A 115343-nucleotide genomic window follows, 5' to 3' on the forward strand; every position below is an offset into this window, starting at 1 on the left:
CCCAATACATTACGGTCGTCCTTCAGAAAATTATTTTGAAACACCTGACCCAGAAGGATTTTTTTTACACTTCGCAAAAGAAAGAAATGCTAAACCACTTTTATTGAAGGAAGGAGAATATGTAAAGTGGAGTAGTGTATAACTCCTGCGTACCAAATCATATACATTTGCAAAGCACATAAAAACCGGCATACAAAATTGGCATCTAGTATTCGATTATGCTCCTTGAAAAACCGTCAAGAAACACCTTAATAAATTAAGTAGTTTTTTCGATTATTAATGTCTTATTTTTGATTTAAAATAAAACTACATATGAGAAGTGAAGAAGATTGCCCACAAAATCACAGATACTTATTTTGTGACACTTATCTATCAGACAAAGGAATTGAGTTATCACAAAATGACACAATTAAACGATTTATAAATCGTGACAAAGATGAGTTTTATCAAAAATACACTACTTGGAAAAGAGAAAGCAATGAAATTATCGTCTTTACGATGTACGCTTATGCAGACTTAAAGTTAAATAAAAAATTTGATTGTATCTTTAACTATGACAATCCAGATGAGTTTGTTTTTGAAGAATTTATTTTGACTCAATCATTTTATGAAGGTTGGGCGCGAACCGAAACTGTTGATGATGGACACAAACATTTGTTAGTTTTTAGATTTGAAAATGATATTCCAAAAATACTGTTCAAACTGCACAAAGAAGAGACTCTTAAAGATTCAAGACCTGAAACATATACAAAATTAGGTTTTTGTAATCAAAATAATTTTGAAGCTATAGCTGATAATGTTAAAAAATATCATTTGCTAAAAGCAAAATACGGAATGGAATATTGGAAATACACTGACGAGGAAATATAAATGTAATTATAAATAAAGGAAAATAATATTCTAATAGTCCACAAAAAAACTTCTCAAGAAATTAAGGAGTTTTTTTATGTCTTATTTTTATTTGTGTCCCACATTATAGAGTTTTGTTCTTGATTCATTGAATATCTATTTGCCAGGTAATTTCATTATTTTTATGAAATATTGGGCAAAGAATTTTTAGTATTTCATTTTTCTCATTGACTAAATACCAATCAGGGCTATAAATTAGATCAAGAAATGTATTTGCTTCCTCACACATTTTATTATAGTTTTCTTCATCTCCTTCTTCTAAATAATTACTCGCTTTAATAGAATGTTTAATAAAATTAGCCAAGTGGACGTTTTCAGGAGACTCTGTCAAAAAATCAAACTTATAAATTACATCTCCTGAACTTCTCATATCCCAGTTTGTTTCGGTCAGAGATCCAATTGAGGTTTCATTCCAGTATAATTCGTATTTCTTCATATAATTCATTATAAAATTAGTCTATATTAGCTATTTCCAAAAGTAACTTAATGACTAGAATCTGATAGATTTTATTCTTATGGTATTAATAGATAATTTGGCTTACCCTTTTAACAAACCGCAAAAATGAATAAAAAAACTCTATTGGCATTACTTACTATAAACACGTTTTGCGCACAAACCATCGTTTTTGGACAAGAAAAAAAGAGTGAAGTCGTTACTCAAGAATCTATTCAACTTGAAACTGATGAAATTTTCGATAAGCTTGTTCAAATTAGAAGGGAGTTTCATGAAAATCCAGAACTTGCGGGTAAAGAAAAGAAAACCCAAGAAGTTATAAAAAAATATTTGTTGGATTTAGGACTCCAAGTTAAAACATACATTTATGGCTATGGCATTGTTGGTGTTTTAGAAGGTGCAAAAAAGGGTAAAAAAATCGCTTGGCGAGCAGAAATGGATGCTTTACCAAATGATTTTCCTGATAAATCTGATTTTAAATCTAATGTAAAAGGTGTTCAACATGGTTGCGGACATGATGTTCACATGGCGATTGCATTAGGAATAGCGGAAGTTTTGGCAAAAAATAAAAAATCGTTGCACGGCACGATTTATTTTATTTTTCAACCAGAAGAAGAAACATTTGTAGGAGCAAAAAGAATTACTGAAAATAAAATATTTACCAAATTCAAACTTGATGAGATTTACGCACTTCACGTAACAGGATTAGCCGTAGGGCAAATAATGGTAAAATCAAATGAAATGTATGCTTATCAAAAAGAAATAGGAATACAGTTTAAAAATGCACTACCAAACGAAGAGGTAAAAGAGCTTACGTCAAAAATTCGGAAGTCGTTAGTTAGGTCGGATAATGGGAGCAAACCATGGGAGATTCAGTATATTTCAGATTCTAAAATAGGATTGATGAATCCGAATACAATATTTAAAGACTATTTAATTGCTGAGGAAAATTTCAGAACCTATTCTAAAAACGATGTATTCCATATAAATGCAGAACTCTACGAAACTGATGCAGCACGATTAAAAAACATTATTCCTACCATTAATAAGGTAATCAAAGACAGTAATTATGCTTCTCAATTAATTTCTATTAAGTTCATAAAAGAAAATCCAACAGTTTTAAACGATCCAAATTTAACACACACTTCTATAAATACGCTTGACAATATTTACGGAAAAGGCTTTGTTACAACTGATTACGGGCAGGTTCCTTATTTTAATGATGATTTTGCCTATTTTCAGCAGAAAACACCCGGGGTTTATTTCTTGCTTGGTGGTTCCAATTTCAAAAAAGGAATGATCGCAATGAATCATGCTCCTAATTTTCAGGTCGATGAAGAGTGTATTAGAATTGGAGTCAGAGCCTTTTCTTCGTTAATATTTGAAAGGGGGAAATAAAACATTATCCCTGACAATCCACAAAAAAACTCCTTAATTCTTTAAGGAGCTTTTTTTTAGTTATTTCTAGCAAGTTGTTATACTATTGAGCATCCCAAGATGCACTGGCATAATAAATAGAACTTGTTACCGGTGCTGTCCAGTAATCCTGACTACCTCCACGGAAGGTGTGGAGACTTACGGCATTAACATTTCGCTTAGAGTCGTTAGTTACCCAACGAATTGTTTGATTCAACATCTCTGTACCATTTACATAATATTTGACATATCCGTCAGTATTTGACCCCGTATTTAACTTAACAGATATCTGACAATTATATGTCACACCTTCTTGTATGTAGTACTTTTTTCCAAAATCATTACCAAATTGCCCTGGCTGATCTTTATAATAAACATAGGGTTGGAGGTAAGCTCCACTTCCTTTGGCAGTGCTTGATCCATTTGGGCAATACCACATAAATCTGGCACTACCGCCATTGCCATCCCATCCTGGATCGCCACCAGTATTCTGATCACCAATTAATATACCATATCCGCATTTACCGCCTCGGCTCCAATAAAATCCGGAATTAAATTTCATCTGAAACCAAACGGTATAAATACCTTCTGACCAAACACCATACGATGTACACAAACCACCGGGACACGATAGTGTATTTGTCTGCAATGTAATCGTTCTGGCTCCGGCACCACCTCCTAACGCGGCAGCCTCAGGTGAGACGGCAGCATTGTTAGCGTTTTGCGACGCATCTTTGTTAGTACTTTGCAGCACGTCTTTGTTAGTGCTTTGCGGTACATTTAAGTCTTGTTCCTTTTCACAGGAATTAAGCACTAATGCTGTAATAAATAGTAAACTTGTCAATTTTAAGATTTTTTTCATTTTTTAAAGGTTAATGGTTAATAAATAATAGATAATGGTTACATCATTTGATACTGAAACAGAAAGTTTTTTCCAATTCTCCAAATCAATATCAGCGGATACGTTAATAAAAAAGTTTTTATTTTTATATGATTCATGCCATTGTTTTGAACTTGGCATTGCTGTTATATTTTGTTGTTTTTTACAAATTGCATCTACCTTCGAAATGCAGTTAGTGATTGACGTTGTAAAGTTGATTAATAACAATCTACATAGGGAGTAATAAAGTACGTTTTTGGGTACATAAAAATCTTACATATATGTTTTATGTATATTTTTCCTGTTTTAGAAATAATATCCATAAAAAAAATGCAAAAAATTTATTCAGTATTCAAACAATTAAGATTTTAATATACTGTAGCTTATATAGTATCTTAAAAATCTAGTATTTTTATTCATGTCTTCAACTCAAATTCACAATTTAAAGACCTTCATAACTTCTAAAATGCAGTAATAATTTTTTACTACATTTGACATAGATATTGATTTGTTTGGCAGCTTTATTGCTGAAAACAAATCAAACTCCCAAATCAAAATTTTAAAAATGAAAAAAAAACTAATAACGCTTTTATTTGTATTTACGGTTATGAATATGTTTGGGCAAACACCAACCATATCACAACCAGACGAAGCTAAAGATGCTAATAATAAAGTTTCACCCCTAAATGATATGGTGGTTAATAAAGCCATAAATGCGGTTAAAAAAGTTCCATTGGATGAAGCATCAATCCTAATTTATGATTACGACGGTTCTCTTATGTCCTTTGATTTAGAAGCTGAACATATTAATTGGACTGTAAAAGCCACAGATTCTCATACAGAAATGTGTGCAAATAAAATAACACTACAGGATGGAGTGATATACATTCCGTTTATTAACGGTGAAATTTTTGCAATTGATAACCAAACCGGCGAGGTTTTTTGGAAATCAAGAATTAGTAATAGTACAGATCAAATTGTATTAAAAGATCAAATTCCAGTTATAAATGATGGTAAACTGTATATAACCGCTCAAAATAGTACCATTTATGCTCTTAATATAAAAGATGGCAGTTTGATATGGAGCCACAAATTAGAGTCTTCAAATAATGATATTCCGGTGCTGTTTTTTGACAACAAAATTTTTACCCAAAGTGGAGTCAATTTCTATAGTTTTGATGCAAATACAGGAAAAGTTATTTACCAAAAAACCTTTGAGGAAGCTTTGCACGGAAAACCTGTAACAGATGGTGAAAATATATTTATAGCAAATGAAAAAAATATACTTTTTGCCTTAAGTCCTAATAAACCAGATATTTTATGGGAGTTAAAATTTGATGAAAATCAAAATAATATCAAGGAACGCATACTTTGTAAAGACAAAAAAATATATTTTGCAGCGCAAGGCCCAGAAGTTTCTTCTGTATACGCTGTAGATTCAAAAACAGGAACTCAGTTATGGAAAACTGATTTTAAGGGAGATAATATAGAGTACATTACTGAGCAGGATGATAATATTTGGGGATATACCCGTAAGGCAAAACTTTTTCAATTAGATATAAATAATGGTGAAATAGCAGTTGAAACAAAATTGACAACTCAGCCTATTTCAAATTTTGAATTTCCGATTGATGATTCCTTGTTTTATTATTCTGATGCAGCTTTAATTCAATTTGATTTAAAAACAAAAGATGAAAACGAAGTTTATCTTCGAACCACTATTCAGGATAACGCCTATAGCGCATATTTAAAATTAATTCGATAACAAAACAAAAAAGCCGTCTCAGTATTGAAACGGCTTCTTTGTTTTTGCAATCTTTTTAGAATTATTTTATTTTATTAAACATATAGCGGCTAATTTTCCATTCTTTATTTTCTTTCTTCAATACAAATAATTCTCGGTTCTCTTCCGGTACTGTTTGCCCGTTAGCATGAATAAGTGTTGTGCCTTTAGACATGGTTCGGACAAAAGCCACATTATCATGTATTTCGATTTCATCAATAAAAAACTCAATCTTTAATTGTATATTTTTAAATACAAATTCATAAGAGCTTTTTAATTGTTCCTGACCAATTGCTGTTGGTGCATTAGTTGGCATAAATACACCATCAGTAGTGTAAAGTAATAATACTTTGTTTACATCAGAGGTATTTAAAGCATCGCGATAAGAGAAAAGTAGTTTCTCGATTGCTGCTTTTTCAGTTTGTGTTTCCATTTCTGTTTTATTTGTTAGCTCATTTTTATCTTTGTTTTGCCATGAAACTATTGATAAAAATAAAGTTGCTGTTATTAAAATATATTTCATGATCTTATCAATTATTTAAGATTGAACAGCTTTGTTTTTCATTTCGTTAAGCGTTACCGTTTTTCCCAATTTGCCAAATTCATGCAAATCACCAAAAACTTCAATTTGTATCGACTGATCAATACCTCCTACATGAAAAGCATCAAAACCACTACTTGCAATAAGTTCTTCGATTATAGTATTACTATTTGTGCTGTCTGACGCATAAAAAAGTACCTTTCTGCTTGGTTCACTAAACGCTTCGTTCAATAATGAACCAGCTCCTAATGTTCCAAAGGCTTTTACTAATTTTGAATTAGAAGGAATTAATTCTGAGAGAATTTTTCCGGCAGAATCATTTTCATCAATAATTTTTTTGAAGCCACCATTACCATCAGGTGCAATAGGATTTGATACATCGACAATAATTTTGCTTTGAAGTTCATTTGAATATATTTGCAGAAACTCTTTTATTTTATCAAAATAAATGGCCGGAATTACCACATCAGCCTCTTTGATTGCATCTGCTATTTCTCTAGCATCTGCGAGATTACCTAATTTACCAGAAAGGCTTTTTGCTTTTTCAAAATCTCTTGCGGCAACAATCACGGGATAATTACCTTTTGTAAGGTTTACGGCGATTGCTTCACCAATATTACCTAAACCAATAATGGCTACTTTTGTGTTTTTAGACATTGTGTTCATCTTCTTTGTATTTAGTTTGTTATTAATTAATTTTAACAATACAAAGATGCGATCAAGTAACTGCCTGCATCTATAATGTAGTTTAAGAAATACTCTTAATATAGATTAAGGGTTGGCTTAGTTATTTTTCCTTTCGTTTCTAATTTTACTGAGAAATTCTGGTGTAATTCCCAGATAAGAAGCGATTTGAGTATTAGGAAGTCTGTTGGATAGATTTGGATATTGTTCTAAAAAAAAATCATATCGCTCTTGCGCTGTTACACTAAATGTTTCCAGTAGCCTGTTTTGAAGCTCGATATATTTATCTTCAATAATTACACGAAAGTTTCTGTCAAATTTTGGATAATTGGTATACAAATACCATAAATCACCTTTTGAAAGCTGTAATATTACCGAAGGTTCAATCGCCTCAATATATAGTTTTGTTGGTTTTTCTTTATGAAGACTGCCAATATCGGCAATCCAATCGTTTTCTGCAGCAAAATGCAAATTATGTTCATTCCCTTTTTTATCGACTCCATACATTTTGAAACAACCCGAAACAACAAAAGTAAAATGCCTGCAGATATCGTTTTCTTGTAAAATAAATTGTCTTCTCTTAATTTTTCGTTCAATTAACCTGCTGGATAATTCCTCTTTTTCTATATCATTAAGAGGAAGATATTGATCAAAATGTGATATAAGTTGCTGTATGCTCATTATCTAAGATTTTTTTGTTTTTTATACCGTAATAAAAAACAACAATGAAGTTAAATTTGATTGATTTGTAATATAACTTAAGCTAATATAAGAAATATTCTCACCGCAGATAATTAGGTCATACTATTTTAAAATTCTGCAAGAATAATTCAGAAACAAGCTCTTAAAAAATATAAAAAACTCCATTAGAAATAATGGAGTTTTTTTGGGAAGTAAAGATTTTTCACAATAGAATCTCAAAAAATTGGAGATTTAGTAATTATTATTTCTCTTTAATTAATTCGATTTTAGAAGTCATATCATCTCTTATTAAAGTTACAGCACTTAATTTCCCATCATTAAAATCTAATTTTAGCAAATTAGGATAATCTATAATTTTAAATAACCCATTTTTAAGATAAACCAATTCATTATCATTTCGTCCTTTAAAATGTTCCAAAAGAGCAGATTCAACATAAAGACGGTTATTCTTTTCTATTATTTTGGTTTCCATTTTTTGTTGATAAAGAAAATCATCATACGTTCCAATTAGCTTTTCTTTTAAACTTAGAGGTATTTCCTGAGTATCTTCCTTAGAAGTCTCTTTGTTCCAATCCATCACTGTCAGAATCTTTTTTTGAGTTTGTCCCATCACAGGAAAACGATTCTTTTTTTCACCATTGGTTAGAAATGTAAAGCCATTTCCGTCTGTCATAGTAGCAAAAATACTGCCTCCAACTCCTGTATTTGAACCATTACATACAAACCAATCATAGTTATTATAACCAAAGGACTTTTGCCATCCGTAACTCCAGCCGCCAACAGCATTTTTTAAAGCAGTTACTTCTGTTACTTTTTTTGCAACATTATGAGAAATCACTTTATTGTTTTTATTGCGCAGCGCATTTTGCATTTCAATAGCAAATTTGGCTAAATCAGTAGGTGTAGACCACATTCCTGATGCTCCAACTTGCGGCGTGATTGGCAAACCTGTTCTAATTACCTTTTCATTTTCATCGTGCACAAGAGCTACATTCGTTGGAAATCCTTTTTCATTAGGCTGTATCATTGTAGTATTTTTTAGCCCAAGCGGTGAAAAAATATAGGTAGCAGCAAGTTCTCCAATAGGTTTATTAAAAGTATCTTCTAATGCCATTTGAACAATTACATAACCGCCACCGCTATATTCCCAACTAGTGCCAGGGGTAAACGTGAACTCAATTTCTTTATCATATCGCGGAATCTGGCCTAAAAGACTTTGTTTTATTGTTGGGATGGTATCACCTTCGTAGTAATCTGCAAATCCACCTTGGGTCGTACCGGCAGTATGATTAAGAAATTGTCTCCAGGTTGGGCTGTTATTTTCAGTAAACTTACTCTTTGGCAAATGCCAGCGTTTTAGATAACCATCAATTGGGGCGTCTAAATTAAGTAATCCTTTCTCTTCAAGCATAAAACAAAGAAGTGCTGTAATTGGTTTTGAAATTGAAGCTGTAGAAAAAGCGGTGTTTTTATCTATTTTTTCTTTTGAATCTATTGATTTTACACCAAATTGGTTCGAATAAACGATCTCGTAGTTTTCAAAAACAACAAGACTAAATCCGGCAAGTTTGTATTTTTCCAGTTGTGGGTTAATATTCAAACTGTCCGTAAGAAAGCTATAATCTTTTTGTTTTGATAATACTTTTTTGCTTGTTTGACAATTGCTTATTTGACAATTTAAAATTGTTACTATAAGAATTAGGAAGTTAATAGTAGTTTTCATTGTATCGTGATTTTTTGGTTAAAAATTTATTTCGATACAAAGATGTGGGAGAAATAAGTGCTATGCGACCGAATAAAAATACTCGGACTCATTTTTTCTAAAAATAAGTCCGAGTAATTAAAACTACGCGTACGAGTAATTACAAAATACTGTACTACACTGCTTTACGATAATCTGTAGGAGTAAAACCTGTGTGCTTTTTAAAAGCCGTATTAAAAGAAGATTTAGAATTAAAACCTACATCGTATAGAATTTCCAAAATCGTTACCTTACTTTTTGTAACATCTTTTAAAATACCCATAGCACTTTCTATACGATACGTATTAACGAAATCGTAAAAATGCTGTTCTAATTTATGATTGATTAAAAGAGATAAATCTCTAACTGGAATTTTAATATCCGCAGAAATATCCTGAATTGTTAAGGAAGGATTTAGAAACGGTTTTTCTGCAATCATATACTGCTGTAATTTCAATAACTCTTCATTATATTCTTTTTCACTTACCGCTAATGGCCTAATATTTTTTTCTTCAGAAATTAAATCTTTTACAAGTTTTAATTTTGAATCAATGTTTCTAAATATGCCAGGATTGTTTAATGCCTTAAACAAATACCAACAAACGATAAACAACTGAAACACCAGAAGTCCAATTTTTATCCCTTCTGAGATGTATTGATAATCCGAAAATTTAAAAATGTTTTTTAAAATAGCAACCAAATACAAAACAGTCAGTACAGTCGTAAACTGAAATAACCAATTATAAGAGTCAATGCTTGTTGTGCCTGCATTATTTTCAAGATACAGTTTTTTGGCCTTTCTTAATATCACAAAAACAGCAATAATATATACAATTAGCTGAACATGTATAAGAATATGATTGAACTGTATTTCAATCATACTTTGATAATTTTTAATAAAATTAATTTTAGATGCAAAATCTACTGTATAAAAACGAGGCAATAAAATTAGATTCGCAATTAAAAATGGAAGCAGATGTAGTAGATGTTTGGGTTTAAGCTTAAAATCTGAATAACAAACAGATAATACATATAGATAAAAAACAGGAATCTGCAAGAAAGCAGATAAACTCCTTAACATCCCAAGATTCGAAGGTCCGTCAACGAATAGGTCAAATAAAGTTTGACTAGTATCTATTGCAGTTAAAATTAAAAAAACAGCAAACAGATAATTACTTGTCTTATGCTTTGCTTTAACTGTAAACAGAAAAAATGCAAGAAACAAAGAAATGAACAAAGAGATTACAGTTACAATAAGTAATAAATTAATCTTATCCATTCATTATTTTTTTTGAGTTATTACGATTCATAAGTATTCTTAAATTTTTCTATAGGGAAGGGGCAAATGTTTCTGATTTATCTAAATTGGTATGATCCTAAACCATAAGCGTGCTATTTTTTCGAGCTAATATAGGGAATATCTTTACTTAAAATCTAGCGTAAAATCCTTATTTTATATTGATTTAGTAATTTTCTACCTGCCATTCAAGATCAATACTATCTAAGTTTATTTTAGGGTAATTAATTTCTTCTTCACTTAAGTCTCTTTTATAAGGATCTAATATTTGCCAAAGAGTTTCATCAATTTCTAAAAGATTATCTTTTATTGCTTCTTTTATTTGTCCCTTTAAGTAAAAACTATAATACAAACCGCTCGAAAAACCTTCAAGCATTCCGTCATTTGCAATGGTTATTTTATAAAACTCTTGTCTAAAATTTAGCAAATCATTAAACAACCAGCCTATATCAACAGGTCTCGCATTGATATGCTCAACAAGATGAGAATATAAAGTAGCCATTTTTAAAAGTACTTTATCTGATAATTCTTTGTTTGCATCTTTTTCTCTATCATAAAGAAATTCTCCGTGCAAAACATATTCAAGATTAGTTAAGTTGTTTAGTTGTTGAGCCCTGTTCAATTTTTCTTTATTACCTGTAATTGAATATTTTATTTGAACAAGTGGATTCACATATTTTTTGGTTAATCCAAAAGCTTCTAAAAGTATTTCGATTTGAGAAAGCCTGATTTTTGCCGGTTTAGAATTTTTTCTTGCCGGTGAAGACCATAAATAATTATAATCTAATATTTTATATAATAAATCTTTTGCTGTCATTTTAGTATCTTAAAAAATTACTCCCGTAGGAAACTTTTAATCTATTGATTTTATAAGAGTTTCAATTGTTGATTCTTTTTGATTTAATAGTATCAATTGACTTTTATCGTCTAAGAAAATTTTCTCTGCGAATTCTTTCTCTGCTTTGAATTTCCAATTTTTTAATGCCGAAAACTTACTTTTTACTAATTTCAATTTCTCACTGTTGTCTTTAGAAATGATTATCATCTTTGTTAAAGGTGTTTTTTTCATTTCTTCGATACTACTTTCTGTAATTTGAGAATCATACTCTGATCTGGAACGATAACGAAACATTTGATTGATCGTTTTAAAATCTTTCTCGTTTTCGGTAATTACATATCTATAAGTCATAATGTTGTCAAGCTCATTTATCCAGTTTGGAAAATTTACTTCGTAAAGCTTAATATAATTATCAATAAGATCTTTATCTATAGATTTCTTTTGATTAATGTATTCTTTCACTAACGGATAAATTTGCTTAGCCATTAGATTAATATATTTTTTATTATACCAATCCTGAGTATCAATTTTTCCGTCTAGTTGTTCATAAACATAACCATTTCCTAATGCAGTAGCCAAGGCTTCATTCAAAAGCTGATAAGCATAATTACTACATTTTGATTTATTCTCTTTAAAATAGTTATCTATTTCTGTTTTTACTTCGAGAGATTGTTCGTCATAAATTATATGAAACGTTTCGTGCAACATAACGCTAAACAAATCCTTATACGATTTTAAATCAGTTTGTATAGCACTTATAAAATTGTTGCAAAACGCCTGCGCAGTAAATCCTTTAGAATTAGGCAAAGGGTAAAAAGCTATCTCAAACGGAATTGAGTTATTCCAACTTGAATTATAAAACAATAATCCCGTTTCAAAATAGTTTTCTATCTGATGTTCATTAGAATACTTTGTGATTTCTTGAAGTTGTTTTTCAAATTTCTCTTTGTTGGGATTATAGATTAGTTCATTATAAATAGGAGTAAATTCTAAAATACTTTCTGCCAAATCACTCAAAGTTTTATTAGAAATGATTCCAATAGACCGAACTTGAAAATCTTTTAAATCTTTACTTTCAATTAGATTTTTTTTCAAAATATCTTCTGTTTGCACAGACTTCTTTGAACCATAAGGAAATTCTTCAAATCGATAACTATAATCAAGCGTTAACTTGTCAAATTTTGAAATTATATTTTTATATTTTTCAGTGCAGTATTTTGATTTTTGAAATTCGGTTTTAAAAACATTTTCAGGATAATTTTCTGAAAGATTTTGCAGAAACACAAAGACAGCCAATTGTTCAGAATATTTAATCTTGAAAGTTACCTTTTGTCCAAATGCTAAAGTTGCCAAAAATAGAAATGGAAATAGAAATACAATTTTAATATTTCCCGATATGATTTGTGGTATTATCTTTCTCAATTTTATATATGTATAAATTAAACTGTCGATAACTCTTTATTTCTGAACCCTTACTAAATCTAAATCCTGAAAATCAAAACTAAAATCAATACTTGGCGAGATCCCTTTCATTTTAATAGATTGAGCTTTTCCTGTTTCGTCAAGCGAAAACATGGCAAAAGCATCACAATCCATTGCTTGATATTCCCATTTTATAGCAAATGTATTGGCATTATAAAAAGCCATTGGCCCGTTTAATTTCGGCGAGCGATAGGATTTGAACCATAATTGTTTGTTTTTTTCGAATACTTCAATTTCACCAAACCAATTGTCTTTATAAACACCAATAAAGTCTTCATTTTTAACTTTTATATTCTTTGAAGCTGCTACTTTTTCCCATACTTTTTTAGTTACATCTTCGCCAGAATTTTTATCCTCTTTCATCCATCCAACCATTTTATCAGTCCATCCAAAATCATCTAATCCCAGATAACTGTCAGAAATTGTATTTGCAACTGCAGAGAAAAGTCCGGCACCTCCGTTTTGCGTATTTGTTAAAATTACAAAACCTAAATTCTGATCCGGATACATCACAACAATCGATAACATACCAGGCAAACCACCTGTATGTGATACTTTTAGATTACCTTTTTCATCACCAATTTCCCAACCTAGACCATAACCGCTGAAATGGGAGTTATATCTCGGATTCGGATTTGCTTCTTCAACAGTATGTATGCGCCACATTTCTCTGTAATTTTTCTCAGAGAATAATGTTGATTTCAAATCAGCACCATATTTTCCTTTATTCAAACGAACAATCATCCATTTTGCCATATCTGCAGCATTTGAAATTATTCCGCCTGCAGCACCATTTATTTGATCTTCAAAAGGAGCAATTGTTTTTATAGTTCCTGACTCAGATGAATGCGGTACTGCCACATTACTTTTGTCAGTAATCCTGCTCTGTCCTGCAAAACTATTGTTCATTTGCAAAGGCTCGATAATTCTTTTTTGAACAAATGCCTCGTAACTCATGCCGCTAGTTCTTGCAATTACCTCACCGGCAACTATATAAAGTAAATTGTCTTAATCGAATTTAGTTCTAAAAGCAGAAACAGGTTTAAAATACTGAAAACTAGTGACAACATCTTTAATAGTCAAATTTGTGCCATCAGGAAAAAACATCAAATCGCCAATCCCTAAACCAAGTCCGCTGCGATGCGTTAATAAATCCTGAATGTTGAAATTCTCCGTCACATAATCGTTATACATTTTAAATTCAGGAATGTAAACTTTTACTTTATCCGTCCATTTCAATTTGCCTTCGTCTTCTAAAATAGAAAGTGCAGCAGTTGTAAAAACTTTACTATTGATGCAATCTGGAAATTTGTATTTTCGTTTACCGCTTTTTTTGTTTCAACAGAAGCAACACTATAACCTTTTTGGTGAATTACTTTCCCATCCTTAGCAACAGCAATCGATGCTCCTGCAACTTTAAACTTTGCTAAAGCATCTTCCATTAATAAATCATTTTTTTGCGATGTAATCTGCGCAAAGATTGGAGTAGAAGCAAGGCAAATAAAGAGTAATGACGCTAAAAGAGGTGTTCCTTTTTTCATGTAATGGTTGTTTTTGATTGTTGTGGCTTTTTGGTTTATAGTTAACTTTTTATAAATGAAATAATTAAAAAATACTTCCAAATTATAAGTACTTTTTTTCCAAATAAATGGTTCATTTCGGCGAATATAAGAAAAATCTTTATGTTAAATAATTAATCAATTCAAGATCATAATATAACTTATTAACACTTTTTTTGAGGGTTTCCTTAAAAATTACATAAAGAGGAAATACTTCTTCAAACTCAAATCCTTCTTCCATTGCAGTTTATTCTTAACCATCACTAGTGTAAGTAATCATTTTTCGTTTGTACGTATAAAAAAACTCCATTATTTCTAATGGAGTTTGACTTTATAATTTTCTAAGCTTAGTTAAGCAGAAACCGTTTTTCGATCTGCGGGTCTAAAATACCATGAGATTATAATTAGAACGATTAATAATACAGGTCCAAAAAGTTCTTTGGCAGCATCACCGCTAGCCACATGAGAGAAAACTGCACCAGACATGGCGAAGAAAAACCCTGCATAGGCCCATTCTTTCAATAAGGCAAACTTTGGGATAAGAATTGCTATAACACCCAGAAATTTCCAAACACCCAAAAGGGGTAAAAAATAAAGAGGATATCCCAAATGGGTCATCATAGTTGCTTCTTCTTTCATTTTAATAAATTGCACAATTCCCGTCGCTGTCATTCCTAATGCTAGCCAAAGCGTTGCAACCCAGTAGATAATTTTGTTTCTCTTAGTCATAATTAGTTATTTTATTTATTAATAGTGGTTTTATTTATTTTAATTTATTTACAAAGTCTTGTAAGCGATTGTGCGCCATATTGATACCTTGTGCAAAAGGAAGTTTCAGCATTTGATCTCTCATGGCAACTGATTTGTAGACAATTTGCATTGTTAGTTTGCTCGTTTGATCTGATATTTTTTCGAATTCTAAAAACTCCAGTTGAGCAGGAAAAGGAGTATTTTCCATTTCGAAGGTTCTGGTGATTCTTTGATTTTCGATTATATCGTGAATTACGCCATTGGCCTGAAAAACAACATTTCCTTTAGCATCAGTAGTTTCAAACTGCCAACCGCCGTGTTTTACGTTTTCAAGTTTTAGAACTTTTGTTCCCATCCATTGTTCAACAATATCAGACTCAACGTAAGCTTTAAAAAGTAATTCCAAAGGCAAATCAAATTCTCTCGTAATTACTAAATCCTGTTTGCCGTTTTCGGCTGCGATTTTTGTTTTTTGTTCCATGATTTCTATTTTTTGGGTTGATAGTTCTTCATTATGGCTTCGAGTTTATTAAATTTTTCATCCCACATTTTTCTAAAAGGTTCAATAAAACTGTCTATTTCCTTGATCTTTTCGGGATTCAAATGATAATAAATCTCTCTTCCGGTTTGTGTTTGATGTAATAATTCACATTCCGTTAAGATTTGAATGTGTTTTGAAATAGTTTGTCGTGACGAACTAAAATTCTCGGCTATATTTCCTGGAGTCATAGCCTGAAGTGCAACCAAACTCAATATTGCTCTACGAGTAGGGTCGGCAATTGCCTGAAAAACGTCTCTTCTAATTTCCATTGCGCAGTTATTTGACTGCAAATATAATGCAGTTATTTGACTGCGCAATATTTTTTGCAACTTTTTTTAAAAAATAATACATTTTCTTTAAAATAATATAAAATTAAATCACTGAAACAGAGTAGAGTGGAAGCCTGCTTTAATACGTAACATTTATTCTAACACTAGCTTTAATTAATGCTAAACCTTTAATATTACTAATATGAAGGTCTTTTGGTTGATGCTGTTTATTTTCTGATACAAGTTTTATGAATTCGTCGCCTTTTTCAGATTTCTGAACCCATTTGGGCATTACAAATTCATCACCGTCATCATTAATTAGTGATACCAGATACATTTCGCCCCAATAAATATTCTCAATTATAGCAGCTACTTTTTTATAGATAATAATGTCTCCTGATTTTAGAAGCGGATACATACTATCACTGCCTACATAAACTGCACCGTCACATTTAGGTAAATTGGGAATTACAATTTTGTCAATTGACTTATCTGCATCTCCTTCTTTAAATAGGGTTGCCATTGATGTCGACGCCTGCATATTATAAAGCGGAATAGATTGCTTTTGAATCGTTTCTCCTTTTGTAATTTTAAATATTTCAGAAGGAGATTCGTTAAAATAATTTAAATCATTACGCTCGAAATTTTCTGTATAATTATTAATTTTAATCATGTTTTCTCTTCCGGTAAGAAGCCATACAGGATTCAAATCTAAACAATTGTCTATTATTTTATTTAAGATGTCTTCGCCTAAATTTCCATTTCGCTTTAATTGGGTACCTAAATACCCATTAGACAGTCCATTATCTTTTTCATATCGCGTTGGCTTAACCCCTTTGTACTCAAGGTATTGGTAAAATCTTTCAATTGCTTTCATAAATTATAAGAAATAGTTTACTAAACCTTGTTGTTTTATAAACAATTGTTTATACATTTGTTCTCAGAACAGGAACAGACAAGGCAATGGACAAAGAAACGAAAAAGAAGAATACTTACAACAAAGAAATACTTAATCGTATCAAAGAAAAGTATGGTTTATCAAAAAGATTTATTACAATGAGCCTTTCCGGCGATCGCAAAAGCGAGATGACTGAGACCATTAGAAAAGATTATAAGAAAATGGAAAATGCTATTGCGGTACTTCTAAAAACATTATAAACTCAAAAAATATTTATCTCATAAACAACCTTAAAACTAGTTATAAATCACCGAAAAATGACTGTAGAAATAAAACCTATAGAAGTTAATAAGGAGTATAAGGTTAATGGAAAACTCGTTTTTATAGACCAATCAGGAAATTGGCAAAGCGATAGTGAACTTTCACAATTAGAAAAAACTGCATTTAGAAGCTATGTTCAGTTAATTTTAAATAATCCAAAAATTACAAAGCATACAACGGCAACATATCGAAAAACTACTTAGTTTCCCTTATTGATTTAGAAGATTAACCACTAATCTCTAAATCAAAGTCTCCAGGATCAGTGTGTGATCTTGGAGACTATTTTTTTATCTAAAATTAATTAGTAATTTAAAGATATATTGGAATAAAATGGGAACTCATAACAAAATGAATTTCCCAATATTAATTTGCTCGAGAAAATATTGGTCATGTGAAACCACGATTAACGAGCCTTGATATTCATTAATAGCCTGGGTTAAAATTTCAATATTTTGAATATCTAAATTATTTGTTGGCTCATCCAGAATAATAAGATCCGGAGATTCATTATTAATTGTAAGACAACAAAGCATCAAACGCATTTTTTCGCCTCCACTTAAAGCAAAACAGGGCTTATCCCAGTCTTGGCTAGAAAATAAGAAACGATTGAGCCTCATTTTTATATCATGTTCTTCCAGCCCTGAATTATTAAAATATTGCGCTTGCTCATATACTTTTAGCTCATTTTGAATCAAAGAATAATCCTGATCAATATAAATTGATTTGTTTTCGGCTCTGTAAACCGTTCCAATCTGTGGATCTAGTTTTCCTAGTATAATTTTAATCAAAGTTGTTTTACCTGAACCGTTTGTGCCTTTCAATGCAATTCGGTTTCCGCTTATAATTTCGATATTCAAATTCTCCTTCCAAAGAAGTTGATCTTTGAACTTAAAATTGATTTCGTTGGCATTAAAAAGTATTTTCCCTTTATGTAACGAAGAATTATCAAATCCAATTTTCATCTGATCAATATCTGGAACTGAAGAACGTAATTCTCTTAATTCCTGCGAAATACCATTGATTTTTTCGGCATGAACACCTTTTAACTTCGAACTGCTATTTTCGGCATTATTACGAAGCGTATTCATCATTATCCTCGCAACACCTGATTTTTCTTGTTTCTTTTTTCCCCTGGCATCAAGCTTTTGTTGTCTTTCTAAAGTTTCTCGTTCTTTTTCCCGAGCCTTTCGCAACGCTTTTTCTTTGGCATGCAAATCCTGATTTAGAGCATTTACTTCGATTTGTTTTTGCTCAGTATAGAAATCATAATTTCCACCATAAACAGTAATACCATGTTTGCTTAGTTCGTAAACTGTGTTTAGGGTATTTAACAAACTTCTGTCGTGACTTACGATAAGCAAAGTGCTCGTTGTAGATGTTATAAAATCATACAATAGTTTTCTCGAATAATCATCAAGATGATTAGTGGGTTCATCCATTAAAACCAACTCCGGCTGATGAATTAAAATTCCGGCAAGAAAAACTTTTGTCTTTTGTCCGCCACTTAAAGTATTCATTTTCTGAGTTAAATCTAATACATCTAATTTCCAACAGTTTAAAGAATTATTACAACGCTCTTCAATTGTCCAGTCCTCGTTTAGAATATTTAAATTATCCTCGGTAACATTACCGTTTAGAATCTCTTTAAATGCATTCAGTTTATCATTAATGCGCAATGCTTCGGCAATCGAAAAATCATTGTATTGCCCAAAAATCTGCGGAATATAATAGGGGTCAGAATTTAATTTTAGTTCACCATTTAAAGGTTCTAATTCGCCGGCAATAATTTTCAGCAAAGTCGATTTTCCAATGCCGTTATTACCAATAAGGGCTATTTTTTCGTGATTGTTTACAGTAAAACTGATGTTATCAAACAGCAATTCTTTGTTATTGTGTTTATATGAAATGTTTTGTAGAATAAGCATAATTTCTTTCTCTAAAGATGAATAAATTGAGCCACCACAAATTGCGGTTTACTCTCTAAATTGCCTGAAAGAAATTATTTTTCACATAAATTAATGCGTTCGTTTTAAGTTTTGCAAAGATATAATTTTATGTGATAGTTTACTAAGAGTGGGAGGTATGTTTTTTTTCGCCACGAATTCACGAATTTTCTCTAATTTTTATTTTCATTGCGCAGATTAAAAAAATCTGTGTAAATCTGGGGCAAACTTTTTAAGCGGTTTCACGATAAAAAATTAGAGAAAATTCGTGAATTCGTGGCAGATTTTTTTTTTAAACAAAAAAACCATATTGCATTTAGGCACAAGATGGTTTCGTTTAAATATTTGAGTTCATGAATAATGAACTTTTATGGTTATATTTTTGTAAGGGTAAGTTTCATTTCTTTGCTGTCTAATACCAGTTTGTCGTCAGTTATAATACTTTCGCAAGGGTATGGAGTACCAGTTTCATCTTTAATTACTAAACTTTTTCCTCCTTTTGTCAAAGCATAAGTACCATTATTGATTTCGCTCTGCAAATATCCAGTTACATGCCCGTCTTTAGTAAACGTTAATGTTCCTTGAGTAAGAATTACATTTTTTAAAGAATCAGAGAGAGGCATTTTAGGCTCAACAGCGGTAACTTTCCAAGAGTCTACCAATTCATTTCTACTCTTATGACATGAAATCGTTAATACTGCCACCATTGCAATTACGAAGATAAATAATTTAGATTTTTTCATGATTTTGTGATTAAAGTTAAACTACAGAAAATTACAAAATTTTTTCTAATTAAAAATCTAAAAACCAAATATTTATGAAAGAACCAGAAATTAATAAATTTAAATTCCATTTTTTTTAAATTCCAAATTCCAATTGATAGAAGATACGTTTAAAGAATCTTTGTACCCACACATTTTTGTAGATTATAGATTAATGTAGAGATGCGCAGAAGTGCATCTTCAAAAAGATTAGACAGTGGGACTATAAATAAATATTAAATAGGAAGATAAGACGCACTACTATGCGTCTGTACAGAAAACCTTTGTCCCTTTGCACCTCAAAAACTTTGTACCTCAAAAAAAAAACTAATTTAAAGTCAAAGCTCCCAAAATCTCTTCATACAAAAATGGACCACCAGGATATGTCGCCGTATAGTCCAGATTCATCCATACCTGACCGCGATCATCAACATGGTAATGTATCTTTTTGCCATAACTTTCTTTGACAAAAAGGACGTTTTTAATCAAATAATTGACTTTCTCCAAATCGATCAGAGAGCCTATTAATATTTCAGGATAAATATGACCTTTGGTATGAATTAATCTTGGAGTTCCACCAATTGAACGCACTGCAGCTGCCATCAAAATAGAATGATCATCGCAATCTCCAGAAAAATATTCTAACGATTCGCTTGCTGTTGCAATATAATCGCCTTCTTTTGGATCATTGACATAATTCCAGCGGCTGTTAATCTCTTTAAAGACTGCAAAACATTGAATAATGGTTCTGTAATCTGAATATCCTTTTATCCCTTTAAAATGCTTTGTAGTCGCCATAATGGCAAAATTCCGAACCTTTGGATTCTGATATTCGATTGCATTTATAATTTTTGATTTATTTGGAAACGGAAGCAGTTTTGCCACAATAATATCCTGCGGAAATGGATTATCTGACATGGTATAAATCATCGAATTATAATCTTCAGAAATCTCACTGAAACCATAATTTCCAATAACACTTCCATAAACTAAAGTCAATAAATAAACAGCTATACACAATATTATAATCGTTCGCAACAACATCAAAAGAAAGAAAACTGCAGCAAAAACAAATATAAATATCAAAACACGATCTAAATTAAATGCCCAGTTTAAATCAATTAAATTCTGGTGCAAAATGATAAAAATCGGAATTGTGATCAAAAGACTCAATATCATAATAATGACCCTATCCCAAGGTGATTTCACCTGTAACTTGGATTTTAATTGCGGAAAGTCAATTTTAGGGAATTTTATCATAAGAATCAAAAGCAGTATTTTACAGCGCTTTTACCGTTTCAACAAAAGTACTTTTTTTATCAATAATACCGAGATCAAATAATTGATTTTGAATTTTAATAAATGCTTTTTCGCTCAAATGTTTTTGAGACCATTGTGTAAGTTTTAACCATTCCTGAATATCTTCCAGCTTTTGATTAAAAAGCTCTGCCAAAGTTTTATCAATATCAGGAATCTGAGTAAAATCGTGTGTTGTTTTGTTTATGATTTCAAGGATTTTCTCGACCGTTTTTGGGTTCTTTTTTAAGAATTCATCGCGAACCGTAATTACAAACGAAGGCCATGGAGTAGGGCAGTCGCCAACACGTCTGAAAATTCCCTGATCAACAAGAGGTTTAGTCATAAAACGCTCCCACATAAAATAATCTGCAGTTCCGTTTGTCAGCGCTTCAACAGCCCCGTCGATTGTATTGATGATCTCAAACTGCAAATTATCAGTTTCCCAGCCTTGTTCGTATGCGTTTACATAAGCCATTAACTGTGATCCGGAGCCAATTCTGGAAATAGCTACTTTTTTATCTTTAAGATCACTTATACTATAAAAATTTGATTTTGCGGCAACATGAATTCCCCAAATTAAAGGCGATTGCACATAAATCTGAACAATTTTACTTGGATTTCCGGCAACAATATCTTTTACAATTCCTTCTGTCAAAATAACTGCTATATCAGCTTCTCCGTCACGCAGCATCTGGCACATTTTGCCGGTACCTTCGGGAATGTTTTTCCATTGCAAATCAATGTTTTCAGCTTCAAATTCGCCATTTTCAATGCATAGTTGCCATGGCAAATTGAAGTGTTCAGGAACACCTACAATTTTTACAGTTTTCATTATAGTTTAAGTTTAAGTTTGGTATGCGTATTATAAGTTGGTTTAGTTTTTTAATAAATCAGCACGATGTTTTTCAGAAAGACAAGGTTCAGCAAATTCAATTACAGAAAGAGATTCATACTCATTCAATATACTTTTTACAATCGAATAATCAACCTCTTTCACAATTTCGGCCGCAAGAAACGTATCATTTAAACTTTCTGATATACAATTGATTTCTTTTAATTTTTCTCTAATTAATTCTTTATCAAAACCATCTTCCAAAATTAAAATCTGAACGATTGAATTTCCTGAACTTTCGATGGTTTTTCTATGAATGAAGCATTTTTCGGTCTCATCATATTCTGCAAGAAAAATATCATCCGTAGCAATCAAAGGCCCAAAAAAAGGGATATTATCTAATTTAAAATATCCTTTTTCCAAATCAATAGTTTCTGCCCACATGGTTTCAGAAACTACTTCTTCCAGATAAGTACTATAATATTTAAATAAGATTTTTTTGTGTGTATCTTGCATTATAAAATTTTCTATTATTTCTACTAAGCGTCAGAATTAAAAATCAATTATCTAATTTTCAAATTGACTAATTATCTAATTACTTAATTAATCTCATTTATTATTGCTTTTAGTGGTGATAAAACAATACGATAACCATCGGGATCCATAAACATTACTCCGTTTTCATTCCAGAAAGGGTTATTTGCAGTTAAGATTAAAATCTTGCCATGTATCACGTTGCTTACCAGTACATCATAATCTATAATTGATTTAGGATAAAGCACAATAACATCGTCCTGATCAAAGGTATGATTTGCTTCTTCTTCAGATTTTGTAAACTCAAAATGCCAGTCTAAACCGGATTTCCCAACAAAAACGCCATCATAATGATTGTGATTCTGAAAGTCTCCCAAAAGTTCAAAGCCTAGAATATTAACGTAGAAATCTACAATTCTTTCTAAATCATTAGTATGGCGGGCAACTCTCAAAAACATAACTTACGCTTTTATCTGGTTTATATGATGCTCTAAATGCTCAACATAATCTGTCATCAGGAACTTTAAATCAATTACAGCTCCATCGCTTAGAACAATTTTATAGTCTAAAGCCTTTTCATCAACAGATTTCATCAGTCTAAGGATTTGTTTGTTTACCGCAAACCATAATTGCGTTAACTCCTCAATATCCATAGTTTGATATTGGTTTAAATTTACCAAATCTATTTGACTATACGGTCTGTGCTGATACGGTTTTTCTACATAATTAATTTCGGTAAACCGAACCTGATTATGAATCGCCGAATCTACTAAATGTCCTAAAACCTCTTTTTTAGACCATTTTCCGGGTTTTCTTTCTTCCAGAATATTTTGATCTATTGTTGGAATATACTTTACATTTTCCAACAATAGATTTTCAAATTTAAGAATAGCGTCTTGCATTGAACTATTTAATTTTTAAAATGAATACTATTTAAATGACTTGTAATAAAATATCAAATTGACAAACAAAATAAAAACAACACCATCAACTTCAACATCTTACAAGAATTATCTAATTATCAAATTGACTAATTATCTAATTTACTTCTGTGCCAGTTTATTCAACGTGTATGTAATCAATTCATCAACAGCTTTATAAGGATCTTCACTAAAAGTTCCCGATGCACGATTGGCAATAATAGCGTTCAATGACAACGCATTATGTCCTAAAAGCGCCGAAAGTCCGTAGATTGCAGCCGTTTCCATTTCTAAATTAGTAACTCTTTGGTTATCAAAATTAAAATTATCCATTTTATTATTTAATTCTTCATCCTGAATATTTAAACGTAAAACACGTCCTTGTGGCCCGTAGAATCCTCCGGCCGTAGCGGTAATTCCTTTAAAAATCTTATCAGATTCGATGATTTTTTCCAATTTTTCAGAACAAGCAATTGCATACGGTCTTCCTTTTCTAATATCCCAATTGGTGTGTGCAATAAAAGCATCTTCGATAGCCGCATTCGAAACTTCGTCGATCAGGTAGGAGCGAAGCATATTGTCTAATCCTAATCCAAATTTAGACATTACAAAACTATCCACAGGAATATCAGCCTGCAAAGAACCAGAAGTTCCAATTCTGATAATATTCAGCGAAGTCAATTTTTCTTTTGGCAAACGAGTTTTTAAATCGATGTTTACCAAAGCATCTAATTCATTCAAAACAATATCAATATTATCAGGGCCAATTCCCGTTGACATTACAGATATTCTTTTTCCTTTATAGATTCCGGTTTGGGTTTTAAATTCTCTTTTTTGAGTTGAATATTCAATTGAATCAAAAAATTGAGTGATTTTCTCGACTCTGTTTTGATCTCCAACAAAAATTATATCGTGTGCAATATGTTCAGGACGAAGGTTTAAGTGGTAAACACTTCCGTCTGGATTTAGTATTAATTCTGAGTTTTTTATCATTTCGTTTAAGGTTCAAAGGTTCTGAGTAACAAAGGTTCAAAGGTTTTCTGTAGAAGCGCACATTAATGCGTCTTTTTATGCCCACAGATTTGACTGATTGAACAGATTGTCACAGATTCTTATTTTTATATGTTAATTTTTAAAAGCTTGGAATTTGGAATTTAAAAAATTGGAATTTATTTCCCTAACCACCAACACGTTTGGTTTTAAATCCTTTTGCTTTTAGGATTTCCATGATTTTATCGCGATAATCGCCTTGAATGATTATTGAACTGTCTTTAAAAGTTCCGCCAACGCTAAGTTTAGTTTTAATTTCTTTGGCCAGAACTTTAAAATCTTCATCAGATCCTTCGTAGCCTTCGATAATTGTGGTAGCTTTTCCTTTTCGTTTTTCGAATTTGCAAATCATTGGCTCTTTTTGAATGTAAAGCACATGATCTTGTTCCTGAACTTCTTCAGGTTCATTTGATTCGACATGATCCGGAAACAAGTTTTTTAATTGATCTTTAAAATCCATAATCTTTTATTCTAAAAAATAAATTTCAATAAATATAGTTTGTAAAAATTAAATTCCAAATCCCAATTTGATAGTTTTTGGAATTTGGAATTTAAAAAATTGAAGATTTAAAAGTTTACTTTTTTATTAACCCTAAATCTACTAAACGTTCGTATAAATAATCTCCCGCTGTAATATCTTCAAATTTCTTAGGATTCTCGGCATCAATACAGTTTTCAAGACAATCCAGACGCATATCGCTTACAGGATGCATAAAAAATGGAATTGAATAACGTGAAGTTCCCCATAATTCTCTAGGCGGATTAACAACCTGGTGAATTGTCGATTTTAGTTTATTATTAGTATGTCTTGACAACATATCTCCAACATTTATCACTAACTCGTCATTTTCTGCAATAGCATCAATCCATTCACCATCATGATTTTGAACCTGTAATCCTTTACCCTGAGCACCCATTAAAAGCGTAATCAGGTTAATATCTCCGTGAGCAGCTGCACGAATTGCATTTTCTGGCTCAGAAGTAATTGGTGGATAGTGAATTGGTCTCAGGATAGAGTTTCCTTCTTTAGCATACTGGTCAAAATAAAACTCATCTAAACCTAAATGCAAAGCCAAAGCTCTTAACACATAAACACCTGTTTTTTCAAGCATTTGATAGGCATCTTTACCCACAACATTAAAACGAGGTAATTCTTTTACTTCAACATTGTCCGGATATTCCGAAGCATATTTTGAAGAAGCATCAACATATTGGCCAAAATGCCAAAATTCTTTCAAATCTCCTTCTTTGCGTCCTTTAGCATGTTCTTTTCCAAAAGACACATAACCTCTTTGACCACCAATTCCGGGAATTTCATAATTATGCTTAGTTTCCACTGGCAAAGCGAAAAATTTTCTAATTTCGCTATAAAGCTCGTCTACTAACTGGTCGTCTAAAAAGTGACCTTTTAGGGCTACGAAGCCAATGTTTTCAAATGCACTGCCGATTTCATTTACAAATTTTTGTTTACGTTTCGGGTCGTCCGAAAGGAAATCACGTAAGTCTACACTAGGAATGTTTTGCATACTTTACATTTTTATTTAAGATAAAAGGTGTGGTAAAACCTTTCAATAACAAAGGTAGAGAATATTTTAGATTTGAATTTTAAAAGTTATAATAAAATTAAAATTATCTAACAAAAATAAATAAAATTGTTATAATTTTCTATATTTGAAATACTTAAACAGCGAATCAAATGATTTTTTACAAACAAGACCTTTCTGATATTCAACTATTAGATTTATACAAAAAGATTCTAAAACCTCGTTTGATCGAAGAAAAAATGCTAATCCTGATTCGGCAGGGAAAAGTCTCAAAATGGTTTTCTGGAATCGGGCAGGAGGCAATCGCTGTGGGAGTTACCGCTGCATTAGAGTCCTTTGAGTACATATTGCCCATGCATCGTAACCTGGGCGTTTTTACAACCCGAAATATTCCATTGCACCGTTTGTTTTCGCAATGGCAAGGAAAAGCAAGTGGTTTTACTAAAGGCAGAGATCGCAGTTTTCATTTTGGAACGCAGAAATATAATATCATCGGAATGATTTCGCATCTTGGTCCGCAATTAGGGATTGCAGACGGAATTGCTCTTGCCGATAAACTTCAGAATAATAAAAAAGTCACAGCCGTTTTTACCGGTGAAGGTGCTACAAGTGAAGGAGATTTTCACGAAGCCTTAAACATTGCCGCAGTTTGGAAATTACCAGTAATGTTTATCATCGAAAACAATGGTTACGGACTTTCAACTCCAACAAACGAACAATATTCTTGCGAAAACCTTGCTGACAAAGGCATTGGTTATGGAATCGAAAGTTACATTATTGATGGTAATAATATTTTGGAGGTTTATAATAAAATTAAACAACTAAAAGAAAGCATGCAGAAAGACCCGCATCCGGTTTTACTGGAGTTTAAAACTTTTAGAATGCGTGGACATGAAGAAGCAAGCGGCACAAAATATGTTCCTGAAGAATTAATGAGAATATGGGCAACACTTGATCCTGTAGATAATTACAGAATGTTTTTATTAGATCAGGGTATCCTAACAGAAGAACATGATGCCATTTTGCATGAAGAAATTAAACACGAAATCGAAGAGAATTGGGCTATTGCAAATGCCGAACCTGAAATAATTGCATCTTATAGTGAAGAATTAAACGATGTGTATAAACCTTTTCAATATGAAGAAGTTAGCACGGAATCAGAATCTACTAACATACGCTTTATCGATGCAATCAGAAATAGCTTAGACCAATCGATGCAGCGCCACCAAAATCTGATTATTATGGGGCAGGATATTGCCGAATATGGCGGTGCTTTTAAAATCACGGAAGGCTTTGTAGAAACGTTTGGAAAAGAACGTGTGCGGAATACTCCAATTTGCGAAAGCGCTGTTGTTTCTGCGGGAATGGGATTATCAATTAACGGATATAAAGCCATTGTAGAAATGCAATTCGCTGATTTTGTCTCCACGGGATTTAATCCAATTGTAAATTTACTAGCCAAATCACATTATCGCTGGGGCGAAAAAGCCGATGTTGTCGTTCGTATGCCTTGCGGCGGAGGGACTCAGGCAGGGCCATTTCATTCGCAGACAAATGAAGCCTGGTTTACCAAAACTCCGGGTTTAAAAGTAGTATATCCGGCATTTCCTTATGATGCAAAAGGTTTACTAAATACTTCTATAAACGATCCAAATCCGGTTCTGTTTTTCGAACATAAACAATTATACAGAAGTGTTTATCAAGATGTTCCAATAGATTATTATACTATTCCTTTAGGAAAAGCGGCTTTATTAAAAGAAGGAAACTCCGTTACCATTATTGCTTTTGGAGCTCCGGTACATTGGGCGCTGGAAACATTGGCAAAATATCATGAAATACAAGCCGATTTAATCGATTTAAGAACCTTACAGCCTTTAGACACTGAAACTATTTTTGCATCGGTTAGAAAAACCGGAAAAGCAATTATTTATCAGGAAGATACTTTGTTTGGCGGAATTGCCAGCGATATCTCAGCCTTGATTATGGAAGAATGTTTTGAACATCTTGACGGGCCCGTTAAGAGAGTAGCCAGTTTAGATTCACCAATTCCGTTTACCAAAGCTCTGGAAGATCAGTTTTTACCAAAAGACCGTTTTGAGGAGGTTTTATTGGATTTATTGAAATACTGATGTTATCAAAAATACAAAGTTTTGTTGGATAGATGACTAAATAATTTATGTATACTTGCAGAAAATAATTACAACTATAACTTAAATGTATTTTCGCCAAGATATTCAAGGATTACGTGCTCTTGCTTTTTTATTCGTATTTGTATTTCATTTAAATTCACTGTGGCTTCCTGGTGGTTTTTTAGGTGTTGATGTTTTTTTTGTCATATCTGGATATTTAATGACTACATTAATAATTGATGATATTACCAAAGAGAAATTTTCTTTTAAAGTTTTTTTTCTAAAGCGTTTTAAAAGAATTATACCGGCATATTACTTTTGTTTATTAGCTGTAGCTTTTGCAGTTTCCTATTATTATTTATATTCAGATTTAGATTCTTTTAAAAATATATTATTCCGATCTGCACTATTTATTTCAAATCGATCATTTGCATCAGGAAATACATACTTTGGCGCACAACAAAGCGAGAACCCTTTACTGCATACTTGGTCGCTTGCTATAGAAATGCAGTTTTATGTTCTACTTCCTTTTTTACTATATTTTTTTAAGAAACACATTGTTAAGATTACTTTATCTATAATTTTTATTTTAACGATTTATTCCTCATATCAAATAGAAATTTTAGGTAATAAAAATGGAATGTACTTCTCTTTATTAGCTAGGATACCAGAATTTTTGATAGGAAGTTTGTTCAGTCAATTCTTCAAAAACGGCATTGATCTAAGACGAAATATAAATAACCTAATTGCAACTTTAAGCTTGTTCATTTTGATTGCTTCAGCTTTCTTTATTTCAGAAAAAACATTTTTTCCTGGTATAACAGCTATTGTACCATGTACAGCTATTGCTTTTTTACTATGTATTAAAAATAATTTTGTTTCTGATTGTTTTTCTAAAAGAATACCTGTTTTTATAGGAGGATTATCATACTCCTTATATCTATGGCATTTTCCTATAATGGCATTGATAAGATATACAAATGATGATTATTCCTTTACTTTTAAAGAAATTATTTTTATTTGTGTATTAACTTTTCTTTTGGCTTGGTTTTCCTATAATTTTATTGAGCGTAAATTCAGAAACAAAAGCGACTTATCTTTTTATAAAATTTTTATTCCTCTATATATTACTTTTGGAATATTAACTTTAAGTCTTCCAACGATTTTAAAATTCCGGGAAATACCTAATATATATTGCAAACCTATAGTTGGACTAAATTCCCATGGAATGAACAATATCGAGAAATTTGGGTCTCCAATCAAAAATGATAAGATTGCACTTATAGGAAACAGTCATGCTTTAGCGCTTAAACCATTTTTTGATTATATTGGAAAAAGCAATAACTTTTCATTCTATACTTTAACTTGTGATTCATATCTCGCGATCAAAGGCATTGATAAAAATGAAATCCCTGTGAGTGATTTAAAATACTATAAATCAGGAAGAAAACTGATCAATAAAACTTACGATCTTATCCAAAACAGCAATGTAATTATAATAGCAAATCTTACATTTCAAAGAACACAATCACAGTATAAAGCAATTGATGATTTATGCAATCAGATAGATCGGGATAAAAAGATTATTTTAATCAATACATTTCCTATAATCGACAAAAATCCAATAAAAATAAATAATGGTTACGTCAAAAACAGTAACTATAAATTTAAAGAAATAGAAAATAATGAAAATTATAATAAACTCAAAAAAATTGCTGATAAATACGACAATGTTTATTTATATAACATAAACAAAGGAATAATAAGAAAAAATCTTGGTTATATTAACGACACTGTCGCTTACTATAATTCTGAACATATTAACACCTTTGCATCAGTTAAAATGGCAAAAGATTTAAATCAGGACTTTATGTCTTTTTTTAATAAAATTAGAAATAAAAAGTAGTATTAAAAGCTATTGAATAGTAGAATATAGTAGCCAGTTTAGATTCGCCAATTCCGTTTACTAAAGCTCTGGAAGATCAGTTTTTACCAAAAGACCGTTTTGAGGAGGTTTTATTGGATTTATTGAAATACTAAATACTAAATTACTTTACTTAAAGAAGTTATTTTTGAACTTCAGAAATTAATGGAACAGAAATAATAGCAATGCATACTAATTTTGAATGTAAATCTTTGTCAAAGTTTAAAACTTTGACAAAGATAAAACATCAATAAATTATATAATAACCACCAATCGTTGACCATCAAGAGCTTCTTTGCTCCACATTTCTTCGATATCAATTAGTTTAACTTCTTCGATATTGACTTTTAGTTTGTTTTGCGCTGCTAAAAGAAACATTTCAGGAAGAATCTCTGAGAATAATAATTTTACTTCAGCTTTAGACCAACTTCCTAAACCAGAACCTGATAATTGCAAATCTACACTTCTCAAAATACCTGATGATAACTGAATAGAATCGCCTGCCATTCCGCCAATTGTGACATATCTAACTTTATTAGTAAAAGAACCGTTTCCTTTTATAGCGGAAAGAATCAATTCGGCAGGATGTCCCCATAAATAATCCAGAATAACATCTATAGGAGTTTTGGAATGAATTTCTTTGAGTTGTGCGATAATCGTTTCGTCATCTTGTTTAAGCGAAATAATTTCATCAGCACCTAATTCTAAAAGACTTTGAAGTGTTTTTTCATTTCTTCCGGTAACGATTATTTTCTTTGCGCCATAATGTCTCGCAATCTGAATCGCCATTTGTCCCGTAAAACCTGTCGCTCCATTAATTAAAACAGTTTCTCCCGCTTGAATATTTGCTCTAAACCTAAGCGCCATCGCAGAACCTGCAACTGCATTAGGCAACGAAGCCGCAACGGCATCGCTAATTCCGTCTGGCAATGGTACAAATATGTTTTTGTCAATAATCGCTTTCTCTGACATTGTACCGTTGATTCCGCGAGCATAAACTCTCGTTCCGTTTTCTAGTACACCAACGCCGTCGCTGCCCACAATAAAACCGTTTTGAGTATCATTTTCTGACGAGTAATGTTTACCGCTGGCTTTTCCTTTATCTAGATTTGTAATTGCCACCGCTTTTACCGAAATTAAAATCTCGTTTTCATTTTGCACAATTGGATCTGCAAAATCGGCATATTTTGGCATTTCGCCCTTTTTATAAACTACTGCTGCTTTCATAATTATTTAATTTTATGATGCAAAGTTCTTTCATCGTTTACAGCTAGGCGATAACATTTGTTATCAAATATTTTTTTTTACCATATAAGTTATATAAGTTCATTTAAACTTGTCTTATAATAACTTATATGGTGAAATATTATAGCGAAGTCCTACTATTTCTTTTGTAATAATTTGCTTTTTATCCGGCTTAAATGAACGGTGCTTACGCCCAGATATGACGCAATATAATGTTGTGGAACTCGCTGTGTAATTTGAGGTCTTTCTTCAATTAAGTTTAGATAACGCTGAGTAGGAGAGTCCTTTATAAAAGAAACAAAATGTTTCATATAATCAAATGTACGCTCAAAAAGCATATTAATAAAACGATCTCTCAACTCCGGAATTTCTTTTATTTCTTCCAGAATTTTATCCAGATCATTTTTAGAAATCCACCAAATAACAGATTGTTCAATAGTTTCAATAACAACCGGACTTGGTAGTTTTTTCATGAAGCTTTCGATAGAAGCCACGCTTTGATTTTCGAAAAAAAACTGAGTTGTTAGATCTTTTCCGTTATTATTGAACCAAACCCTGATACCGCCTTTTTCGATTATAAAAAGTCTTTTTGAAACTTCTCCTTCTTCTAAAAGAATTGTTTTTGCAGGAACTTCAAGCCGTTTGAAACAGCTCGTACATTCGCTCCATTTTGAATCATCAATTGGGAATTTATTTCGGAATTGACTGAACATTTATTATATAATTTATTTATTTATTTATTTATTTATTTATTCCATTGTTACTGTACGCCATTCCTTAACCATTTCTCCATTTCCTCGCATATCAGATATCTCTAGAAATTTAAACTTATTCTTTGAAATTTTCTTATACAATTTATCGAAATCCTTGAATGCTTCATACTTACCATTATTATAAAAGAATCCAAATTGCTCTATAAACTTCCATTTATTATCTTTCAATGTCCAAATTCTAAATGACTTGAAATTACTTGTACAAGAGGAGTAATATTCTGCTATTTCATTCCCGCCATCTTCATCTATATCACCAATACTAAATATACTTTCCGGATGACAACAATAGGATTCAGTCTGTATTCGCGGTATATCATTATCGGTAAAATAATACGAATCACCTTCTTCACAAGAATTTAAATTTTGTAAAACAAAAACTGAATCTTCTTTTTTATCTCCATTCAGATCGCCTAAATTTTTAAATCCTTCACTATAAAACTCTGAGATAATCTTCTTGCTAAATCTAATTGGATAACATTTGTTTTTCTTATCCTCGTGTTGGTATTTAGAAATATCTAGTTTGAATTTTCCTTTTAAAATGGAATCATTAATGTATGAGATATCATTTGAAGTTATAGAATCTTTTGGAGTATGATCTTTTATACTTTTTACTTGTTCTTCAAATGACATGCTTTCCCAAATATTTATTTTTTGGGTCTTATGTTTTTGTTTTATTTCTATCCCGGTTTCTTTTGAATCTTTTTTACAAGACAAAACACTTAAAAATATTAGCAGAAAGACTAGTTTCTTCATTAATTATATTCTTTATTTAATCCGAATTATATCCTGCTCTAATTGCTAAAATATGTAAGATCACGGGATGTAAAAACTCAAGATTTTCGTCGTTTATATTCAATGACATCTTCGGTTTAGAAACCCATGTTTTCTGTTTTAATTGGGAAATTTTAGTTTCTTTAAAATAGTGAGAAAAATTTCCGTCAAGCGAAATAAAATAATCTTGTTTTATATATAACCTTTTACCGAAACCAAAGATTATTCTTGTATCTGTTATTTCTGATATATTTTTCGTAAACAATTCATTCTGGAATAATATATTATAATAACTATTAAAAAAAGACATTTTATATTTTACCTCTAAAAGTAAAATATTATTATCATTGTAAATCGTTATAATTCTGTTGGTCCAGTTGAATTTTACCTTCGAATAAAATAAAAGTTCATCATCTCTATAAACATACAAACTTTGCTTTTTATCTTGAACTATTTCAATTTCCATTTAAAAAATCTAATTCGAATTCGACTCCAATTCAAACAATTGTACTTGGCTTTTCAAGCGGTCAATCAGTAAATTCATCATTCTTTTATTTAAACTTGAAGAGTTTTGAATATAAGTTTCATATTCTTCAATTGTAAAAAGTGCCATGACAATTCCTTTAAGGGAATTTCGGAACTTAATATCTTTCTGAATGGAATTTTCGATGGTTTGAAGTTTCTTTTCGACCGTATAAGAATAAAAATCGGCCTTGTTTTTATTTACGTAGTTTATAAAAACGGCAACAAATAAATCATTTTGAAGTTTTAAAATAGGCCTAATCGTCTGATTTTGAAACAACTCATCTGGTGAAGATTGAGCGCTTACAGTTCCTAAAGTTTCGCCTCTGAATTCTCTTAAAAAAGCATCTCTATCTTCCATGTTTTTTCTTTAAATTTAGAAAAAATTCCAATACAAAAATTTTTATTTAAACTAAAATTATGCGATTTCATACCAGAAAATGGGTTAAACCCGAAGACTTAAATCCAAACGGAACTTTATTTGGCGGAAAATTATTAGCCTGGATCGACGAAGAACTGGCATTATACACCATTATTCAGTTAGAAAACACTAGAGTTGTAACCAAATACATGTCTGAAATCAATTTTAAGAGTTCGGCAAGACAAGGTGATATTGTCGAAATTGGAATTGATGTTGTAAAATTCGGAAATACTTCTTTAGTTTTAACCTGTGCCGTTCGAAATATGATGACTCGCGAGATCATTATTACAATCGACCAAACCACAATGGTTAATCTGGACGAAAATGGTAAACCAAAAGCGCATGGAAAAACCCAAATCGAATTCGTAAAAGATCGTTTGTAATAATAGAAATGATACGTTTTGTCAGGAAATTACTAACGATTATAAAAAATGACCATGAATAAACTAATTATTTTATTTGCGTTTTTTACTTCAATAACTTTTGGTCAAAAAATCAAAATAGGAAATCAGGAAAATCAAATAAAAACATATCAGTACGTTTTAGAAAATTTTGATTTAATAAAAAAGAATAACCCTGAAGAAATGATTTATGTAAATTTAATTTTTAATAAACATCGATTCATTGATCGGGTAACGTATTATTCTTGTGCAATAGCAAATGATGATGAAAAGAAAACAGAAACTCAAGTTCCTGCCGCATTAGATGAATTTATTAAAAATTCATTCTCCTTTTTTTTAAATGATATTTTTTTTAATAAAAGTGAGGGCGAAGGCGGTTATTCATTTTATATCCCTTTGAATAAAAAAAAACTTAAACTTGCTATCAATAATATCAATGAAGAAACAGAAAGATTAGCAAAAGAAACCGATAAGGTTGGAGTAATTCCAAATTCTAAATTTAATTTCCAAATCAATAGTTTGTATTTTAACAGAGAAAAAATTGAGAACAAAAAAATTGAAAGTCAATTAAACGAGCTGAATTCTGAACTAATAGAAATTGCTCCGGATCTATATTTAGTCTTTAGAATAATAAAAACGAATCAATTTAAAACAAATATGTCACGAGATTATTTTGAGTACAAAATTATGTATTTGAAAGGTACATCATCAAAATTGTATACTCTGAATCGAAGTGAAATGTTTGATAAAAATGGAATTGAAATTGATGAAGTGCCAACATCCGGAGGAAATGACAATCTCGCAGATTCTATTTGCTCTGATGAAGATGGAGATAATAGTTCTGATTTTATATTTCAAGAATTTAAATTTAATCTGAAAATTCAGTTTATAAACTCACCAAAATAAATGCGAAAAAAATCTTTATCATTTCTTGTTGTTATACTTACTTTTTTAATTTCCTGTAATTCTAAAGAAGATAAAAGCCAATACAATCATATTGTCTATCGTGCTGTAAACAATAAGGATACGGCGATTCTAGTGATAAATATAAACGACAAACGATTCTACGGACGTTACGAAATATTATACCACAAAATTGGGAAGGATTCCGGAGACGTAAGAGGAGATATTAAAGGCGATACCTTAAGAGGAGATTTCCATTTTATCTCTAACGGAGGAAGCTGGAAAAGAACTCCATTGGCATTGTTAAAAAAAGAAAACAAACTTTATCAGGGAAAAGGCGTAATTGGAACTTATTTTAATCTTCCTTGCTTTGTACCCGACCAGCCAATAGAATATGATAAGTCAGAATTTGTTTTTGAAGAGGTGAGAAAATAGCTTCAAGTTGTTTTGCTTTGAACATAATTTTACCGCAAAGTGCGCTAAGTTTTTTTGCCTGTAGAACTTAATATAAACGCAGAGTTCGCAAAGCTTTATGTAGATAAAGCTTTGCGAACTCTGCGTTTGTGTACGTATTATGCATAAAATACATTGCGTACTTTGCGGTTAATTAAAACATTCAAACTTGAAACAAGAGTTTTACTCTAATCTTCCAATTTTCGAAGCCAATTCAAATATTTCAAGATCAAAATATTCTACAGAAGCCATAACGTGGTCAAAAATATCGGCTTGGATATATTCATAATTAGACCAGCGTTTGTCGCTCGAGAAAGCATAAATCTCTAACGGAACTCCATGCGCAGTCGATTGTAACTGACGACACATCATGTGCATGTCTTTATTCAAACCTGGATGTGTAATTAAATATTGCATTATATATTTTCTAAACAATCCCAGATTAGTCATATTTCGACCATTAAGCGCCAAGGTTTTATCTACGCCGCGGATATCATTGTATTTTTCAATTTCAGATTGTCTGCTTTCGATATAAGAACTTATCAATTGCACTTTTTTCATCTGATTCAAATCTTCATCCGTCAGGAAGCGAATACTGCTGCTTTTGATTAGAACGTGTCTTTTAATACGTCTTCCGTCAGATTTCTGCATTCCGCGCCAGTTCTGGAACGAATCAGAACTCAAAGCATAAGTTGGAATCGTTGTAATCGTATTATCAAAATTTCGAACCTTTACCGTTGTCAGATTAATTTCGATTACATCACCATCAGCACCAAATTTATCCATCGTAATCCAGTCACCAATACGAACCATATCGTTTATGGCAACCTGAACACTCGAAACAAATCCCAGAATAGTATCTCTGAAAATCAAGATAATAATCGCCGAAAGCGTCCCTAAAATCGTCAGTAATTCGCCTTGTTTGATTCCGAATAACTTTGAAATAATGATTGCAACACCAAAAATCCAAAGCACAATCATAATGACCTGAACGAAACTATCGATTGGTTTATCGCTGTATTCCGGTTTTTGTTTTAGGTAATCACGTAAAGCGTTAAAAATTGTTCTGACAATCCATAAGGTTATCAATACAATATAAACACCAACTATTTTTCCAAAAACACTTTCCCAATATTCGTATTTATCCAGAATAATTGGAACCGCTTTATAAATAAAGAAAAACGGAATTAAATAAGCGGTGTATTTTGTGGTTTTATTGTGAATTAAATAATCGTCAAATTTTGTTTTGGTTTTTTGCGCAAAAATGGCAGTCAGGGTTACCAAAACAAATTTTGCCATATAATAAATGGCATAAGCCAAAATCACCATAATGGCAATATTAAAGACAAGGCTAATGTAGGACGCAAAGTTGCGGCTCATTCCCCAATCTCTAAAAAGAGGGTATAAAAAGTTAAATATTTTATCCAAAAGATTAGGCATTATTTTCTAAATATTTTTTCTCGATATAAAAAGTTCCAAAAGGAATAAGAGAAGCTATTTGAATAATTCCGAAAGTTTTTAAATCCCAGTTTTGAGGTTTTCTAAGTAAAAATGCCAACAATACATATCCTATAAATAAAACACCATGTGTCATTCCTAAAGGACGTAATAAGGTATGATAAAGTTCAGGATTATTGGTCTTAACGAAAAGCATATTGGTAAATAACACTAAATAAGAGATTCCCTCTAAAATTGCAGTAACTTTGAAAATCTTGAGCATGTATATATTTTTTGAGTTTATTCCAGCAAAATTAAGTATTATCGTTGGTTTTTGCGACATGAATCAGGAAAGTAATTTACTTTTGTATTCTTAAACTTTGATAATGAGTAAACGCGATTTAAAAAAATATTTGACCGAATTGAACAAAGAACAACTCGAAGAACAAATAATCGAGTTGTACGAAAAGTTTAGTCCTGTAAAAGTCTATTACGATTTTGTTTTCAACCCAAAAGAAGATAAACTGCTTCAGGAATGCAAAGTCAAAATTTCACATGAATATTTTCCAATCAAAAAGCCCAATGCAAAAAGGCGTCCAAAAGCCAAAATGCGCCGTTCGGTTGCACAGAAATACATCAAACATTTCATTTTGATAGGTGTTGATCCTTTTGTGATTGCTGATATTATGCTTTACAACATCGAAATTGCGCAAACGTATTCGTCACAAAATTTAGTAAAGCAGGAATTATTCTACAAAAGCATTTTTAATTCATTTGAACAAGCCGTAAATTTTTCAATTTCCAACGGAATTTTAGCAGATTTTAAAGAACGTATTTTTAACATTCAAGAAGAAACTATTCAACAAAAATGGAAAAACAAGTACGATTTTGAAGCAATTTTAGATAAAATCGACTCATAAAAACACTTCTCATAAAAAATCTTATTTAAAAAAAACATTTATTTTAGGTTAAAATAAGATGAATAACTGTTTTTTCGGTGTATTTTTGCAAAAATCCAAAAATAAACAATGTCTCAAAACACTTTAGAAATAGAAAGAGAAGAGAAAAAAGAACTTTATGCATACCAAAAAGGCGATATCGACGCCATTTTTGAACGTTTAGACAATGCTCCTTCGAAACATCATTTATTATATCAATTGCCAACAGGTGGTGGAAAAACAGTGATTTTTTCCGAAATCGTGCGTCGTTATTTGGCAAATAATGATAAAAAAGTGGTTGTTTTAACACACCGTATCGAGCTTTGTAAACAAACCTCAAAAATGTTAAAAGGGTTTGGTGTTTCTAATAAAATTATCAATAGTAAAGTAAAAGAATTGCCTGACCAAAACGATTTTTCTTGTTTTGTTGCGATGGTTGAGACTTTAAAAAACCGTATCAATGATGAGAAATTACATCTTGATAACATTGGTTTAGTTATTATCGATGAGGCACATTACAATTCATTCAGAAAATTATTAAACTCATTCAAAAATGCTTTTATTCTTGGAGTAACAGCAACGCCATTGAGTTCGAATATAAAATTACCAATGCACCAGAGTTACGATGAACTTATTGTGGGAGACACCATTAGTTCATTGATTGACAAAGGTTTCTTGGCTAAAGCGACCACTTATAGTTATGATGTAGGATTGACATCACTTAAAGTAGGTATCAACGGAGATTATACCGTAAAATCATCAGACGATTTATATACGAATACTATCATGCAGGAAAAACTTTTGCATGCGTATACAGAACGTTCATTGGGTAAGAAAACCTTAATTTTCAACAACGGTATTCATACTTCATTATATGTATATGAAACGTTTAGAGAAGCCGGTTACGACATTAGACACCTTGACAATACAAGTAGTTCTGAAGAGCGTAAAGACATCTTACAATGGTTTAAAAAGACTCCTGATGCGATTTTAACATCGGTAGGAATTTTAACTACAGGTTTTGATGAGCCAACAGTTGAAACTATTATCCTGAACAGAGCAACAAAATCGCTAACTTTATACTACCAAATGATTGGTCGTGGTTCTCGTAAATTACCTGGTAAAGACGAGTTTACCGTTATCGATTTAGGTAATAATGCAGCACGTTTTGGTTTATGGAGCGAGCCTGTAAACTGGCAGCATATCTTTAAATCGCCTGAGTTTTATTTGGAGAACTTACGTGATGATACAGAAATTGAGTTGTATTTCAAATACAGCATGCCACCGGAATTACGTGCTAAATTCAGTAAAACTGCCGATGTAACTTTTGATGTTGATGAAGAGCACAAACTAATCATCAAGCAAAATTTACGTTCTAAAGTTGTATTAGACAAATCATTAGAGCAACACGCTGCAATGTGTGTCGATAATACTGAAACATTACAAGAAGCAAAATCATTAGGAAAAGAGCTTGAGGACGATATCGAATGCCGTATCAAACGTTACGCAAAATGTTTGAGCCAATGTAGTAAAAACTACCGCGAATGGCTGGTTGACGATTACAAACTAAAACTAGTTTTGTTAATTGGTAAAAAGTATCGTGAAAAAATCATGAACGAACCAGATTGATCTCAAAAGGGTTAAAAAAGTTTCAGGTTCCAGGTTTCAAGTTGTTTTCTTTGAACATAATTTAACCACAAAGTTCGCAAAGTTTTACAATATTAACGCAAGTTATACTTTGTGTACTTTGCGAAAAAACTTTGCGAACTTTGCGGTTAAGCACACAAAGCAAACCTGAAACCTGAAACAAAAAAAACAAAAATAAACAAAACAAAAAAATGTCTAAACAATTCTCATCATTAGGAATTTCAGCACCAATTTTAAAAGCTTTAAGCGAATTGAATATTGTTGAACCAACAGAAATTCAGCAAAAAACAATTCCGTTACTTTTATCTGAAAGTCATGATGTTGTAGGTTTAGCCAAAACCGGAACTGGTAAAACTGCCGCTTTCGGATTGCCGTTATTACAATTAATTAATACAGAATCTTCTGTTGTTCAAGCCGTTATTTTGGTTCCAACCAGAGAACTTGGACAACAAATATTCAGAAATTTAGAGGATTTTGGAAAACATATTCCAAATATCTCTATAGCTTCAACTTGTGGTGGAATCCCCATTAAGCCACAAATTGAACGCCTTAAAGCTCCAACACATATCGTAGTAGCAACGCCGGGACGTTTAATCGATTTGATTCAGCGTAAAGCAATTGACTTAAAACAAACCGAATATTTAGTGTTAGACGAAGCCGATGAAATGGTTTCGATCTTAAAAGAAAGTTTAGACGAAATCGTAGCCGAACTTCCTAAAAAACACCGCACATTATTGTTCTCTGCAACTTTACCGGGAACAATCAAACAATTGATTCAGAATTACTTAAACAAAAATGTAGTTCAAGTAAGTGCCAATATGGAAACTGTTGGTAACCAAGGAATTGATCACGAATATATTGTAGTTGATCCAATTGAAAAATTGGACGTTTTAATGCATTTCCTGAACTCAAAAGAAGGAGAGCGCGGAATTATTTTCTGTAAAACTAAAGCTGCAGTCAACAAACTAGCTAAAAACCTGGCTATAAACCGTTTTTCTTCTGGAGCACTTCATGGAAGTTTATCGCAAGGAATTCGTGACAGAATCATGGAGCAATTTCGTGAAGGACACATTAATATTCTGGTTGCTACAGATTTAGCTGCAAGAGGAATCGACGTAAAAGAAATCTCTTATGTTGTAAATTATCATTTGCCGGATACTTACGAAACTTATGTTCACCGTAGCGGAAGAACTGCAAGAGCAGGGGCAAAAGGGCTTTCTTTGACCGTTTTGCAAGAGGAAGAAGTAGCTGAAATTCCGGAATTTGAAAAAGAATTAGGAATTAAATTTACTAAATTCCAAAAACCTTCAGTTATAAGTTTAGAAGAGAATAATACGCTTTTATGGGCGAAACAAATCTTCAAAACAAAACCAAATCACGATATTTCGACAGATTTAAAAACTAAGGTAAAAACTGTTTTTCATCATCTTACTAAAGACGAATTGATTGAAAAATTACTCGCTAATTACGTTTTGCAAAACAAAGTTGAAGTAACGGAGAAACCTGTTAAAAAATTCAAAAAGTAATATTTGCCCTTATTCTTTTTCTAATTTATATCGTAATTTTATAGAGTAATAACATTCTGTAAAAGCAAATTTATGATGGCAGATATTGAAGTAAAAAGAATAACAATAAACGAGCTTGCACAATTGCAAAAAATTGGCAGGCAAACTTTTCAGGAAACTTTTTCGGACTCAAATTCCGAAGAAAACATGAAAAATTATTTAGACGAAGGGTTTTCAACCGAGAAACTAACTGCTGAACTTAATAATAAAGATTCCGAATTTTATTTTGCCACTCTTGAAAATAACGTAATAGGTTATTTAAAAGTGAACTTCGGAGAATCTCAAACCGAATTAAAAGACAATAAAGCACTGGAAATTGAACGAATCTACGTTTCAAAAGATTTTCATGGCAAAAAAGTAGGACAATTACTGTACGACAAAGCCATAGAAGTTGCCAGACAAAAAAACAATGAATATGTATGGCTAGGCGTTTGGGAGGAAAATCTGAGAGCAATCAATTTTTACACAAAAAATGGTTTTGTTGAATTTGACAAACACATTTTTAAATTAGGAAATGATGAGCAAACAGACATTATGATGAAACTTAAATTAGCAAATTAATTCTACCGGAATTTAAAAGAAAACTCAAATTGGGTTTCGTATGTAGAATTATAATGTTAAATTTATGCAACTGCAAAAGCAGAATAGTTTTACTCATGAATCCTACTTAATAGACAACATAATATGAAAATAGTCATTATAGGAGGTGGTTTTGCGGGAATCAATCTTGCAAAAGAGCTTGTAAACCATCCTCAAATACAAGTAACGCTTGTAGACAAAAACAATTACAATTTTTTCCCTCCACTTATATATCAGGTTGCGACCGCATTTTTAGAACCCTCAAGTATTAGTTATCCTTTTAGAAAATTCTTTGCAGGCAAAAAAAATCTGCAATTTCGTTTAGGAGAATTACTTTCTATAGTTCCTGCTGAGAATAAAATAATTCTCAACAATGGCGAATTAACGTATGATTATCTGGTTTTTGCTACTGGAGCCGAAACAAGTTATTTTGGCATGGAAAACGTAATGAAAAATGCCATTCCGATGAAAACCTTAAATGATGCCATCGAAATGCGTAATGCGTTGCTTAAAAACCTTGAAAAAGCTGCAATTACCAAAGATATGCGCAAACGTCGTAAATTATTGACGATTGTAGTTGCCGGAGGAGGACCAACAGGAGTAGAGGTTTCAGGAATGTTTGCCGAAATGCGAAAAAATATTCTGCTTAAAGAATATCCGGAATTAGAAACATCAGCCAGTAATGTTTATTTGGTCGATGGGGGAGACGCACTACTCTCGCCTATGAGTGAAGCTTCTCAAAAAGACACCTTAGAAGCGCTTACAAAACTTGGAGTTGTCGTTAAACTGCATACCCGCGTTACAGATTATGTTGATGATACTGTATTTTTTGAAAACGGAGAAACCATCCAAACCAAAAATTTAATTTGGGCAGCCGGAGTTTCTGCCAAACTATTTGACGGAATTCCAAAAGAAAGTTACGGCCGCGGAAGACGTATGGCAACGGATCAATATAATAAAGTAAATGGTTTTGAAAATATTTATGCAATTGGTGACACAGCAATTTTAGCCGGTGATAAAAATTTCCCAGACGGACACCCGCAAGTGGCTCAGGTAGCAATTCAGCAAGGATTAAATTTAGCTAAAAACTTTAAAGCTTTAGCTCAAAAGAAACCACTTAAACCATTCGCTTATAACGACAAAGGCTCAATGGCAATTATCGGAAAAAACAAAGCAGTAGTTGATTTACCAAGTCCAAAGTGGCATTTTAAAGGTTTTTTTGCCTGGATCATTTGGTTGTTTATCCATTTAATTTCTCTAATAACCTACAGAAACAGATTAAACACTTTCTGGAACTGGATGGTAGCATATTTTGCCCGAGATCAATCTTTGAGAATGATTATCAGACCAGAAAAGAGATCTTTAGAAGATAAAGTTTAATTTTAAATCCCAATTCTCAAATTCCAAATTCCAATTGTATTTTGAACTTTAAAGGTAAATGTTTTTTTGAATTCAAAAATTTCACTAAAGTTGTTTCACGCAGATTTAAGAAGATTTAAGCAGATTATAATTAAAATAAATCTGCTCAAATCTGCAGAATCTGCGTGAAACATTTTTTTTAAATCTATACAATCTATTGTGTTGAGAATTTTAAATATAAAAAAGCCAAAATCCAATATGGATTCTGGCTTTTTTTAATTTTAAGTTTATTCAGCAGTTGTTGGATCAATTACACCAAAAACCTCACTTACTGAATTGGCTGGAAAACCGCCAAGTTTAGCATGTTCATAAACCATTTCTTCATTTGGCGCAATATATACGCAGTAGATTTTATCGTTTGTGACATAACTGTTTACCCATTGAATTTGAGTTCCTAATTGATTAAGTACTCCACATGAGGTTTGTGAAATATCTTTTAATTGATCAGATGTAAGTTTACCGGCATTTGGGATTTCCCTTTCAATAACATATTTAGGCATAATAATTAAGCATTTATTTTCCTACTCGTGTGGCTTTTCGGTTTCGCCCCGTTTTTCAAATGGTATCTGGATTCCACTTAATTTTAAGCAGTATAAAATTAATAAAATAAAGAACATCAAAAACGTTATGCACTGATTTTTAAACATATAAAATTTATTTCCAACAGTAAAAATTGGATTAGCAAATTATGCTTAATCTTTCTCTCGCCGACGCAAAATCGTCAAGCTTTTTGCCACTCCCGATAGCTATCGGGATGTACAAATTAAAAAAAAATTTGTTTCACGCAGATTCTGCAGATTTAAGCAGATTTATTTTAATTATAATCTGCGTAGATCTGCTTAAATCTTTTTAATAAACTTGGCTCCCGATAACTATCGGGATTGAGAGAGATTTATTCGTCATAGCATTGTAGATTTTCTTAACTTAATGACATTGCCCGAGCGCTAGCGAACAGGCGAAGCAATTTAAAAATTTGGAATTTATTCTACTTAATGCCCAACCATTATATCATCATCTGCAGATAATAACGCTTTTTGTTTGATAAAACGTTTTCCGATATTTAAAACAATAAACGCAGCAATTGTGGTGGTTGTCATAATTGCAACCATTGGAGTTACAGAATTTTTTACAAAAATTCCAACAGCAAAAGAAGCCAACGCGCCCAATCCAAGCTGAATAGCGCCCATTAAAGCAGAAGCACTTCCGGTATTTTTAGCGAAAGGAGCCAATGTAAGCCCCGCAGTATTTGGATTTGAAATTCCTAAACAAGCTAAAAATAAGAACAACATCCCGATTGTTTCATACAATCCTAAAAGGTTATTTAAAGCAAGAATTAGAAAAATAATACTAATTACAGATTGCGAAATCAAGGCACCAAAAATCATTTGTTCACTCGAATATTTCTTCAATAACGCCGAATTTAATTGGCTTGAACCGATAAAACTAACAGACATAAAAGCAAAAATCCATCCGTAAGTTTTAGCATCTACATGGTAAATATTCATAAAAATGATAGGAGAGGCCGCTACGTATGAAAATAGTCCCGAAAAAGCGATAGAACCCGTAAATGCATACGTGTAAAACTGAGGCTCTTTAAGCACCTTTAAGAAGTTCGTGATAATTGGTTTCGGTTTTAAAGATATCGAAGTATCAGGTTTATACGAATTTGGTAAACCAATTTGTGAAGCAATCAAAATAACGATTCCCATACACATCAAAATAAAGAATACTGTATGCCAGCCATAATCTTCGGTAACATAACCACCAATTGTTGGCGCCAACATTGGCGAAAGCCCAACGACAAGCATTAATAACGAAAATACTTTTGGAATATCCTTTACTGGAAATAAATCACGAACCATTGCTACAGAAGCCACTGTAGCAGCGCAACTACCAACTGCCTGTATGAAACGTAAAAGTATAAACGAATCGATATTGGTAACATAAATACAACCTAAAGAAGCCAAAATATAAACCATTAACCCAACAAATAAAGGTTTTTTGCGTCCAAAACGATCCAATAAAGGACCATAAAGTAATTGTCCAGCCGAAATTCCGATAAAATAACTGGATAAACTCATAGAAACTTTGGCAACAGTAGTATGCAAATCTTTTGCAATCCCTGAGAAACCAGGCAAATACATATCAATTGAAAAAGGACCAAGTGCCGTTAAAGAACCTAAGATAAGTATTAGTTGAATGTATTTTTTTGTTGTCATTTTCTTAAAAAAGTGCTTTTAATTTTTTGCAAAGGTAAAGATTTCATACCTTGTTAGATAATTAAAACAATTTTAATAAAGTTTTGATAGTATTACGCAGTATTTAGTTTTTTAAAGTAATTAAAAATATTAATCTAAAAATCAAAGAATTATGAAAAAGTATTTATTATTATTGGCCTTTATTTTTACAACAATTTCATTTGCACAAACTATCACGTCTAAAAAAGAAGACGCAAATCCGGAACAGTATGCACTGCTTCAAAAAGTCAATCAATATTATCCCGACATCACTTTAAGCAAAACAGTTACAAACTTTTATGCTGACGGGAATATTATTGACACGCATCAGGAATTTGATTTAGCAACTTCAAAATTTTCAAGTTACAAAATCGGAATTGAGCCGGATAACAAAAAAGTATTATTTGAATACGTTTCTGATGAAACTGGAAAAGTTTACGGCGATGTTACAATTTTTAAAGGAAATGCCTTGAGAACAACTTTTTCAGAAAAAAACAATGAAATTAACGTTGCCTTAAATGGAAAATCTGTTTATTTAAAAAAGTTAAAATAATAGATATAACACACAATTCAAAAAGCATACGCCACGGTGTATGCTTTTTTTGGTTTATATTTGGCGCATATTTATTAAAAAAATCATTTAATGAAAAAGATTATTCTGCTGTTGGTATTTATTTCATTTACAGCATATTCGCAAAATCGTTTTACCGGAACCTGGAGCACTGAAAATTGCAAGAATTGCAGCAAGAAATATATTCTTAAATTAAACATAGCACAGTCTGTTAGCAAGATATACGGAACCGCTGAAATTACAAGCGACGATAAAAATCTGGAATCCGGAGTTATGGAAATTAGCGGATATGTATATGTTTTAGGCGATCGCGCTCAAATCAAGATAAAAACCAAAGATGGTTTATCAGCAGGCGCAGTTCTTATTGCAAATGATGGAACGATACAATTCGCTAAAAGAGGCGGATCTGATTTAATTCCGCAAGAAACGATTCTCACTAAGTTATACGATTAATCGGTGCTTTTAAAGCATGCCTATTTTGAACTATAATTTATATTATGTAAAATAGAATATTTCAAAATCCCTTCCTGTTCAGTTCATTGCAAATATTCTTTAAACATACTCTATTTTTGCAGAATATTAATTCGTCTTAGTTTTTTCAAGTATTAACAAGAATTTCAAGCTTTCTGATTCAATATTTTTTCACATTTATTCAAAATGTTTATATTCTCGTAAAGATGCTTTCGTTGTAAGAGTTTATTTTATTATTTTTACATTCGATACTTTAAAAAAATTATCAAAATATATGAATACAATCGCTGAGCATATTGCAGATTTTTTAAAAGAATACCCGCCATTTGATAATTTAACTTTTCAGGAATTATCTGATATTGCAACCAATATTCGTGTTATAAATTTAGAAAAACATGCAATATTGTTTCAAAACAATGATTTGCTTCACGACAGCTTTTATGTTGTAGCTTCTGGTATCATTAATTTAACAACAATTGCTGATGCCGAAGAAACGATTATCAACAAATGTCATGAAGGTGATATTTTTGGTCTTCGACCTTTTTTCGCTAAGAATAACTACATGATGACGGCTAAAGCCCGTGAAGAAACTATTATTTATGCCATTCCTATTGCTGTTTTCAGACCTTTTGTAGCTAATAATTCAGATGTTTTGAACTTTTTATTAGAAAGTTTTGCTACAAATTCAAGACATACAAAAGATAGCGTTGGCTCTAACGGAAAATTGATTTCTGATACTTCATTCTATGTAGATCAGCAGTCAGAAATGCAATATATTCAGTCTCTTAGCTATAATAATTCACCATTAACAACTGATGCAAATCATATTGTTAAGGATGTTGCTATATTAATGACTGATGCTATGGTTGATAATATCATTGTGTGCGAAAAAAATCGCCCAATTGGTATTGTTACAGCTACAGATTTGTCGTCTAAGATAGCGACAGGACGTTACCCTATTACAGAAACGATTGACAAAATTATGTCATCGCCTGTCGTTACTGTAATTGAAAATGTTTCTCTGGCTGAGGCGCAATTATTAATGTTAAAACACAATGTGACACATTTATGTGTTACAAAAGACGGTACGAATAAATCTGCTGTAAAAGGAATTATTTCTGAGCACGATCTAATTGTGGCTCAAGCCAGTAACCCTGGTGTTTTAATTAAAGAAATTAAACGTTCTCAACTGCCAAAAGATTTAAAACAAATACGAGATCGCTTGTCTGATTTGATTCAGAATTCGATTCAGAAAAATATTCCGATTTCACATATTAGCAATATTGTAAGTGAAATTAATCTGGCGATAATTAAACGTTCTGTTGAATTAGCAATTTTAGACTTAGGCTCACCTCCTGCCCGTTTTGCATGGTTAAGTATTGGTAGTCAAGGGCGTAAAGAACAGCTTTTACTAACAGATCAGGATAGTATTTTGATTTTTGAAGATGTTGCTCCGGAAAAATACAGAGAAGTAAAAGATTATTTCCTTAGATTAGCAAAAAGAGCTACATCTATACTTGAAAAAGTGGGCTATGATTTTTGTCCAAATGGACACATGGGAAGTAACATGCTTTGGTGTAAATCATTGACTGACTGGACAAAACAATACAACAGCTGGATGAATACTCCAGGTGAAAACAGTAATGATTTAAGCAGTATTTTCTTTGATTATGAGATCGTTTTTGGGGAACCAAAAATCGAAGAAGTTATTGAGAATGTTATTTTCAAAAATGCCGTTAACAACACCTTATTCTTTGACTTTTTAGGAAATGATGCCTTGAAGAAGAATTCTCCTTTGAGTTTTTTCAAAAAATTCATTGTTGAGGAAGAAGGTCCGGAAAAAGGGAAATTTGATATCAAAACCCGCGCATTAATGCCCTTGATTGATGGTGCACGTTTATTAATTTTGAACGCAAACATCAAAGGAATCAAGAATACTTATTTAAGATTCAAACAATTAGCAATAACAGATTCTAAAAATGCAGAGATATACTTAAGTTGTGCTGAAGCTTTTTTAACATTATCTAAATTTAGAACTGTTGAAGGATTAAAAAATGATAACTCTGGGCAATATATAAGTTTAAGAGAAATGTCTAAAACAGACAAAGAGAAGTTAAAAAATGCTTTGACACCAATGAAAGATCTTGAGGAATTAATTAAGAGTAAATTTCAATTGACCCAATTCTCATAAATATGCTAGACTGGATTAAAAATATCAATAAGGAATATCCGGATTTCTGGAAAGATTATCTAACTAAATTCGAAACAAAACCTAACCGATTTGTAGTTTTATCGACAGAAACTTCAGGATTAAACCCCAACAAGGATGTTATTTTGTCTTTAGGAGCTTTTTCGGTAGTTGATGATAGTATTGTAATTAAAGATAATTTTGAAGCTGTTTTGTTACAGTACAAATTTTTGCAGGATAACGGGCTTTCGAATGAGTTTATCATTGAGAGCAAAATGCTTAAAATGCCTGAACCAGATGCTATTGAAGCTTTGGTGAATTTTATTGGTAACGCTATTTTAGTTGGTCATCATATTAATTTTGATATCGAAATGCTAAATGCTGCATTAGAACGTCTGGATTGCGGAAGATTAAAAAACGAAGCTTTGGATGTTGATATGATGTATCGAAAATTAACAGATATTAATGATAAACAATTTTCGCTTGACGATTTAACCGAAATATACAAAATCCCAAAAAGTGATCGAAATTCATCGGCTGAAGATGCATATAAAATTGCTCTTTTGTTTTTGAAACTAAAATCAAGATTAGGGATTAAGTAAAATTAAAGACTCTTTCACCATATAAGTGATATATGAAGAAGCCTCTTAATTTTAAGAGGCTTCTTCGTTTCTATTTATTGCGGAATACTCATTTTATTATACTTGTTACGATATTCAATTGGAGTAAGACCTGTTATTTTCTTAAAAATTGTTCTAAATGCTTTTGTATCTGTATAACCTACATCGTACATCACTTCATTAATATTTTTTCTGCTCGTTTCAAAACTACGTTTGGCAAATTCTATTTTAACGCGGTTTACATATACCAAGACCGAATTATTGGTGGCAACTTTAAAACGTCTTTCAAAGCTTCTTCTTCCTAAAGACGCTAATTCAGACAATCCTTCAATTGTTAATTTTTCCTGAATATTATTTTCAATAAAATTCTGCGTTTTTTTTATAACTTCATCAGTATGTTTTTTCTGTCCCTGAAACATTGCAAATGCTAACTGGCTTTCTCTATCTATATCTATCGCGAAATATTTAGAAGTCAGAATAGCTGTTTCTCTATCTGTATATTTTTCTACTAAGTGTAAAAGTAAATTCCAATAGGATTTTGCGCCACCACTGGAGTAAATTCTATTTTCTTCAGTAAGAATACTTCCTTCAACTACTTCAATATTTGGAAACATTTCGCGAAACTCATTTTGAAATCCCCAATGCGTAGAACATTTTTTACCATTAAGCAAACCTGTAGAGGCTAACAAAAAGGCACCAACACATAACGAAGCAACTTCTGCTCCTTTTTTATACTGTTCATTTATCCACGGCAGTAGTTTTTCATTTTGAGCAATGGCGCTTTTCATATCTCCAAACAAAGCTGGTATTATAATCAAATCTGTTTTTTCAACATCTTCTAAAAGTTGGGAGGCATTTACAGAATACAAACCATTATTAAGTTTTACTTCTTTTTTTAATCCAACCAATTGCACATCAAACAATGCCTTTTTACCTGATGCGATCAAAAACTGATTCACTGCAGAAAACAAATACTGTGGATCTGCAATGGCTTGCAAAACCGAACTTTCAGGAACAAGAATGCTTACTTTTTTCATCTTTTGATTTTATATTTTTTTTTATAAAGATAAGAAAAAGACGTAAAAACCCCTCTATGTTGTCATTTACGCACAGCATTTATTTTTGTAACTAGTTGCAACTTTGTCTTGTCAGTTTAATTAAGAACTAACATAAAAAATAAAACAAAATGACAACAATTAATTCTTACCTAACTTTTAACGGCAATTGCCGTGAAGCAATGACATTCTATAAAGAATGTTTGGGCGGTCAACTTATATTACAAACAGTAGCCGAATCGCCAGTATCAGATCAAATGCCTGAACAAATGAAAGAATGTATTTTACATTCAATGCTTACAAGCGGCAACATTACTATCATGGGTTCTGACATGGCGCCGCAAACATTAGTAAAAGGCAATGCAGTTTCGCTTATGCTTAATTTTTCAAGTGAAGAAGAAACGCGAAAAGTTTATGCAAACTTATCCAAAAACGGAGATGCTTCTCAACCTTTAGAAATAATGTTTTGGGGTGCTTTATTCGGACATTTAACTGACAAGTTTGGTAATCAATGGATGTTTAATTTCGATGCTAATCAAAACCATAATGAAACTAAATCACTAATAGAAACTACGCAAACTTTTTAATTAATCAACTTAACAAAAATGAAAATGATAATCGTAAAAATAATAACTGTATTGGTAGCCATAATATCACTGGCTTTAGTAGTGGCAATGTTCACAAAAGATAAATACACCATAACAAGACAAATCGTAATTAACAAATCTAAACATGATGTTTTTGATTTTATAAAACTAAATCAAAATCAGAAATTGTACAGTAAATGGTTACTGCTTGACCCGAATACCAAAATTGAAATAAAAGGAGCAGCCGATGGAACATCTGGTTCCGTTTTAGCTTTTGAAAGTAAGCATCACAAGACCGGAAAAGGAGAATGGGAAATAAAAAAAGTAACCGATGGTGAAAAAGTCGATTTTGAGCTTCGTTTTTTAGCACCTTATGTTTTTACTGCAAACGGATATATGGCTACCGAAAGTTTATCTGCAAATCAAACAAAGTTAAACTGGGTATATAACAGCGGAATGAATTGGCCTAAAAATTTTATGCTTATTTTTCTGGATATGGATAAATTAATAGGATCTGATGTAGAGGAAAGTCTCCACAACATAAAAACTATTGTCGAAAAATAATCAACCATTAAAATCTATAACATTATGTCATTTCAAGCGTATCTAACAAACATTAAAGCAAAGACAGGTAAAGGACCTGATGATTTTAAAATTATATCGGACCAAAAGGGATTTTCGGTAGACGGACAGTTAAAACCAGAAATAAAAGCGGGTGAAATTGTGACCTGGCTAAAAACAGATTTTGATTTAGGGCATGGACATGCAATGGCTATTTATGCACTTCTTAAGGGAATAAGAAAATAAAACACATAATACGAATTCCTTAAAACATTGCTACACGTTACCTATTGTTTCTGACATTAAATAAAAAAGCTGCCTCGATTGAGACAGCTTTTTTATTTTTATTGAGAAGATCTTAGATTTTATCTTTCATAATTTCTTCTACAATTTCTGGATTCAATAACGTTGAAGTATCTCCAAAATTAGAGAAATCTCCTTCGGCTATTTTACGTAAAATTCTACGCATGATTTTTCCTGAACGTGTTTTTGGTAAACCAGAAACAAACTGAATTTTATCTAATTTTGCAATTGGTCCAATATGGTCAGAAATATATTGATTGATCTCTTTACTTAAATTTGATCGATCTCTAACTTCTCCAGTTTCCTTTAGAATTACAAAACCATATAATGCATTTCCTTTAATATCGTGTGGGAATCCAACAATTGCAGATTCTGCAACTGCAGGATGCTCGTTGATCGCATCTTCAATAGGAGCTGTTCCTAAATTATGACCAGAAACAATTACAACATCATCTACCCTACCGGTAATTCTGTAATATCCTACTTCGTCTCTTAATGCTCCGTCTCCTGTAAAATATTTTCCTGGGAAAGCAGAGAAATAAGTATCCTTATAACGTTGGTGATCGCCCCAGATAGTTCTGGCGATTCCAGGCCAAGGAAATTTAATACATAAACTTCCAACAACTTGGTTTCCTTCTATTTCATTGCGTTTTTCATCCATTAAAACAGGCTGAATTCCAGGTAATGGTAAAGTCGCGTAAGTTGGTTTTGTTGGAGTTACAAATGCAATTGGAGAAATCATGATTCCACCAGTTTCTGTTTGCCACCAAGTATCAACCACCGGGCATCTTTTGTCTCCAACGTGGTCATTAAACCAGTGCCAAGCCTCTTCGTTGATTGGTTCTCCAACAGATCCAATAACTTTTAATGATTTAAGTGGGTACTTCTGAATATAATCTAAGCTTTCTTTTGCTAACGAACGTATTGCTGTTGGCGCTGTATAGAATTGTGTGATTTTATGTTTTTCGATAATGTCCCAAAAACGGCTAAAGTCAGGATATGACGGAACTCCTTCGAAAATTACAGTTGTTCCACCGTTTAATAATGGTCCGTATAAAATATAAGAGTGACCGGTGATCCAACCAATATCTGCCGTACACCAGAAAATATCATTTTCTTCGTGATTGAAAACATTTTTAAAAGTATAAGCCGTATAAACCATATACCCTGCTGTAGTATGTACCATTCCTTTTGGTTTACCTGTAGAACCAGAAGTGTACAGAATAAACAAAGGATCTTCGGCATCCATAATTTCAGCAACACTATTGTCTAAAGCTGCATCTAATAAAGGCTGTAACCAAATATCACGACCTTCTTTCATTTTGATGTTAGTTTGAGTTCTTTTTACAACCAAAACTTTCGAAACTGATGGACAAGAATCCAAAGCTTCATCAACGATTCCTTTTAAATCAATTGTTTTATTTCCTCTGTAACCACCATCAGATGTGATCACCATTTTACATTCGCAATCATTGATTCTTGCAGAAACTGCAGAAGCAGAGAAACCAGCAAAAACAACAGAATGAATTGCCCCAATTCTGGCACACGCCAAAACTGCAACTGCCAATTCCGGAATCATTGGTAAATAAATACAAACTCTGTCTCCTTTACGAACACCTTGCTCACGCAAAACATTCGCCATTTTTGAAACTCTTTCGTATAATTCGTTATATGTAATATGTAAAGCTTCTTCAGAAGGATCGTTCGGTTCAAAAATAATAGCCGTTTTTTCTCCTCTTTTGCTTAAATGTCTATCGATACAATTCTTTGTAATATTAACTTTAGCTTCAGTAAACCATTTTACTTCGGCATCAGCCATATTAAAATCAACTACTTTATCCCATTGTTGATACCAAGTGAAATTTTCCTCAGCTATTTTTCCCCAAAATTTTCTTGGTTCTCTTATTGACTTATTGTAATGTTTAAAATATTGTTCTAAATTTTCAATTTTATAATAACTCATATGTTTTTGGAATTTTTTTTATAAATGTATTAAATATCAGCGTATTCTTAAAATTATTTAATTCATAAATTTCAGCAAAAAAAAACACATATTAAAAAAAATACGCTTTTTTTCTGTCTATAATATAAAAATTTGATTTTTGAAGTAAAACTACATATTGCAAAAAAGGCATGATAAATAAATACCACGCCTTTTTAATTTTAACAATTTCAATAACAATTAATTTCGTAATTCTGCATTACAATACTTTATACTATTTTGAAAATAGCAGCATCTTTATTAATTAAAATAGAAACTTCAACAAGTACATTTATTTGATAAATATACCCCTTCATTAGGGATTAGCTTCACTTAACTTACTTACTCGCAGAAGTTAAGTGAATGCAATATGCATCTATATCCATTTTTCTTAATAAGTGCTTACTAATTCAAAATATTATACAAACAAAGATACAGTGCAAATCCCATCACATTCGAATGTGTGGTAATTCCCAATTTATTATCCAATTTTTTTCATTGCAGTCATAGATTCTCTCAACCATGCTCCTACTTCTTCGATAGGGTGTTGACGAATTTCTTTGTTTACTGCAATTAAAACAGCATTATCTACTCCGTTTGAAGTTGAAAATGGTTTTCCGATTATATTTGTTTCAACAGTTTTCATGAACTCAGTCAATAATGGTTTACAAGCATGGTCAAATAAATAACAACCATATTCTGCTGTATCCGAGATAACACGGTTCATTTCAAACAATTTTTTTCTTGCGATTGTGTTTGCAATCAAAGGCAATTCGTGCAATGACTCATAATAAGCTGACTCTTCGATGATTCCCGCTTCTGTCATTGTTTCAAAAGCCAATTCTACACCAGCTTTTACCATTGCAATCATTAGAACTCCATTGTCAAAATATTCTTGTTCAGAGATTTGAGCTTCTTGTGGAGCTGTTTTTTCGAAGTTAGTTTCTCCGGTTGCAGCTCTCCATTTCAATAAATTTACATCATCATTAGCCCAGTCGATCATCATAGTTCTTGAGAATTCTCCAGAAATAATATCATCTTGGTGTTTTTGGAATAACGGACGCATGATGTCTTTTAATTCTTCTGCCAATTCATAAGCTTCAATTTTTGCAGGGTTCGATAAACGGTCCATCATGTTTGTGATACCACCATGTTTCAAAGCTTCAGTGATAGTTTCCCATCCGTATTGAATTAATTTTGAAGCATAAGCTTTATCGATTCCTTTTTCAACCATTTTATCAAAACATAAAATAGATCCAGTTTGCAATAATCCGCAAAGGATAGTTTGCTCACCCATTAAATCTGATTTTACTTCGGCAACGAAAGATGATCTTAAAACCCCAGCTTTATGTCCTCCAGTTGCTACAGCATAAGCTTTTGCCTGATCTAAACCAAAACCGTTTGGATCATTCTCTGGGTGAACAGCAATTAAAGTTGGTACACCAAATCCTCTTTTGTATTCTTCACGAACCTCAGAACCAGGACATTTAGGCGCACACATAATTACTGTAATATCTTTACGAATCTGCATTCCTTCTTCAACAATATTAAAACCGTGAGAATAAGCTAGAGTCGAACCTTGTTTCATTAATGGCATAATGGCAGTAACTACGGCAGTATGTTGTTTATCCGGAGTTAAGTTACAAACTAAGTCAGCAGTTGGAATTAATTCTTCATAAGTACCTACTTTAAAACCGTTTTCAGTAGCATTTTTATAAGAAGCTCTTTTTTCGGCGATTGCATCTGCACGTAATGCATACGAAATATCTAAACCAGAGTCTCTCATGTTTAAACCTTGATTCAAACCTTGTGCACCACAACCTACAATGACAACTTTTTTTCCTGCAAGTGCAGCAATTCCGTCTGCAAATTCAGATTGCTCCATAAATTCGCAAACTCCTAATTGTTCTAATTGTAATCTAAGTGGTAATGTGTTGAAATAATTTGCCATTCTTTTTTAATATTTAATGATGTTGTAATTTAATAATTGATTAATATGTAAGTAAAATGATATTATTTGAATGTTTCTAACAGCGTTGAAATTTCCATTTTTTCTTTAGAAACTGATATTCTGCCCGAACGTACAAATTGCATAATACCGTAAGGTTTGAATTTCTCATACAATTCTTCGATTTCAGAACGTCTTCCGGATTTTGAAATCACGAAGAAATCACGAGAAACCGTTACAATTGTAGACTGACTGTCTTTGATGATATTCTGAATTTGCTTTTCATCAAACAACAAATTTGAAGCAATTTTGAATAAAGCATTTTCCAGATAAATGGTCTCTTCATCTGTATGATAAAATGCTTTTATTACTTCGATTTGCTTTTCTATTTGTCCCACAATATTCTTAACCCATTTCTCTGTTGTTTCCACAACAATAATAAATCTTGAAACATTCTCAATTTCTGATTCTGAAACGTTTAGACTTAATATATTAATGTGACGCTTTAAGAATATTCCTGATATTCTATTTAACAAGCCCACGTTATTTTCTGAATATACCGATATGGTAAATGTTTTATCTTCCATCTTGTTTTTTAGTTTATTTTGTTTCAGGTTTATTTTGTTTCAAGTTGTAGAACTTGAAACAAAATAAACCTGAAACTTGAAACTTCTTTTTTAGCTTAATCTAATTTCAGAAACACATGCTCCTGTTGGAATCATTGGGAAAACGTTGTTTTCTTTTTCTACCATAACTTCTAAGAAATAAGAATCTTTTGAAGCCATCATTTCTGCAACGGCTGCATCTAAATCTTCTCTTTGCGTTACTTTTTTAGATTTGATATAATATCCTTCAGCAATTGCTACAAAATTTGGATTAATCATTTTTGTTGAAGCATATCTGTTATCAAAAAACAATTCCTGCCATTGACGCACCATTCCTAAAAACTCATTGTTTAAAATGACAATTTTTACAGGAACTTTTGTCTGGAAAATAGTCCCTAATTCCTGAATGGTCATTTGGAATCCTCCATCACCAATAATAGCAACAACTTCACGATCCGGTCTTCCCATTTTAGCTCCAATCGCGGCTGGTAAAGCAAATCCCATTGTTCCTAAACCTCCAGAAGTAATATTACTTTTGGTTGAATTAAATTTAGCATAACGACAAGCAAACATTTGGTGTTGACCAACATCTGAAACGATAATTGCATCACCTTTTGAATGTTTGTTGATCATTTCCATGGTTTCTCCCATTGAAATTCCTTTACCATTCGTTGGGTTTAACTCTTCGTTTATAACTGATTCTACTTCAATCTTATGCAATTCTTTGAACTCATTGTGCCAAGATTCATGAGAATTCTTTTCGATCAATGGCAATAATGCATTTAAAGCTTCTTTTACATCTCCTAAAACAGCTACTTCGGTTTTTACGTTTTTATCAACTTCTGCAGGATCAATTTCAAAGTGAATTACTTTTGCCTGTTTTGCATACGTAGCCAATTTTCCGGTAACACGATCGTCAAAACGCATTCCTAATGCAATTAAAACATCACATTCATTAGTCAATAGATTAGGTCCGTAATTTCCGTGCATTCCAAGCATACCAACGTTTAACGGATGATTTGTTGGAAGTGCTGAAAGTCCTAAAATAGTCCATGCAGCCGGAATTCCAGATTTTTCAATCAACGCTTTTAGTTGTTCTTCGGCTTGACCGAGAATAATTCCCTGACCAAAAACAATAAAAGGTTTTTTAGCACTATTAATTAAAGCGGCAGCTTCGGCAACTTTGTCTAATTTTAATTTCGGAACCGGAATATAACTTCTGATTCCTGTACATTTTTCATAACTAAATTCAAACTCATCAAACTGAGCGTTTTTAGTTATATCGATCAATACAGGTCCCGGGCGGCCAGAACGTGCAATGTAAAATGCTTTTGCAATAATTTCAGGAATCTCAGAAGCTTCTGTAACCTGATAGTTCCATTTGGTTACCGGAGTCGAAATCCCGATAATATCCGTTTCCTGAAAAGCATCAGAACCTAACAAATGTTTCCCAACTTGTCCAGTAATACAAACCATTGGAGTTGAGTCGATTTGCGCATCTGCAATTCCGGTAACTAAATTTGTTGCGCCTGGTCCTGAAGTCGCAATTGCAACTCCAACTTTTCCTGTAGCTCTAGCATATCCCTGAGCTGCATGTGTAGCACCTTGTTCGTGACGTACTAAAACGTGGTGTAACTGATCTTGAAATTTATATAATTCGTCGTAAACTGGCATGATTGCTCCTCCCGGATAACCATAAATTAAGTCTACTCCTTCTGCTAATAAACATCTTATAACGGCTTCTGCCCCTGATATTTTCATAGTATATTTTTTTTATCAAAAAGCAATTTTAATTAGTACTGATTTTTGATATTTTGTTATTTGAATAATTAATTATCGGTAACGCAACCTGTTGAAGCACTTGAAACCGATCTGGCATATTTAAGTAAAACTCCTTTTGTAACTTTTAACGGTGGTTGAACCCAAGCCGCTTTTCTAGCTGCAAATTCTTCGTCAGAAATTTTCAGGTCGATTGTATTTTTTACGGCATCAATAGCAATTAAATCACCATCTTTTACCAGTGCAATACCACCACCATCATAAGCCTCAGGTGTAATATGTCCTACAACAAAGCCATGTGAACCTCCAGAAAACCTGCCGTCTGTAATAAGAGCACAGCTACTTCCCAATCCGGCCCCAATAATAGCTGATGTAGGTTTTAGCATTTCAGGCATCCCCGGACCACCTTTTGGTCCACAATACCTAATGACGACTACATTACCTGGTTTAATTTTTCCGGCCTCAAGACCTGGAATTACTTCAAATTCACCTTCAAAAACTACAGCAGGTCCTTCAAAATATTCTCCTTCTTTTCCGCTGATTTTTGCTACAGCACCTTCAGAAGCAAGATTTCCGTATAAAACCTGAATATTTCCTGTTGGTTTTAATGCTTTTTGGATTTCGTGAATTACTTGTTGTCCGTCTTGTAAATCCGGAGTAGAAGCTAAATTCTCTGCTACTGTTTTTCCAGTTACCGTTAAACAATCTCCGTGAATCAATCCTACTTTCAATAAATATTTCATTACTGATGGAATTCCTCCAGCTTCATGAATATCTTCCATCATATATTTACCACTTGGTTTCATGTCCGCCAATACTGGTGTTCTGTCATTAATTGCCTGAAAATCATCCAAAGTAATTTTAACATCAACCGCATGAGCCATTGCAATTAAGTGCATAACCGCATTTGTAGAACCTCCTAAAACTGCTACAATAGTAATAGCATTTTCGAAAGCTTTACGAGTCATGATATCTCTTGGCTTAATATCTTTTTCTAATAATATTTTGATTGCTTCGCCTGCAGCCAAGCATTCATCTCTTTTTTCCTGACTTAAAGCCGGGTTTGAAGAACTGTATGGCAAACTCATTCCTAATGCTTCAATTGCAGACGACATTGTATTTGCCGTGTACATTCCGCCACAAGCACCAGCGCCAGGGCAAGCATTTTGAATAACACCTTTAAAATCTTCCGGAGTAATTTCGTTTTTCACTTTTTTTCCTAAAGCTTCAAAAGCCGAAACGATATTAAGAGATTCACCTTTCCATTTTCCAGAGTGAATTGAACCTCCGTAAACCATCATCGCAGGACGGTTTAAACGTCCCATTGCGATTAATGCTCCAGGCATATTTTTATCACAACCCGGAATTGCAATTACACCATCATACCATTGTGCTCCCACAACAGTTTCGATAGAATCTGCAATTACATCACGAGAAACCAATGAAAAACGCATTCCTTCAGTTCCATTCGAAATTCCGTCACTAACACCAATGGTATTAAAAATAAGCCCGACCAGATTTGCATCCCAAACACCTTTTTTAACATCTTTTGCTAAATCGTTCAAGTGCATATTGCAAGTGTTACCATCGTAACCCATGCTCACAATACCAACTTGTGCTTTCTTCAAATCTTCTTCAGTTAAACCAATCCCGTACAACATCGCTTGTGCCGCTGGTTGTGTTTGATCTTGAGTGATGGTTTTGCTGTACTTATTTAATTCCATTATGTATTATTTGTTTTAATTTTTATTCAAAAAAAAACCTTCCAGTATTTGGAAGGTTTATAATATAGTTTTTCAATTATATTTATACCATTCCCTTCGCAGATGTGATAATCACATTGACAACAAAGACAGAAGTAATAATAATTGAGATTTGCATCTTTTATTTTTTTTAGTGTCACAAAAGTATGAAAACTTATAGGACTAAAAAAATAAAATCTCAACATTTCACATACTTCTTGTTATTTATTTCATCATTTTAATAAAAACCTTAAACAATTGTTGACTGGCCAATACTAACATTGTCATTATTAAAATATAATAGGTCGTCTTTGCTAAAAATAAAATTAGAAACAAACTCCCCTACTTCATTTGTACCGAATTTTGTGTCTGGTTTTAAATCAACCGTTACAACTTTAAATTCGATTGCTTTTTCGACCGCCTGATAAATCACATTTGCCTCTTTAAACAAGCCAAAATGTTCTAATAACATTGCAGCTGATAAAATGGAAGCAATTGGATTAGCAATATTTTTTCCTTTTGCTTGTGGATAAGAACCGTGAATTGGCTCAAACAAAGCATTTTTTTCTCCTAAAGATGCCGAAGCTAATAACCCGATAGAACCTGTAATAACGCTTGCTTCATCTGATAAAATATCTCCAAATAAATTCTCTGTCAAAATCACATCAAATTGTTTTGGATTTAAGATGATTTGCATCGCTGCATTATCTACAAACAAAAAGTCTAAAGCTACATCCGGATAATTAGCGCTCACTTTCTGAACTACTTTTCTCCATAATCTCGAGGTTTCCAAAACATTTGCTTTGTCAACCATTGTTAGCTTTTTGCGTCGGTTTTGTGCCGATTTAAAAGCTAAATGTGCAATTCTGGTAATTTCTTCTTCTGAATATTCACATAAATCCGAAGCGTGTGTTCCTTCTTCATTTAATGTTTTAGCTCCAAAATAAGCTCCACCGGTTAATTCTCTGAAAATAGTAAAATCAGCTCCTTCGATAATTTCTCTTTTTAAAGGAGAAGCATCAAGTAATGATTTGTATGGTTTTATAGGACGAATATTGGCAAACAAACCCAGTTCTTTACGAAGCTTCAATAATCCCTGCTCCGGACGAACCTTTGCATTTGGGTTATTATCATATTTAGGATCTCCAATTGCTCCAAACAAAACCGCATCTGTATTCAAACACAAATTCAAAGTTTGCTCCGGCAACGGATTTCCTGTTTTATCAATAGCGATCGCTCCCATGAGCGCTTCTTCAAAAACAAATTCATGATTGTACACTTCGCCTATGGCGTGTAAAGCTTTTTTGGCTTGTAAAATTACCTCTGGCCCAATTCCGTCTCCTGGTAAAACTGCTATTTTCAAATTCATAACGTCTCGTTCTTTATGTATTTAAATTCTTTTTTTTGTTGCTTGCAATTATTTTTAACACATAGAATCATAGATTTTGTAAACTCACAAAGGCGTTTCACTTACATTAACAAACATAGTTATGCGTTGGAATCTTTCTTCTTTGTTCTTTCCTCTATTTTCTTTCGTCTTTGTTCTTTCTTCTATTCTCTTTCCAACTAGCTTCTGATTAATTCACCCTGAATTTTAGCAGCTTCAATAATCTGATGAATATCAGCATCGATAACTTCTTTTTTAATATCGGCAAATTTCAAAAACTCAATATATACAATATCCAATTGTACTTTTGTAAGTTCGTAACCTACTTTTTTAGCACGGTAAGCCAAAGCAGCTCTTCCGCTTCTTGCAGTTAGAATGATTGAAGATTCATTTACTCCAACATCCAACGGATCCATGATTTCGTAAGTTGCTCTGTTTTTGATCACACCATCCTGGTGAATTCCTGAACTATGTGCAAAAGCATTAGCTCCCACAATAGCTTTATTAGGCTGAACGATCATTCCCATACTTTCAGAAACCAATCGGCTCATTTCATTCAATTCTCTTGTATTGATATTCGTGTCAAGATTTAAGTAAGGATGTTGTTTAAAAATCATTACTACTTCTTCAAGCGCAGTATTTCCGGCTCTTTCACCAATACCATTAATAGTACATTCTATTTGTCTCGCTCCATTTATCGCACCTGCAATAGAGTTTGCAGTTGCCATTCCTAAATCATTATGACAGTGACATGAAAGGATTACGTTTTCGATACCTTTTACGTTTTCTCTTAAATATTTAATTTTTGCTCCGTATTCTTCCGGTAAACAATATCCTGTTGTATCAGGAATATTCAATACAGTTGCTCCGGATTTGATTACTTCTTCGCAAACTTGCGCAAGGAAAGCATTATCAGTTCTACCAGCATCTTCTGCATAAAACTCAACGTCTTCTACATAAGATTTTGCATGAGAAACAGCAAATTTTGCTCTTGCAATAATATCTTCTCTTGTGGTATTTAATTTATGGAGTATATGAGATTCAGATGTTCCGATTCCAGTGTGGATTCTAGGTTTTTTAGCATGCTTTAAGGCAGCTGCAGCAACATCAATGTCGTTTTTTACGGCTCTTGTAAGTCCGCAGACGGTTGCATTTTCTACAATTTTACAAATCTCAGAGACCGATAAAAAATCGCCCGGACTTGACACAGGAAAACCTGCTTCGATAACGTCAACTCCCATTTTATCAAGTCGTTCTGCGATAACTAATTTTTGTTTAGTATCTAACTTACATCCTGGAACTTGTTCACCATCGCGCAAAGTGGTGTCAAAAATTTGAACTTTCTCTCTATTCATATTCATTTATTTAATGTAATTTCACATCTTGATAACAAATATAGATTGTACTTACGCAGTATGAAATTCATTTTAATGAAATTATACTGTTCATAACGCAATTTAAATCGTATTAAGTAATTAAAAATCAATAAGTTACATTATTATATTTTACAATGGCTAACCATCAAAAAGATTTCTTATTTGTATTAATAAAATCACTTTCTAAATCCGAAAAAAGACAGTTTAAAATTTTTGCAAGCCGTTTAGAAACCAGTTCTAACACAAAATTTATTGAATTGTTTAATATTTTAGACAAGTCTGAAAACTATGATGAAAAGCCGATTTTAAAAAGCGGAATCATCAAGAAAGTTCAGTTATCTAACTTAAAATCATACTTATACAAACAAATTCTAGTTAGTATTCGATTAAATATTCCCAGCCAGAATATTCGATATCAATTGCGCGAACAAATAGATTTTGCCGTTATTCTATATAATAAAGGATTGTACAAACAGAGTTTGAAAATTCTGGATAAAACAAAAATCATTGCGCTTGAAAATGATGAAAAATATATGGCGTACGAGATTGTAGAGTTCGAAAAACTTATCGAATCGCAATATATTACCCGAAGTATTCAAGGTCGCGCCGATGAATTAGTAATTCAGGCAAAGGAATTGAATTACAGAAATACTATTTCAAGTAAATTATCGAATTTATCGCTTCAGTTATACGGAATCATGTTAAAAACGGGTTACGTAAAAAGTGATGAAGAATATAAATATATCGACGATTATTTCAATAAACATATATCTAAATTAGACGAAAGTAAATTTGGTTTCCGCGAGAAATACTGGTTTTACAATGCCAATTTATGGAGAAGCTTCCTAGTTCAAGACTTTTTGGCGAGTTATAAATATGCCTATAAATGGGTTCGATTGTTCTATGATAACCCGAATATGATCATTCAGAATCCTGTGTTTTTCTTAAAAGGAAATCATTACTTTTTGGAGTCTTTATATATGTTGAAATACAAATCGAATTTCAAGAAGTATTTGACGCTTTTAGAGGAAACTATCGAAGATCCTAAATTTCCGGTAAACGATAACATTGCATCGCTATCATTTCTATACGTTTACAACAATAAGCTGAATTTACATATTCTGGAAGGTACTTTTGCCGAAAGCGAATATTTGATTCCTGAGATTCTGGAGAAGATAAAATTACACAGCGAACATCTTGATGAACATCACGAGATGTTGTTCTATTATAAAATTGCTTCTATTTATTTTGGAAATGAAAAGTACAATGAATGTATTTCTTATTTAGATAAAATCATAAACAACAAGAACTTAAGCATGCGCGAAGATTTAATGTGCTTTGCGAGACTTTTGTCATTGATTGCACATTATGAGTTAGGAAAAGATTATTACTTAGAAAATCATCTTAAAAACACGTATAAGTTTCTAATTAAAATGAATGACTTACACGAAGTTCAAAAGGAAATTATTAAGTTCTTAAGAAACCTGAATAACCTCTATCCTGCCGATATCAAAAAGGAATTCATAAAAATGCACGCTCGTTTCGTTGAACTTGAAAAGAATACTTACGAGAAAAGAGCTTTCCTATATCTGGATATTATTTCATGGCTCGAAAGTAAAATCGAAAACCGCAAAATTGCTGATATTATAAAGGAAAAAGCAAAATTGAATAGCCGATAGAAAGTGAAATTCCAATTCTTTTAAATTCCAAATTCCAATGAAAAAGGTCTAAAAACTATGTTTTTAGACCTTTTTTGTCATTTCGACGTAAGGAGAAATCACACTAGAAACTCGACAAAGATTGGCGACTTTGCAGGCGGAATTACTAGTGTGATTTCTCCTTACGTCGAAATGACAAGATTGTCTACAAACAGTAAACCCGACAGGTTTTTAAAACCTGTCGGGTTTACTTTTAGGAACGAAATTGTGAGTTTGATTCTTCGTTCCTCTGAATATTTTATCTGCAATAACAACAAGTAGAAGTTCCTTCTAGACAAACATCTCCTCTACCTGGTGTATTTGAAAGAATTCCTCCAGCTGGACCACATAATCTATCACACAAACCAATTGTTGGGTTTACGTATGGAAGTAGGCCTCCAAAAATATTTTTTTGAGCATTTTTACTTAAGATTTCAACATTTTTTAGGTTTTTTAAATTTTTCATAAATAGTTTTATTTGATTTGTTTCCTACTCTATTAGCTTTTCAGATTACGCTTTATTAATTCATTTTCAGATTAATACAATCTAAAGTAGAAAAATAAAACGGTAATATTCGTACAAATCACAACAATTAACATTATGAAGAAATACCAAATTCCAAATGGTTTGCGTCCCAACCTTTGCCAAAGTTTAAAACTTTGACAAAGATCTTTGCGTAACGTTATCGAAATAAAAAAATCCCAAACTCCAGTTAAGAATTGGAATTTGGGATTTTTTTATTGGAATTTTATTTTAAACTTTTACTCCACAATATTAGAAGTAGTTACGTAAAAATCTTTATCAACTTCAAACTTTCTATCTTCGTTAGTTGTTTTTTCAGACTGCCATTCTGTTGTTGGTTTCAACCATGTTTTAACACCATTAATTTTTACTCTAACCGGCATATCAAACTTGGCAACACAATTTGTCCAATGATATCCAAAAGAACCATTTTTGAACATATATTCAAAAACCGGAATTTGTGTTGTAGTCAGATATTGCGTAAAAACTCTGTTGAAATTAATTCCTGATTGCGTATTGATATAATCCTGAATCTGTTTACCTGTAACCGTTTGATGATAAAAAGTACTGTTTAAACCTCTTAAAATCGATTTCCATTTTGCATCATCATTAATAATCTGACGGATCATGTGCAGCATATTTGCGCCTTTTGGATACATATCGCCTGATCCTTCATTGTTTACATCATAATGTCCAATAATTGGCTTATCATTATCAATGTTTTTTCTGCAACCAATTACATATTCTGCCGCAGCATCTTTTCCGTAGTAATATTCAATAAAAAGACTTTCAGAATAGTTGGTAAAACTCTCGTGAACCCACATATCCGCAATATCTTTATACGTAATATTATTGGCAAACCATTCGTGTCCAGACTCATGAATAATAATAAAATCAAATTTTAATCCCCAACCTGTTCCGCTTAAATCAGTTCCTTTGTAACCCATTTTAAAGTCGTTACCGTAAGTTACGCTGCTTTGGTGTTCCATACCTAAATATGGTGCCTCAACCAGTTTATAACTATCTTCATAGAACGGATAAGGCCCAAACCAATTCTCAAACGCTTTCAACATTCTTGGCACATCTTTAAAATGCTCTTTAGCAATAGCCAGATTATCTCTTAAAACATAGTAACTACAATCTAAATTACCTTTTTCGCCCTTATATTTCTCTGAGAAATTAACATAATCACCAATATTGATATTTACACCATAATTATTAATTGGGTTAGAAACGTACCAATTGAAGGTTTTAGTACCGTCTTTTTCTTTTTTAACGCTTTTTAATCTACCATTTGAAACATCTGTCAGATCGCCGGGAACATTCACGCTGATCAGCATATTTTCAACTTCATCATACATATGATCTTTGTTTGGCCACCAAACGCTGGCACCTAAACCCTGACAAGATGAAGCTATAAAGTCTTTTCCGTTTTTATCTTTTTTCCAGGTAATTCCACCATCCCATGGCGGACGAACTGCTTCTTTTGGTTTTCCTCCAAAAGAAATTACAATCTCTTTTGTTTCTCCAACTTTCTGTGCAGCCGTTAATTGAATAAAAAAAGCATTTCCGTCTCTTTCAAATTTCAATTCTTTTCCGTCCTGAGTTACTTTGTAAATCTGCATTGGTTGCTGCAAATCAATCTGCATTTTGTTATTCTCAGTCAAAACTGTATAACGAACAGTGTTAGAACCCGTAATAGTTTTTTCTTTCGGATTTACTTTTATATCTAAATGATAATATTTTAAATCCCACCAGGCACGCTCTTTAGTAATGCTTCCGCGTAAAGTGTCCTGATGTGTAAAAACCGTTTCAGACTTATTAAGAAGTCCTTGCGCATTGGCTGTAAAACCAACTAAAAAGGCGATAAAAGCGCCACCAAAGTATTTTTTCATTATTTATAAATTTGGAATAAATAGTATGTTTTAAATAAATGTGATCGTCAACAAATGTAAACATTCATAACAAATTTATAAGGATTTTGTGATTTCTATTCAAAAAAAACCGTGTTAAAATCCATTATTCTTACTAAATTTAGCCGTTACGAATCTTTATAACTTTTGTATGAAATTTATTAAGAATGCTTTGATTTCATTTCTGATGTGCTCGATAACAGGCTTTTCACAAACTATTCCGATTCATAAAACAACCGAAAAAATACGTATTGATGGAGATTTAACCGATTGGAAAACACCTTTTTTAGGCCCTTTTGTTATTCATGATTCAGGTAAAAAAGCCACACAAAATACAATGGTTTCACTTTCGTGGAATGATAAAAATCTATATATCGCCTATAAATCGGTTGATTCTAAAATAGTAGGTTCTTCACAAAAAAAGGATTCCCAAATTTTCAATTCAGATGATTTAGTAGAGATTTTTATAGATCCTGATGGCAACGGTCAAAATTATGTTGAAATTGGAGTAAATGCATTTTCATCCAATTATGATATGTTACTTAAATGTATTTCTCCTTTATGTGGTGGTTGGAATACTTCGATGGCATTTAATATTACAGGAATGGAAGCGCAAAGCAAAATAACGCCAAAAGGTTATAATACCGAAATTAAGATTCCGTTTTCGAGTTTACAAACCATCAAAAATGGTAATTTCACCAAACCAAAAGTTGGTACAAAATGGAGAGGAAATACCTTTAGAATTGATTACGGTAACACAACCGAATACCTTGCGCTACAATCCTATAAAAGCGGAAGATTTGGTTTTCATCAACCGAATCAATTTGCTGTTTTTGAGTTTGTGGAGTAAAGAGTTTAATCGTTTATTTGGTAAATTGTTTAACCAAATTTGGTTGTTTTGTCAATTTCGACGAATGAGAAATCACACTCGAAACTCTACAATGTGACCGCAGTATTTGTCATTTCGAGGGTCGAGAAATCTTCGTGAGCAGCTCAACAAAGATTAACGACATTCTGAGTGGGGTTTCTTGCGAAGATTTCTCGTTTCTCGAAATGACAAGATTGGGTTAAGATTGAGATTACTTCTGACGCTTCTTCAAAACATCTACAACATCATTCAACTGAAAACCTTTAGCCTGAAGTAAAATCAAATAATGAAATAACAAATCAGCGCTTTCACTTAAGAATAAATCATCGTTGTTGTCTTTGGCTTCAATTACCACTTCTACAGCTTCTTCACCTACTTTTTGAGCAATTTTATTGATTCCTTTTTCGAATAGCGAAGCGACATAACTTTTCTCAGAATCGGCATTTTCTCTTCTGGTTTTTATCGTGTTTTCCAGAGCAGAAATAAAGCCATAATTTTCCTTATTTTCTTCTTGCCAACAAGTATCAGCTCCCGTATGGCAAGTTGGCCCAACTGGTTTTGCCTGAATTAAAAGTGTATCGCCATCACAATCATTTTTAATGCTTACAAGATTCAAAAAGTTGCCACTCTCCTCGCCTTTTGTCCAAAGTCTTTGTTTTGAACGGCTGAAAAAAGTAACCTTTTGTGTTTCAATTGTTTTCTGTAAAGATTCTTCGTTCATATAACCCAACATCAAAACATTTTTTGTTTCTGAATCCTGAATTATTGCCGGAATCAATCCGTGTGCGCTTTTTATATCTATGTCCATGTTATTTTAGATTTTAGAGGTTAGATTTCTAAACTCTTTAATTATTTTATTTTTAGATTACAATCTTTATTCTTGCTTCTTTCTTCTAAATTATAAAGTCTAGGTTCTAAAGCCTAACTTCAACCCCATTATCCCTAAGTTCTTCCTTCAAAGTTTTAATCTCAATTTCCTTAAAATGAAAAACGCTCGCAGCCAGGGCCGCATCAGCTTTTCCAACTTTAAAAGAATCTACAAAATGCTGAATATTTCCAGCACCACCCGAAGCAATAATAGGAATATTGATTAACTCTGATAGTTTCGCCAAAGCTTCGTTTGCAAAGCCATTTTTGGTTCCGTCATTATCCATCGAAGTGAATAATATTTCCCCAGCACCGCGTTCTGCAACTTCAACTGCCCAATCAAATAAATTTAATTCTGTTGGAACTTTTCCGCCTACTAAATGCACAATCCATTGTCCATTAATTTGTTTGGCATCGATCGCAACAACAACACATTGGCTTCCGAATTTCTGAGCCAGATCATTAATCAACTGCGGATTTTTTACTGCCGATGAATTGATAGAAACTTTATCAGCTCCATTATTCAGCAGAATTTCGACATCTTCAACAGACGAAATTCCACCGCCAACCGTAAACGGAATATTGATTTTCTCCGCAACACTTCGCACCATATTGACCAACGTTTTACGACGTTCTTCAGTAGCCGAAATATCCAGAAAAACCAATTCATCAGCACCTTCAGCCGAATAAATTTCAGCCAATTCAACCGGATCTCCTGCGTCGCGCAAGTCAACAAAGTTAACTCCTTTGACAGTTCTTCCGTTTTTTATATCCAAACAAGGAATGATTCTTTTTGCTAACATTTTTTTAATGTGTCAATTTTTAATGTGTCAATTAGAAAATTTGATAATTAGATAATTTTGTGCGCAATCCAAAAAATTATCTAATTTTCTAATTGACTAATTATCTAATTATTTTATTCAAATACCGGACTTAAAAAAGTTCTTTCGTAACTTATAATGCATCTTGTGTCTTCTGCAAGTTTAAAAGCTTCTACGCACTCTTTGTCGTCTTTTGAAAACATTTGTTTGCGATAATTTTCATAATCTGTTAAACTTGGAAAAGAAAACAATGCATAAGCAATATTATTTGCTCCTTCCGAAGGCATAAAATAACCATGATGCTGACCTCCCAAACGATTTACAATTTTAATCCATCTCTTACCGTAATCTTCAAAAACCTCTAATTGATAAGGATCTATAATGTATTTTAAGTGACAAGTTATCATAATCTGTTGTTTAATGTGATGTTTTTTTAATGTGCCAATTAGAAAATTTGATAATTAGATAATTAGATAATTTAAAACGCAACGCAGAGAATTATCTAATTGACTAATTATCTCATTTTCTAATTATATAATCCTCCAGTTGTTTTAAAGTTATTCTTCCTTCGTAAATTGCTTTTCCGATAATCGTTCCTTCACAGCCTAATTCGGCTAATTTTGGGAGTTCGCCAAACGTTGAAATTCCACCGGATGCGATTAATTTTACGCCAGTTGCTTCGGCTAAAATTTTCTTGTACAAATCAAAACTTGGACCTTGCAGCATTCCATCTTTTGCAATATCGGTACAAATAACATACTGAATTCCCTTAGTTTGATACTCTTGAATAAACGGAATCAAATCTTCGTCTGAATCTTCTAACCAACCTGAAACAGCAATTTTTTCCTCTTTAGCATCAGCGCCCAAAATAATTTTTTCTGAACCATATTCTGAAATCCATTTTTCGAAAATTGCTCTATTTTTCACAGCAATACTTCCACCAGTAATCTGACTTGCACCGCTTTCAAAAGCAATTTTCAAATCATCATCAGACTTTAATCCACCGCCAAAATCAATTTGCAAACTCGTTTGTGTGGCAATTTTTTCCAATATTTTATAATTGACAATCTTGCTCGATTTTGCGCCGTCAAGATCTACCAAATGCAAATACTCAATTCCGTGTGCTTCGAATGATTTCGCTACTTCAAGCGGATTCTCGTTGTAAATTATCTTAGTATCATAATCACCTTTGGATAAACGAACACATTTTCCGTCAATGATATCTATAGCTGGTATTATTCTCATTTATTTAAGTCTTAAAGTTTGAAAGTCTAAAGTCGTAAAGTCTTCATTTTTGATTGTCGATTAACGATTTTTGATTTCAGATTTTCTAAATTGATATTATAATTGATTTTTGATATTACATTTGGAATTTAAAAAATTGGAATTTTTAAAAAATTCTCTAATATTTTCTCTCCAACAGCACCACTTTTTTCAGGATGAAACTGTGTCCCATAAAAATTATCTTTTTTTAAAGCTGATGCGTATTCTAACTCGTAATCCGTAATAGCTATGGCTTCATCGCAATTTGGGGCGTAAAAACTATGTACCAAATACATGAATTCATTCTCTGAAATTCCCTTAAACAAATCCGATTTTAAACCATAAATCTGATTCCATCCCATTTGTGGTACTTTTACTTTTGGCGTGAATTTGATCACATCAACATCAAAGATCCCTAAACCTTCTGTATTTCCTTCTTCTGTTGATTTACACATCAATTGCATTCCCAGGCAAATACCCAAAACAGGCTGTTTCAAATTCGGAATCAAACTATCTAAACCGCTTTCACGAAGTTTAGCCATAGCCGAACTCGCCTCGCCTACGCCTGGAAAAATCACTTTATCAGCCGCCAGAATTTCTTCCGGATTATTACTCAAAACAGCTTTAAAACCAAGTCTTTCAATCGCAAACATAATGCTCTGAATATTTCCTGCTCCGTAATTTATAATTATTATTTTCATTTTTTTTGTTTATTTTGTTTCAGGTTTCAGGTTGCTTTCTTTTGAGCATAATTTTACCGCAAAGTTCGCAAAGTTTTTTCGCAAAGTGCACTAAAGAATAGCTTGGCGTTCATAGCGTATCCCGATAGCTATCGGGATTGCGCACCTTACGGTTAAGTACACCAAGGGAAACTTGGAACTTTAAACTTGAAACAATTTTTATTTTACAGATCTGTATAATGAGCGATCATCTTATTTACTAATCCGTTTTGATCAAAAAACATAACTTCGATTGCCATTTTATTCATAATCGATTTGTAATAAAGTGCCACCGAATTAACTCCTGATGTAACTTCAACCAATTCAAAATGCAAATCAGGAATTTTTGACAAAGCTTTTTCCCAATATGCTCTAACTTGCTCTTTTCCTTGTAGTGAACCACTTTCAATTCCCGCAGCCAGTTTTATCATAGGCGTTGTAATTTCAATATCTTCCGAATAATGCTTCATGATATCGTCTAAATCATGCGAATTCCATGATTCAATCCATTTCTCAGCAAACTTTTTAGCGTTCATTTTATTTTTTGTTTGTTTTGTTTTGTTTTGTTTCAGGTTTCAAGTTCGCTGCATAACTTGAAACATGAAACATTTTTCTACAACATTCCTTTCGTTGATGGCAAAATCATTTTTTCTGTATCTCTTTTCACTGCTACTTTTATTGCTTTCGCGAAAGCTTTAAAAATAGCTTCAATTTTGTGGTGTTCGTTGGTTCCTTCGGCTTTTATGTTGATGTTCGCTTTGGCACCGTCAGAGAAGGATTTAAAGAAATGAAAGAACATTTCTGTTGGCATTTTCCCTACCATTTCACGTTTAAATTCCGTTTCCCAAACCAACCAATTTCTTCCGCCAAAATCAATTGCAACCTGTGCTAAACAATCGTCCATTGGCAAACAAAAACCGTAACGTTCGATTCCTAGTTTATTTCCTAATGCTTTTGCAAAAACTTCTCCTAGAGCAATTGCAGTATCTTCAATCGTGTGGTGTTCATCAACTTCTAAATCGCCTTTAACGAGAATTTCTAAGTCCATTTGACCGTGACGTGAAATTTGATCTAACATGTGATCAAAAAAAGCAATTCCGGTTTCGATTTTACTTTTTCCTGTTCCGTCAAGATTTAAATTGATAAAAATGTCCGTTTCATTGGTTTTACGAGTAATCGAAGCCGAACGTGCTTCCAGTTTCAAAAACTCATAAATTTCTTTCCAGCTCATGGTTTGAAGAATAATCGTTTCGTCTAATTCTTCTCTTTTTAACGAGATTTCATTGCTTCCAATTCCGTCATTATCATTGATAAAAATAGCTTTTGCGCCTAAGTTTTTAGCTAATTCAACATCCGTCAAACGATCTCCTAAAACAAAAGAATTAGCCAAATCATAGGCCGGATTATCAATATATTTCGTTAACATTCCGGTTCTTGGCTTGCGTGTTGGCGCATTATCTTCAGGAAAAGACCTGTCAATAAAAATATCATCAAACAAAACCCCTTCATTTTCAAAGGCTTTTAAAATAAAATTCTGCGTTGGCCAAAACGTGTCTTCCGGAAAACTATCCGTTCCCAATCCATCCTGATTGGTCACCATTGCCAATTCGTAATCTAATTCATTAGCAATTTTAGCCAAATATTGAAAAGCTTTTGGATAAAATTCTACTTTCTCCAAAGCGTCTAACTGATAATTTTCAGGTTCTAAAACAATCGTTCCGTCACGATCGATAAAAAGTACTTTCTTCATATTATAATATTATTTTGGGCGTGTTTCGCCACGGCAAATCGAGCTTTCGGCTATATCTTTTGTTTCGTTTCTCTTCACAAAAGGATACCGTCTCAATCCCTCACGCAAATCGGTTTTCGAGATTTTTTTATTTTTCCTGCCATGAATTTGCTTTGCCTGTTCGCTATCGCTCGAGTCACAAATTTCACTAATTTTTTCACGCAGATTTCAAAAAGATTTAAGCAGATGCACGCAGATTATTTTATATTTAAAAATCAAAAACAAATCTGCTTTAATCTGCAAAATCTGCGTGAAAAAATAATCCGTTTAATCCGTAAAATCTGTGGGCTATTTCTTTTAGCTTAATAACTTTAATTCTTTAATCAAAACCGCATTTTCCTCTGGAATTCCAATCGTAAAACGCAGGCAATTTTCGCATAACGGCTGAGTTGTTCTGTTTCTGATTACGATTCCTTTTGCAATTAATTCATCGTATCTTTTATTGGCATTATCTACTTTCACCAAGACAAAATTTGCTTCAGTAGGATACACTTTTTCTACAAAACTCACTTCAAGTAAAACTTTAAGCAACTCTTCTCTTTGCTCAATAATAGAAGCTATTTCTTGTTTTATTTTTTCAGAATCATTCAAGCGAACAATTGCTCTTTGCTGCGTTAATTCGTTTACATTATAAGGTGGTTTTATTTTGTTTAAAACCGAAATCACAGCTTCAGACGCATAACAAATTCCTAAGCGAATTCCAGCCAAACCATATGCTTTTGAAAGCGTTTGTGTAATCACCAAATTTGGATATTCATCAATTTCTGTCAACCAGCTTTCTTTCTCCGAAAAGTCAATATAAGCTTCATCAATCACAATTAAACCTTTAAAGTTTTGAAGCAATTTCACCACACTTTCATCCGAAAAAGAATTTCCCGTTGGGTTATTTGGCGAACATAAAAAGATGATTTTTGTGTTTTCATCAACGCTATCTAAAATCTTCTCTACTTGTGGCTGAAAATCTGTTGAAAGTAAAACTTCTCTGTTTTCTACCGCATTAATATTTGCTAAAACGCTGTACATTCCGTACGTTGGCGGTAACGAAATAATATTGTCGATTTTTGGCTCGCAGAAAGCTCTGAAAAGCAAATCCAAAACTTCATCACTTCCGTTTCCAAGCAAAATCTGACTTGGTTTTACCTTACTATTCTTAGCTAAAATCGCTTTAACCGAATTCTGTTGGGGATCAGGATAACGATTTACGCCATTTTGAAACGGATTTTCATTGGCATCCAAAAAAATCATTTCGGCAGTATCAAAATCCTCAAACTCATCGCGTGCCGACGAATAAGGTTTTAATGTTTTTACGTTTTCGCGTGTTATTGTATTTATATCGAATTTCATTATCTTAATTTTTTAAAGAGGCAAGATTTTAGAAGCAAGATGAAAGACTTATCTATATTTCTTAAATCTAATCTTGATTCTTTCATCTTTATTCTTTTCTCTTGCTTCTAAAATCTTGTTTCTATAATCTTTCTTCTAAATTCTTCAATCTCAAAGTAACAGCATTTTTATGAGCTTGTAAACCTTCGGCTTCAGCCATAACTTCAATTGCTCTTCCTATGTTCTGAATTCCTTTTTCTGTTATCTTCTGAAATGTCATAGATTTCATAAAACTATCCAGATTTACACCGCTGTAATTTTTGGTGTATCCGTTTGTTGGTAACGTATGATTAGTTCCTGAGGCATAATCTCCAGCACTTTCAGGAGTATAATTCCCAATAAAAACAGAACCTGCATTTACGATTCCGTTGCAATAGAAATCATCAAATTCTGAACAAATAATAAAGTGTTCCGGTCCATATTCGTTGATTAAATCTAACGCAATCTGATCATTTTCAACATAAATCAACTTTGAATTTTCAATTGCTTTTTTAGCGATCACTTTACGAGGAAGAAGCTCTATCTGAGTCTGAATTTCAACTTCAACAGCATCAATTAATCTTCTTGAAGTCGAAACCAGAATTACCTGACTATCAGTCCCGTGTTCTGCCTGCGATAATAAATCTGAAGCTACAAACGCCGGAACAGCTGTATTGTCAGCCACAACCAATAATTCCGAAGGTCCCGCCGGCATATCGATTGCCACACCAAACTGTGTTGCTAATTGTTTTGCCACGGTCACAAATTGATTTCCAGGTCCGAAGATTTTATATACTTTCGGGATTGATTGTGTACCAAATGTCATTCCGGCAATTGCCTGAATTCCGCCAACTTTTAATATTTTAGTTACACCACATAAATTAGCTGCGTACAAAATAGCAGGATTTATTTTTCCAGTTTTATCTGGTGGCGAACATAAAACGATTTCTTTACATCCTGCAATTTCAGCAGGAACGGCCAACATTAAAACAGTTGAAAATAAAGGCGCTGTTCCGCCCGGAATATATAAACCAATTTTCTGAATTGGTCTTTTTTCCTGCCAGCAATTTACTCCTTCTGTAGTTTCAATCGAAATTCGCTCGGTTTTTTGAGCGGTGTGAAACTTCAAAATGTTTGCTTTCGCTAATTGAATCGCTTCTTTCAATTCATTTGAAATCAGACTAACAGCTTCTTCAATTTCTTTAGAAGAAACTTCGTAATTCTCTAAAGTAATTCCGTCAAAGATTGATGTATATTTTGCAACGGCTTCATCGCCTTTTTTCTGTACTTCTTTGAAGATTTCTTTTACCGTAACTTCGATATCATCAATAGTTTTGGTCGGTCTTTTTAATATTTCTAACCAGGTATCTGGTTTTGGACTGTCTATTTTATTCATGTTGCTATTTTTTTAACCGCAAAGGCGCTAAGTTTTTTTACTATTCTTTACTTTTAAAACGCTAAGTTTGCAAAGCTGTTGTCGAGAATTGGAATTTGGATTTTTATAAATTGGAATTTCTTTTTACAATACCATTTTCTCAATTGGGCAAACTAAAATTCCTTCGGCTCCAGCCTCTTTTAATTTATCTATTACATCCCAAAAAGTATCTTTATCAATTACCGAGTGTACGCTGCTCCAACCTTCTTGTGCTAAAGGTAAAACAGTTAAACTTCTCAAAACCGGTAAAATCTTACCAATTTCATCAATTTTATCATTTGGTACGTTCATTAAGATATACTTTGAGTTTCGTGCTCTTAAAACCGATTGTATTCTAAATTTTAAAGTATCGATGTGTTTTTGAATCTCTGGAGAAACTTTTGGGGAAACTGCCAGAACTGCTTCACTTTTAAGGATTACTTCTACTTCTCTTAAATTATTCTTGAATAAGGTACTTCCGCTTGAAACAATATCTACAATAGCATCGGCAAGACCAATGTTTGGAGCAATTTCAACAGAACCTGAAATTTGATGAATATCTACTGTTAATCCAAAAGAACTAAAATATTCGTTTACTGTATTTGGGTACGAAGTTGCAATACGCAAACCTGCTAAATCCTGAATCGAATTGTAATTGAAAGTTTTAGGAACTGCAACAGAAACCTTGCATTTTGAGAATCCTAATTTTTGAATTACTTCAATATGTTTGCCTTTTTCTACCAAAAGATTATCGCCTACAATAGCAAGATCTACAACTCCATCAATTAAATATTGAGGAATATCTGAATTTCTCAGGTACAAAACTTCTAGTGGAAAATTTGAAGCTTCAGCTTTTAACTGATCGTTTCCGTTGTTGATCGAAATACCGCAATCCTTTAGAATTTGAATGCTGTCTTCGTTTAAACGACCAGATTTTTGAATTGCAATTTTTAATGTACTCATTTTTTTAGTTTTTGTTGGATTAATAGTTTGAGTACAAAGAATTGGCATAAAAAAAACCCGTTTGATGTACTCAAACGGGTTTTAAAATATGATGATTTACATGCATACTATTAACACATCGCTTGAGAGCAATAATGAAAATGATGATGATGTAATTGTGTAGAAATCATGACTTGGTTTATTTTATAATTCTTTGATTCGGTTGCAAATATACTAGTTAATTTCATAAAAAAGCAATTTTTAATTTAACTTAACGATACTTTATTGTTAAAAAAAAGTAAGAGCCTTTATTTTATTGGATTTTTTGAATTTACGATAACGTTTTCAAAGTATCATTAAAACTTAAAACAACAGTAGTTCCAACTCCTTTTTCACTGTCAATTTTAAACTTAATGTGAAGTAATTCTGTAATTCGTTTTACGATAGACAATCCTAATCCGGTTCCTTTAATTTCTGGATGATCTGTAGAATTTGATCTGAAGAAAGGATTAAAAATAACTTCTAAATCTTCTTTTGCAATCCCAATTCCGTTATCAGAGATGGTACAAATTGTCTTTTCATTTTGTTTGGAAAGTAAAATTGAAACTTCCCCTTCTCTGTTTGTATACTTAATTGCATTCGAAATGATATTTCTTAAAATCGTAATGACTAAAAAATTATCTGATTTTATATAATAATCTTCAAAAGCATTGAACTTAATACTAATATTTTGCTTGTTTATTTTCTCTGAATTTAATGTTAAGACATCTAAAATTAATGCGTTTAAATGAACTGATTCTGCTTTGATATTTTGCCTTTGATTTTCAAAACGCGCCATCAAAAGCAATTGATCTACCAGCAAATTCAAGTGATCAACTTCTTTTACACAATAATTAATTTTTTCTTCATACTCCTTGTTATCACGAGGTTTGCGAACTAAAACTTCAAGTGTCCCTTTAATAACTGTTAAAGGGGTTCTTAGTTCATGAGACGCATCAGAAGTAAATTGTTTTTCACGCTCAATAGCATCTTCAATTCGATTTAATAAATTGTTTATTGTCTTTGAAAGCGTATACAATTCATCTCGCGTCCTGGGCAGTGGAATTCGGGCTTTTAAATTATCTCTCGTGATAATTTTTGAAGTAGTTATGATTGCATTTATTGGTTTTATACTTCTGCCAGCAAAAAAACGGGCAATGAAAAACAGCAACACTAAAATGGCCAAAAAAGACAGACACATAACATCAAACAAATTATTAAGTACCAGCTTAGAATCTTCCAGCGACATTGCAACAATAATATATCCTATTTTTTTATTTTTTATATGAAGCGGAACCTGAACTTGTCTAATGGAATGATCTCCCATTTTTGCATCAAACAGTTCAAAATCTTCTACAGAATCTTTAAATTCTAAGGTTTGCGTTTTAAGATTTGGCGCTTTATCGATAATCTTTTTATTTAGATCTAAAAATTCCACAAAAACAGGATTCACATCCACTGTATTATGTTCTCGTTCATTCCACTCTTCCTGATCAATAAGAATTATTTTACCTTCTTTTTGTTTAATTTCTTCTAGGTGATTGTGGATTTCAACTTTAATATTTTCATCAATATGACTATAAACGGTATGTTTAACGATGAAATAAATAACTGAAAAAACCACCAAAATCAACAAACCAGTGGTGATGATATAGTTTAAAGCGATTCTGTTTTTAAAAGAAAGTTGCAACATTTATAAATCGTTAGCGATATAACCAATACCGCGAATTGTTTTAATATAATCTTCTTCAATTTTTAAATTGAGTTTTTTTCTGATAGCATTCATAAAAACATCAATTACACCCGTATCGTACTCGAAATTTATTTCCCAAACATCTTTTAAAATTTGGTTTCTGGTACAAACTTTTCCTTTATGCTGGATTAAATAAGTCAACAATTCAAATTCTCTTTGGGTCAGTGCTACTTCTTCTTCATTCTTCAAAACAATGTGCTTCGACAAATCAATTTTAATGGTACCTAAAGTTAGAATTTTCGGTTCTTTATGATTTCTAAAGTGAACTTTGATTCGTTCTACCAATTCTTCAAAACTAAAAGGCTTTTTAATATAATCGTTTGCTCCAGCTTTTAAGCCTTCTATGGCTTCCTGAACCGTATCTTTAGCCGTTAAAAAAATAATTGGTGTGGTCTGATTCTTTACTCTTATGGCTTTACATAAATCTAAACCATTTATTTTAGGAAGCATCCAGTCCAATAAAATCAAATCAAAGTTTTGATTCTGAACCAATTCAAAACCTTTTGAGCCGTCATTTGCGGTGGTAACTTGATACCCTTCTTCCTGCAAACCTTGCTGCAAAAACTGAACAATACCCAATTCATCTTCAACTATTAAAATGTGCATTTAATTATAAAATTTATATTAAAAATGTGGAATTTTTACCCTCAAAGATAAAAAAAACGAACTCAGAAACTTCTCGAAATCACAAGAATAGTAGAAATATTCTTATCTTAAGCAAACATTAAGATAAAGTTAAGCAATATGAAAGTATAACTTAATCTAAAACTAATATATTAAGATTAATTTTGTCAAAAAAAATAGCTTCATGAATTTTTACAAGAAACTTTCCCCATTTTTTAATCTCGCATTATTCTATTTTATTGTAAGCTTTATATTACGAATAGTTTTGTTTTTTCACCCAATAACACAAAGTTCTTTTACTATTCTGGAGAGTTTAAAAATCTTCTCTTTAGGTCTTGTTTCGGACTTTTTTGTTTTTGTTGTAGCAAGTGTTTTTTTATGGCTGTATTTAATATTTATTTCAAATTCTAAATACAACAAACCTTCAGGTTATATTATACTTGGTATTTTTCTAAGTCTTTTTATTTATGTGGCGTCCGGTAAAAGTATTTTTGACGAATACGGTGGTGCTTTACCAAGGATAGTCCTGATTTTTATTGGAATTAAAATAGCCCTTTTTGCCCTTTTGCTTTTCCTACCTAAACTAAGAGACAAGATTAGATATTGGTTATTTGCTTTTGTAATTTTCTTTTATGTTTTATTAATTCTACAAAACGGATTAAGCGAGTATTTCTTTTGGAATGAGTTTGGTGTTAAATACAATTTTATTGCTGTAAATTATTTGATTTATACCAATGAGGTTATTGGAAACATTATGCAATCATATCCTGTAATTCCGATATTCTCGGCTTTATTTATCGTAACTGGAATTTTTACTTATTTCATTTTAAAAAGATCCAGAAGCTACATTGATAATATCCCTTCTCTTGGAGAAAAAGTAAAAATTAGTTTGGTTTACCTTTGCCTGTTTGCTGTCTCTTTAATTGCAATTCCAACTCTTACAAAAACAGAAAACTCTAAGAATGTTTTCGTTAACGAATTACAAGCGAACGGATTATATAAATTCTATTTGGCTTTCCAAAATAGTGATTTGGACTATTTTAAATTTTACAAAACGCTTCCAAACGAAGAAGTTTTTGCGCTTTTAAAACAACAATTCCCTACTATTTCAGGACAAGATACAAAGCGAACTATAACTGCTGATTCTCTTGAAAATCGCAAAAATGTGGTTTTAATTACAATCGAAAGTTACAGTGCAGATTTTATGAAAATGTACGGAAACGAACAAAACATTACACCTTTCTTAGATAGTTTGGCGCAAAAAAGTTTACTGTTTACTAATTTGTATGCGGCTGGAAACAGAACTGTTCGCGGACTTGAAGCCGTGACTTTATGTTTGCCTCCAACTGCCGGCGAAAGTGTTGTAAAGAGAAAGGATAACAAAAATAAATTCTCCACAGGAGCTATTTTCAAGCAAAAAGGATACAATGTAAAATACATGTATGGCGGAGATGCTTTTTTTGACAATATGCAGGATTTTTATTCCGGAAACGGTTACCAAATTGTAGACAAATCAAGGTTTTCTCCTGAAGAAATTACGTTCTCGAATGTTTGGGGAGTTTGTGATGAAGACATGTACAACAAAGCAATTAAGGTTATGAACGCCGAAGCAAAGGAAAACAAGCCCTTCTTTAATCATATTATGACAGTGAGTAATCACAGACCTTTTACATATCCTAACAATAAAATTGATATTCCGGGCGATATAAAATCTCGTGATGGCGGAGTAAAATATACGGATTACTCTTTGAGAAAATTCTTTGAAATGGCCAGCAAACAGCCTTGGTTCAAGAATACCGTATTTGTCATTGTTGCTGATCATTGTGCTTCTAGTGCCGGAAAAACAGAACTTCCGTTAGATAAATACAGAATTCCTGCTTTTATTTACACGCCTGACGCAAAACCTGTAAAATACAATCAGCTAATGTCGCAAATAGATATTATGCCAACGCTTTTTGGGTTACTGAATTTTAGCTATGAAAGTAAATTCTTTGGTCAGGACGTTTTGAAACCTGACTACAAACCAAGAGCTTTTATTGCAACTTATCAGGATTTAGGTTTGATAAAAGATAATGTTTTGACTATTTTATCTCCTAAGCAACAAGTAAAACAATTTGAGCTTAAAATCGACACAAAACCTGGTATTGCTCCTGAATTTCAAATCGATTACAACGAAATTCCAATGAAAATGGAAAGAACAGATTTGGTAAATGAAACTATCTCGTTCTATCAAGCGGCTTCGGATATGTTGAAGAAGAAGAAATATCAAAACTAAGTTGTAAAAATTCCAATTTTTTAAATTCCAAATTCCAAGTTTAAATCTCAAAACTTACTAAAGAATTATCAATGACACCTTTGTCAAAGTTTTAAACTTTGACAAAGATTAGTTCGACATTACTTCGTCAAGCATAAAAATAAAAGAGCCTCAAATTCAAATGAATTTGAGGCTCTTTTATTAGATCTAATTATTAAGTTTTCATTACTCGCATTTCAACTTGAAACATAAAACTAAAAAAACTTGAAACAATTTCTAGTCATTCTGATTTTGCATACCAAATAAGTATCCATCCTGAAACAATTTTTGATCATCTTTCAATGCTTGATTGTTACGCTGTGTGATTTCACTTGAATCTAATTTGCTTAAATCTGGTTTTCCTGCATTTATCCATGCAGTATACCAAAAACTTGCTACAGCAGTAATTGCTTTTTTCATTTGGCTTTCAACCATTCCGTTTAGCTCTTTGTTCAATTTAGCCGCATATTTATCAGAGAATTTAGCTGAGTTGTACTTGGTTTTAACAACTTTTCCATCAGCATCCATATCATAGATTTCGTTTTCAGGAGTTGATGTTCTTAGTTTTTTATCTATAGCCAATAAAGGCTCTGCCAAACTATGAGTATCATTAATCATATCCCAAATTGCTTTATGAACATCTGGATAATAAGTTGCCTGAGGCACATTTAATTTATAATTCTTTGCAAATAACTCCGGCAATCTGCTTTCCCAAAGTGAATGAATTCCTTTTTGGTCGCTCAATTGTCCATCGTGGTTTGCAGACGTATGCAATGGCATGTGTGCATCACCAATATAATGACCTAAATCTGCTGCAAGAAATAAGATTTCAGCTCTGTTCTTATCTTTAAAAGCTTTAGTTAGTTTTGCCATCATATCTTCGATATACCAAGGCAAAATTCCGTTATTATTTAAAAACTTATCATCGTATTTTTTCTTTGCTTCTTCTAAGGTTTTTGGCAAACTATCAGCAGAACCAAAGTTTTCCATATCAAAATAATGTCTCGGATTTTCATCTTTATAATTTAAAGCATATTTACGAATGTCCGGTACAGAAGCTTCCTGAGTAATAAAATCGATATGATTATAAAAAAACACTTGTAGAGATTGTGGCAAAGCCATAACTGCGGCTTTATTAATACGTTCGTGACCAACGATTCCCCAAGATAGTGTCAAAAATCCAAGTCCTAAAGCAAAAAATGCGATTAGTTTTGGTTTCATTGTAAAGTTTTTCATTTTGTAATTTTGTTTGAGGGGGCAAATTTAATCTCATTTAAAGATAATTCAAAAGAATACTAACAAATATTGTGTTAATTTAGTTAAATTCGATAAAACCACAGGCAAACTGAGAATTTTTCAGCCACAGATACTTCATTTATAGCGCTGTGGCTGAAAAACTATTAATTACAATTTATTGTAAACAATACTAAAATAAGAAGATGTTGTATATGTTTTGGGACTTCCGCTTGTATAAGCTTGAAATTGGGGCGTTATCATATTCATAGAACCGCCATCACCATTCCATGCCCAACCTAAAATAGTCCATCCTTTATTCTTGGCATAATCAACAATTCCGGACCAATCAGCACCAGATCCTCCACTATTTCCAAATTCTCCAATCATACAAGGCCTGCCGGATGAAGCCAAATCATCAATGTCAGACGTATTCATATAACGCCCTTTGGCCTGATTATAAGCTCCCGGATAAATATGAGCTGACAGAATAATTTTAGTATCATTAATTACTGTTTGTCCGGTAGAACAGCCTTTTACCGCACAAGCAGCCGTAGCAGTTTCTTGTCCCCAACCCGGAATATCAATAATAATCGTGCCACTATAGACTTTTCTTACTTCAGTAATTGCTGTATTGTACGCAGCGGCAAATGCAGCGGGAGTAATATTATGGCTTCCCCATTCGTTGGTTAGATTAATAATAAAATTACCTCCTAAACTGCTGTAATTGTTCTTCCACCATGTAGCGGCAGCATTCAATTCTGTGGTACTGTCCGAACCCAATACACTCGATTTATGATAACTAACAATTACCATAAATCCGTTTGACTTTGCTTCAGAAATCCATCTTTTAGCATTGGTTTCCTGCCCTGGCTCTACTTCGATTCTAACGGTTTTAATTTTAGTATTTTGTTTCATTAAATTCCAGCCTAAATCACAATTTCCTCCGTTATAATAAGAAGGCTGCAGATTTACACCATTTCCGATATCTCCAAAACTTGATGTCGTTTTCGATGTTAAATTAGAAACTGCTGTTACATCAGTATTCTCAGCAGTAACAAGTTTTGCTTCAGGAGTTGACTGTTCTGAATCAGATTTATCGCAACTAACAAAAAGTGAAGCACTTAAAACTAAGAACAAAACAGCAATTAGCTTAAAACTTTGTTCGATAAAATGTGGTTTTTTCATAAGATAGTTTTTAAAAAATTAGTGAAGATTTTAAGTCCCTAAAAAATATTCATTGCAAATATTTAGTTTTCAGTAAGATAAAACCGATTATATTTTATCAAACTGTAATACGAAATATTCATTTTAACTATTTAAAAATAAACCAATTACAACGTTACTGTTAAAAATATCAATTAATGACAACGGAAAGCTTTCTTTAAAACTTTGAAAATGGTTGTAAGTCAAACAGAATCATCCCGAAAAAACATTTTAAAAATAACTTCACGATTTAAAGAAAATATAAACCTCATTGAAAGTATACATTGAAAAAACTACGTAAATTTGAATCTAAATATTATTCTCCATTTTAATGAATTTAGCCAAAGCCATACTCTTTTCTCTTATTTTCTCTTCGATTTGTACAGCACAAGATATTGTGCAACTAAAAAATGTTAGCGATACTATTTTAAATACCAAAAGAACACTGCAAGTATCTGATCCGTTGAATGCCGTAAAAACAATGCAGAAATTATTTCCCGGCAAATTATACAACTTATCAGACCATAATACTTTTATAAGTTGGAATTGCAAAAGTTGTAAACCCAACGCATTCAAGGATGTAAATGAGGTAGAAGGTGATCAAATGTTTCCTTACACAAGAGGTGTTGCCACAAGAATATTAAACAATATCGATTATAAAGACTCCAAAGGAAATCAATTCAAATTGTTATTTTTTAATCATTCTGATTATGATGAAGATGGTTTGCAAACTGGTAGATTCTCTGGAGGTCTTGTTGGCGTAGCTAAGTTTGCAAAGAATGACAAGATTTGGCAAATGAGATCTTTTCAACCTGCTGTTGCTGCCTTTGGCTCATTCGCGCAAGCGCCTTCTCCAAAACTTGTCGAAATTGGCGAAGACCAGTATGCCTTTACATTATTGCATGCTAATGGCGGCGCCGGCGGTCCTTATGAAGGTTTCCTTTATCTTATCGCAGGGTTTGAAGGCAAATACCAACCAATTATGGAAGTCTCCAATTATCAGCTTAGCAATGTTGCAAGTGCAGAATGGTCAAGTTCTTATACTGTTGTAAATGAAAACACTAAAAAACATTTTAGGGATATTATTATTAAGACAAAGGGCTCTTTTGATAAAGCTGCGCAGGCAAACGATGAATTTGAAGTTAATCTACCTCAGGAAATAGCTGCAATGGCTAAAACAAAAAAGCAATTTAACTTTGAGATTGAAAAGCATTTTTCATTTAAAGGAAAATTATACAAAATGACCGGTAAACCGATTGTCAAGTTCTCGAATGTAAAATAAACTCGTTTTTTTTTTTAATGGAAGTATAATATTGAAGCCAAACCTAAACAGGCAATAAATATCCACAATAAAACTCCTTGAAGTAAAGGCTTCACTCCTACTGATTTTAAGGTGTTTATATTTAAAGTAGCTCCAATTAAAAACAAAGTGATCGTTAAACCAATTTTAGCTATACCCACAATATGCGGTGCTACAATAGCAGTTTCTGGTACATAAGTATTAAAAAGCATTGCCAGAATGAACAATCCAATGAAGTAAGGAATCTTAATTTTTGAATTTTTACTTTTAAAAATTACCGCAGTCAAAAGTGATATCGGAATAATCCATAAAGCTCTTGCTAATTTTACAGTTGTAGCAATTTGTAAAGCTTCGGCCCCGTATTTATTGGCAGCGCCTACTACAGAACTTGTATCATGAATTGCAATAGCACACCATAAACCAAAATCTTGTTGAGACAGATTAAGCTGATGCCCGATGAACGGGAAAACAAATAATGCAATCGAATTCAGGATAAAGATTACGCCCAAAGCAATTGAAGTTTGGTTCTCGTTTGATTTAATTACAGGAGAAATAGCTGCAATGGCGCTTCCTCCGCAAATTGCAGTTCCACAAGAGATTAAATGTGAAGTTTTTTTATCAGTTCTCAGCCATTTTCCTAAAAATGTACCTAATATTAAAGTACTGAAAATTGAAAATATAGTCAATAGAAAACCTTCTTTTCCGGCAGAAAGCGCGCTTGTGGCATTCATTCCGAAACCTAAACCAATTACTGAAAATTGCAATAAATAAGTAATCGCTTTATTATTGAATTCTGCGAATGGATTTCCGAAAATGTTCACCATTATAACTCCTAGTAATAATGCAATTGGCGGAGAAATAATCGAAAATAAGCATAAAGCAATTATTAAAATAAAAATTGCCTGTTGCATGTAAAGATTAACTTCGAATAAATGTGACGCTGTATGTTGTTTCGTTTTCAAAATAATTGATTTGATATTTCTTTTACAAAGGTCTGCCGTTTATATCATAATCACTAATCGTAAATTGCAATCGGCTATAACGTCAAGTTATAATAAGACGAAATATTTTGAATAAAAAGTTCTGACAAAGAATCTGTTTTACCAAGTAAGGTTATGATGTAAAAATACCTTTCGACAGATAAATTTTCTACATCCAGAACCATAAGCTCATTATTTTTAAGTTCTTTATCAACTGCGTGTATTGACATAAAAGCAAAACAATCAGAGTTTAATAAATACGACTTTATACTTTCTGTACTTCCTAACTGCATTTCGATTTGTAAATCGGTTATTCTGAAACCAATTTGTTTCAATGCAAATTCTATAACTTCAAGTGTTCCGGAACCTCGTTCGCGAGTTATGAATTTCATTGTTTTTAAATCTTCCAATGAAATTTCGTTTTTCTTGACCAAAGGATTCTTGGTATTACAAACCAAAACCAATTCGTCTTTCAAGAACGGAATATATTTAATGGACTGATTCTTAGATTGCCCTTCAACAATTCCAATTTCGATTTCTTTATTGATTAAAGCATTTTCGATTTGCTCTGTATTTCCGTTCAGCAAATTGACTTTTATATCTTTTTGCTTTTGGTGAAAACGCGCCAAAACAGGCGAAATAAGATATTGCGCAATTGTTGTACTGGCTCCTAATCGCAATAAACCCTGACGTTCGTTAATAAACGAACTCATGTCAAAGTCGATTTCACGGTAGATTTCGAAAATATTCTTAGTATGTCTTAAGAGAATTTCTCCCGCGGGAGTTAACGCAATTTTAGAACCATTTCGCTCAAAAAGCTTGGTTTTATAAGTTTCTTCTAATTCCTGAATGTGTTTAGAAACCGCTGGCTGCGAGATATATAATTCCGTTGCCGCTTTGGTAAAGTTTAAGCGGAGCGCGACAGTGTAGAATACTTTTAGTCTGAAATCCATATATTATTTAATATTTTCCCATTGCTACAACTCCATTTTCTGAGAATTTCAAAATTTCAGTTGTAATTGGATATCCCGATTTCTCATATTCTTCAACTACAACAGAACCGAGACGTTCAGAAAAATACTCAAAATCTTGCTCTCCAAAAATATAACAAAAATCTCTCACAGGAATAACAGCGTAAAATGGGAAACCAATATTATTATTAACTAAATCCTTAATTTTTGATGAAAAGAGACAAGCGCTTTTAAGCCAGACTTCCTCAATATCAATCATTCCTAGTTTATGATTATCAACATCTTCAACCTCTATCTGTACTTTATCTAAAAAAGCACCTAAATTTAAATCAACTTGATTTTTTAGTTCTTCTAAGTCTAAGTTCCAGTCTATCAAATCATCATCAGAAATAAATGAAAAGTTATTATTAGTATTTACCATAAAAACTTTACTAAATTCATTTGTTACCTTTTCATATACCAGGTTTTCAAACTCAAAGTCATTAGGGAAAAATTGTACGTATATTTTATCTTTTATGCTCTCCCAATCTTCTTTTTTTGATGAATGTGAAACAATTGTATTAACTAAATCTGTAATATAACTATCATCATTATCTCTTTCGTAATTACGTCTAACATTATCTAAACTTACTTTTAATTCAGATTCTTCTACGTTTACAAGAATAAATCCATCTTGATCAATAGAATCAATAGTTAAGCCTTTGCTTTCAAGTTGTGTTTTAAACTTATTAAAAACAACATCTTCTTTACTATTGCTTTTGAATGAATTAGGCATATATTTAATTATGTTTGAAGTTAAGTAAACCTTTGTCCCTATGAACCTTTGCCCCTTTTTCTAAAGCAATCCATTGTATTTTCTAACAAACCATTCCGTAGTCAATAATACAGCGATCAAAATTAGTAACCAAACCCAATCAATTAACGGTGTTTTGGTCGAAATATTTTTCTCTATCGATTTGTATTCCTTATTTTCAAGAAGTGTATTGATCAAATTATCAGCTTGATCTTCAAAAAATGCTTTTCCGTTTGTTTGGAGCGCTAGTTGTTTTAGTTTTGTAACATCAGGATTTACAAATTGTTTTTCGATATCAAAATCCAAAATCTCAAAATGACTTGAATACGATGTGTTTGTATTCAGTTCTTTTACGGTAAAATTATATTTTCCGGTTGATAAACCATCCAGGTTTACGGAGAAAGAGTTATTTCCTTTTAGTAAATCGTAGTTTTTAGCTTCTTTCGTTTCGGCATTTGTAACTGTGATTGTAAGTCTGGCTTTTTCATCAAACTCATAATTTTTATTAAAATATTGTGCATTGATTACAATTGCTTCTCCTGAATTATAAAAACTTTCATGTGTTACAACCAAAGATTTCTTTGAAGTTGTCGAAGCTAAATATTGAATTACTTTGTCTACAAAAACATCATATTTTTCAAAAGACTGATTGTCGATATGACTTTGCAAACGCCATTTCCAACTGTTTTCTCCTAAAAGAAAAGCGGTTCTTTTTCCTTGATTTTCGGCGAAAGCCAATAAAGGTGCATTTGTAGAAACGTTTCTGATTTTTGACGAAAGTAAAACAGATACATTCCCTTTTGTGGTAACAGTCCCGAATAAATTTTGCAATGGCGGAAAACTTTCAAAACCAATATTATCTATTGCAAACAAATTAAACTGCGATTGAAATTCAGATAAATAATCTTCAATTTGTCCGCTCATTTTAAATTCTAAACTGTTTTGTTTTTGGTTTAGAAAATTAAAATCGGTGTTGCTTCCAGTGATAATAAAAGTGTTTGTTCCTGCTAATTTATTGTTGTCAAAAATTGCCTTAAATGCTGTTGTTGGCTGATATAAAACTAAAACCGAAACATCTTGTAACTGACTAATATCATTTGGTTTAACCAAAATTACTTTACGTTGTGCATTAACTTCTATCGAACGTTTTAATGCTGCGATATCCGGATGATTTATAGACGAAACGATCGCAATTGTCGACTTTTGATCTATAACTTCTACTGCAAAATTCTTGATATTATTATAACTGTTTTTCTCTTTTACATTAGATGAAATACTGGCTTTATAAACTTGCAATCCAACTTTGTCTGCCGGTAAAAGCAAATCTAAAGTAGCTGTTTTTTTAGAAGGCGAAAAAGAAACTTTCTCTCTGGCTACAATTGTACTTCCTTGCGAAATTGTGAAATCGGCATTTGTGGTTTTGTCTCCGGAATATTGAAGAAAAACTTCAACAGGAAATTTATTTTTATGAAAAGCGTATTTATTTACGTTTAACTGATTGATTTTTAAATCCAGAAACGTGGTTGTATCTCCCACAACCAAAGGATAAACTTTATTAACAGGATCAAAACGATATACATAATCGTTTCCTGTAGTTTGATTTCCGTCAGTAATTATAACCGTTGGGAAAATCAGGTTTTTATTGATGCTTTTTAGATTCTTGGCAACTTCGTCCAGATTGGTTTGTTTTCCTTTAAAATCAAATTTATCTGAGGGTTTAAAATTTGCATCAAACTGGTAAGATTGAATTTCAAATTTCTCTTTAAGAGCAGGATTCGAAATTAGTTTCTGATATAATTCGGTAACTTTTTTATCCGATTTTAAAACAGAAATCGAACTTGAGTTGTCGACCGCAATTGCCAATGGCGTTTTGGTAATCTCAAGTGAGTTTTTGGTCATTATTGGGTTTATCAATAATAACAATAGTCCAAAAATGGCTAAAAAACGTAAAAAAGCCAAAAACCAAATCACATTGGATTTGTTTTTGGCTTTAAAAAAATATTGAAAATACGACAAACCACCCGCTATTACTAATGATAGTAATAATAATAGAATCGTGTTTGTAGTCATATTTATAGTTTAGTGATTGGAAGATAATAACTCAAAGCTCCAAATAAACTTTGAACCTTTTTGCAACTCAGAACCTCAGTTCCTTAGGTTAACATTCCTCCGCAAACATTAAGGACTTGTCCTGTAACGTATGCACTCATGTCTGAAGCAAGGAAAAGACAAGCATTAGCTACATCTTCTACTGTTCCTCCGCGTTTCAACGGAATTCCGTCTCTCCAACCTTTTACTACATCTTCTGGTAATTTTGCTGTCATTTCGGTTTCAATAAACCCCGGAGCAATTGCATTACAACGAATATTACGTGAACCTAACTCTAATGCTACTGATTTTGTAAAACCAATTGCACCTGCTTTAGACGCTGCGTAGTTAGTTTGTCCAGCGTTTCCTGATACTCCTACTACAGAACTAATATTGATGATAGAACCTGCACGTTGTTTTAAGAAAGTTTTTTGAATTGCTTTTGTCATATTAAATACTGACTTTAAATTGACATCAATAACTTGGTCAAAATCAGCCTCAGACATACGCATTAATAAATTATCTTTTGTGATTCCGGCATTGTTAATTAAAATATCAACTGTTCCAAAATCAGCCAAAACAGCATCAACAAAAGTTTGAGCTTCATTAAAATCGGCCGCATTTGATTGGTATCCTTTTGCTTTAACTCCTAAACTGTTCAACTCAGCTTCTAAAGCTTCGGCAGATGCTACAGATGAGCTGTATGTAAAAGCAACGTTTGCACCGTGTTTAGCAAAAACTTCAGCGATTCCTCTTCCAATTCCACGACTAGCGCCCGTAATAATGGCAACTTTTCCTTCTAGTAATTTCATATTCAAAATTAATTTTAATATTATTTGTAGCTATTCCTGCTATCCGCTTGTATCTTCTCATCCGCAGAAAGCGGATAAAAAGGATACCGCTGTTATCAGGGCTATGAATGACTTGTCAAATATATGATAATTCCCTTTTTAAAAAAATAACAATAGTATAATTTATGAAGATCGACGCTTGTTTAAAACTAAAAAGAATAAAAAAAACCGTTTCAAAATTCTGAAACGGCTTAACAAATATTTTTTCTATAATCAGTAACAAACTATTAAACTGCTTGTTAACTTTAATTTACTTTATGATAATCATCAAATAATTAATTCAAGTTACTAGTTTAAGCCAGATTATACATTAGATATTTTACTGTTTTTTTGTTCCATCGGAACATTTCATTGGTAGTAGAAAAAAATGTTTACGATTTGATATCATCCCTTGGGGATGTTTGATGAATTGTATGTTCATATATACATTGATTATGAAGCAAACGTTCCTACGGAACGTAAAAAAACGCATTATTACTGGTCTACCGATGAAATGTTCCGATGGAACAAAAAGAAACAATTGCTTAAAAATCAATCAGTTGTGATTTAGTAATTTTCTAATGCCTAATCTGGCTTAAACTATCAACTTGAATTAATTAAGAAATTCGAAGAGAATCTGTACTTGGAGGATCATAAACCAAACACTTAGTATCTTGATAAAAGTGTCCTTTACCAAATATATTTATTTGTTCTTCTCTGTCTAATACTTCAACTTTTGAAAAACTTAAAAGTGTTTTTAAAACTGTTGTAGGATATTCTGCGTATTGTTTCTCATTTCTTTTGTATTTGCCTGATTTCAAGTTTAACAAATATGTAATCATTTTATATTCAATTATAAAAATACAAGAATTTGTGTTTCATTTATACTAAGCTGCTTATATATGATTTTGTCTCGTTATAACAAAAAAGATTACTAACATTAATGCCATAATCAGTATTCTGTACATCGCAAAACGAAATTCCATAGTATCATTTAACTTATCTTTTTTTCTTTGTTTTATAAGGCTTACTATCATTACAGGAATTATAATTGCATTTGAGAGGTATAAATAATATCTCAAATACTCATAATAAAATTCTGATATAGCTAAAAGCACCAAGCCCCAAAAAAAGAAAAAAACATTTATTGGTGTGATATATTCTTTCATTATAGTCTTTAAAAATTTAAATTTATTTCAATGTTTCAACATGGTGATTACCATTTGAATTCGTTGTCCAACAAGAATCTTTAGATTAATTGTAAAGACCAAGATGTTTTAATTTTCTAATTTTAAAAAAGCGACTCAAATTGAGTCGCTTTTTTCCAAAACTAAAAACAAACTAAAAAAAGTTTACTGAAATGAGTATGCAACCATTCTAAATGGGGTTGTTGTACTCGTAAATGTATAAGCGGTATAACCCGAAACCGGAGTCCTTGCAAAATATAAGCCTTGAGGATTCATAAACTCGTCGTCAAGTGCTTTTAAGAATGATGGAGTCGCTATTGTAGGTGCCCCAACTGCTGTACTTGATTTCCAAACACCCGGAGTCAGTGTAACTATTTTTTTCACTGCATCTGCTGTTGGAGTAAAATAATGATATCTTCTGGCAATTGTCACGGCTGGGTTAGTCACGGCAGCAAATCTATACTCAATATAGCTTGATCCGTCGGCATTATTAAACCAAGGTTGTATTCTCGTTATCATTATACCAGCTCCTGCGCCTGCTTCTGCATTTGCTAACAAAGAAAGAAATAATGGAGAATTTGCTTTCTCTGCTTTTGTTGTATTATAAATGTATGCATAAACATTATTACCGCTTCCTGGTAATAACAGTTTATAATCATCTGTTAAAACAAGAGGTTTGGTAGAATATTTTATTGTTGCGCTAACTCCACCTGTTCCTGTAGCTGTAAAATTTCCTGTCGCATCATCGTAGACAAATGCAGTTAATTTTTGACTGCCTACTTCTAGCGCAGGACTTACTATAATACCGGTTGGCGTGTAACCAACACCCATATTATAACTTACTGAATATCCTGCCTCGATAGAATTTGCATCTGCAAAACGAGTTACCGGACTAAAAGCAAAATCAAGCTGATGCGTGTTTGTACCGTCATTAGTTTCTAACAATCTAAACAATGGTCTTGTTGCAGCACCTATAACATTTTGCTCCATTACAAGATTTTTAGGTAAATCTGCCCAATCTTCGGCTGTTGCTTTTACAAAACGCAGCTCTGTAGCGGTTCTATTGGTTCTAAAAACGATTTCACCATTTTCTTGTCCGTAATACAAAAACTGAAAATCTCCTAAATATCCTTTACTACGTAGCGCCGGAATTGGATAATTATCTGATTCTGACAAAAGATGTATTCTGTTTTTAGTTGTAAAAGTCAAACTTACTGTACTTCCTAACTGAACTTCGTATTCGCTTTTATAAACAGCTGTATCGTCATCAAAATCAGATGCCATTTCTACTGTTCCGTCCTGAGCAAATTTGAATAAATGCGTATACCCCCCCAAAATAGTATTATTTGTAAAATAAACTAATTTCCAACCAAACGGTGAAGAAAGAAGTGCGTCTTTTAATTCTGATTTTTGAGCATTTAGACGCTCTGTGGGTGTTTGATCAAATAATTGTTCTGCGTCTGTATTATTACTACAGCTGCTTACCTGCAATGCTAATAACACTGCAAATAAGTATTTTGATATGTTTTTTACTTTCATAATACTTTTATTTATTTGTTAATTACAGCGGTAGTATTTTTTTCAGCTTCATCTCTTAAGGCATAAAAATCCATATTGAAAGCATCTTTAAAATATTTTACTACTAATGCTTCTTTTGCTTTCAAAGCAAATAAAGCTGTTGGACTTTTAATTGCCGCTAAAAAAGCAGCATAATCAGCTTTAGAAGATATCAATATAACTGATGCTGTTTCGGCAAAATCTTCATTGATATTTGATCTGGCGTAACTGGTAATAAAACCAATTTCATTTGATACCGGAACAGTGTAATTGTACCAGTCTGCTGTATATCCTACTGGTGTAATTTTTGCCCAGGATTTTTCGTCATAAGGTTTGTGCTGATTCAAAATATGAATATACTCGTGCTGAATCGTGTGTATAAATTGTGTAACATTTGCACGATTTGTTTGCTCGATATAGTCTGTTTCAAACAAGGTAACACGCTGTCCTCCTTCGGCTAAACCCAGAGTTTTTGTTCCTACGCTATTAAGGTTTACACCTCCAACAAGAACAATCTCTCTTGGCGCAATTATTTTAACAAAATCTGCTCCACCGATTTTTGCGTAACTGTCTAACCAGATTTTTTGAACAATTTCAAGCGCTGGTTGTACTTTTTCTACTAACGGAGGAAATAAAAATCGACTATTGTCTACAGTATTTTGATTCCATTTGTACTGAACATTAATGTTGTATGGATTCAAATAATTAGTCGTGATCCAACTGTCTAATGTTGTTTGATTTGGCCTTGTAAAATCTAATTGACTTTCTCCCGGCTGATCTTCGTGAGCGCAAGAAACTAATGTTATTATTAATAAAAGCGCTCCTGCTATTTTATAGTATTTTGATAATTTCATAAATCTTGTCTTAAAGTTATTATCTAGGATTTAATTCAACACCTGTATTTGATGCGTGAAGCGGTATTTGCAAAGCTCTACGGTTATCGTCTTTTACTAAAGTGTTAACTGGTTTGTTTATAGTCTCGTGGTTCACCACAATGTTGAAACGTTTAACATCAAACCATCTCATTCCTTCGTGTACAAAATCTCTACGTCTTGTTTCAGCAAGAGCTTTAACATACGATGTTTGTACTGGCGTCAAGGTATAAAACGGCGTGTACTCATTATCAATTACAGGATATTTTGCTACTACTTTTGCTTCCGTCACCTTATCTGTTGTAGCATTATAACCTACAGTTCTGGTAGACAAGAAATATTCAAGTTCTTCATTTGCAAGAGCCGTTTGTCCTTTCATTACATGTGCTTCAATACGGTTTAGGAAAAACTCATCGTTGCTCAATAAAACTTCTGCCGTATATGGCTCTCCAATTCCAGCTGTTACGTTTGTATATTTAAAATACTCATAAAACTTTGGAAGGAATACTGTTATACTACTATTTGAGGAATAAAAATTATAAAGCCATGATTTTCCAAATAAGCTGGTAGATGGTCCAAATATATCCTGATATCTATCTCCTGAAAGATAAAATCTGTTTGAACGTGATCTGGCCACAATAGAATTTGGAGATACTATTAATAAATTTGTATTCGCAGTACTACTTGCGTAAGCAATTCTTTGATCATCAACACTTAAAAGATCATACGATGCAAAATCTCTTAATTTTCCAACTGGTTTTGTTCCTAAATCATCCGATAAAGCAATTACTCTGTCCCAATCTCCTTTTATTAAATAAAATCTACTGGCAAAAGCTTTTGCAGCATCTTTGTTAAAATGAAATTTTACTTCTTTATAATCATTGGTTACCAATTTTAAACCTTCTTCAAGGTCTTTTTCAATTAAAGCATAAACTTCAGCTACTGTGTTACGAGTATATTTAGTTACTAATTGGGTTTCAGGTTTTGTAACATAAGGAATCCCTAAATCTTTACTTGCTGTCGCCGGATCATAACGTTTAGACCAAAATGAAACCAACATAAAATGAGAATATGCTCTGGCTAATAATGCCTCTCCTCTTTGAGGATTAAGACTTGATGTATTACCTAATTTATCGATTGCTTCTAAAGCTGTGTTTGCATGCGCAATAGCTCTATAACAAGCATCCCAATACGTAGCCTGAGTATCAATATCAGCCGTTTCTGTTTGAATTTCCCAGTTATAATTTTGCTCGTTTTTAAGTAGGGTTTGTACCATACCACTATCAAAAACATTATCTGACATTGTCTCAGCAATATCAAAATAACTTATTTGTGGATAGGCGTTTACTAATATTTCAGCTATTTTATCCGGAGTATCAATTTCTGTTCTATTGTCTGGTTTTTCCGAAAGGAAATCATCACAGCTAGTAATACATATAAGTATCAGTAGGGATAATGTTATTTTTAATGTTTTCATAATTTTAGCTATTATAATGAAAGGTTTAAAGTAAAAGTATATTGAGATGTTACCGGTAAAGCAACTCCTCCAGAATTACGGAACTCAGGATCCTGACCATTTAATCTTTTGTCTGAGTAAAGTAACCAAGGATTAACAGCTGATCCTTTTAAGGTAAATGTGCTTAATCCTAACTTTTTCTTGAAATCTTTTGGAAATTCCCAACTCAATGAAATATTCTTTAATCTAACAAAGTCACCATCTGCAATACGTACATCTGAATAGTTGTAAGTATTGTAAGCTCTTGCCAATGTACGTTCTCCACCATAATTAGCATTCAAACGTCTGTCTGCAATAACCGGTACATTAGTATATTGCTCATCTCCAGGGTTGATCCAACGATTAGTGAAATCTTTTGTGAAAACTGTTAAATCATCATAAGTACTATCATAAATTGGGTTTAAACGTACTTTATTACCTGCCGATCCAACGAAGAATACATAAAGTGACCAATTTTTGTATGTAAATGTATTAGCCCAACCTAGAGATTTATTTGGCTCAATAGATCCTTCATATTTCAAATATTTAGTTACATCTAAATTATCTTGAAAATTAGCTCCTGTAATATTATCAGTTTCTCCTTCAGGCATAACAAAAGTTGGCAATCCTTGATTGTTCAAACCTGTAAATTGGTATGAATATATTGAATTTCTAGGGTGTCCAATTGTGTTTCCTCCATTTGGATCTACTAAATCAAAAACAGTTGGTGTGTTTTCTAATCTTGTAATTTTTTGTGAATAAACAGAAAAGTTTACAGTTGATGACCATTTGAAGTTTTGCAAATCAAGGATTTTTCCTGTAACTCCAATCTCCAAACCTTTAGTTTCCATGTCTGCATTGTTTCCTTGTCTAACTCTTTGTCCTCCAATTCCTGAAGTAATTACGTAATCAACCAAGTCAAATGCTTTACGACGGTAAATATCTGTTGTTAATTGCAATCTGTTGTTAAACATTCCAAGATCTACACCTAAGTTAGTCTCAAATTGTTTTTCCCATGTTAAATCTCCATTTTGCAATTCGTCGATACTAATTCCCGATTCTCTGTCATCAAGACTAAAACGATCTGTGATAAAACTTTTGTAAATAGCTAATGAGTTTGTTGCCGGTCCTGCAGTTGCAGTAAGTCCGTATGATCCTCTTAAAGCTAAATTGTTTACAGAAGTAACATCTTTCATGAATTTTTCTTCAGTAACATTCCATTTACCACTAAAAGTATAAGTTGGCAACCATCTTGAAGAATCACTGTTTCCTTGTCTGTTTGATCCATCATAACGACCTGTAACAGATGCTGTATAACGACGATCATAAGTATATCCTACTTTTCCAAAGAAACCAACTGTTCTTTCTTTTTCTTCATTAAAACCATAATAAGAATCTCCACCGTTGATTATTTTTTCAATAATTCTTGGATCTGTAAAAGCTGTAAGACCTCTATCATATTGTAAACCTGCAGCTGTAAAATTATCACTGCTTCTATCTACAACTCTCATCTCTGTACCAAAGAAACCTTCTAATTCATGTTTCTCATTCAATGTATTTCTATAGCTAATACTATTTCTTAAGTTATAAGAAGTCATATCATTTGTGAATTTTCTCAAGAAACCTCCATTTGGCAATACTGAAACTTTAGGAGCCGTTAAATCATTAGGATTTTGGTATAAAAAGATATTATCATCTCTAACCAATGTATTCACTCCATCTTCACCATCTGGCGTACCAGCTTTGTAAGCTCCAACAACGTTTGAACCTTCAAGAATTTTATGCTCACGGCTAGTGTTAGCATAACGAGCAGAACCAGTAAGATTGTAAGTTAAATGTGGGTTTATTTTGTAATCTAAATCCAATTGAAAACGAATATCTTTTACTTCAATTTCCATGTAGTTATTCTTCAACTCATTGATGATATTCATCTTAGCCCAGTTATTTCTGTAATACTCTAAATTTCCATTTTCATCGTATGGTCTTAAAGTTCTACTTGTATTCAATACATAATTAAATGGATTGATATCGAAATCACGTGTTACTTTTCCAAAAACGGCATCTTTTTCGCTTTCATAACTTCCAGGCGCACCTTGATCACGTACAGAAGCCAATGTTGATAAAGTAACATTCAATTTATCATTGATAAAAAATGTTCCTTTGATATTTGATGAAATTTGCTTTACATCATCAGCAACAGTCCATCCCGGATCTGTGTAATAACCTAAAGAGGCATAAAATGTATTGTTTTTTCCTCCACCAGAAAAACTCAAAGAGTGGTTTTGTGTCATAGAAGGTCTAAATAATACACTAAACCAATCTGTATTTGCTAACTCATATTTTTTCAAAAAGTTATTTCTGCTAACCGGATCATTGTTAACTAAATAACCACCAGTTGCCGGATCGTAAGTATTGATTGCTCTTCCTAAAATATTGTAAGCTCCACCGTATCTTCCGTTTACTGTTGATGGTAAATCAAGATATCCTTTAGATTCCATTTCTTTGAAAATACTCATTGATTCCTGAGAATTCAAAATATCGTATTGGCTATAATTAGGAACCGATCTAACAGTTTGTTCTAATGAATAACTCACTTTTAATGGTGAATCTCTACGTCCTTGTTTTGTAGTTACAACCACAACTCCGTTTAAAGATCTTGATCCGTAAATAGAAGTTGCAGAAGCATCTTTAAGAATTTCAATACTTTGAATATCATTTGCGTTTAATCCTGCAACTGATGAACTCAACAAAGTTGAAGAGTTACCTGAAGCCAAATCAGCAAATGATAAATTGATAATGTCTTCTTGTACAACACCATCAATTACCCATAAAGGTTTTGTGTCTCCAAAAATAGAAGAAGATCCACGAACTGTGATTTTTGGCGCAGTACCAAATGTTCCTGTTACGTTTTGAACAGTTACCCCTGCCGCTTTTCCTTCGATCATTCTACTTACATCTACTACTCCATCAACTTTTAATTCAGCACCTGAAATTTTACTGATAGCTCCTGTAAATGTTCTTTTAGAAGTTTTTTCATATCCTGTAGTTACTACGACTTCTTTTAAGTTTTGTCCTACTTCACTCAAAACAACAGTTGGTGTAATATTGCTTATACCAATTTCTTTTGTCTCCATACCTACATAAGAAATGATAAGTTTATCGCTATTTGTTGGCATATCGATAGTAAAATTACCGTCGAAATCAGTTAAAACAGCTACTTTGCTTCCTTTTGCCATTACCGTTGCTCCAGGCAAAGGGTTTCCTCCTGCATCAGTCACTTTTCCTTTAATAGTTGGACCTGCAGTTAAAATTTCAAATAATGAATCGTGATTATCTGTGTTTGCAAATGGATTTACAACATTCTTTTGCAAAATAATCTGATTGCTAACTTCTGAATATGTGATATTAAACGGAATTAAAACTCTGTTTAAAATACTAGACAATGTTTCCTCATTAGCCTCAATACTCACTTTCTGATTTAATTGCGGTAATCTGGAATTATAAGAAAATTTTACGTGTGCAGACTTTTCAATTTTAGATAATGCATTATCCAAAGTCAAATTTTCAACTGTAATTGTGACTTTAGTATCTAATTTTTTTTGCCCATTTACATCGTTTGCCATTGCAACACTTGAAAATACAAGTGCCAGGACAAACTGAAATAGTGTTATTTTCATGATTCGATGGAGTAATCGTTGTTTAACAACTGGTTTTTTCATAATTTTGGTTTGTTTTGATTAATACTGATTCGAGTGTATTCTAAGAAACATTATGAATTACTCTTTACAGAGAGCAATTCAATTTTACAAGTGTCGAATATGTTACAGCATTTCGACACTTTTTTTTATACATTATCTTTCACATAGGCTTTTTTAGGTTTGGTTTGGTTTTGGTTTGGTTTATACTTTGGTTTTGGTTTGTTTTCAAAAGAAATAAATTACACTACTATCAAAAAAAAAGAAAGAATTTACTTCAAAATATTATTTTTTCAGAGATACTAATTTCTTGTATAATTACAGTTATACATATCAATTTAATTACAGCCCTCCGAGGTAATGATGATTTGATTACCGTTCATTTCAAAACTGGTGTTATTCCCAATACTTTTACACACAATTTTTAATTTTTCTGTCAAAGGCTGGTCACTTAGTGAAGTAGTGAGATGACAATCTTTTAATTTGTCTTTAGGATAATCAATATCTACTAAATATGCCTGCTCAATTGTTTCAAAAATCTGAGAAACCGGAATATCGCTAAACTCAAAGCTTAGCTGTTCAATGTTTCCAACGCTTTTAGCAAGTGCAACATCCTGAGTAATATTTGTAATTTTATTAAACTTTAGATCATTACGCACAAATCGTAATGCTTGATTGGGAAGTAAAACTATTTCTTCTTGATCTGATTTTGAAATCATTTCATTAGACTTAACCTTAACTTTACCGGTGCGAACAAGAACTTCGACATCAGGTTGATCAGAATAAGCTTTAACTCTAAAACTAGTCCCAACCACCTTTGTCACAATCTCGTTTGCATAAACGTAAAAAGGTTTTTTAGGATTTTTACTAATTTCAAAGAAACCTTCGCCGGATAAATACACCTTTCTTTCGTTTCCGGTAAAGATTTTAGGGTAACTTAATTTACTATTTGGCTGTAACAAAACCGAGCTGCCATCAGATAATGTAATGATTTGCGGTTTGTCAGAATTATTAGTCTGCTCGACTAATCCTTCACTATTTTCATCGATAAGTTCTTTGTAGGTAACAACTTTATTATCTGTTTGAAAATGATTTTTATAAAACCAAATTGATATTAATCCAAAAATTAAAGTTGCAGCAACTCCGTTAAGAAAACATTTTCTTAGGAATTTTGTGTTTGAATTTTCAGGTAAATCTTTTTGATTTTCTTTTTCTTCGATTTTCAGCCAAGTCGTTTCTAACGCTCTGCGAATATCTGAAGTTGATAATTTTGAATCCGGAACTTTCATCGCCAACAATAAGTGCCTTGCGTCTTCGACTAACTTTGCACGTTGCTGACTTTCTAAAGTCCATTCTTCCCAACCATCATTGTCGATTTTTAATAAAATCCAGGACTGGAATGATTCGTCAGATAAGAAGTCTTCTATTTCGGTATATCTATTACGTTTTTGCATCTAAAAATAAGGTTACAAAAACATAGAGGACAGCTCTCTGATTATATACTCACTAAATTGTGATTTTTTTTATATTTTTTTAAATAAAATTAAAAAGTACTTGAAGATAGTAACAGAAATAAAGAAAAACTACCCTTCCATTCTTTGCGAAGCGCAAGTAAACCACGGTACAATAAATTACTCGCCGATTGATAATTTACATCAAGCATTGCGGCAATTTCTTCTACTGCCAATCCTTGATGATATCTTAAATACAAAGCTTCTTTCTGGCGTGGCGGTAAATCATTTAATAATTTGTTCAAATAAGTAACTTTCTCTTTAGTAGCATAATCATCGTCTATAAGTTCATGCTCTACAGAAAACTCTAGCAAAAATGCAATAGAATCTGTATTTGTTGCTTTTCTAAAAATATGATCGCGCTCATGCAATCGTGCAATTCGTTTACGCACGCTTGATAATAAATACGCTTTTACAACCACTGAATGTTGCAATGAATTGCGGTAAACCCAGATATCTGTAAAAACATCCTGAATACAATCCTGTACTTTTTCATGATAGGGAGAAAGTGAATTTCCGTAGCCCACCAAATCTGCATAATATCTCTCAAATAACATGGAGAATGATTTTTCATCGCCCTCTTTTAGATTAGTCCAAAGGGTACTATCATCAAAGGTGCCGAATTCTAAAGTTGACGTTTTCATAATTTAATTTGAGGCAGAATTCCTGAAAATATGACATTGGTTTTAACATAAAGAATACAGTTTTTTAACATTATTCCCTACATCTGTGCGATAAATATATAAAAGCAAATTTTCAAAACCAATTTTTTTACACAAAAGAGATCGTTTCCTAACACAGAAACCACCTCTTTTGCCTGATTTAATTAGGCATTACGTCAAATAAAAAAAATGCAAATACTTAAAAAAATATTATAATTGTCAGATTTTATCACCATACTTTTCGGCTTCATTTTTTAACATTTAAAATATATCAGCACGCTTCGTTTGCAAAAAATGAACGAGAAATCTATTTAGAATCAAACAAAAAAGTCCCAGATAAAATCCGAATAAGACAAAAAAAAAGCCTTACTAAATAGTAAGGCTTTTGATATTTTTTAGCTAAAACTAATTCCTAGAATGCTACATTCCATCTTGGTAATCTTGCATTTTCATCTAAGAAATTTTGCAAAATTTGTCCTTCAACAGTAGTAGGAATTCCTTTTACATCAGCATTAAAAGTTTCATACCAAACTACTTCAAGAGCTTGAATATTTTCTAATTTCATTTGTGCTGGCCAAGAATATTTTCTTCCAGTTTTTGCAAATTGATGTCCGTTTACGATTTTATCATATAAACCACCATTTTTGCTTTTTAAAGTTCCATCATTCTGAACAGTTCCTGTAGAACCTACCATGATTAATTCTTTTGCATCTCCTTCAACAGCATAAACCACAAAAACTCCTGCGCCAGATTCCGGTGCATTACAAGTTTGTTCTAAACTATCTTCGATTGTAAAAGTAAAACTATTGCTTACTTTAAACTTTTCTAATTCTTTGTACATATTTCTTTTTTTTAAGCTTCTAAGGTTCTGAGAATCTGAGTCGCTAAGTTTTAAATTAAATTCCAATCATTTTAAAAATGTAAAAAAGTCTCAACAAAATATTGAGACTTTTTTTGGAATTTTTTATTTTGAATACTGGAGATTATCCAAGTACTTCTTTTACTTTTTTGCCAATTTCAGCTGGTGAATCAACAACGTGAATTCCGTTGTCTCTCATAATTTGTTTTTTAGCAGCAGCAGTATCATCAGAACCTCCAACGATAGCACCTGCGTGACCCATTGTTCTACCAGCAGGAGCAGTTTCTCCAGCGATAAAACCAACAACTGGTTTACGGTTACCATCAGCTCTTACCCATCTTGCAGCATCAGCTTCAAGTTGACCACCAATTTCACCAATCATAATGATGATTTCAGTTTCTGGATCGTTCATTAATAATTCAACAGCTTCTTTAGTTGTAGTTCCAATAATTGGATCTCCACCAATACCAATAGCTGTAGTGATTCCTAAACCTTGTTTTACAACTTGGTCAGCAGCTTCGTAAGTTAAAGTTCCTGATTTAGAAACGATTCCAACTGTACCTTTTTTGAAAACGAAACCTGGCATAATACCAACTTTAGCTTCACCCGGAGTAATAACTCCTGGACAGTTTGGTCCAATTAATCTAGAATTTCTTTCTTTAACATAATTATTTGCTTTAATCATATCTGCTACAGGAATTCCTTCTGTAATAGCAATAATTACTTTAATTCCAGCGTCAGCAGCTTCCATAATTGCATCAGCAGCAAAAGCTGGTGGTACAAAAATAATAGATGTATCAGCTCCAGCTTGATCAACAGCATCTTTTACTGTGTTAAAAACCGGACGATCTAAATGGCTAGTTCCTCCTTTTCCCGGAGTAACACCACCAACAACATTAGTACCGTACTCAATCATTTGAGAAGCGTGGAAAGTTCCTTCGCTTCCTGTAAATCCTTGAACAATTATTTTGGAATCTTTATTAACTAAAACACTCATGATATATATTTTATGTAGTTTTTAAAATTGTGATGCAAAAGTAAGGTTTTGTAACGTATTTTAACCTTTTTGTCTTCAAAAAAATTAAGAAAATTGACTCATTTGATAACCACGATATAATTTGTCGTCTTTTATTTGCCAAATAGTAGAAAAATGGGCCAATAACATCTCTTCTCTTGGGTTTTCAATCGTTTTTACAAAATGAGAATAACGTATTGAAACCAAGTCTTCTTCAGCAAGAATATGGCTTATTCTGACCTTAGAACGCACATAAGCACGGCTTAGTTCATTTGCCATATCCAACATCGAATTATAATCCATCTCTATCAGGCCTTTAGTGCTATTCCAATCTAACTTTACATCAGGATGTAAATAAGTTTTCATGATTTCGCTATCAATTAAGGCATCTGACTTGTAAAATTTTTGAACAAATTCTTTAATAGACATATTATTTCAATTTATTTAAAATTTCAGGAATCTTTTTGATGTTAGCTAATTGTTTTAGCTTTTCTCTTGATTCTTCGATTGGAGTTCCAAAATAAGATTTCCCTCCTTCTACCGATTTAGTAACACCAGTTTGCCCCATAATAACAGCCTTCGCTCCTATTGTGATTCCGCTGGTTGTCCCTACTTGTCCCCAGATTGTAACTTCGTCTTCAATAACAACACAACCTGCAATACCTGTTTGTGAAGCAATTAAACATTTTTTTCCAATCACAGTATCATGTCCAACATGCACCTGATTGTCCAATTTTGTTCCTTCACCAATTGTTGTATCACCGGTTACGCCTTTATCAATAGTACAAAGCGCACCAATACCAACATTATCTTCAATTACAACTCTTCCGCCAGAAATTAACTGATCAAAGCCATCCGGACGTTTTTTATAATAAAATGCATCAGCACCTAAAATAGTTCCCGCATGAATCATTACATTATCTCCAATTACGGTATGATCGTAAATAGTAACATTAGGATGTATCACACAATTTTTACCAATTGTAACGTTGTTTCCAACAAAACAATTAGGCTGAATTACAGTTCCTTCTCCAATAGTTGCAGAAAGAGCAATAGATACATTTGTTGCCTGAAAAGGTCTAAAATGTTTGGTTAGAGTATTAAAATCTCTGAAAGGATCATCAGAAATCAGAAGCGCTTTACCTTCTGGACAATCTACTTTTTTGTTAATCAAAACAATAGTCGCAGCCGATTGTAAAGCTTTGTCGTAATATTTAGGATGGTCTACAAAAACTATATCTCCAGGCTCAACAACATGTATTTCGTTCATGCCTAAAACCGGAAAGTTTTGGTCACCAATAAATTCGCAATTAAGCAAATTTGCAATTTCTTGTAAAGAATGAATCTTTGGAAATTTCATATTTTATAATTAGAAAATTTGTCAATTAGAGAATGTGTCAATTAGAAAATGTGTCAATTAGAAAATAAAAATTATTCATTTCTGCTGTTGCATCAATTTTCTAATTGACTCATTGACAAATTATCTTATTGACAAACTACTCTTTTACACGCTCCATGTAAGAACCTGAAGCTGTATCAATTTTAATTTTATCACCTTCGTTAATAAACAACGGAACGTTTACACTTGCTCCAGTTTCTACCGTAGCAGATTTTGTAGCATTTGTAGCTGTATTTCCTTTTACTCCCGGCTCAGCATAAGTAACTTCAAGAATTACAGAAGATGGCATATCTACTGATAAAGGCAAATCAGTTTCAGTATTTACCTGAACCATTACACTTGTACCTTCTTTCAATAATCCCGGAGCATCTAAGATGTTTTTGTTCAAAGAAATTTGCTCAAAAGACTCTGTATTCATAAAATGAAATTCATCTCCTTCAGCATATAAAAACTGGTAGTTATGCGTTTCAACACGCACATCGTCAATTTTATGTCCTGCAGAAAATGTATTATCTAATACTCTTCCTGTAGTTAAACTTCTTAATTTTGTTCTTACGAAAGCAGGACCTTTTCCAGGTTTTACGTGAAGAAATTCAACGATTTTATAAATATCGTGATTGAATTTAATACACAATCCGTTTCTAATATCTGATGTAGATGCCATTTTTGTTCTTTATTTATTTAATATTTTGTTTAATCGTCAAATCGTTTACCTGTTTTCGACTTAACGAAGTAACAAATAAACGATTAAACTTTTATCTAATAATTTCCTGAATAACCTTTCATAATTCCTCTTGATGAATTTCTAATAAAATCAAGAATTTCATCTCTCTCAGGAGTAGCTTCCATTTCAGCTTCAATAATACTTAAAGCTTGTGTTGTATTGTAATTCTTTTGGTATAAAATTCTGTAAATTTCCTGAATTTCTCTGATTTTCTCAGTACTAAAACCTCTTCTTCTTAAACCAACTGAATTAATTCCTACGTATGATAACGGCTCTTTTGCCGCTTTTGTATATGGAGGAACATCTTTTCTAACTAGAGATCCACCAGAAATCATTGCGTGATCTCCAATATGAATAAATTGGTGAATTGCCGCCAAACCACCAATTACGGCGTGATTACCAACAACTACGTGACCTGCCAAAGCAACACCGTTTACGATAATGGCATTATTACCAATTTCACAATCGTGAGCAATATGCGCATAAGCCATAACCAGACAGTTATTACCTAAAATAGTTTGTCCAGATGCAACTGTACCTCTATTGATTGTAACACATTCTCTAATTGTACAATTGTCTCCAATAATAGCAAGAGAGTCTTCTCCGCCAAATTTTAAATCTTGTGGCACCGCAGAAATTACAGCTCCTGGAAAAATATTACAATTTTTACCAATACGAGCACCTTCCATGATGGTCACATTTGAACCAATCCAAGTACCATCACCAATAATAACATTATTGTGAATTGTTGTAAAAGGCTCTATTACAACGTTTTTAGCGATTTTGGCGCCGGGATGAACATATGCTAATGGTTGATTCATCTGTATGTTTTATATTTTAAAATTAAAATAATCTAATTTGGGCAACAAACGTAAACAATAAAATTGATTTAATTATTATTGTTTTCTTGCAATTTGAGCCATTAATTCTGCCTCAGTTACTAATTTTCCGTTTGCGTAAGCATTTGCCTGCATATGACAGATTCCTCTTCTGATAGGAGAAATCAATTCACACTTAAAAATTAAGGTGTCACCAGGCAATACTTTGTGTTTAAATTTAACATTATCAATTTTCATGAAATATGTCAAATAATTTTCAGGATCCGGAACGGTGCTTAAAACCAAAATCCCTCCTGTTTGTGCCATTGCTTCAACAATTAAAACTCCTGGCATAACTGGCGCTTCAGGAAAATGTCCAACGAAGAAATTTTCGTTCATTGTTACATTTTTCATACCCACTACATGACTATCAGACATTTCTATAATTCTATCAATTAATAAAAATGGAGGTCTGTGTGGCAATACAGCCATAATTTTATGAATATCCATCAATGGCTCCAGGTTTAAATCGTAAACCGGCACATGATTTCTTTGTTCAATTTTGATGATTTTTGCTAATTTTTTGGCAAACTGTGTATTTACATAGTGTCCTGGTTTGTTAGCGATAATTTTTCCTTGAATTCTAACTCCAATTAAAGATAAATCTCCAACAACATCTAATAATTTATGTCTTGCAGCTTCGTTTGGATAGTGTAAAGTAAGGTTATCTAAAACTCCGTTTGGTTTAACTGAGATTTTATCTTTCCCAAAGGCTTTCTTTAAATTCTCCATTGTAGCATCAGATATTTCTTTATCTACATATACAATAGCATTATTTAAATCTCCACCTTTAATTAATCCGTTTTCTAAAAGAGACTCTAACTCGTGTAAGAAACTAAAAGTTCTTGAATTAGCGATTTCTTCTTTAAAATCGGCTATACTTTTCATAGTTGCATTTTGAGTACCTAAAACTTTAGTACCAAAATCAACCATTGCAGTTACTTGATAATCATCACTTGGCATAACCAAGATCTCGCTTCCGGTAGTTTCATCAGTAAACGAAATAACTTCTTTTACTACATAAACATTACGTTTAGCATCTTGTTCTTCAATTCCCGCATTTTCAATTGCTTCAACAAAGTATTTTGAAGAACCATCCATAATTGGAAGCTCAGAAGCGTTTAATTCAATAATAATATTATCCAAATCACATCCAACTAAAGCAGCTAAAACGTGTTCTGGTGTTTGAATTTTTACACCTAATTTTTCTAAATTAGTACCTCTTTGCGTGTTAACAACATAATTAGCATCAGCCTCAATGACTGGTTGACCTTGCAAATCTACTCTTACAAAAGTGAAACCATTATTAATTGGAGCTGGTTTAAAAGTCATTGTAACTTCTTTCCCAGTATGTAATCCAACGCCTGTTAGTGAAATTTCATTTTTGATGGTCTTCTGTTTAACCATTATTTCCATTTTTTGGGTTTATTATTTGTTTCTTTAATTCATCCATTTCGGCCACAATTTTAGGCAGATTCCTGAAATGAACATACGATTTATTAAAATCACTATATCCAAGCGATGGTGAGCCTTGTAAAATTTCATCATCTTTAATGTTTCGTGCTACTCCTGATTGAGCCTGCAATCTGACATTATTACCTATAATCAAATGGCCTGCGATACCAACTTGCCCGCCAATCATACAGTTTTCTCCAATTTTTGTAGAGCCAGCCACACCTGATTGCGCCGCAATTACAGTATTTTTACCAATTTCTACATTATGGGCAATCTGAATTTGATTGTCTAATTTAACTCCTTTTCTAATAATTGTAGAACCAAGAGTTGCTCTGTCGATTGTAGTATTAGCACCAATATCTACATTATCTTCAATAATAACATTGCCAATTTGCGGTACTTTACTATATTCCCCTTTTTCATCCGGAACAAAACCAAAACCATCGGCACCAATAATAGTTCCCGAATGAATAGTACAATTGTTTCCAATTATAGTTTCAGAATAAATTTTAGCGCCTGCAAAAATATATACATTATCGCCAATAACAACATTATCGCCAATAAAACTGTTTGGATATATTTTTACGTTATCGCCCAAAACTACATTTTGCCCAATATAACTAAAGCTTCCCAAGTATAGATTTTCGCCATATTTAGTTCCTTCAGACATAAAAGACTGCGCTTCTATTCCGGTTTTATTCAATTTAACCTGATTGTAAAAATGCAAAAGTTTCGAAAAGGAAGCATAAGCATCCTCTACTTTTATTAAAGTTGTGGTAACTTCCTGCTCAGGCACAAAGCTATCATTAACAATCGTTACTGAAGCTCTTGTGGTATATATGTAGTTGATATATTTAGGATTAGCCAAAAAAGTAAGTGAACCTTCCTCGCCTTCTTCGATTTTAGATAACCGAGAAACTTCTGCATTGGGATTCCCAACAACTTCTCCTTCTAAAATTCCTGCTATTTGTTCTGCTGTAAATTTCATTGCGACAAAAATATAAAAAATAGATTTTAAATGTTAATTTTAGATAAGTTGTTTTGGGAAACAGATGTAATATTTTGTCACCAATTTAGATAACGATTTCAAATTCAGCTGATCAGATGCTTCAACAACATCCTCAATTGTTTTATCTTTTTTCAAAATTCGGATTGGTTCAGCTTCTTTACTATAAGCCTGGTTTTTTATTTTTCCTCTAAAAATAAAATATCCGGCTTCTAATTGTGTAATATGATGTTCGTTAGCAAATTCTTCTTTTAAAGATTGAGATTCTTCCATCGGAATTTTATCCGCACTCAATTTAATTTTAAGTAAATCTCTGTTAATGATCATTTTACTTAAAGTCGAAAGTATAAAATCATTATGTCTTTGCCACGCTTTTAAGGCGCTAATAATATCAAAATCATCTAATTGAGAGAACAAATCAAGCTTTTCGGCATCAAAATCCTCCAAAGCAACTTTGTTTTGCATAAAATACATCAGAGGCTCGCTGCATGGCAAAGCAACTCCTTTTAAAGTTAATTCTTTCGCTCTTTTTAGTACTTTCATCAAAATTAATTCGGCCACCAAACTAGTTTTATGCAAATAAGCCTGCCAATACATTAATCTTCTCGAAAGCAGGAATTTCTCTACAGAATAAATTCCTTTTTCTTCAATAACCAAAGTTCCATCAACTACATTCATCATCTGAATCAAACGTTCAGAATTAACATTTCCTTCTGCAACTCCTGTATAAAAACTATCACGTTTTAAATAATCCATTCGATCCATATCTAATTGACTCGAAATCAATTGCAGCATGAATTTCCTGTGATAATCACCTTTAAATACCTGAATAGCCAAGCTCAGTCTTCCGTCAAACTCCTCATTCAACTGATTCATAAATAATAACGAAATCGCCTCATGATTCACATCTTCAACAATACTCTTTTCCATAGCATGCGAAAACGGTCCATGACCAATATCATGCAGTAAAATAGCAATATACAATGCATTTTCTTCTTCTGTCGAAATTGCAACTCCTTTAAAACGAAGTGTCTCGACAGCTTTCTGCATTAAATGCATACATCCCAAGGCGTGATGAAAACGCGTATGATTGGCACCGGGATAAACCAAATACGACAATCCCATTTGCGAAATACGGCGTAAACGCTGAAAATACGGGTGCTGGATTAAGTCGTAAATAAGTTCGTTCGGGATGGAAATAAACCCATAAATGGGATCATTGAATATTTTTAACTTATTGATATGAGTCACTATTTGGTTCTTTTTAGGTCAACAAATATAAGTAAATAACTATAAACCATTTGGAGTTTTTTGCTTAAAAATCAACAATAATTTACACTGATTTTCAAGGTGATACCAAAATAAAAAAAAGATATTATATCTAAATCACAAATCATTATTCTGAAATTTATACTATTTTTAATACTTTTTAAGTTCTATACTTCTAAATTGCATTAAAATATAATTTGTTTATGGATAAGATAAAAATACTTTGGGTCGATGATGAAATCGATCTTTTGAAACCACATATATTGTTTCTGGAGAAAAAAAACTACGCTGTAACTACTTCTAATAACGGTCTGGACGCGATTGCATTGTTTGAAGAAGATAATTTTGACATTGTTTTCTTAGATGAAAATATGCCAGGAATGAGTGGCTTAGAAACACTTTCGGAAATGAAAGAGAAGAAATCGGCTATCCCGATGATTATGATCACCAAAAGTGAAGAAGAATATATAATGGAAGAAGCTATTGGCTCTAAAATCGCTGATTACTTGATAAAGCCCGTAAATCCGAATCAGATTTTATTGAGTTTGAAGAAAAATCTGGATCATTCAAGACTGATTTCAGAGAAAACTACTTTAGATTATCAAAAGGAATTTCGTAAAATCTCAATGGAATTAGCCATGGTTAATTCATTTGAAGATTGGATTGAATTGTATAAAAAATTGATTTTCTGGGAATTAGAACTAGAGAACATCAATGATCAGGGAATGATTGAAATCCTTGAGTCTCAAAAAGTTGAAGCCAATTCGCAATTCGGAAAATACATTGAAAGAAACTACGAAGACTGGTTTGTACCAAAAGCAGATAAACCTGTTCAGTCTCATGATTTATTTAAGGAATTAGTGGTTCCTGAAATTAAAAAGAAGGACAAACCTATTTTGTTTGTTGTCATTGACAACTTGCGTTACGATCAATGGAAATCATTTGAGACTGTGGTTTCTAATTATTATAAATTAGAAAAAGAGGTTCCGTATTTCTCTATTCTTCCAACAGCAACACAATACGCTAGAAATTCAATTTTCTCAGGTTTATTACCTATAGAAATGGAAAAACAATTTCCGCAATATTGGAAAAATGATGTCGAAGATGGCGGAAAAAACCTTTACGAAGCCGAATTTCTTTCTGCACAATTAAAACGTCTAGGTTTAAATATAAAGGAGGATTATTTTAAAATTACAAATTACGCTGGCGGAAAAAAACTGGCAGAAAACTTCAAAGCTCTAAAAGGCAATGATTTAGTAACTGTAGTTTACAACTTTGTAGATATGCTATCACACGCAAAAACAGAAATGGAAGTTGTAAAAGAACTCGCTTCAGACGATAAAGCGTATCGTTCTCTGACTTTGAGCTGGTTTAAAAATTCTCCATTACTGGAAATTATTCAGCAAGCTCAGCTTTTAGGTTTCAAATTAATTTTAACCACAGATCACGGTACAATTAATGTAAAAAACCCTTCGAAAGTTGTGGGAGATAAAAATACTAGTCTAAATTTGCGCTACAAAACCGGACGTAGTTTAACCTACGAACAAAAAGATGTATATGTAGTAAAAGAGCCTAAAACAATTGGTTTACCTGCAATAAATATGAGTAGTTCGTTTATTTTTGCCAAAAATGATTACTTTTTAGCCTATGTAAACAACTATAATCATTATGTGAGTTATTACAAAAATACGTATCAACATGGTGGAATTTCGTTAGAAGAAATGATAATTCCGTTTTTGGTATTTAATCCGAAATAAAAATTTATCGCCACGAATTTGCACTATTTTTTTCTAAAACTAAAAGAAAAAAAACTTTAATTCGTGAAAATTAGTGAAATTCGTGGCAAAAATAATTACAACAATGAGTATCGTTTTTTCATTAGATCAAATTCAAGAAGTAGCAGAAAAAATTCTGGCTGAAAATCCTAAAAAAATCATTCTTTTTAACGGAGAAATGGGCGTTGGAAAAACTACTTTAATCAAACAATTATGCAAAAGTTTAGGAGTTGAAGATGCCACAAGCAGTCCAACTTTTTCTTTAGTTAATGAATACTATACTTCTAACAATCAAATCGTTTATCACTTTGATTTTTATAGATTAAACAAAGAAACAGAAGCCCTTGATATGGGCGTTGATGATTATTTGTATTCGGGAAATTGGTGTTTTATTGAATGGTCTGAAAAAATTGAAAATTTAATTCCTGAAGAACATTCTGTTATTACAATTGAATTATTGGCAGACGGAAAAAGAAGTTTGGAACTGGTTATTTTATGAGAAGTCAAAAACTTATAATTCTGCTTTTCCTTTTAAATACGTTTAATGCGTTTTCGCAAACCTCTATTCCATCAGAATTGATGAATAAACCCAGAACTGATGATTTTTATAAGTTAAAAGAAAATAATGCAGAAAGCATTGTGGCATCTGAAACCAATTATTTAAGGAATGAAACATATATAAATAAATGGATTTTCAATTACTCCGCAGACACAATCATTAGAGGAAAATTATTAAAAAATGAAGAGTTAAAATCTGTGTTTGAATATGTTTTAGACTATGATAAAAGAATCATCGATATGAGGGTGAATTTTTTCAGTCCGAATGTAAAAAATGACAAGCAGCATATAAGATATAAATTTACCGATCGCGCCAAAATTTTGATTTTTTTAGATGATCAGTCAGAAATCAAATCTAAAATAATTGTTGATATGGATTCGTTGCAATCTCCTATTAGAATTACTTCTGTCAATTCTAATAATGAAATCCAATCAAAAGAAACTGCCGATTACAATTACAGAACAAACACTTACAATTACAAAGTGTACAATTATTACAATGAAATAGTTTTAAATAAAACAGAATATTACAATAAGAACTTTGTAATTGAAAAAAATAACTTTGATGATATTACAAAAATGTTTTGGCCACTCTCTTCAAATAAAGTCATAATAACTTTTGAATATAAATATGACAAAAAAGGGAATTGGATTAAACGAATCAAAAAAAACTTTAGTAATAATAGCGTAAATATTGCGACCGTTGTAAAACGAAATATAAAATACAAGGATTAATTTTCATAAAAAAAATAACAATGAATACCCAAGATACAGTAAAACTAATTCCCTTCTCTTCAGATTTAAAAGAGCTTGGAATTGGCAACCAATTATTGATTCATTGTTTGGCTGTAGCCGAAGAAAATAGTATTAAAAATCTACTTTTATATTCAAATCGAAAGCTACTTCCGGCAATGCCTTTGTATAAAAAAATTGGTTTTACTGAAATTCCTTTAGAAGATGAGATTTACGAAAGAGCCAATATTAAAATGAAAAAAGCAGTACCTTAAATATTAAAACAGTATTAGCAGAATTTTTACATTGATTTTAAAACTTTTTACGTAATTTGTACTCTTAATATTTTGCACAACTCATGTCAATTACCTTAACTCCGTTTACGAAACAACAATTGTTGCCACAAGAAGAAAAACTTGAAATTGGCCGCTTCAAAAGTGAACTTTTTATAGGAATTCCTAAAGAAACAAGTTACCAGGAACGTCGTATTTGCCTGACTCCAGATGCAGTAACCTCTTTGACCTATGAAGGTCATCGCGTTATGATTGAATCTGGTGCCGGAGAAAGCTCAAGCTATTCTGATAAAGAATACGCTGATGCTGGTGCAGAAGTAACAAAAGACACTAAAAAAGTTTTTGGCTGTCCGTTATTACTTAAAGTAGAACCCCCAACATTGGCTGAAATCGAAATGATTAATCCCGAAACGATTATTATTTCGGCTATCCAATTAAAAACAAAAAGAAAAGCATATTTTGAAGCTTTGACTCAAAAAAAGATCACAGCACTTGCTTTTGAATATATTAAAGATGAAGACGGCACTTATCCAGCAGTGAAATCATTAAGCGAAATTGCAGGAACAGCATCTATACTTATTGCTGCCGAATTAATGATTACAGACGAATTTGGAAAAGGACTTTTATTTGGCAATATTACTGGCGTCCCTCCTACCGAAGTCGTAATTTTAGGCGCGGGAACTGTAGGTGAATTTGCCGCAAAAACCGCAATTGGACTTGGTGCAAACGTAAAAGTTTTTGACAATTCGATTACCAAATTACGCCGTTTACAGAATAATTTAAACCAACGAATATTCACTTCTACCATTCAGCAAAAAGCATTATTAAAAGCTTTAAGACGCTGTGATGTCGCTATTGGCGCTATGCGCGGTAAAGAACGCTGCCCAATTGTAGTTACAGAAACTATGGTCGAACACATGAAAAAAGGTGCTGTCATTGTTGATGTTAGTATCGATACAGGAGGCTGCTTCGAAAGTTCAGAAGTAACAACCCACGAAAAACCAACCTTTATAAAAAGTAATGTTTTACACTATTGTGTGCCAAATATTCCGTCGAGATATTCCAAAACAGCCTCATTATCAATAAGCAACATCTTAACTCCATATTTGCTTCAGATAGCCGAAGATGGTGGTTTAGAAAGTGCAATTAGATGTAATAAAGGCTTAAAAAACGGAATTTATTTGTACCACGGAATCCTTACCAACAAAGCAATTGGCGAATGGTTTGATTTACCAGATAACGATATTAATTTACTTGTATTTTAAGGGAACTTTAGTGTACCTTTGCAAAAATTTTATTTCATGAAGTTCGTACATCGTTTTGCATATTATTTGATTGGTTTGATTATGGGATGCTTTTTTGTAGCCCTTGTTTTTAGTGGAAAAGATACTCGTTGCAATTACTTTCCGAACGCCAGAGTTCTGAATAATTTAAGAACAAAACCTTTTCAATATTCTCCTAAAGCAATTCAGACTTTAAATGAAAAATGGGTTGATACAGCCGATATCAAAAACACGTTGACTTATGGCGATGTTGATTTTGACCAAAGCAATGTTCCATTCAATAAAGGAAAACTTTATGTGATTGAAGGAAAAACGGTAAAAAATCAAGAGATCATCTTGAAAAT

111 protein-coding genes and 1 pseudogene (2 of these 112 cut by a window edge) are annotated in these 115343 nt (G+C 32.4%); 33 read left to right on the forward strand and 79 right to left on the reverse strand.

The genetic code is table 11. The annotated features are described in order from the left end of the window. Together LPB88_RS08405 and LPB88_RS08410 are read left to right on the forward strand one after the other, a co-directional pair. Nucleotides 1–142 carry the 3' portion of an MBL fold metallo-hydrolase gene (locus LPB88_RS08405; protein ID WP_230714545.1) on the forward strand. 710 nt of this gene lie to the left of the window's left edge, so only the last 142 of its 852 coding nucleotides appear in the window; the start codon falls outside the window, past its left edge; it ends in the stop codon at nt 140–142. Between the two features lie 170 nt (nt 143–312). Further along, the gene (locus LPB88_RS08410) at nt 313–870 is read left to right on the forward strand and encodes a hypothetical protein (protein WP_230714547.1); all 558 of its coding nucleotides are present in this window, start codon (nt 313–315) and stop codon (nt 868–870) included. A gap of 124 nt (nt 871–994) precedes the next feature. Here LPB88_RS08410 and LPB88_RS08415 read toward each other — a convergent pair whose 3' ends face one another. Next, the gene (locus LPB88_RS08415; RefSeq protein ID WP_230714549.1) at nt 995–1345 is read right to left on the reverse strand and encodes a hypothetical protein; all 351 of its coding nucleotides are present in this window, start codon (nt 1343–1345) and stop codon (nt 995–997) included. 126 nt (nt 1346–1471) lie between these two features. Between LPB88_RS08415 and LPB88_RS08420 the strand changes: the two genes are divergently transcribed. Next, nucleotides 1472–2761 (forward strand): M20 family metallopeptidase, encoded by a 1290-nt coding sequence (locus LPB88_RS08420; protein ID WP_230714551.1) that lies wholly within the window; start codon nt 1472–1474, stop codon nt 2759–2761. An 82-nt stretch (nt 2762–2843) separates the two neighbouring features. Here the strand turns inward: LPB88_RS08420 and LPB88_RS08425 are convergent, their stop codons facing one another. Further along, complete coding sequence (locus tag LPB88_RS08425; protein ID WP_230714553.1) at nt 2844–3641, reverse strand: polysaccharide lyase; 798 nt, start codon at nt 3639–3641, stop codon at nt 2844–2846. A 583-nt stretch (nt 3642–4224) separates the two neighbouring features. Here LPB88_RS08425 and LPB88_RS08430 point away from each other — a divergent pair. Continuing rightward, a complete protein-coding gene (locus LPB88_RS08430; RefSeq protein WP_230714554.1) occupies nt 4225–5424 on the forward strand; it encodes a PQQ-binding-like beta-propeller repeat protein in 1200 nt (399 codons plus the stop codon). Between the two features lie 61 nt (nt 5425–5485). Here the strand turns inward: LPB88_RS08430 and LPB88_RS08435 are convergent, their stop codons facing one another. The 13 genes and pseudogenes from LPB88_RS08435 to LPB88_RS08500 form a co-directional block, all read right to left on the reverse strand. Next, nucleotides 5486–5965 (reverse strand): SgcJ/EcaC family oxidoreductase, encoded by a 480-nt coding sequence (locus LPB88_RS08435; protein WP_230714556.1) that lies wholly within the window; start codon nt 5963–5965, stop codon nt 5486–5488. Nucleotides 5966–5980: 15 nt separating this feature from the next. Next, nucleotides 5981–6649, reverse strand: a complete 669-nt coding sequence (locus tag LPB88_RS08440) for an NADPH-dependent F420 reductase (RefSeq protein WP_230714558.1) — start codon at nt 6647–6649, stop codon at nt 5981–5983. A 117-nt stretch (nt 6650–6766) separates the two neighbouring features. Next, nucleotides 6767–7348, reverse strand: a complete 582-nt coding sequence (locus tag LPB88_RS08445) for a Crp/Fnr family transcriptional regulator (protein ID WP_230714560.1) — start codon at nt 7346–7348, stop codon at nt 6767–6769. A gap of 262 nt (nt 7349–7610) precedes the next feature. Beyond that, nucleotides 7611–9092, reverse strand: coding sequence for a serine hydrolase (locus LPB88_RS08450; RefSeq protein WP_230714562.1), 1482 nt, complete (start codon nt 9090–9092; stop codon nt 7611–7613). Between the two features lie 154 nt (nt 9093–9246). Beyond that, nucleotides 9247–10389 carry an AraC family transcriptional regulator gene (locus LPB88_RS08455; protein WP_230714563.1) on the reverse strand — a complete coding sequence of 381 codons (1143 nt, stop codon included), beginning with the start codon at nt 10387–10389 and terminating at the stop codon, nt 9247–9249. A gap of 184 nt (nt 10390–10573) precedes the next feature. Continuing rightward, a complete protein-coding gene (locus tag LPB88_RS08460) occupies nt 10574–11224 on the reverse strand; it encodes a hypothetical protein (RefSeq protein WP_230714566.1) in 651 nt (216 codons plus the stop codon). Nucleotides 11225–11260: 36 nt separating this feature from the next. Beyond that, entirely contained in the window at nt 11261–12667 is a 1407-nt protein-coding gene (locus tag LPB88_RS08465; protein ID WP_230714567.1) for a hypothetical protein, read from the reverse strand. 36 nt (nt 12668–12703) lie between these two features. After that, nucleotides 12704–13255, reverse strand: coding sequence for a DUF3471 domain-containing protein (locus LPB88_RS08470; protein ID WP_370635823.1), 552 nt, complete (start codon nt 13253–13255; stop codon nt 12704–12706). Continuing rightward, a pseudogene (locus LPB88_RS08475) lies at nt 13244–14268 on the reverse strand (serine hydrolase domain-containing protein); the annotation flags it as partial. The pseudogene LPB88_RS08475 and the gene LPB88_RS08470, both read right to left, overlap by 12 nt. A 369-nt stretch (nt 14269–14637) precedes the next feature. Next, a complete protein-coding gene (locus LPB88_RS08485) occupies nt 14638–15015 on the reverse strand; it encodes a DoxX family protein (protein WP_230714571.1) in 378 nt (125 codons plus the stop codon). A gap of 34 nt (nt 15016–15049) precedes the next feature. Then, nucleotides 15050–15517, reverse strand: coding sequence for an SRPBCC domain-containing protein (locus tag LPB88_RS08490; protein ID WP_230714574.1), 468 nt, complete (start codon nt 15515–15517; stop codon nt 15050–15052). Between the two features lie 5 nt (nt 15518–15522). Continuing rightward, nucleotides 15523–15846: a helix-turn-helix transcriptional regulator gene (locus tag LPB88_RS08495; RefSeq protein WP_230714576.1), complete on the reverse strand. Its 324-nt coding sequence runs from the start codon at nt 15844–15846 to the stop codon at nt 15523–15525. A 139-nt stretch (nt 15847–15985) separates the two neighbouring features. Next, a complete protein-coding gene (locus tag LPB88_RS08500) occupies nt 15986–16723 on the reverse strand; it encodes a S24 family peptidase (RefSeq protein WP_230714578.1) in 738 nt (245 codons plus the stop codon). 86 nt (nt 16724–16809) lie between these two features. Between LPB88_RS08500 and LPB88_RS08505 the strand changes: the two genes are divergently transcribed. Both LPB88_RS08505 and LPB88_RS08510 read left to right on the forward strand, forming a co-directional pair. Next, on the forward strand, nt 16810–17004 hold the full coding sequence (locus tag LPB88_RS08505; protein WP_230714579.1) for a hypothetical protein: 195 nt from the start codon (nt 16810–16812) through the stop codon (nt 17002–17004). Nucleotides 17005–17061: 57 nt separating this feature from the next. Beyond that, entirely contained in the window at nt 17062–17268 is a 207-nt protein-coding gene (locus LPB88_RS08510; protein WP_230714581.1) for a hypothetical protein, read from the forward strand. A gap of 135 nt (nt 17269–17403) precedes the next feature. Here LPB88_RS08510 and abc-f read toward each other — a convergent pair whose 3' ends face one another. The 10 genes from abc-f to LPB88_RS08560 form a co-directional block, all read right to left on the reverse strand. Continuing rightward, on the reverse strand, nt 17404–18990 hold the full coding sequence (abc-f, locus tag LPB88_RS08515; protein ID WP_230714583.1) for a ribosomal protection-like ABC-F family protein: 1587 nt from the start codon (nt 18988–18990) through the stop codon (nt 17404–17406). 392 nt (nt 18991–19382) lie between these two features. Next, entirely contained in the window at nt 19383–19751 is a 369-nt protein-coding gene (locus LPB88_RS08520; protein WP_230714584.1) for a hypothetical protein, read from the reverse strand. A gap of 345 nt (nt 19752–20096) precedes the next feature. Beyond that, nucleotides 20097–21029 (reverse strand): transglutaminase, encoded by a 933-nt coding sequence (locus LPB88_RS08525; protein ID WP_230714954.1) that lies wholly within the window; start codon nt 21027–21029, stop codon nt 20097–20099. A 19-nt stretch (nt 21030–21048) separates the two neighbouring features. Then, nucleotides 21049–21900, reverse strand: a complete 852-nt coding sequence (locus LPB88_RS08530) for a substrate-binding domain-containing protein (protein WP_230714586.1) — start codon at nt 21898–21900, stop codon at nt 21049–21051. 42 nt (nt 21901–21942) lie between these two features. Then, nucleotides 21943–22416, reverse strand: coding sequence for a DUF4265 domain-containing protein (locus tag LPB88_RS08535; protein ID WP_230714588.1), 474 nt, complete (start codon nt 22414–22416; stop codon nt 21943–21945). An 83-nt stretch (nt 22417–22499) separates the two neighbouring features. Beyond that, a complete protein-coding gene (locus LPB88_RS08540; RefSeq protein ID WP_230714591.1) occupies nt 22500–22892 on the reverse strand; it encodes a VOC family protein in 393 nt (130 codons plus the stop codon). A 3-nt stretch (nt 22893–22895) separates the two neighbouring features. After that, complete coding sequence (locus LPB88_RS08545) at nt 22896–23336, reverse strand: DinB family protein (protein ID WP_230714593.1); 441 nt, start codon at nt 23334–23336, stop codon at nt 22896–22898. 141 nt (nt 23337–23477) lie between these two features. Then, nucleotides 23478–24347 carry a nucleoside phosphorylase gene (locus tag LPB88_RS08550; RefSeq protein ID WP_230714599.1) on the reverse strand — a complete coding sequence of 290 codons (870 nt, stop codon included), beginning with the start codon at nt 24345–24347 and terminating at the stop codon, nt 23478–23480. Nucleotides 24348–24531: 184 nt separating this feature from the next. Further along, a complete protein-coding gene (locus LPB88_RS08555) occupies nt 24532–24864 on the reverse strand; it encodes a translation initiation factor (protein ID WP_230714601.1) in 333 nt (110 codons plus the stop codon). Between the two features lie 115 nt (nt 24865–24979). Beyond that, nucleotides 24980–25930: an isopenicillin N synthase family oxygenase gene (locus LPB88_RS08560; protein WP_230714603.1), complete on the reverse strand. Its 951-nt coding sequence runs from the start codon at nt 25928–25930 to the stop codon at nt 24980–24982. Between the two features lie 170 nt (nt 25931–26100). Here LPB88_RS08560 and LPB88_RS08565 point away from each other — a divergent pair, with 170 nt between their 5' ends. Next, the gene (locus LPB88_RS08565) at nt 26101–28077 is read left to right on the forward strand and encodes a thiamine pyrophosphate-dependent enzyme (RefSeq protein WP_230714605.1); all 1977 of its coding nucleotides are present in this window, start codon (nt 26101–26103) and stop codon (nt 28075–28077) included. Nucleotides 28078–28162: 85 nt separating this feature from the next. Next, the gene (locus LPB88_RS08570; protein WP_230714608.1) at nt 28163–29983 is read left to right on the forward strand and encodes an acyltransferase family protein; all 1821 of its coding nucleotides are present in this window, start codon (nt 28163–28165) and stop codon (nt 29981–29983) included. Between the two features lie 273 nt (nt 29984–30256). Here the strand turns inward: LPB88_RS08570 and LPB88_RS08575 are convergent, their stop codons facing one another. The 5 genes from LPB88_RS08575 to LPB88_RS08595 form a co-directional block, all read right to left on the reverse strand. After that, on the reverse strand, nt 30257–31228 hold the full coding sequence (locus tag LPB88_RS08575) for a zinc-binding alcohol dehydrogenase family protein (RefSeq protein WP_230714609.1): 972 nt from the start codon (nt 31226–31228) through the stop codon (nt 30257–30259). Nucleotides 31229–31383: 155 nt separating this feature from the next. After that, complete coding sequence (locus LPB88_RS08580; protein ID WP_230714611.1) at nt 31384–31959, reverse strand: Crp/Fnr family transcriptional regulator; 576 nt, start codon at nt 31957–31959, stop codon at nt 31384–31386. A 36-nt stretch (nt 31960–31995) separates the two neighbouring features. Next, nucleotides 31996–32772, reverse strand: a complete 777-nt coding sequence (locus tag LPB88_RS08585; RefSeq protein ID WP_230714613.1) for a hypothetical protein — start codon at nt 32770–32772, stop codon at nt 31996–31998. Between the two features lie 16 nt (nt 32773–32788). Continuing rightward, on the reverse strand, nt 32789–33256 hold the full coding sequence (locus LPB88_RS08590) for a hypothetical protein (RefSeq protein ID WP_230714614.1): 468 nt from the start codon (nt 33254–33256) through the stop codon (nt 32789–32791). Nucleotides 33257–33265: 9 nt separating this feature from the next. Next, nucleotides 33266–33673 carry a glyoxalase gene (locus LPB88_RS08595; protein WP_230714616.1) on the reverse strand — a complete coding sequence of 136 codons (408 nt, stop codon included), beginning with the start codon at nt 33671–33673 and terminating at the stop codon, nt 33266–33268. Between the two features lie 59 nt (nt 33674–33732). Here LPB88_RS08595 and LPB88_RS08600 point away from each other — a divergent pair, with 59 nt between their 5' ends. Genes LPB88_RS08600 through LPB88_RS08610 form a run of 3 tightly spaced genes read left to right on the forward strand, consistent with a single transcriptional unit; the run spans nt 33733 to nt 35472 of the window. Further along, nucleotides 33733–34116 carry an acyl-CoA thioesterase gene (locus LPB88_RS08600; protein WP_041516175.1) on the forward strand — a complete coding sequence of 128 codons (384 nt, stop codon included), beginning with the start codon at nt 33733–33735 and terminating at the stop codon, nt 34114–34116. Nucleotides 34117–34170: 54 nt separating this feature from the next. Continuing rightward, nucleotides 34171–35040, forward strand: coding sequence for a hypothetical protein (locus tag LPB88_RS08605; RefSeq protein WP_230714618.1), 870 nt, complete (start codon nt 34171–34173; stop codon nt 35038–35040). Beyond that, complete coding sequence (locus LPB88_RS08610; protein WP_230714621.1) at nt 35041–35472, forward strand: hypothetical protein; 432 nt, start codon at nt 35041–35043, stop codon at nt 35470–35472. Between the two features lie 201 nt (nt 35473–35673). Here LPB88_RS08610 and LPB88_RS08615 read toward each other — a convergent pair whose 3' ends face one another. Both LPB88_RS08615 and LPB88_RS08620 read right to left on the reverse strand, forming a co-directional pair. Further along, the gene (locus LPB88_RS08615) at nt 35674–36930 is read right to left on the reverse strand and encodes a mechanosensitive ion channel family protein (RefSeq protein ID WP_230714623.1); all 1257 of its coding nucleotides are present in this window, start codon (nt 36928–36930) and stop codon (nt 35674–35676) included. Beyond that, the gene (locus LPB88_RS08620; protein WP_110835163.1) at nt 36923–37210 is read right to left on the reverse strand and encodes a DUF3817 domain-containing protein; all 288 of its coding nucleotides are present in this window, start codon (nt 37208–37210) and stop codon (nt 36923–36925) included. The genes LPB88_RS08615 and LPB88_RS08620 overlap by 8 nt, the downstream gene beginning before the upstream one ends. A gap of 103 nt (nt 37211–37313) precedes the next feature. Here LPB88_RS08620 and LPB88_RS08625 point away from each other — a divergent pair, with 103 nt between their 5' ends. From LPB88_RS08625 to LPB88_RS08645, 5 genes are all read left to right on the forward strand, one after another. Beyond that, nucleotides 37314–37847, forward strand: coding sequence for a DUF6155 family protein (locus LPB88_RS08625; protein WP_230714625.1), 534 nt, complete (start codon nt 37314–37316; stop codon nt 37845–37847). A 108-nt stretch (nt 37848–37955) separates the two neighbouring features. Beyond that, on the forward strand, nt 37956–39494 hold the full coding sequence (locus LPB88_RS08630; protein WP_230714626.1) for a DEAD/DEAH box helicase: 1539 nt from the start codon (nt 37956–37958) through the stop codon (nt 39492–39494). Nucleotides 39495–39703: 209 nt separating this feature from the next. Beyond that, complete coding sequence (locus LPB88_RS08635; protein ID WP_230714628.1) at nt 39704–41038, forward strand: DEAD/DEAH box helicase; 1335 nt, start codon at nt 39704–39706, stop codon at nt 41036–41038. A 75-nt stretch (nt 41039–41113) separates the two neighbouring features. Continuing rightward, nucleotides 41114–41638: a GNAT family N-acetyltransferase gene (locus LPB88_RS08640; RefSeq protein ID WP_230714956.1), complete on the forward strand. Its 525-nt coding sequence runs from the start codon at nt 41114–41116 to the stop codon at nt 41636–41638. A gap of 123 nt (nt 41639–41761) precedes the next feature. Further along, nucleotides 41762–43036, forward strand: coding sequence for an NAD(P)/FAD-dependent oxidoreductase (locus LPB88_RS08645; protein WP_230714630.1), 1275 nt, complete (start codon nt 41762–41764; stop codon nt 43034–43036). A 266-nt stretch (nt 43037–43302) separates the two neighbouring features. Here LPB88_RS08645 and LPB88_RS08650 read toward each other — a convergent pair whose 3' ends face one another. Beyond that, complete coding sequence (locus LPB88_RS08650; RefSeq protein WP_089354782.1) at nt 43303–43575, reverse strand: DUF4242 domain-containing protein; 273 nt, start codon at nt 43573–43575, stop codon at nt 43303–43305. A gap of 489 nt (nt 43576–44064) precedes the next feature. Then, nucleotides 44065–45294: a multidrug effflux MFS transporter gene (locus LPB88_RS08655; RefSeq protein WP_230714632.1), complete on the reverse strand. Its 1230-nt coding sequence runs from the start codon at nt 45292–45294 to the stop codon at nt 44065–44067. Between the two features lie 151 nt (nt 45295–45445). Between LPB88_RS08655 and LPB88_RS08660 the strand changes: the two genes are divergently transcribed. From LPB88_RS08660 to LPB88_RS08675, 4 genes are all read left to right on the forward strand, one after another. Further along, entirely contained in the window at nt 45446–45865 is a 420-nt protein-coding gene (locus LPB88_RS08660) for a hypothetical protein (RefSeq protein WP_230714634.1), read from the forward strand. A gap of 90 nt (nt 45866–45955) precedes the next feature. Then, complete coding sequence (locus LPB88_RS08665; protein ID WP_230714636.1) at nt 45956–46336, forward strand: hypothetical protein; 381 nt, start codon at nt 45956–45958, stop codon at nt 46334–46336. 292 nt (nt 46337–46628) lie between these two features. Continuing rightward, nucleotides 46629–48545 (forward strand): DUF294 nucleotidyltransferase-like domain-containing protein, encoded by a 1917-nt coding sequence (locus tag LPB88_RS08670; protein ID WP_230714638.1) that lies wholly within the window; start codon nt 46629–46631, stop codon nt 48543–48545. A 2-nt stretch (nt 48546–48547) separates the two neighbouring features. Next, nucleotides 48548–49144: a PolC-type DNA polymerase III gene (locus LPB88_RS08675; protein ID WP_230714640.1), complete on the forward strand. Its 597-nt coding sequence runs from the start codon at nt 48548–48550 to the stop codon at nt 49142–49144. A 74-nt stretch (nt 49145–49218) separates the two neighbouring features. Here the strand turns inward: LPB88_RS08675 and LPB88_RS08680 are convergent, their stop codons facing one another. Then, a complete protein-coding gene (locus LPB88_RS08680) occupies nt 49219–50199 on the reverse strand; it encodes a GlxA family transcriptional regulator (protein ID WP_230714643.1) in 981 nt (326 codons plus the stop codon). A 149-nt stretch (nt 50200–50348) separates the two neighbouring features. On the opposite strand from LPB88_RS08680, the gene LPB88_RS08685 reads away from it, so the two are divergent. From LPB88_RS08685 to LPB88_RS08695, 3 genes are read left to right on the forward strand one after another with little or no spacing between them, the layout of a single operon-like run. Next, on the forward strand, nt 50349–50804 hold the full coding sequence (locus tag LPB88_RS08685; protein ID WP_230714645.1) for a VOC family protein: 456 nt from the start codon (nt 50349–50351) through the stop codon (nt 50802–50804). Between the two features lie 18 nt (nt 50805–50822). Next, nucleotides 50823–51368 (forward strand): SRPBCC family protein, encoded by a 546-nt coding sequence (locus LPB88_RS08690; protein ID WP_230714647.1) that lies wholly within the window; start codon nt 50823–50825, stop codon nt 51366–51368. A gap of 24 nt (nt 51369–51392) precedes the next feature. Then, a complete protein-coding gene (locus LPB88_RS08695) occupies nt 51393–51611 on the forward strand; it encodes a DUF4287 domain-containing protein (RefSeq protein WP_230714649.1) in 219 nt (72 codons plus the stop codon). A 112-nt stretch (nt 51612–51723) separates the two neighbouring features. Here LPB88_RS08695 and acs read toward each other — a convergent pair whose 3' ends face one another. From acs to LPB88_RS08730, 7 genes are all read right to left on the reverse strand, one after another. Further along, nucleotides 51724–53631, reverse strand: a complete 1908-nt coding sequence (acs, locus tag LPB88_RS08700; protein ID WP_230714651.1) for an acetate--CoA ligase — start codon at nt 53629–53631, stop codon at nt 51724–51726. Nucleotides 53632–54130: 499 nt separating this feature from the next. Continuing rightward, complete coding sequence (ilvC, locus tag LPB88_RS08705; RefSeq protein WP_230714653.1) at nt 54131–55600, reverse strand: ketol-acid reductoisomerase; 1470 nt, start codon at nt 55598–55600, stop codon at nt 54131–54133. 62 nt (nt 55601–55662) lie between these two features. Next, nucleotides 55663–56184 (reverse strand): acetolactate synthase small subunit, encoded by a 522-nt coding sequence (gene ilvN / locus LPB88_RS08710; RefSeq protein WP_089351459.1) that lies wholly within the window; start codon nt 56182–56184, stop codon nt 55663–55665. A 90-nt stretch (nt 56185–56274) separates the two neighbouring features. After that, entirely contained in the window at nt 56275–57963 is a 1689-nt protein-coding gene (gene ilvB / locus LPB88_RS08715; RefSeq protein ID WP_230714654.1) for a biosynthetic-type acetolactate synthase large subunit, read from the reverse strand. A 68-nt stretch (nt 57964–58031) separates the two neighbouring features. After that, complete coding sequence (ilvD, locus tag LPB88_RS08720) at nt 58032–59705, reverse strand: dihydroxy-acid dehydratase (RefSeq protein ID WP_089351458.1); 1674 nt, start codon at nt 59703–59705, stop codon at nt 58032–58034. A gap of 268 nt (nt 59706–59973) precedes the next feature. Continuing rightward, nucleotides 59974–61092, reverse strand: coding sequence for a 3-isopropylmalate dehydrogenase (leuB, locus tag LPB88_RS08725; protein ID WP_230714657.1), 1119 nt, complete (start codon nt 61090–61092; stop codon nt 59974–59976). A gap of 197 nt (nt 61093–61289) precedes the next feature. Then, nucleotides 61290–62465: a 2-isopropylmalate synthase gene (locus LPB88_RS08730; protein ID WP_089351482.1), complete on the reverse strand. Its 1176-nt coding sequence runs from the start codon at nt 62463–62465 to the stop codon at nt 61290–61292. A 155-nt stretch (nt 62466–62620) separates the two neighbouring features. Here LPB88_RS08730 and LPB88_RS08735 point away from each other — a divergent pair, with 155 nt between their 5' ends. Next, the gene (locus LPB88_RS08735) at nt 62621–64165 is read left to right on the forward strand and encodes a hypothetical protein (protein ID WP_230714659.1); all 1545 of its coding nucleotides are present in this window, start codon (nt 62621–62623) and stop codon (nt 64163–64165) included. Nucleotides 64166–64442: 277 nt separating this feature from the next. Here LPB88_RS08735 and LPB88_RS08740 read toward each other — a convergent pair whose 3' ends face one another. Continuing rightward, a complete protein-coding gene (locus LPB88_RS08740) occupies nt 64443–64649 on the reverse strand; it encodes a hypothetical protein (RefSeq protein WP_230714661.1) in 207 nt (68 codons plus the stop codon). Nucleotides 64650–64945: 296 nt separating this feature from the next. Continuing rightward, nucleotides 64946–66601, reverse strand: coding sequence for a M1 family metallopeptidase (locus LPB88_RS08745; RefSeq protein ID WP_230714662.1), 1656 nt, complete (start codon nt 66599–66601; stop codon nt 64946–64948). Between the two features lie 169 nt (nt 66602–66770). Here LPB88_RS08745 and LPB88_RS08750 point away from each other — a divergent pair, with 169 nt between their 5' ends. Further along, nucleotides 66771–67469, forward strand: a complete 699-nt coding sequence (locus LPB88_RS08750; protein WP_230714664.1) for a carbohydrate-binding family 9-like protein — start codon at nt 66771–66773, stop codon at nt 67467–67469. A 229-nt stretch (nt 67470–67698) separates the two neighbouring features. Here the strand turns inward: LPB88_RS08750 and hisIE are convergent, their stop codons facing one another. From hisIE to LPB88_RS08810, 12 genes are all read right to left on the reverse strand, one after another. Further along, the gene (gene hisIE / locus LPB88_RS08755) at nt 67699–68295 is read right to left on the reverse strand and encodes a bifunctional phosphoribosyl-AMP cyclohydrolase/phosphoribosyl-ATP diphosphatase HisIE (RefSeq protein WP_230714666.1); all 597 of its coding nucleotides are present in this window, start codon (nt 68293–68295) and stop codon (nt 67699–67701) included. Between the two features lie 106 nt (nt 68296–68401). Beyond that, complete coding sequence (gene hisF, locus LPB88_RS08760; protein WP_230714668.1) at nt 68402–69157, reverse strand: imidazole glycerol phosphate synthase subunit HisF; 756 nt, start codon at nt 69155–69157, stop codon at nt 68402–68404. A 113-nt stretch (nt 69158–69270) separates the two neighbouring features. Beyond that, entirely contained in the window at nt 69271–69582 is a 312-nt protein-coding gene (locus tag LPB88_RS08765) for an NIPSNAP family protein (RefSeq protein WP_230714670.1), read from the reverse strand. A 112-nt stretch (nt 69583–69694) separates the two neighbouring features. Then, complete coding sequence (hisA, locus tag LPB88_RS08770) at nt 69695–70420, reverse strand: 1-(5-phosphoribosyl)-5-[(5-phosphoribosylamino)methylideneamino]imidazole-4-carboxamide isomerase (RefSeq protein WP_230714672.1); 726 nt, start codon at nt 70418–70420, stop codon at nt 69695–69697. Nucleotides 70421–70548: 128 nt separating this feature from the next. Next, on the reverse strand, nt 70549–71139 hold the full coding sequence (hisH, locus tag LPB88_RS08775; RefSeq protein WP_230714674.1) for an imidazole glycerol phosphate synthase subunit HisH: 591 nt from the start codon (nt 71137–71139) through the stop codon (nt 70549–70551). Between the two features lie 203 nt (nt 71140–71342). Continuing rightward, the gene (locus LPB88_RS08780; RefSeq protein WP_230714676.1) at nt 71343–71693 is read right to left on the reverse strand and encodes a nuclear transport factor 2 family protein; all 351 of its coding nucleotides are present in this window, start codon (nt 71691–71693) and stop codon (nt 71343–71345) included. Between the two features lie 77 nt (nt 71694–71770). After that, complete coding sequence (gene hisB / locus LPB88_RS08785; protein WP_230714678.1) at nt 71771–72907, reverse strand: bifunctional histidinol-phosphatase/imidazoleglycerol-phosphate dehydratase HisB; 1137 nt, start codon at nt 72905–72907, stop codon at nt 71771–71773. A 336-nt stretch (nt 72908–73243) separates the two neighbouring features. After that, nucleotides 73244–74290, reverse strand: coding sequence for a histidinol-phosphate transaminase (gene hisC / locus LPB88_RS08790; RefSeq protein ID WP_230714680.1), 1047 nt, complete (start codon nt 74288–74290; stop codon nt 73244–73246). Between the two features lie 121 nt (nt 74291–74411). Beyond that, nucleotides 74412–75704 carry a histidinol dehydrogenase gene (hisD, locus tag LPB88_RS08795; RefSeq protein WP_230714682.1) on the reverse strand — a complete coding sequence of 431 codons (1293 nt, stop codon included), beginning with the start codon at nt 75702–75704 and terminating at the stop codon, nt 74412–74414. Nucleotides 75705–75827: 123 nt separating this feature from the next. After that, nucleotides 75828–76685, reverse strand: a complete 858-nt coding sequence (gene hisG, locus LPB88_RS08800) for an ATP phosphoribosyltransferase (RefSeq protein WP_230714684.1) — start codon at nt 76683–76685, stop codon at nt 75828–75830. A 310-nt stretch (nt 76686–76995) separates the two neighbouring features. After that, the gene (locus LPB88_RS08805; protein WP_230714686.1) at nt 76996–78396 is read right to left on the reverse strand and encodes a HAMP domain-containing sensor histidine kinase; all 1401 of its coding nucleotides are present in this window, start codon (nt 78394–78396) and stop codon (nt 76996–76998) included. Beyond that, nucleotides 78397–79062: a response regulator transcription factor gene (locus LPB88_RS08810; protein WP_230714688.1), complete on the reverse strand. Its 666-nt coding sequence runs from the start codon at nt 79060–79062 to the stop codon at nt 78397–78399. A 202-nt stretch (nt 79063–79264) separates the two neighbouring features. On the opposite strand from LPB88_RS08810, the gene LPB88_RS08815 reads away from it, so the two are divergent. Further along, nucleotides 79265–81355: an LTA synthase family protein gene (locus LPB88_RS08815; protein ID WP_230714690.1), complete on the forward strand. Its 2091-nt coding sequence runs from the start codon at nt 79265–79267 to the stop codon at nt 81353–81355. A gap of 255 nt (nt 81356–81610) precedes the next feature. On the opposite strand, the gene LPB88_RS08820 is transcribed toward LPB88_RS08815, so the two are convergent. Together LPB88_RS08820 and LPB88_RS08825 are read right to left on the reverse strand one after the other, a co-directional pair. Next, complete coding sequence (locus LPB88_RS08820) at nt 81611–82609, reverse strand: zinc dependent phospholipase C family protein (protein WP_230714692.1); 999 nt, start codon at nt 82607–82609, stop codon at nt 81611–81613. 168 nt (nt 82610–82777) lie between these two features. Further along, nucleotides 82778–83794, reverse strand: coding sequence for a glycoside hydrolase family 5 protein (locus LPB88_RS08825; protein ID WP_230714693.1), 1017 nt, complete (start codon nt 83792–83794; stop codon nt 82778–82780). Nucleotides 83795–84143: 349 nt separating this feature from the next. Between LPB88_RS08825 and LPB88_RS08830 the strand changes: the two genes are divergently transcribed. Beyond that, nucleotides 84144–85094, forward strand: coding sequence for a hypothetical protein (locus LPB88_RS08830; RefSeq protein ID WP_230714695.1), 951 nt, complete (start codon nt 84144–84146; stop codon nt 85092–85094). Nucleotides 85095–85108: 14 nt separating this feature from the next. Here LPB88_RS08830 and LPB88_RS08835 read toward each other — a convergent pair whose 3' ends face one another. The 21 genes from LPB88_RS08835 to LPB88_RS08935 form a co-directional block, all read right to left on the reverse strand. Then, nucleotides 85109–86023 (reverse strand): YeiH family protein, encoded by a 915-nt coding sequence (locus LPB88_RS08835; RefSeq protein WP_370635824.1) that lies wholly within the window; start codon nt 86021–86023, stop codon nt 85109–85111. A 125-nt stretch (nt 86024–86148) separates the two neighbouring features. Beyond that, nucleotides 86149–87045, reverse strand: a complete 897-nt coding sequence (locus tag LPB88_RS08840; protein WP_230714699.1) for a LysR family transcriptional regulator — start codon at nt 87043–87045, stop codon at nt 86149–86151. Between the two features lie 7 nt (nt 87046–87052). Continuing rightward, nucleotides 87053–87838, reverse strand: a complete 786-nt coding sequence (locus LPB88_RS08845) for a hypothetical protein (protein ID WP_230714700.1) — start codon at nt 87836–87838, stop codon at nt 87053–87055. 60 nt (nt 87839–87898) lie between these two features. Then, on the reverse strand, nt 87899–89926 hold the full coding sequence (locus LPB88_RS08850) for a hypothetical protein (RefSeq protein WP_230714701.1): 2028 nt from the start codon (nt 89924–89926) through the stop codon (nt 87899–87901). Nucleotides 89927–90009: 83 nt separating this feature from the next. Continuing rightward, on the reverse strand, nt 90010–90756 hold the full coding sequence (fabG, locus tag LPB88_RS08855; RefSeq protein ID WP_089351433.1) for a 3-oxoacyl-[acyl-carrier-protein] reductase: 747 nt from the start codon (nt 90754–90756) through the stop codon (nt 90010–90012). A 635-nt stretch (nt 90757–91391) separates the two neighbouring features. Further along, a complete protein-coding gene (locus tag LPB88_RS08860; RefSeq protein ID WP_230714702.1) occupies nt 91392–91616 on the reverse strand; it encodes a hypothetical protein in 225 nt (74 codons plus the stop codon). Nucleotides 91617–92126: 510 nt separating this feature from the next. Continuing rightward, the gene (locus LPB88_RS08865) at nt 92127–93500 is read right to left on the reverse strand and encodes a DUF4302 domain-containing protein (RefSeq protein ID WP_230714703.1); all 1374 of its coding nucleotides are present in this window, start codon (nt 93498–93500) and stop codon (nt 92127–92129) included. A gap of 11 nt (nt 93501–93511) precedes the next feature. Beyond that, nucleotides 93512–94372 carry a substrate import-associated zinc metallohydrolase lipoprotein gene (locus tag LPB88_RS08870; protein WP_230714704.1) on the reverse strand — a complete coding sequence of 287 codons (861 nt, stop codon included), beginning with the start codon at nt 94370–94372 and terminating at the stop codon, nt 93512–93514. Between the two features lie 19 nt (nt 94373–94391). Next, entirely contained in the window at nt 94392–95867 is a 1476-nt protein-coding gene (locus LPB88_RS08875; RefSeq protein WP_230714705.1) for a RagB/SusD family nutrient uptake outer membrane protein, read from the reverse strand. 11 nt (nt 95868–95878) lie between these two features. Next, nucleotides 95879–99604: a SusC/RagA family TonB-linked outer membrane protein gene (locus LPB88_RS08880; protein ID WP_230714707.1), complete on the reverse strand. Its 3726-nt coding sequence runs from the start codon at nt 99602–99604 to the stop codon at nt 95879–95881. Between the two features lie 314 nt (nt 99605–99918). Beyond that, nucleotides 99919–101034: a FecR family protein gene (locus LPB88_RS08885; protein ID WP_230714709.1), complete on the reverse strand. Its 1116-nt coding sequence runs from the start codon at nt 101032–101034 to the stop codon at nt 99919–99921. An 89-nt stretch (nt 101035–101123) separates the two neighbouring features. After that, nucleotides 101124–101735 (reverse strand): RNA polymerase sigma factor, encoded by a 612-nt coding sequence (locus tag LPB88_RS08890; protein WP_230714711.1) that lies wholly within the window; start codon nt 101733–101735, stop codon nt 101124–101126. A gap of 430 nt (nt 101736–102165) precedes the next feature. Further along, nucleotides 102166–102594, reverse strand: coding sequence for a hypothetical protein (locus tag LPB88_RS08895; protein WP_230714713.1), 429 nt, complete (start codon nt 102592–102594; stop codon nt 102166–102168). Nucleotides 102595–102736: 142 nt separating this feature from the next. Continuing rightward, entirely contained in the window at nt 102737–103609 is an 873-nt protein-coding gene (gene sucD, locus LPB88_RS08900) for a succinate--CoA ligase subunit alpha (protein ID WP_089351425.1), read from the reverse strand. A gap of 84 nt (nt 103610–103693) precedes the next feature. Beyond that, nucleotides 103694–104056, reverse strand: coding sequence for a nuclear transport factor 2 family protein (locus tag LPB88_RS08905; RefSeq protein WP_230714715.1), 363 nt, complete (start codon nt 104054–104056; stop codon nt 103694–103696). Between the two features lies 1 nt (nt 104057). Continuing rightward, entirely contained in the window at nt 104058–104987 is a 930-nt protein-coding gene (locus LPB88_RS08910) for a UDP-3-O-(3-hydroxymyristoyl)glucosamine N-acyltransferase (protein WP_230714717.1), read from the reverse strand. A 136-nt stretch (nt 104988–105123) separates the two neighbouring features. Then, the gene (gene efp, locus LPB88_RS08915) at nt 105124–105690 is read right to left on the reverse strand and encodes an elongation factor P (RefSeq protein WP_026985157.1); all 567 of its coding nucleotides are present in this window, start codon (nt 105688–105690) and stop codon (nt 105124–105126) included. A gap of 95 nt (nt 105691–105785) precedes the next feature. Beyond that, nucleotides 105786–106571: an acyl-ACP--UDP-N-acetylglucosamine O-acyltransferase gene (gene lpxA, locus LPB88_RS08920; RefSeq protein WP_017497513.1), complete on the reverse strand. Its 786-nt coding sequence runs from the start codon at nt 106569–106571 to the stop codon at nt 105786–105788. Nucleotides 106572–106646: 75 nt separating this feature from the next. Continuing rightward, nucleotides 106647–108035, reverse strand: a complete 1389-nt coding sequence (locus tag LPB88_RS08925) for a bifunctional UDP-3-O-[3-hydroxymyristoyl] N-acetylglucosamine deacetylase/3-hydroxyacyl-ACP dehydratase (RefSeq protein WP_230714719.1) — start codon at nt 108033–108035, stop codon at nt 106647–106649. Next, entirely contained in the window at nt 108028–109071 is a 1044-nt protein-coding gene (lpxD, locus tag LPB88_RS08930; protein ID WP_230714721.1) for a UDP-3-O-(3-hydroxymyristoyl)glucosamine N-acyltransferase, read from the reverse strand. The genes LPB88_RS08925 and lpxD overlap by 8 nt, the downstream gene beginning before the upstream one ends. A 39-nt stretch (nt 109072–109110) precedes the next feature. Beyond that, nucleotides 109111–110340, reverse strand: a complete 1230-nt coding sequence (locus LPB88_RS08935) for an HD domain-containing protein (RefSeq protein ID WP_230714723.1) — start codon at nt 110338–110340, stop codon at nt 109111–109113. Nucleotides 110341–110561: 221 nt separating this feature from the next. Between LPB88_RS08935 and LPB88_RS08940 the strand changes: the two genes are divergently transcribed. The 6 genes from LPB88_RS08940 to LPB88_RS08965 all read left to right on the forward strand — a co-directional run. Further along, nucleotides 110562–112115, forward strand: coding sequence for a bifunctional response regulator/alkaline phosphatase family protein (locus tag LPB88_RS08940; protein ID WP_230714725.1), 1554 nt, complete (start codon nt 110562–110564; stop codon nt 112113–112115). Nucleotides 112116–112218: 103 nt separating this feature from the next. Continuing rightward, on the forward strand, nt 112219–112632 hold the full coding sequence (tsaE, locus tag LPB88_RS08945) for a tRNA (adenosine(37)-N6)-threonylcarbamoyltransferase complex ATPase subunit type 1 TsaE (protein ID WP_230714727.1): 414 nt from the start codon (nt 112219–112221) through the stop codon (nt 112630–112632). Further along, on the forward strand, nt 112629–113426 hold the full coding sequence (locus tag LPB88_RS08950; protein WP_230714729.1) for a hypothetical protein: 798 nt from the start codon (nt 112629–112631) through the stop codon (nt 113424–113426). The genes tsaE and LPB88_RS08950 overlap by 4 nt, the downstream gene beginning before the upstream one ends. A 20-nt stretch (nt 113427–113446) precedes the next feature. Then, nucleotides 113447–113698, forward strand: coding sequence for an N-acetyltransferase (locus tag LPB88_RS08955; RefSeq protein ID WP_230714731.1), 252 nt, complete (start codon nt 113447–113449; stop codon nt 113696–113698). A gap of 83 nt (nt 113699–113781) precedes the next feature. Continuing rightward, on the forward strand, nt 113782–114981 hold the full coding sequence (locus tag LPB88_RS08960; RefSeq protein WP_230714733.1) for an alanine dehydrogenase: 1200 nt from the start codon (nt 113782–113784) through the stop codon (nt 114979–114981). 36 nt (nt 114982–115017) lie between these two features. Further along, nucleotides 115018–115343: the 5' portion of a DUF4258 domain-containing protein gene (locus LPB88_RS08965; RefSeq protein WP_089351414.1), read on the forward strand. The gene runs 64 nt beyond the window's last position; 326 of the gene's 390 nt are visible here — the first part of the coding sequence; it begins with the start codon at nt 115018–115020; the stop codon falls past the right edge of the window.

This window comes from Flavobacterium sp. JAS (assembly GCF_020991455.1).
Taxonomy (GTDB): Bacteria; Bacteroidota; Bacteroidia; order Flavobacteriales; family Flavobacteriaceae; genus Flavobacterium.

What these genes read in the sequence shown, in the direction of transcription:
- LPB88_RS08560 (WP_230714603.1), bottom strand. Translation starts at nt 25,930, where the DNA reads ATGCAAAACATTCCTAGTGTAGACTTACGTGATTTCCTTTCGGACGAC.
- LPB88_RS08490 (WP_230714574.1), bottom strand. Translation starts at nt 15,517, where the DNA reads ATGGAACAAAAAACAAAAATCGCAGCCGAAAACGGCAAACAGGATTTA.
- LPB88_RS08730 (WP_089351482.1), bottom strand. Translation starts at nt 62,465, where the DNA reads ATGAATAGAGAGAAAGTTCAAATTTTTGACACCACTTTGCGCGATGGT.
- LPB88_RS08440 (WP_230714558.1), bottom strand. Translation starts at nt 6,649, where the DNA reads ATGAACACAATGTCTAAAAACACAAAAGTAGCCATTATTGGTTTAGGT.
- LPB88_RS08605 (WP_230714618.1), top strand. Translation starts at nt 34,171, where the DNA reads ATGAATAAACTAATTATTTTATTTGCGTTTTTTACTTCAATAACTTTT.
- LPB88_RS08565 (WP_230714605.1), top strand. Translation starts at nt 26,101, where the DNA reads ATGATTTTTTACAAACAAGACCTTTCTGATATTCAACTATTAGATTTA.
- LPB88_RS08960 (WP_230714733.1), top strand. Translation starts at nt 113,782, where the DNA reads ATGTCAATTACCTTAACTCCGTTTACGAAACAACAATTGTTGCCACAA.
- LPB88_RS08750 (WP_230714664.1), top strand. Translation starts at nt 66,771, where the DNA reads ATGAAATTTATTAAGAATGCTTTGATTTCATTTCTGATGTGCTCGATA.
- efp (WP_026985157.1), bottom strand. Translation starts at nt 105,690, where the DNA reads ATGGCATCTACATCAGATATTAGAAACGGATTGTGTATTAAATTCAAT.
- LPB88_RS08835 (WP_370635824.1), bottom strand. Translation starts at nt 86,023, where the DNA reads ATGCAACAGGCAATTTTTATTTTAATAATTGCTTTATGCTTATTTTCG.
- LPB88_RS08650 (WP_089354782.1), bottom strand. Translation starts at nt 43,575, where the DNA reads ATGCCTAAATATGTTATTGAAAGGGAAATCCCAAATGCCGGTAAACTT.
- LPB88_RS08860 (WP_230714702.1), bottom strand. Translation starts at nt 91,616, where the DNA reads ATGATTACATATTTGTTAAACTTGAAATCAGGCAAATACAAAAGAAAT.
- LPB88_RS08425 (WP_230714553.1), bottom strand. Translation starts at nt 3,641, where the DNA reads ATGAAAAAAATCTTAAAATTGACAAGTTTACTATTTATTACAGCATTA.
- hisIE (WP_230714666.1), bottom strand. Translation starts at nt 68,295, where the DNA reads ATGGACATAGATATAAAAAGCGCACACGGATTGATTCCGGCAATAATT.
- ilvB (WP_230714654.1), bottom strand. Translation starts at nt 57,963, where the DNA reads ATGAAAATATCAGGGGCAGAAGCCGTTATAAGATGTTTATTAGCAGAA.
- LPB88_RS08830 (WP_230714695.1), top strand. Translation starts at nt 84,144, where the DNA reads ATGAATTTAGCCAAAGCCATACTCTTTTCTCTTATTTTCTCTTCGATT.
- tsaE (WP_230714727.1), top strand. Translation starts at nt 112,219, where the DNA reads ATGAGTATCGTTTTTTCATTAGATCAAATTCAAGAAGTAGCAGAAAAA.
- LPB88_RS08580 (WP_230714611.1), bottom strand. Translation starts at nt 31,959, where the DNA reads ATGTTCAGTCAATTCCGAAATAAATTCCCAATTGATGATTCAAAATGG.
- hisB (WP_230714678.1), bottom strand. Translation starts at nt 72,907, where the DNA reads ATGAAGAAAGTACTTTTTATCGATCGTGACGGAACGATTGTTTTAGAA.
- LPB88_RS08845 (WP_230714700.1), bottom strand. Translation starts at nt 87,838, where the DNA reads ATGCCTAATTCATTCAAAAGCAATAGTAAAGAAGATGTTGTTTTTAAT.
- LPB88_RS08550 (WP_230714599.1), bottom strand. Translation starts at nt 24,347, where the DNA reads ATGATAAAAAACTCAGAATTAATACTAAATCCAGACGGAAGTGTTTAC.
- lpxD (WP_230714721.1), bottom strand. Translation starts at nt 109,071, where the DNA reads ATGAAATTTACAGCAGAACAAATAGCAGGAATTTTAGAAGGAGAAGTT.
- LPB88_RS08940 (WP_230714725.1), top strand. Translation starts at nt 110,562, where the DNA reads ATGGATAAGATAAAAATACTTTGGGTCGATGATGAAATCGATCTTTTG.
- LPB88_RS08665 (WP_230714636.1), top strand. Translation starts at nt 45,956, where the DNA reads ATGAAAAAGATTATTCTGCTGTTGGTATTTATTTCATTTACAGCATAT.
- fabG (WP_089351433.1), bottom strand. Translation starts at nt 90,756, where the DNA reads ATGAAATTACTAGAAGGAAAAGTTGCCATTATTACGGGCGCTAGTCGT.
- LPB88_RS08455 (WP_230714563.1), bottom strand. Translation starts at nt 10,389, where the DNA reads ATGGATAAGATTAATTTATTACTTATTGTAACTGTAATCTCTTTGTTC.
- LPB88_RS08540 (WP_230714591.1), bottom strand. Translation starts at nt 22,892, where the DNA reads ATGTTTTTGAGAGTTGCCCGCCATACTAATGATTTAGAAAGAATTGTA.
- LPB88_RS08695 (WP_230714649.1), top strand. Translation starts at nt 51,393, where the DNA reads ATGTCATTTCAAGCGTATCTAACAAACATTAAAGCAAAGACAGGTAAA.
- LPB88_RS08810 (WP_230714688.1), bottom strand. Translation starts at nt 79,062, where the DNA reads ATGCACATTTTAATAGTTGAAGATGAATTGGGTATTGTTCAGTTTTTG.
- acs (WP_230714651.1), bottom strand. Translation starts at nt 53,631, where the DNA reads ATGAGTTATTATAAAATTGAAAATTTAGAACAATATTTTAAACATTAC.
- LPB88_RS08570 (WP_230714608.1), top strand. Translation starts at nt 28,163, where the DNA reads ATGTATTTTCGCCAAGATATTCAAGGATTACGTGCTCTTGCTTTTTTA.
- LPB88_RS08670 (WP_230714638.1), top strand. Translation starts at nt 46,629, where the DNA reads ATGAATACAATCGCTGAGCATATTGCAGATTTTTTAAAAGAATACCCG.
- abc-f (WP_230714583.1), bottom strand. Translation starts at nt 18,990, where the DNA reads ATGCTTATTCTACAAAACATTTCATATAAACACAATAACAAAGAATTG.
- LPB88_RS08870 (WP_230714704.1), bottom strand. Translation starts at nt 94,372, where the DNA reads ATGAAATTATCAAAATACTATAAAATAGCAGGAGCGCTTTTATTAATA.
- LPB88_RS08895 (WP_230714713.1), bottom strand. Translation starts at nt 102,594, where the DNA reads ATGTACAAAGAATTAGAAAAGTTTAAAGTAAGCAATAGTTTTACTTTT.
- LPB88_RS08765 (WP_230714670.1), bottom strand. Translation starts at nt 69,582, where the DNA reads ATGATAACTTGTCACTTAAAATACATTATAGATCCTTATCAATTAGAG.
- leuB (WP_230714657.1), bottom strand. Translation starts at nt 61,092, where the DNA reads ATGAATTTGAAAATAGCAGTTTTACCAGGAGACGGAATTGGGCCAGAG.
- hisG (WP_230714684.1), bottom strand. Translation starts at nt 76,685, where the DNA reads ATGAGTACATTAAAAATTGCAATTCAAAAATCTGGTCGTTTAAACGAA.
- hisD (WP_230714682.1), bottom strand. Translation starts at nt 75,704, where the DNA reads ATGAATAAAATAGACAGTCCAAAACCAGATACCTGGTTAGAAATATTA.
- LPB88_RS08780 (WP_230714676.1), bottom strand. Translation starts at nt 71,693, where the DNA reads ATGAACGCTAAAAAGTTTGCTGAGAAATGGATTGAATCATGGAATTCG.
- LPB88_RS08850 (WP_230714701.1), bottom strand. Translation starts at nt 89,926, where the DNA reads ATGACTACAAACACGATTCTATTATTATTACTATCATTAGTAATAGCG.
- LPB88_RS08690 (WP_230714647.1), top strand. Translation starts at nt 50,823, where the DNA reads ATGAAAATGATAATCGTAAAAATAATAACTGTATTGGTAGCCATAATA.
- LPB88_RS08620 (WP_110835163.1), bottom strand. Translation starts at nt 37,210, where the DNA reads ATGCTCAAGATTTTCAAAGTTACTGCAATTTTAGAGGGAATCTCTTAT.
- LPB88_RS08820 (WP_230714692.1), bottom strand. Translation starts at nt 82,609, where the DNA reads ATGAAAAACTTTACAATGAAACCAAAACTAATCGCATTTTTTGCTTTA.
- LPB88_RS08910 (WP_230714717.1), bottom strand. Translation starts at nt 104,987, where the DNA reads ATGAAATTTCCAAAGATTCATTCTTTACAAGAAATTGCAAATTTGCTT.
- LPB88_RS08890 (WP_230714711.1), bottom strand. Translation starts at nt 101,735, where the DNA reads ATGAAAACGTCAACTTTAGAATTCGGCACCTTTGATGATAGTACCCTT.
- LPB88_RS08880 (WP_230714707.1), bottom strand. Translation starts at nt 99,604, where the DNA reads ATGAAAAAACCAGTTGTTAAACAACGATTACTCCATCGAATCATGAAA.
- lpxA (WP_017497513.1), bottom strand. Translation starts at nt 106,571, where the DNA reads ATGAATCAACCATTAGCATATGTTCATCCCGGCGCCAAAATCGCTAAA.
- LPB88_RS08470 (WP_370635823.1), bottom strand. Translation starts at nt 13,255, where the DNA reads ATGTTATCGATTGTTGTGATGTATCCGGATCAGAATTTAGGTTTTGTA.
- LPB88_RS08610 (WP_230714621.1), top strand. Translation starts at nt 35,041, where the DNA reads ATGCGAAAAAAATCTTTATCATTTCTTGTTGTTATACTTACTTTTTTA.
- hisF (WP_230714668.1), bottom strand. Translation starts at nt 69,157, where the DNA reads ATGTTAGCAAAAAGAATCATTCCTTGTTTGGATATAAAAAACGGAAGA.
- LPB88_RS08660 (WP_230714634.1), top strand. Translation starts at nt 45,446, where the DNA reads ATGAAAAAGTATTTATTATTATTGGCCTTTATTTTTACAACAATTTCA.
- LPB88_RS08600 (WP_041516175.1), top strand. Translation starts at nt 33,733, where the DNA reads ATGCGATTTCATACCAGAAAATGGGTTAAACCCGAAGACTTAAATCCA.
- LPB88_RS08865 (WP_230714703.1), bottom strand. Translation starts at nt 93,500, where the DNA reads ATGAAAGTAAAAAACATATCAAAATACTTATTTGCAGTGTTATTAGCA.
- LPB88_RS08840 (WP_230714699.1), bottom strand. Translation starts at nt 87,045, where the DNA reads ATGGATTTCAGACTAAAAGTATTCTACACTGTCGCGCTCCGCTTAAAC.
- LPB88_RS08595 (WP_230714616.1), bottom strand. Translation starts at nt 33,673, where the DNA reads ATGGAAGATAGAGATGCTTTTTTAAGAGAATTCAGAGGCGAAACTTTA.
- LPB88_RS08675 (WP_230714640.1), top strand. Translation starts at nt 48,548, where the DNA reads ATGCTAGACTGGATTAAAAATATCAATAAGGAATATCCGGATTTCTGG.
- LPB88_RS08645 (WP_230714630.1), top strand. Translation starts at nt 41,762, where the DNA reads ATGAAAATAGTCATTATAGGAGGTGGTTTTGCGGGAATCAATCTTGCA.
- LPB88_RS08575 (WP_230714609.1), bottom strand. Translation starts at nt 31,228, where the DNA reads ATGAAAGCAGCAGTAGTTTATAAAAAGGGCGAAATGCCAAAATATGCC.
- LPB88_RS08410 (WP_230714547.1), top strand. Translation starts at nt 313, where the DNA reads ATGAGAAGTGAAGAAGATTGCCCACAAAATCACAGATACTTATTTTGT.
- hisA (WP_230714672.1), bottom strand. Translation starts at nt 70,420, where the DNA reads ATGAGAATAATACCAGCTATAGATATCATTGACGGAAAATGTGTTCGT.
- LPB88_RS08520 (WP_230714584.1), bottom strand. Translation starts at nt 19,751, where the DNA reads ATGAAAAAATCTAAATTATTTATCTTCGTAATTGCAATGGTGGCAGTA.
- hisC (WP_230714680.1), bottom strand. Translation starts at nt 74,290, where the DNA reads ATGAAATTCGATATAAATACAATAACACGCGAAAACGTAAAAACATTA.
- LPB88_RS08525 (WP_230714954.1), bottom strand. Translation starts at nt 21,029, where the DNA reads ATGATAAAATTCCCTAAAATTGACTTTCCGCAATTAAAATCCAAGTTA.
- LPB88_RS08685 (WP_230714645.1), top strand. Translation starts at nt 50,349, where the DNA reads ATGACAACAATTAATTCTTACCTAACTTTTAACGGCAATTGCCGTGAA.
- LPB88_RS08655 (WP_230714632.1), bottom strand. Translation starts at nt 45,294, where the DNA reads ATGACAACAAAAAAATACATTCAACTAATACTTATCTTAGGTTCTTTA.
- LPB88_RS08535 (WP_230714588.1), bottom strand. Translation starts at nt 22,416, where the DNA reads ATGCAAGATACACACAAAAAAATCTTATTTAAATATTATAGTACTTAT.
- LPB88_RS08740 (WP_230714661.1), bottom strand. Translation starts at nt 64,649, where the DNA reads ATGAAAAATTTAAAAAACCTAAAAAATGTTGAAATCTTAAGTAAAAAT.
- LPB88_RS08825 (WP_230714693.1), bottom strand. Translation starts at nt 83,794, where the DNA reads ATGAAAAAACCACATTTTATCGAACAAAGTTTTAAGCTAATTGCTGTT.
- LPB88_RS08430 (WP_230714554.1), top strand. Translation starts at nt 4,225, where the DNA reads ATGAAAAAAAAACTAATAACGCTTTTATTTGTATTTACGGTTATGAAT.
- LPB88_RS08415 (WP_230714549.1), bottom strand. Translation starts at nt 1,345, where the DNA reads ATGAAGAAATACGAATTATACTGGAATGAAACCTCAATTGGATCTCTG.
- LPB88_RS08505 (WP_230714579.1), top strand. Translation starts at nt 16,810, where the DNA reads ATGGACAAAGAAACGAAAAAGAAGAATACTTACAACAAAGAAATACTT.
- LPB88_RS08955 (WP_230714731.1), top strand. Translation starts at nt 113,447, where the DNA reads ATGAATACCCAAGATACAGTAAAACTAATTCCCTTCTCTTCAGATTTA.
- LPB88_RS08745 (WP_230714662.1), bottom strand. Translation starts at nt 66,601, where the DNA reads ATGAAAAAATACTTTGGTGGCGCTTTTATCGCCTTTTTAGTTGGTTTT.
- LPB88_RS08545 (WP_230714593.1), bottom strand. Translation starts at nt 23,336, where the DNA reads ATGCAAGACGCTATTCTTAAATTTGAAAATCTATTGTTGGAAAATGTA.
- LPB88_RS08885 (WP_230714709.1), bottom strand. Translation starts at nt 101,034, where the DNA reads ATGCAAAAACGTAATAGATATACCGAAATAGAAGACTTCTTATCTGAC.
- LPB88_RS08590 (WP_230714614.1), bottom strand. Translation starts at nt 33,256, where the DNA reads ATGGAAATTGAAATAGTTCAAGATAAAAAGCAAAGTTTGTATGTTTAT.
- LPB88_RS08815 (WP_230714690.1), top strand. Translation starts at nt 79,265, where the DNA reads ATGAATTTTTACAAGAAACTTTCCCCATTTTTTAATCTCGCATTATTC.
- LPB88_RS08680 (WP_230714643.1), bottom strand. Translation starts at nt 50,199, where the DNA reads ATGAAAAAAGTAAGCATTCTTGTTCCTGAAAGTTCGGTTTTGCAAGCC.
- LPB88_RS08905 (WP_230714715.1), bottom strand. Translation starts at nt 104,056, where the DNA reads ATGTCTATTAAAGAATTTGTTCAAAAATTTTACAAGTCAGATGCCTTA.
- LPB88_RS08615 (WP_230714623.1), bottom strand. Translation starts at nt 36,930, where the DNA reads ATGCCTAATCTTTTGGATAAAATATTTAACTTTTTATACCCTCTTTTT.
- LPB88_RS08495 (WP_230714576.1), bottom strand. Translation starts at nt 15,846, where the DNA reads ATGGAAATTAGAAGAGACGTTTTTCAGGCAATTGCCGACCCTACTCGT.
- LPB88_RS08420 (WP_230714551.1), top strand. Translation starts at nt 1,472, where the DNA reads ATGAATAAAAAAACTCTATTGGCATTACTTACTATAAACACGTTTTGC.
- LPB88_RS08625 (WP_230714625.1), top strand. Translation starts at nt 37,314, where the DNA reads ATGAGTAAACGCGATTTAAAAAAATATTTGACCGAATTGAACAAAGAA.
- LPB88_RS08635 (WP_230714628.1), top strand. Translation starts at nt 39,704, where the DNA reads ATGTCTAAACAATTCTCATCATTAGGAATTTCAGCACCAATTTTAAAA.
- LPB88_RS08435 (WP_230714556.1), bottom strand. Translation starts at nt 5,965, where the DNA reads ATGAAATATATTTTAATAACAGCAACTTTATTTTTATCAATAGTTTCA.
- LPB88_RS08640 (WP_230714956.1), top strand. Translation starts at nt 41,114, where the DNA reads ATGGCAGATATTGAAGTAAAAAGAATAACAATAAACGAGCTTGCACAA.
- LPB88_RS08585 (WP_230714613.1), bottom strand. Translation starts at nt 32,772, where the DNA reads ATGAAGAAACTAGTCTTTCTGCTAATATTTTTAAGTGTTTTGTCTTGT.
- LPB88_RS08510 (WP_230714581.1), top strand. Translation starts at nt 17,062, where the DNA reads ATGACTGTAGAAATAAAACCTATAGAAGTTAATAAGGAGTATAAGGTT.
- LPB88_RS08630 (WP_230714626.1), top strand. Translation starts at nt 37,956, where the DNA reads ATGTCTCAAAACACTTTAGAAATAGAAAGAGAAGAGAAAAAAGAACTT.
- LPB88_RS08460 (WP_230714566.1), bottom strand. Translation starts at nt 11,224, where the DNA reads ATGACAGCAAAAGATTTATTATATAAAATATTAGATTATAATTATTTA.
- LPB88_RS08500 (WP_230714578.1), bottom strand. Translation starts at nt 16,723, where the DNA reads ATGAAAGCAATTGAAAGATTTTACCAATACCTTGAGTACAAAGGGGTT.
- LPB88_RS08530 (WP_230714586.1), bottom strand. Translation starts at nt 21,900, where the DNA reads ATGAAAACTGTAAAAATTGTAGGTGTTCCTGAACACTTCAATTTGCCA.
- ilvN (WP_089351459.1), bottom strand. Translation starts at nt 56,184, where the DNA reads ATGGAAGATAAAACATTTACCATATCGGTATATTCAGAAAATAACGTG.
- hisH (WP_230714674.1), bottom strand. Translation starts at nt 71,139, where the DNA reads ATGAAAATAATAATTATAAATTACGGAGCAGGAAATATTCAGAGCATT.
- LPB88_RS08925 (WP_230714719.1), bottom strand. Translation starts at nt 108,035, where the DNA reads ATGGTTAAACAGAAGACCATCAAAAATGAAATTTCACTAACAGGCGTT.
- LPB88_RS08875 (WP_230714705.1), bottom strand. Translation starts at nt 95,867, where the DNA reads ATGAAAACATTAAAAATAACATTATCCCTACTGATACTTATATGTATT.
- LPB88_RS08805 (WP_230714686.1), bottom strand. Translation starts at nt 78,396, where the DNA reads ATGTTGCAACTTTCTTTTAAAAACAGAATCGCTTTAAACTATATCATC.
- LPB88_RS08735 (WP_230714659.1), top strand. Translation starts at nt 62,621, where the DNA reads ATGGCTAACCATCAAAAAGATTTCTTATTTGTATTAATAAAATCACTT.
- LPB88_RS08950 (WP_230714729.1), top strand. Translation starts at nt 112,629, where the DNA reads ATGAGAAGTCAAAAACTTATAATTCTGCTTTTCCTTTTAAATACGTTT.
- LPB88_RS08445 (WP_230714560.1), bottom strand. Translation starts at nt 7,348, where the DNA reads ATGAGCATACAGCAACTTATATCACATTTTGATCAATATCTTCCTCTT.
- LPB88_RS08450 (WP_230714562.1), bottom strand. Translation starts at nt 9,092, where the DNA reads ATGAAAACTACTATTAACTTCCTAATTCTTATAGTAACAATTTTAAAT.
- sucD (WP_089351425.1), bottom strand. Translation starts at nt 103,609, where the DNA reads ATGAGTGTTTTAGTTAATAAAGATTCCAAAATAATTGTTCAAGGATTT.
- ilvD (WP_089351458.1), bottom strand. Translation starts at nt 59,705, where the DNA reads ATGGAATTAAATAAGTACAGCAAAACCATCACTCAAGATCAAACACAA.
- LPB88_RS08555 (WP_230714601.1), bottom strand. Translation starts at nt 24,864, where the DNA reads ATGGATTTTAAAGATCAATTAAAAAACTTGTTTCCGGATCATGTCGAA.
- LPB88_RS08485 (WP_230714571.1), bottom strand. Translation starts at nt 15,015, where the DNA reads ATGACTAAGAGAAACAAAATTATCTACTGGGTTGCAACGCTTTGGCTA.
- ilvC (WP_230714653.1), bottom strand. Translation starts at nt 55,600, where the DNA reads ATGGCAAATTATTTCAACACATTACCACTTAGATTACAATTAGAACAA.